Source organism: Vibrio sp. ZF57, from assembly GCF_001691235.1.
Lineage (GTDB): Bacteria > Pseudomonadota > Gammaproteobacteria > Enterobacterales > Vibrionaceae > Vibrio > Vibrio crassostreae_C.
Window position 1 is genome coordinate 115,343 of the sequence record NZ_MAKD01000097.1, and the last position, 115,343, is coordinate 230,685.

The 115,343-nt window shown below is 45.4% G+C and carries 91 protein-coding genes, 1 other RNA gene, 1 pseudogene and 1 other annotated feature (1 of these 94 cut by a window edge); of the genes and pseudogenes, 65 read left to right on the forward strand and 28 right to left on the reverse strand.

Going from position 1 to position 115,343, the window contains the following annotated elements:
- Both glnE and hldE read left to right on the forward strand, forming a co-directional pair.
- A protein-coding gene (glnE, locus tag A6D97_RS14820) for a bifunctional [glutamate--ammonia ligase]-adenylyl-L-tyrosine phosphorylase/[glutamate--ammonia-ligase] adenylyltransferase (RefSeq protein ID WP_065584704.1) crosses the window boundary here: on the forward strand, nt 1-1,531 show its 3' portion. It extends 1,319 nt beyond the left edge of the window; the window shows 1,531 of its 2,850 coding nt (coding positions 1,320-2,850); the start codon falls outside the window, past its left edge; it ends in the stop codon at nt 1,529-1,531.
- Nucleotides 1,532-1,652: 121 nt separating this feature from the next.
- Nucleotides 1,653-3,083 (forward strand): bifunctional D-glycero-beta-D-manno-heptose-7-phosphate kinase/D-glycero-beta-D-manno-heptose 1-phosphate adenylyltransferase HldE, encoded by a 1,431-nt coding sequence (hldE, locus tag A6D97_RS14825; protein WP_050649505.1) that lies wholly within the window; start codon nt 1,653-1,655, stop codon nt 3,081-3,083.
- Nucleotides 3,084-3,250: 167 nt separating this feature from the next.
- Here hldE and tolC read toward each other — a convergent pair whose 3' ends face one another.
- Nucleotides 3,251-4,576 carry an outer membrane channel protein TolC gene (gene tolC, locus A6D97_RS14830; protein ID WP_017062911.1) on the reverse strand — a complete coding sequence of 442 codons (1,326 nt, stop codon included), beginning with the start codon at nt 4,574-4,576 and terminating at the stop codon, nt 3,251-3,253.
- Between the two features lie 227 nt (nt 4,577-4,803).
- On the opposite strand from tolC, the gene nudF reads away from it, so the two are divergent.
- The 6 genes from nudF to parC all read left to right on the forward strand — a co-directional run bounded on the left by nudF (nt 4,804) and on the right by parC (nt 11,765).
- Nucleotides 4,804-5,433, forward strand: a complete 630-nt coding sequence (nudF, locus tag A6D97_RS14835) for an ADP-ribose diphosphatase (RefSeq protein WP_017061425.1) — start codon at nt 4,804-4,806, stop codon at nt 5,431-5,433.
- Between the two features lie 4 nt (nt 5,434-5,437).
- Nucleotides 5,438-5,878, forward strand: a complete 441-nt coding sequence (locus A6D97_RS14840; protein WP_008222561.1) for a DUF1249 family protein — start codon at nt 5,438-5,440, stop codon at nt 5,876-5,878.
- 59 nt (nt 5,879-5,937) lie between these two features.
- Complete coding sequence (cpdA, locus tag A6D97_RS14845; protein ID WP_017061426.1) at nt 5,938-6,762, forward strand: 3',5'-cyclic-AMP phosphodiesterase; 825 nt, start codon at nt 5,938-5,940, stop codon at nt 6,760-6,762.
- A 15-nt stretch (nt 6,763-6,777) separates the two neighbouring features.
- Complete coding sequence (gene yqiA, locus A6D97_RS14850; protein WP_017061427.1) at nt 6,778-7,383, forward strand: esterase YqiA; 606 nt, start codon at nt 6,778-6,780, stop codon at nt 7,381-7,383.
- A 239-nt stretch (nt 7,384-7,622) separates the two neighbouring features.
- The gene (gene parE / locus A6D97_RS14855) at nt 7,623-9,503 is read left to right on the forward strand and encodes a DNA topoisomerase IV subunit B (protein ID WP_065584705.1); all 1,881 of its coding nucleotides are present in this window, start codon (nt 7,623-7,625) and stop codon (nt 9,501-9,503) included.
- Nucleotides 9,504-9,506: 3 nt separating this feature from the next.
- On the forward strand, nt 9,507-11,765 hold the full coding sequence (gene parC, locus A6D97_RS14860; RefSeq protein ID WP_017067236.1) for a DNA topoisomerase IV subunit A: 2,259 nt from the start codon (nt 9,507-9,509) through the stop codon (nt 11,763-11,765).
- A 102-nt stretch (nt 11,766-11,867) separates the two neighbouring features.
- On the opposite strand, the gene degS is transcribed toward parC, so the two are convergent.
- From degS to zapG, 3 genes are all read right to left on the reverse strand, one after another.
- Nucleotides 11,868-12,932, reverse strand: a complete 1,065-nt coding sequence (gene degS, locus A6D97_RS14865) for an outer membrane-stress sensor serine endopeptidase DegS (RefSeq protein WP_017061430.1) — start codon at nt 12,930-12,932, stop codon at nt 11,868-11,870.
- Between the two features lie 158 nt (nt 12,933-13,090).
- Complete coding sequence (locus tag A6D97_RS14870; protein WP_017061431.1) at nt 13,091-14,446, reverse strand: Do family serine endopeptidase; 1,356 nt, start codon at nt 14,444-14,446, stop codon at nt 13,091-13,093.
- A 126-nt stretch (nt 14,447-14,572) separates the two neighbouring features.
- Nucleotides 14,573-15,028, reverse strand: coding sequence for a Z-ring associated protein ZapG (gene zapG, locus A6D97_RS14875; protein WP_017061432.1), 456 nt, complete (start codon nt 15,026-15,028; stop codon nt 14,573-14,575).
- A gap of 219 nt (nt 15,029-15,247) precedes the next feature.
- Between zapG and zapE the strand changes: the two genes are divergently transcribed.
- The 8 genes from zapE (at nt 15,248) to sspB (ending at nt 21,587) form a co-directional block, all read left to right on the forward strand.
- Nucleotides 15,248-16,351: a cell division protein ZapE gene (gene zapE, locus A6D97_RS14880; RefSeq protein ID WP_017061433.1), complete on the forward strand. Its 1,104-nt coding sequence runs from the start codon at nt 15,248-15,250 to the stop codon at nt 16,349-16,351.
- A gap of 247 nt (nt 16,352-16,598) precedes the next feature.
- A complete protein-coding gene (gene rplM / locus A6D97_RS14885) occupies nt 16,599-17,027 on the forward strand; it encodes a 50S ribosomal protein L13 (RefSeq protein ID WP_010434689.1) in 429 nt (142 codons plus the stop codon).
- Nucleotides 17,028-17,040: 13 nt separating this feature from the next.
- A complete protein-coding gene (gene rpsI / locus A6D97_RS14890) occupies nt 17,041-17,433 on the forward strand; it encodes a 30S ribosomal protein S9 (RefSeq protein ID WP_004740758.1) in 393 nt (130 codons plus the stop codon).
- Nucleotides 17,434-17,763: 330 nt separating this feature from the next.
- Nucleotides 17,764-18,354: a ubiquinol-cytochrome c reductase iron-sulfur subunit gene (gene petA / locus A6D97_RS14895; RefSeq protein WP_017061434.1), complete on the forward strand. Its 591-nt coding sequence runs from the start codon at nt 17,764-17,766 to the stop codon at nt 18,352-18,354.
- On the forward strand, nt 18,354-19,619 hold the full coding sequence (locus tag A6D97_RS14900; RefSeq protein WP_017061435.1) for a cytochrome bc complex cytochrome b subunit: 1,266 nt from the start codon (nt 18,354-18,356) through the stop codon (nt 19,617-19,619). Before petA ends, A6D97_RS14900 begins: the two co-directional genes overlap by 1 nt.
- Entirely contained in the window at nt 19,616-20,353 is a 738-nt protein-coding gene (locus A6D97_RS14905) for a cytochrome c1 (RefSeq protein ID WP_017061436.1), read from the forward strand. The genes A6D97_RS14900 and A6D97_RS14905 overlap by 4 nt, the downstream gene beginning before the upstream one ends.
- A gap of 97 nt (nt 20,354-20,450) precedes the next feature.
- Nucleotides 20,451-21,086, forward strand: a complete 636-nt coding sequence (gene sspA / locus A6D97_RS14910; RefSeq protein WP_009848943.1) for a stringent starvation protein SspA — start codon at nt 20,451-20,453, stop codon at nt 21,084-21,086.
- A gap of 6 nt (nt 21,087-21,092) precedes the next feature.
- Nucleotides 21,093-21,587 carry a ClpXP protease specificity-enhancing factor gene (gene sspB / locus A6D97_RS14915; RefSeq protein ID WP_017072808.1) on the forward strand — a complete coding sequence of 165 codons (495 nt, stop codon included), beginning with the start codon at nt 21,093-21,095 and terminating at the stop codon, nt 21,585-21,587.
- A 254-nt stretch (nt 21,588-21,841) separates the two neighbouring features.
- On the opposite strand, the gene A6D97_RS14920 is transcribed toward sspB, so the two are convergent.
- The 4 genes from A6D97_RS14920 to A6D97_RS14935 are packed head-to-tail and all read right to left on the reverse strand — an operon-like array spanning nt 21,842 to nt 25,259.
- A complete protein-coding gene (locus A6D97_RS14920; protein WP_017062905.1) occupies nt 21,842-22,447 on the reverse strand; it encodes a BON domain-containing protein in 606 nt (201 codons plus the stop codon).
- 16 nt (nt 22,448-22,463) lie between these two features.
- Entirely contained in the window at nt 22,464-23,054 is a 591-nt protein-coding gene (locus tag A6D97_RS14925) for a phosphoheptose isomerase (protein ID WP_004729817.1), read from the reverse strand.
- A 2-nt stretch (nt 23,055-23,056) separates the two neighbouring features.
- Complete coding sequence (locus A6D97_RS14930; protein ID WP_065584706.1) at nt 23,057-23,455, reverse strand: YraN family protein; 399 nt, start codon at nt 23,453-23,455, stop codon at nt 23,057-23,059.
- Entirely contained in the window at nt 23,442-25,259 is a 1,818-nt protein-coding gene (locus A6D97_RS14935) for a penicillin-binding protein activator (protein WP_065584707.1), read from the reverse strand. The genes A6D97_RS14930 and A6D97_RS14935 overlap by 14 nt, the downstream gene beginning before the upstream one ends.
- Before the next feature lie 61 nt (nt 25,260-25,320).
- Between A6D97_RS14935 and rsmI the strand changes: the two genes are divergently transcribed.
- The 22 genes from rsmI (at nt 25,321) to A6D97_RS15045 (ending at nt 54,292) form a co-directional block, all read left to right on the forward strand.
- Entirely contained in the window at nt 25,321-26,187 is an 867-nt protein-coding gene (rsmI, locus tag A6D97_RS14940) for a 16S rRNA (cytidine(1402)-2'-O)-methyltransferase (protein WP_017062903.1), read from the forward strand.
- Nucleotides 26,188-26,382: 195 nt separating this feature from the next.
- Nucleotides 26,383-26,774, forward strand: an RNA gene (rnpB, locus tag A6D97_RS14945) — RNase P RNA component class A.
- 228 nt (nt 26,775-27,002) lie between these two features.
- On the forward strand, nt 27,003-27,953 hold the full coding sequence (gene rsmH / locus A6D97_RS14950) for a 16S rRNA (cytosine(1402)-N(4))-methyltransferase RsmH (protein ID WP_017062902.1): 951 nt from the start codon (nt 27,003-27,005) through the stop codon (nt 27,951-27,953).
- A 3-nt stretch (nt 27,954-27,956) separates the two neighbouring features.
- Nucleotides 27,957-28,274 (forward strand): cell division protein FtsL, encoded by a 318-nt coding sequence (ftsL, locus tag A6D97_RS14955; protein WP_017062901.1) that lies wholly within the window; start codon nt 27,957-27,959, stop codon nt 28,272-28,274.
- On the forward strand, nt 28,271-30,028 hold the full coding sequence (locus tag A6D97_RS14960; RefSeq protein WP_065584708.1) for a penicillin-binding transpeptidase domain-containing protein: 1,758 nt from the start codon (nt 28,271-28,273) through the stop codon (nt 30,026-30,028). Before ftsL ends, A6D97_RS14960 begins: the two co-directional genes overlap by 4 nt.
- 18 nt (nt 30,029-30,046) lie before the next feature.
- Nucleotides 30,047-31,531 (forward strand): UDP-N-acetylmuramoyl-L-alanyl-D-glutamate--2,6-diaminopimelate ligase, encoded by a 1,485-nt coding sequence (gene murE / locus A6D97_RS14965; RefSeq protein WP_065584709.1) that lies wholly within the window; start codon nt 30,047-30,049, stop codon nt 31,529-31,531.
- Nucleotides 31,531-32,904 carry a UDP-N-acetylmuramoyl-tripeptide--D-alanyl-D-alanine ligase gene (murF, locus tag A6D97_RS14970; RefSeq protein WP_017070828.1) on the forward strand — a complete coding sequence of 458 codons (1,374 nt, stop codon included), beginning with the start codon at nt 31,531-31,533 and terminating at the stop codon, nt 32,902-32,904. The genes murE and murF overlap by 1 nt, the downstream gene beginning before the upstream one ends.
- Nucleotides 32,901-33,983, forward strand: a complete 1,083-nt coding sequence (gene mraY, locus A6D97_RS14975; RefSeq protein WP_017059284.1) for a phospho-N-acetylmuramoyl-pentapeptide-transferase — start codon at nt 32,901-32,903, stop codon at nt 33,981-33,983. Before murF ends, mraY begins: the two co-directional genes overlap by 4 nt.
- Nucleotides 33,984-34,040: 57 nt before the next feature.
- Nucleotides 34,041-35,357 carry a UDP-N-acetylmuramoyl-L-alanine--D-glutamate ligase gene (murD, locus tag A6D97_RS14980; RefSeq protein ID WP_065584710.1) on the forward strand — a complete coding sequence of 439 codons (1,317 nt, stop codon included), beginning with the start codon at nt 34,041-34,043 and terminating at the stop codon, nt 35,355-35,357.
- A 22-nt stretch (nt 35,358-35,379) separates the two neighbouring features.
- Nucleotides 35,380-36,576 carry a cell division protein FtsW gene (gene ftsW / locus A6D97_RS14985; protein WP_065584711.1) on the forward strand — a complete coding sequence of 399 codons (1,197 nt, stop codon included), beginning with the start codon at nt 35,380-35,382 and terminating at the stop codon, nt 36,574-36,576.
- 12 nt (nt 36,577-36,588) lie between these two features.
- Complete coding sequence (gene murG, locus A6D97_RS14990; RefSeq protein ID WP_017062898.1) at nt 36,589-37,650, forward strand: undecaprenyldiphospho-muramoylpentapeptide beta-N-acetylglucosaminyltransferase; 1,062 nt, start codon at nt 36,589-36,591, stop codon at nt 37,648-37,650.
- Between the two features lie 13 nt (nt 37,651-37,663).
- Entirely contained in the window at nt 37,664-39,124 is a 1,461-nt protein-coding gene (murC, locus tag A6D97_RS14995; protein ID WP_065584712.1) for a UDP-N-acetylmuramate--L-alanine ligase, read from the forward strand.
- A gap of 191 nt (nt 39,125-39,315) precedes the next feature.
- A complete protein-coding gene (locus tag A6D97_RS15000; RefSeq protein ID WP_017087509.1) occupies nt 39,316-40,095 on the forward strand; it encodes a cell division protein FtsQ/DivIB in 780 nt (259 codons plus the stop codon).
- On the forward strand, nt 40,088-41,356 hold the full coding sequence (gene ftsA, locus A6D97_RS15005; RefSeq protein WP_010434747.1) for a cell division protein FtsA: 1,269 nt from the start codon (nt 40,088-40,090) through the stop codon (nt 41,354-41,356). Before A6D97_RS15000 ends, ftsA begins: the two co-directional genes overlap by 8 nt.
- A 31-nt stretch (nt 41,357-41,387) precedes the next feature.
- Entirely contained in the window at nt 41,388-42,617 is a 1,230-nt protein-coding gene (gene ftsZ, locus A6D97_RS15010) for a cell division protein FtsZ (protein WP_017059291.1), read from the forward strand.
- A gap of 96 nt (nt 42,618-42,713) precedes the next feature.
- Complete coding sequence (gene lpxC / locus A6D97_RS15015) at nt 42,714-43,631, forward strand: UDP-3-O-acyl-N-acetylglucosamine deacetylase (protein ID WP_065584713.1); 918 nt, start codon at nt 42,714-42,716, stop codon at nt 43,629-43,631.
- A 390-nt stretch (nt 43,632-44,021) separates the two neighbouring features.
- Nucleotides 44,022-46,748: a preprotein translocase subunit SecA gene (gene secA / locus A6D97_RS15020; protein WP_017066234.1), complete on the forward strand. Its 2,727-nt coding sequence runs from the start codon at nt 44,022-44,024 to the stop codon at nt 46,746-46,748.
- 348 nt (nt 46,749-47,096) lie between these two features.
- Nucleotides 47,097-47,495, forward strand: coding sequence for an 8-oxo-dGTP diphosphatase MutT (gene mutT / locus A6D97_RS15025; RefSeq protein WP_017062897.1), 399 nt, complete (start codon nt 47,097-47,099; stop codon nt 47,493-47,495).
- A 92-nt stretch (nt 47,496-47,587) separates the two neighbouring features.
- On the forward strand, nt 47,588-48,412 hold the full coding sequence (gene dapB, locus A6D97_RS15030; RefSeq protein WP_020628676.1) for a 4-hydroxy-tetrahydrodipicolinate reductase: 825 nt from the start codon (nt 47,588-47,590) through the stop codon (nt 48,410-48,412).
- 503 nt (nt 48,413-48,915) lie between these two features.
- Complete coding sequence (gene carA, locus A6D97_RS15035; RefSeq protein WP_010434758.1) at nt 48,916-50,070, forward strand: glutamine-hydrolyzing carbamoyl-phosphate synthase small subunit; 1,155 nt, start codon at nt 48,916-48,918, stop codon at nt 50,068-50,070.
- Nucleotides 50,071-50,086: 16 nt separating this feature from the next.
- Nucleotides 50,087-53,317 carry a carbamoyl-phosphate synthase large subunit gene (gene carB, locus A6D97_RS15040; RefSeq protein WP_017059294.1) on the forward strand — a complete coding sequence of 1,077 codons (3,231 nt, stop codon included), beginning with the start codon at nt 50,087-50,089 and terminating at the stop codon, nt 53,315-53,317.
- A 195-nt stretch (nt 53,318-53,512) separates the two neighbouring features.
- Nucleotides 53,513-54,292 carry a TSUP family transporter gene (locus tag A6D97_RS15045; protein WP_017059295.1) on the forward strand — a complete coding sequence of 260 codons (780 nt, stop codon included), beginning with the start codon at nt 53,513-53,515 and terminating at the stop codon, nt 54,290-54,292.
- Here A6D97_RS15045 and A6D97_RS15050 read toward each other — a convergent pair.
- The 10 genes from A6D97_RS15050 to gltB (A6D97_RS15095) form a co-directional block, all read right to left on the reverse strand.
- A complete protein-coding gene (locus A6D97_RS15050) occupies nt 54,243-55,088 on the reverse strand; it encodes a LysR family transcriptional regulator (protein WP_017059296.1) in 846 nt (281 codons plus the stop codon). The genes A6D97_RS15045 and A6D97_RS15050 overlap by 50 nt on opposite strands.
- A gap of 204 nt (nt 55,089-55,292) precedes the next feature.
- Nucleotides 55,293-55,910 carry a TRIC cation channel family protein gene (locus A6D97_RS15055; protein ID WP_017062893.1) on the reverse strand — a complete coding sequence of 206 codons (618 nt, stop codon included), beginning with the start codon at nt 55,908-55,910 and terminating at the stop codon, nt 55,293-55,295.
- Between the two features lie 74 nt (nt 55,911-55,984).
- Nucleotides 55,985-56,854, reverse strand: a complete 870-nt coding sequence (gene btuF, locus A6D97_RS15060) for a vitamin B12 ABC transporter substrate-binding protein BtuF (protein WP_017062892.1) — start codon at nt 56,852-56,854, stop codon at nt 55,985-55,987.
- A 1-nt stretch (nt 56,855) separates the two neighbouring features.
- The gene (locus A6D97_RS15065) at nt 56,856-57,815 is read right to left on the reverse strand and encodes a cobalamin biosynthesis family protein (protein WP_017062891.1); all 960 of its coding nucleotides are present in this window, start codon (nt 57,813-57,815) and stop codon (nt 56,856-56,858) included.
- Between the two features lie 10 nt (nt 57,816-57,825).
- Nucleotides 57,826-58,521, reverse strand: coding sequence for a 5'-methylthioadenosine/S-adenosylhomocysteine nucleosidase (gene mtnN, locus A6D97_RS15070; protein WP_012603226.1), 696 nt, complete (start codon nt 58,519-58,521; stop codon nt 57,826-57,828).
- 127 nt (nt 58,522-58,648) lie between these two features.
- Complete coding sequence (locus A6D97_RS15075; protein WP_017059301.1) at nt 58,649-59,077, reverse strand: DUF1499 domain-containing protein; 429 nt, start codon at nt 59,075-59,077, stop codon at nt 58,649-58,651.
- Nucleotides 59,078-59,249: 172 nt separating this feature from the next.
- Nucleotides 59,250-60,662 (reverse strand): FAD-dependent oxidoreductase, encoded by a 1,413-nt coding sequence (locus A6D97_RS15080; RefSeq protein WP_065584714.1) that lies wholly within the window; start codon nt 60,660-60,662, stop codon nt 59,250-59,252.
- Between the two features lie 16 nt (nt 60,663-60,678).
- A complete protein-coding gene (gltB, locus tag A6D97_RS15085; RefSeq protein WP_065584715.1) occupies nt 60,679-65,142 on the reverse strand; it encodes a glutamate synthase large subunit in 4,464 nt (1,487 codons plus the stop codon).
- 428 nt (nt 65,143-65,570) lie between these two features.
- A complete protein-coding gene (locus tag A6D97_RS15090) occupies nt 65,571-67,040 on the reverse strand; it encodes a glutamate synthase subunit beta (RefSeq protein ID WP_065584716.1) in 1,470 nt (489 codons plus the stop codon).
- Nucleotides 67,040-71,587 carry a glutamate synthase large subunit gene (gene gltB / locus A6D97_RS15095; RefSeq protein WP_065584717.1) on the reverse strand — a complete coding sequence of 1,516 codons (4,548 nt, stop codon included), beginning with the start codon at nt 71,585-71,587 and terminating at the stop codon, nt 67,040-67,042. The genes A6D97_RS15090 and gltB (A6D97_RS15095) overlap by 1 nt, the downstream gene beginning before the upstream one ends.
- Before the next feature lie 529 nt (nt 71,588-72,116).
- Here gltB (A6D97_RS15095) and A6D97_RS15100 point away from each other — a divergent pair.
- The 4 genes from A6D97_RS15100 to A6D97_RS15115 all read left to right on the forward strand — a co-directional run bounded on the left by A6D97_RS15100 (nt 72,117) and on the right by A6D97_RS15115 (nt 77,908).
- The gene (locus A6D97_RS15100) at nt 72,117-73,070 is read left to right on the forward strand and encodes a TIGR01212 family radical SAM protein (RefSeq protein ID WP_017059306.1); all 954 of its coding nucleotides are present in this window, start codon (nt 72,117-72,119) and stop codon (nt 73,068-73,070) included.
- Nucleotides 73,071-73,161: 91 nt separating this feature from the next.
- The gene (locus tag A6D97_RS15105; protein WP_017059307.1) at nt 73,162-74,913 is read left to right on the forward strand and encodes a diguanylate cyclase; all 1,752 of its coding nucleotides are present in this window, start codon (nt 73,162-73,164) and stop codon (nt 74,911-74,913) included.
- A 174-nt stretch (nt 74,914-75,087) separates the two neighbouring features.
- Nucleotides 75,088-77,457 carry an aerobic respiration two-component sensor histidine kinase ArcB gene (gene arcB, locus A6D97_RS15110; protein ID WP_017062885.1) on the forward strand — a complete coding sequence of 790 codons (2,370 nt, stop codon included), beginning with the start codon at nt 75,088-75,090 and terminating at the stop codon, nt 77,455-77,457.
- Nucleotides 77,458-77,464: 7 nt separating this feature from the next.
- Nucleotides 77,465-77,908: a hypothetical protein gene (locus A6D97_RS15115; protein ID WP_017062884.1), complete on the forward strand. Its 444-nt coding sequence runs from the start codon at nt 77,465-77,467 to the stop codon at nt 77,906-77,908.
- Between the two features lie 136 nt (nt 77,909-78,044).
- Here A6D97_RS15115 and arcA read toward each other — a convergent pair whose 3' ends face one another.
- Both arcA and A6D97_RS22235 read right to left on the reverse strand, forming a co-directional pair.
- Nucleotides 78,045-78,761, reverse strand: a complete 717-nt coding sequence (arcA, locus tag A6D97_RS15120; RefSeq protein ID WP_004741534.1) for a two-component system response regulator ArcA — start codon at nt 78,759-78,761, stop codon at nt 78,045-78,047.
- Between the two features lie 429 nt (nt 78,762-79,190).
- Nucleotides 79,191-79,292 (reverse strand): annotated as a pseudogene (locus A6D97_RS22235) (ribonuclease activity regulator protein RraA); the annotation flags it as partial.
- A gap of 47 nt (nt 79,293-79,339) precedes the next feature.
- Between A6D97_RS22235 and A6D97_RS15125 the strand changes: the two are divergent.
- Nucleotides 79,340-79,825, forward strand: a complete 486-nt coding sequence (locus A6D97_RS15125) for a putative 4-hydroxy-4-methyl-2-oxoglutarate aldolase (RefSeq protein WP_017059310.1) — start codon at nt 79,340-79,342, stop codon at nt 79,823-79,825.
- A gap of 112 nt (nt 79,826-79,937) precedes the next feature.
- Here the strand turns inward: A6D97_RS15125 and A6D97_RS15130 are convergent, their stop codons facing one another.
- Entirely contained in the window at nt 79,938-80,396 is a 459-nt protein-coding gene (locus A6D97_RS15130; protein ID WP_017070076.1) for a hypothetical protein, read from the reverse strand.
- A 317-nt stretch (nt 80,397-80,713) separates the two neighbouring features.
- Nucleotides 80,714-80,832 (forward strand) — a sequence feature (Thr leader region).
- 29 nt (nt 80,833-80,861) lie between these two features.
- Here A6D97_RS15130 and thrA point away from each other — a divergent pair.
- From thrA to thrC, 3 genes are read left to right on the forward strand one after another with little or no spacing between them, the layout of a single operon-like run.
- Nucleotides 80,862-83,321 carry a bifunctional aspartate kinase/homoserine dehydrogenase I gene (gene thrA / locus A6D97_RS15135; RefSeq protein ID WP_017059312.1) on the forward strand — a complete coding sequence of 820 codons (2,460 nt, stop codon included), beginning with the start codon at nt 80,862-80,864 and terminating at the stop codon, nt 83,319-83,321.
- Between the two features lie 17 nt (nt 83,322-83,338).
- The gene (thrB, locus tag A6D97_RS15140) at nt 83,339-84,295 is read left to right on the forward strand and encodes a homoserine kinase (RefSeq protein ID WP_032545653.1); all 957 of its coding nucleotides are present in this window, start codon (nt 83,339-83,341) and stop codon (nt 84,293-84,295) included.
- On the forward strand, nt 84,292-85,575 hold the full coding sequence (gene thrC / locus A6D97_RS15145; protein ID WP_065584718.1) for a threonine synthase: 1,284 nt from the start codon (nt 84,292-84,294) through the stop codon (nt 85,573-85,575). The genes thrB and thrC overlap by 4 nt, the downstream gene beginning before the upstream one ends.
- Nucleotides 85,576-85,652: 77 nt before the next feature.
- On the opposite strand, the gene grcA is transcribed toward thrC, so the two are convergent.
- The gene (gene grcA, locus A6D97_RS15150) at nt 85,653-86,030 is read right to left on the reverse strand and encodes an autonomous glycyl radical cofactor GrcA (protein WP_017059315.1); all 378 of its coding nucleotides are present in this window, start codon (nt 86,028-86,030) and stop codon (nt 85,653-85,655) included.
- Nucleotides 86,031-86,356: 326 nt separating this feature from the next.
- On the opposite strand from grcA, the gene nfo reads away from it, so the two are divergent.
- The 3 genes from nfo to A6D97_RS15165 all read left to right on the forward strand — a co-directional run bounded on the left by nfo (nt 86,357) and on the right by A6D97_RS15165 (nt 88,981).
- Nucleotides 86,357-87,265 (forward strand): deoxyribonuclease IV, encoded by a 909-nt coding sequence (nfo, locus tag A6D97_RS15155; RefSeq protein WP_065584719.1) that lies wholly within the window; start codon nt 86,357-86,359, stop codon nt 87,263-87,265.
- Nucleotides 87,266-87,662: 397 nt separating this feature from the next.
- Nucleotides 87,663-88,343 carry a uracil-DNA glycosylase gene (ung, locus tag A6D97_RS15160; protein ID WP_017059317.1) on the forward strand — a complete coding sequence of 227 codons (681 nt, stop codon included), beginning with the start codon at nt 87,663-87,665 and terminating at the stop codon, nt 88,341-88,343.
- An 86-nt stretch (nt 88,344-88,429) separates the two neighbouring features.
- Nucleotides 88,430-88,981, forward strand: a complete 552-nt coding sequence (locus tag A6D97_RS15165; protein WP_065584720.1) for a hemerythrin domain-containing protein — start codon at nt 88,430-88,432, stop codon at nt 88,979-88,981.
- Nucleotides 88,982-89,133: 152 nt separating this feature from the next.
- Here A6D97_RS15165 and A6D97_RS15170 read toward each other — a convergent pair whose 3' ends face one another.
- Nucleotides 89,134-89,322: a DUF3545 family protein gene (locus A6D97_RS15170; RefSeq protein WP_017059319.1), complete on the reverse strand. Its 189-nt coding sequence runs from the start codon at nt 89,320-89,322 to the stop codon at nt 89,134-89,136.
- Nucleotides 89,323-90,031: 709 nt separating this feature from the next.
- Here A6D97_RS15170 and A6D97_RS15175 point away from each other — a divergent pair.
- Together A6D97_RS15175 and yaaA are read left to right on the forward strand one after the other, a co-directional pair.
- Nucleotides 90,032-91,459: a sodium:alanine symporter family protein gene (locus tag A6D97_RS15175; protein WP_032545312.1), complete on the forward strand. Its 1,428-nt coding sequence runs from the start codon at nt 90,032-90,034 to the stop codon at nt 91,457-91,459.
- A 208-nt stretch (nt 91,460-91,667) separates the two neighbouring features.
- Complete coding sequence (yaaA, locus tag A6D97_RS15180; protein WP_017059322.1) at nt 91,668-92,444, forward strand: peroxide stress protein YaaA; 777 nt, start codon at nt 91,668-91,670, stop codon at nt 92,442-92,444.
- Between the two features lie 115 nt (nt 92,445-92,559).
- On the opposite strand, the gene srmB is transcribed toward yaaA, so the two are convergent.
- Both srmB and A6D97_RS15190 read right to left on the reverse strand, forming a co-directional pair.
- Nucleotides 92,560-93,825, reverse strand: a complete 1,266-nt coding sequence (gene srmB / locus A6D97_RS15185) for an ATP-dependent RNA helicase SrmB (RefSeq protein ID WP_017059323.1) — start codon at nt 93,823-93,825, stop codon at nt 92,560-92,562.
- A 107-nt stretch (nt 93,826-93,932) separates the two neighbouring features.
- Nucleotides 93,933-94,661, reverse strand: coding sequence for a methyltransferase (locus A6D97_RS15190; protein WP_017062876.1), 729 nt, complete (start codon nt 94,659-94,661; stop codon nt 93,933-93,935).
- 314 nt (nt 94,662-94,975) lie between these two features.
- Here A6D97_RS15190 and brnQ point away from each other — a divergent pair, with 314 nt between their 5' ends.
- Entirely contained in the window at nt 94,976-96,289 is a 1,314-nt protein-coding gene (brnQ, locus tag A6D97_RS15195; RefSeq protein WP_065584721.1) for a branched-chain amino acid transport system II carrier protein, read from the forward strand.
- Between the two features lie 146 nt (nt 96,290-96,435).
- Here brnQ and fldB read toward each other — a convergent pair whose 3' ends face one another.
- A complete protein-coding gene (gene fldB / locus A6D97_RS15200) occupies nt 96,436-96,957 on the reverse strand; it encodes a flavodoxin FldB (protein WP_017062875.1) in 522 nt (173 codons plus the stop codon).
- A 150-nt stretch (nt 96,958-97,107) separates the two neighbouring features.
- On the opposite strand from fldB, the gene xerD reads away from it, so the two are divergent.
- The 8 genes from xerD (at nt 97,108) to A6D97_RS15240 (ending at nt 106,697) form a co-directional block, all read left to right on the forward strand.
- Nucleotides 97,108-98,022 (forward strand): site-specific tyrosine recombinase XerD, encoded by a 915-nt coding sequence (gene xerD, locus A6D97_RS15205; RefSeq protein WP_017059327.1) that lies wholly within the window; start codon nt 97,108-97,110, stop codon nt 98,020-98,022.
- A 26-nt stretch (nt 98,023-98,048) separates the two neighbouring features.
- Nucleotides 98,049-98,828 (forward strand): thioredoxin fold domain-containing protein, encoded by a 780-nt coding sequence (locus tag A6D97_RS15210; protein ID WP_017062874.1) that lies wholly within the window; start codon nt 98,049-98,051, stop codon nt 98,826-98,828.
- A gap of 80 nt (nt 98,829-98,908) precedes the next feature.
- Entirely contained in the window at nt 98,909-100,645 is a 1,737-nt protein-coding gene (recJ, locus tag A6D97_RS15215) for a single-stranded-DNA-specific exonuclease RecJ (RefSeq protein ID WP_017059329.1), read from the forward strand.
- A 235-nt stretch (nt 100,646-100,880) separates the two neighbouring features.
- Nucleotides 100,881-101,979 (forward strand): peptide chain release factor 2 gene (gene prfB / locus A6D97_RS15220; RefSeq protein ID WP_100208942.1). Its coding sequence is split into 2 segments (ribosomal slippage): nt 100,881-100,955 and nt 100,957-101,979, totalling 1,098 coding nucleotides; the frame shifts between segments, so codons are not numbered across the junction.
- A 98-nt stretch (nt 101,980-102,077) separates the two neighbouring features.
- The gene (lysS, locus tag A6D97_RS15225) at nt 102,078-103,610 is read left to right on the forward strand and encodes a lysine--tRNA ligase (RefSeq protein WP_017059330.1); all 1,533 of its coding nucleotides are present in this window, start codon (nt 102,078-102,080) and stop codon (nt 103,608-103,610) included.
- A 326-nt stretch (nt 103,611-103,936) separates the two neighbouring features.
- The gene (gene vpsR, locus A6D97_RS15230) at nt 103,937-105,271 is read left to right on the forward strand and encodes a cyclic-di-GMP-binding transcriptional regulator VpsR (protein WP_017062873.1); all 1,335 of its coding nucleotides are present in this window, start codon (nt 103,937-103,939) and stop codon (nt 105,269-105,271) included.
- A gap of 648 nt (nt 105,272-105,919) precedes the next feature.
- Nucleotides 105,920-106,171: a hypothetical protein gene (locus A6D97_RS15235; protein ID WP_004735015.1), complete on the forward strand. Its 252-nt coding sequence runs from the start codon at nt 105,920-105,922 to the stop codon at nt 106,169-106,171.
- 214 nt (nt 106,172-106,385) lie between these two features.
- A complete protein-coding gene (locus A6D97_RS15240; RefSeq protein ID WP_004735016.1) occupies nt 106,386-106,697 on the forward strand; it encodes a DUF6482 family protein in 312 nt (103 codons plus the stop codon).
- An 88-nt stretch (nt 106,698-106,785) separates the two neighbouring features.
- On the opposite strand, the gene mutH is transcribed toward A6D97_RS15240, so the two are convergent.
- Complete coding sequence (gene mutH / locus A6D97_RS15245; RefSeq protein WP_032546406.1) at nt 106,786-107,451, reverse strand: DNA mismatch repair endonuclease MutH; 666 nt, start codon at nt 107,449-107,451, stop codon at nt 106,786-106,788.
- Between the two features lie 616 nt (nt 107,452-108,067).
- On the opposite strand from mutH, the gene rppH reads away from it, so the two are divergent.
- From rppH to A6D97_RS15270, 5 genes are read left to right on the forward strand one after another with little or no spacing between them, the layout of a single operon-like run.
- On the forward strand, nt 108,068-108,586 hold the full coding sequence (rppH, locus tag A6D97_RS15250; RefSeq protein WP_017059335.1) for an RNA pyrophosphohydrolase: 519 nt from the start codon (nt 108,068-108,070) through the stop codon (nt 108,584-108,586).
- 2 nt (nt 108,587-108,588) lie between these two features.
- Nucleotides 108,589-110,838 (forward strand): phosphoenolpyruvate--protein phosphotransferase, encoded by a 2,250-nt coding sequence (ptsP, locus tag A6D97_RS15255; protein ID WP_017059336.1) that lies wholly within the window; start codon nt 108,589-108,591, stop codon nt 110,836-110,838.
- An 8-nt stretch (nt 110,839-110,846) separates the two neighbouring features.
- The gene (locus A6D97_RS15260) at nt 110,847-111,638 is read left to right on the forward strand and encodes a sulfite exporter TauE/SafE family protein (protein WP_017059337.1); all 792 of its coding nucleotides are present in this window, start codon (nt 110,847-110,849) and stop codon (nt 111,636-111,638) included.
- A 57-nt stretch (nt 111,639-111,695) separates the two neighbouring features.
- Nucleotides 111,696-112,517, forward strand: a complete 822-nt coding sequence (gene lgt, locus A6D97_RS15265; RefSeq protein WP_017059338.1) for a prolipoprotein diacylglyceryl transferase — start codon at nt 111,696-111,698, stop codon at nt 112,515-112,517.
- Between the two features lie 9 nt (nt 112,518-112,526).
- Nucleotides 112,527-113,378 (forward strand): thymidylate synthase, encoded by an 852-nt coding sequence (locus A6D97_RS15270; RefSeq protein ID WP_017059339.1) that lies wholly within the window; start codon nt 112,527-112,529, stop codon nt 113,376-113,378.
- Nucleotides 113,379-113,933: 555 nt separating this feature from the next.
- Here A6D97_RS15270 and A6D97_RS15275 read toward each other — a convergent pair.
- Entirely contained in the window at nt 113,934-115,079 is a 1,146-nt protein-coding gene (locus tag A6D97_RS15275; protein ID WP_017059340.1) for a Na/Pi symporter, read from the reverse strand.
- Nucleotides 115,080-115,343: the final 264 nt, after the last annotated feature.

Sequence of the window (115,343 nt, forward strand, 5' to 3'; positions counted from 1 at the left end):
AATTGGCGTTGATGAAGATGACGCTAATCCGATCGCGAGCCACTTTAGCGAGTTGTGGGATATGGCCCATAAACCCGATGTAATTGAGCACGTGTTGGAACACGACATTGCGGTCGCGAGCCCGCCTGATGCGGCGAAAACGATCATTCAGTTTAAAGCCGATTTGGCTAAAAAGACTCTTGGCCCTCGTGGGCGGGAAGTCCTCAATCGACTGATGCCGAAAGTGTTTCAAGCGCTGTACACCGCTAAGGATGCCGAGTTTGGTTTGTCGCGAGTACTGCATCTGCTGCATAAAATCGTTACGCGTACCACTTACCTTGAACTACTAGATGAACACCCTGCCGCGTTGACTCAGCTAGTTCGCCTGTGTACGGCAAGCCCGATGATTTCGGAGCAGTTGGGTCGTTATCCAATTCTGTTAGATGAACTTATCGACCCTCAGCAACTCTACAATCCCGTGCCTTTAGAGTCTTACAAGACCGAGTTGCGTGATTATCTAGCCCGTATCCCTGAAGATGATATGGAGCAACAGATGGAAGGTCTGCGTCAGTTTAAGCAGACCTGTATATTGAGAATTGCAGCCGCGGATATTGCGGGTGCTCTACCTGTCATGAAGGTCAGTGATCACCTGACCTACTTAGCAGAAGCCATTGTGGAGGCGGGGGTCAATCAAGCTTGGTTACAAGTATCCGCCAAGTTTGGTGAACCGACCCATGTTAAAGATCGCGAAGGTCGCGGTTTTGCTGTCGTTGGTTATGGCAAAGTCGGTGGTTGGGAGCTTGGTTATAACTCCGATCTCGATATCGTGTTCATGCACGACTGCCCGGTACACATCTATACTGATGGAAAGAAAGAGATCGATGGACGCCAATTCTACTTAAGATTAGCGCAGCGTATTATTCATATTTTCTCGACCAGAACTGCTTCTGGCATTTTGTACGAAGTCGATACTCGCCTACGCCCTTCTGGTGCATCTGGTCTATTGGTGAGTCCAACCGATGCCTTTGACGAGTATCAGCACAATGACGCGTGGACATGGGAGCACCAGGCCCTCACTCGTGCTCGTATGATTTACGGTGATGACTTATTGGTATCTGCGTTTAACAAAACTAGGCATGAGGTTTTGTGCTTGCCACGGGATGAGGCAACACTCAAAAAGTCAGTTGTGGATATGCGTGAAAAAATGCGTGGCCATTTAGGCGGTAAAAAAGCCGATCGATTCATGCTTAAACAAGATGCGGGCGGTATTACTGATATTGAGTTCTTGGCGCAATACTTAGTGCTTAGATACAGCAATGAGAAGCCAAAGCTTACTCGTTGGTGTGACAATGTACGAATCTTCGAAAGCTTGTTGTCACAAGGGATTATGGACGAGCAGCAAGGCATGGCATTAACCCATGCTTATACAACATTAAGAGATGAAATCCACCACCGTAATCTACTTAATCTTGATGCGGATGTGGCGATTGAAAAGTTTGAAATGGAAAGAGAACATGTTGTTCAAGCATGGAAGCAGTGGATGGAAGCATAACCCAGTCATACAGTAATGACGGATGTACCTATCTTGATAGGCTTTTACTCATTTATCTATAGTTTAGCCTCTGTAATCAGTGTGCTAGACTCTAGCCAGATTCGATTTTTGGAGATCCATAATGAAACCAATTCTACCTGACTACAGCCAATCAGGCGTTCTTGTTGTCGGTGACGTAATGCTTGACCGTTACTGGTATGGCCCAACTGGCCGTATTTCACCAGAAGCGCCTGTACCCGTTGTAAAAGTAGAAAATAACGAAGAGCGTCCTGGTGGTGCAGCCAACGTAGCAATGAATATTGCTTCTCTTGGTGGCCATGCTCATATCGTTGGTTTGACCGGTAAAGATGAGCCTGCTGAGGTGTTAAAAAATACCTTAGGCGCACTAAAGGTTAAATGTGATTTCGTTGAGTTGGAAGACTACCCAACCATTACTAAACTGCGAGTGATGAGTCGTGGTCAGCAGCTCATTCGCCTTGATTTTGAAGACAAATTCGAGAATACGGATCCTGAGCTTGTTTTGTCTCGTATGGAGCAAGCGCTCCCTAACGTGCGCTCGGTAATTCTATCTGATTACGCAAAAGGTGCGTTGGAGCACGTGCAGAGCTTTATCCAAAAAGCGCGCGCAGCAAAAGTTCCTGTGTTTATCGACCCGAAAGGCGCAGACTTTGAGCGTTACCGTGGTGCGACTTTGCTTACGCCAAACATGGCTGAGTTCGAGTTGGTTGCGGGCAAAGTAAAATCTGAAGAAGAAATGATCGAAAAAGGACTCGCGTTAATCGAAGAGTTTGATTTCGAGGCTTTGTTGGTAACGCGCAGCGAACATGGTATGACTTTGCTTCGCAAAGGTTTGGAACCATTCCACTTGCCGACTCAAGCGAAAGAAGTGTACGACGTAACTGGTGCTGGTGATACGGTTATCTCAGTACTGGCTGCGTCTGTTGCAGCTGGTAAGCCATTGGATGAGGCGTGTGCATTAGCGAACGCTGCAGCTGGTGTCGTTGTTGGTAAGCTAGGTACGTCAACGTTATCCACGATAGAGCTAGCTGAAGCGATTCACGGCAGTCAAGACACAGACTACGGTGTGATCTCAGAAGCGGCTCTGGTTGAAGCGGTGAAGCGTGCTCGTGCGAAAGGCGAGAAGGTAGTTATGACCAATGGCTGCTTTGATATTCTACATGCTGGTCATGTTTCTTACATGAATCACGCGGCTGAGCTGGGCGATCGTTTGATCGTTGCGGTAAATACCGATGAATCAGTGAAACGCTTGAAAGGCCCTGGTCGCCCTGTGAACCCAACTGATCGTCGTATGGCGGTATTGGCTGGTTTAGGTGCGGTTGATTGGGTTGTTCCGTTTTCTGAAGATACGCCTCAACGTTTGATCTCTGAAGTATTGCCAAGCATTTTGGTGAAAGGTGGGGATTATAAACCTGAAGATATTGCTGGCGGTGCGGAAGTGATTGCGGCTGGTGGCGAAGTTAAAGTACTTAACTTTGAAGATGGTTGCTCTACAACTGAAATTATCAAAGCGATTAAAGGTGGTCGAGGTTAACCCTTCGCCTTCGAGTATAAAACCTTTAGCCTCAAGCTCATAGTCAGATTGTAAATCTAACTTTTGATAGATAATAAAAATGCCGCTCAATGAGCGGCATTTTTGTAACGGTAATCTAGTCGCTTTATTAAAGACTTTGATTAGAGTCTTTAACTAGGATTTAAGAATTACTTGCTTGCTACTTTTAGACCTGCGTTTACATCAACGATGTCTTGTTCGCTTAGTGTACCAACCGCTTGACGAAGCTGAAGAACACTTAGGATGTAGTTGTAACGAGCATCTGAAAGGTTTTTGTTCGCATCATATAGACGGCGAGTCGAATCTAGTACGTCAACGATAGTACGAGTACCCACATCAAAACCAGCTTCTGTTGCTTCTAGAGCAGACTGAGCTGAAACAACAGACTGTTCGTAAGCGCGTAGAGCACCAATAGAAGCTGTGATGTTGTTGTTGAAGGCACGTACGTCTTTTACAACGCTACGGTAAGTTGCTTCTAGATCTTCACTTGCTGCAACGTAGTTGTATTCAGCCTGTTTAGTCAAAGAAGTTGTGCTACCACCCGTATATAGAGGTACCACTAAGTTCAAGCCTAGGTTTAGGTTATCTTGATCATAATCAGTTGAGCTGTTTGATTGATCTGTAAGAGCGTAACTACCATCAAGAGTTAGGCTAGGTAGATGACCAGAGCTTGCTAGAGAGATGTTATCTTTTGCTACGTCTTGAGAGATACGAGCAGCAAGTAGACTAAGGTTCTTTTGCTCTGCTTGTTCAACCAGTGCAATCGCAGACTCAGAAGATTTGCTTGCTGAGAAACGGTCAGTGTCTAGGATGCTTAGGTTAGAGTGTTCTTGACCTGTAATCTCACGTAGACCTTCGTAGTTATTAATCAGAGTGTTCTCTGCTAAAACTTCATCAGCTAAAACAGCATCGTATTGAGCTTGCGCATCATGTACATCGGTGATTGCTGAAAGACCTACTTCAAAGCGCTGTTTTGTTTGCTCTAGTTGGCGAGCAACCGCTGCTTTTTCTGCACGAACGAACTCTAGGTTATCTTGAGCACGCAGTACTTCGAAGTATGCTGTTGCTACACGCAGGATCAAAGCTTGTTGCTCTGCTGCATACGCTGAATCAGCCTGACGAGCGGTTTTCTCTGCTGTATCTAACGAGATCCATGAAGAGCGTTGATAAAGTTCTTGAGTGAAGCCGATCGCTGCTCCCCAAGTGTTATTATCAATACTTGAGCTACCTGAACCAGAAGTATCTCTGTCACCACGGTTAATGTCGTAGTTCGCTGTTAGGTTAATTTGTGGTAGCAAATCACTACGGCTTGACGTTACTGCTTCAAAAGCGGCATCGCGCTGCGCTGCTGAACGAAGAAGTTGTGGATCGTTCTGTTTTGCTTGGTCGTAAACTTCAGCTAGCGTATCAGCGAAAGCTGACGAACTCAGGCTGCCAATTGCTGCACTGATAAATAGTGGAAGCAGTTTTTTCATTTTCCTATTCCTGCCTTTAATAGAATTTTCTCTGAAAGAGTTTAACCCAGTTTGATGGTAATTTACTCGAAACTTTGCACTTTTTTACATTTAACTGTCCACTTGTGCAATATTTATTTTTTAAAACTTAACTTTAATTATAAAATTTATACAAAAAGTTGAACCTTATCCTTGGTAGTTAACTCGGACAATGAGTAAACTATAAAGATCACTTAGTGAGGTACCAAATGCAACAGTATGATAATCAACGACACGAGTTTACTCCTCAAGATGTGGAAATAGTCTCAAAAGAGACGCTGTTTCGTGGTTTTTTCAAAATGGTCAAGTACACATTTAAACATAGACTATTTGAGGGAGGCTGGAGCCAACCAATAGAGCGTGAGATGTTTGAGCGTGGACATGCTGCCGCTTTGCTACCTTATGATCCTGTGCGTGATGAAGTGGTGATCGTCGAACAGATCCGTGTCGGAGCCCTAGAGCATGAGAACCCATGGCAATACGAAATTGTTGCTGGGATCATTGATACGGACGAATCGCCACAAGACGTCGCTCGTCGTGAAGCAATGGAAGAAGCCGGAGTCGAAGTCGGATCTGTATTGCCTATTACTTCGTATTATCCTTCATCTGGTGGTTGCTCTGAAAAGCTCGACGTCTTTGTTGGCTGTGTTGATGCAACGACAGCCAAAGGGGTACACGGATTGGACTACGAAGGTGAAGACATTCGTGTACAAGTGATGAGTCGCGAAGCTGCTTATCAGTTGGTAAAAGATGGTGTATTTGAAAATGGAGCCACGATCATTGCGCTACAGTGGCTACAATTGAACTACCAAGAATTACAGTCAGAGTGGATAGATTAACGTCATGCCAAATATCGCGGTCAAAAAACCGTATCATGTTGATCTTGCTGAATTGATGCGAGTTTACGAGACTAACTATGCCAAACTGAACGCTTTGTTACCGGTTGGGCATGAGGTTGGTGACGTTCGCTGTTACCAAGCCGTTAATATGGTGTATCAATTGACAGTGAATGAGGTCACAAAATACACCACATTAATAGATATATGTCAGAGTGATGCGATGCCAGTGTTTCCTTTGCCAAAAATGTCTGTCAGGCTATATCACGACGCTCGAGTTGCAGAAGTGTGCGCTAGCGGGGATTTTTCGCGAGTCAAAGCGAAATATGACTACCCCAACACTAAGCTTCTGCAAAAGGACGAGAAATTTCAATTGAATAAATTTCTTGGGGAATGGTTAACGTTTTGTTTAAAAACGGGTATCAGCCGAACCCCAATTGCCTTTTAATTGAGCCTATTTATCAACACTTTTAAAGTCTAAACAGTAACGTATCTGGATTTGTTATTTTGGAATTATCACACACTTCAAAATTTGATGAGAGCACTATTAAGCTTGTGCAGCTAACGGACACGCATTTATTTGCGCCGAGCAATGGCAGCTTATTAAGCATCAACACTCAAGATAGCTTTCGTGCTGTAGTCGATGGCATTGTTAGTCAGGGCTTTGACTATCAAGCGATTTTAGCAACCGGTGATATATCTCAAGATCACAGTGCTGAGTCGTACCAGAAATTTGAGTCAGGGATTCAGCCTTTGGAAAAGCCATGCTATTGGCTGCCAGGGAACCATGACTTTAAGCCTAATATGGGCAGTGTTTTACCATCACCACAAATACAGTGTGTTGAGCATGTCTTGCTAGGCGATAACTGGCAGATGGTGATGCTAGACTCGCAGGTGGTTGGTGTGCCTCATGGTCGCCTCAGCGATCAACAGCTTGACCTATTAGAACAGAAGCTGACGGAGTTCCCTGAACGTAATACCTTGGTTCTATTGCACCACCATCCATTGTTGGTTGGCAGCGCATGGTTAGATCAACATAACCTAAAAGACGCCGATCAATTTTGGGATGTGGTTCAACAGCACACCAATGTTAAAGCCGTACTGTGTGGTCACGTTCATCAAGACATGAACCGAGATCATCATGGTGTACAAGTCATGGCAACACCGTCGACTTGTGTGCAATTCAAACCTAACTCAGATGACTTCGCGGTTGATACTTTGTCTCCGGGCTGGAGAGAGATTGAATTACATCAAGACGGTACCGTTAGCACGCAAGTTCGTCGTCTGCCTCATGGGCAGTTCTTGCCTGATTTTAAGGCTGCTGGTTACTAATGAAGGCGGTTATTGATGCCAGGCTCTAATCAACAAGCTAATAAGCCATCGCTGCTTCTCTATATTCACGGATTTAACAGCTCATCACGTTCTCATAAAGCGAATGTGATGGCAGATTACTGTGCGGAGCATCGCGCTGATATTAAAGTCGTAACCCCTCAACTGCCGAGTTTCCCTCAACAAGCGGCACTTCATTTACAGCAGCTGGTGGAGCAATACAAAGAGCAATATCAAATAGCGTTGGTCGGTAGCTCGCTGGGTGGCTATCTTTCAACATGGCTGAATAGCCACTATGGTTTTAAAGCGGTGGTTGTAAACCCAGCAGTGAAGCCGTATGAGCTTCTTGCTGACTATTTAGGTGAACAAGTAAACCCATACACAGATGAACGATATGTACTGGAAACAAAACATATTGATGAACTGAAGGCGTTAGAGGTTTCGGCTATCGCTAAGCCGAGCGACTTCTGGTTACTTCAGCAAACGGAAGACGAAGTTCTGGATTACCGACAAGCGGTAGAGAAGTACCAAGGTGCAACACAGACAGTAGAAGAGGGCGGGGATCATAGCTTTGTTGATTTTGAACGCTACCCACAACAAATCATCACCTTTCTAAATCTTTAATCTGTTCCACCAACCAAGTGATTTTCTCTTGTTTGCCTGTTATTTCATCTATCAATGGTGAAATATCATAGTTTGATGTCTTAGTTTTTGAACTAGCTTGACATCATTACTCAGCTTCCAGACTATATTCCCCAATACTTCGCTCGTTCGCTCTACTATGACGGTTCATAGTAATGATTCTGCTTTAGTGAAACTGGAGCCAGCGAACTGACGCAAACTTTTTGAGTAAACTCCGTATTATGACTGAACAATATAATGCAAAAGACCTCGAGGTACTTGAAGGTCTCGACCCTGTGCGACACCGCCCGGGAATGTATACCGAGACAGAAAGACCTAACCACCTTGCCCAAGAAGTCATTGATAACTCGGTCGATGAAGCATTAGCGGGACACGCTAAGAAAATCAAAGTTGTGCTTCATGCTGACCAATCGTTAGAAGTTACCGATGATGGCCGTGGTATGCCTGTTGATATCCACCCTGAAAAAGGGATCTCAGGTGTTGAGCTGATTTTAACTAAGCTCCACTCTGGCGGTAAATTCTCAAACAACAACTACAAGTTTTCTGGTGGTTTGCACGGTGTAGGTATCTCGGTCGTAAACGCGCTGTCAAAACGTGTTGAAGTAACGGTTCGTCGTGATGGTCAAGTGCATGAGATCGCCCTTGAAGGTGGTCATGCTGTTACTGACCTGACAGTGACAGGAACTTGTGGTCACCGCAATACTGGTACTACGGTGCATTTCTGGCCGGATCCAAAGTATTTCGATAGCTCTAAATTTTCGACACTTCGTCTTATCAATAACCTACGAGCAAAAGCGGTACTTTGCCCTGGTTTAGAAATTACCTTTGTTGATAAAGTTGGTGGTGAAGAGCATAAATGGTTCTATGAAGATGGTCTAAAAGACTATCTAGCTGAGGGCGTAAAAGGTTACACCTTATTGCCTGAAGACCCATATGTTGGTGAGTTCGTTGCTGAAACGGAAATGGCTAACTGGGCAATCATTTGGCAGCCAGAAGGCGGTGATATGATCACCGAGAGTTACGTGAACTTAGTACCAACCAAGCAAGGTGGTACGCACGTAAATGGTCTTCGTCAAGGTTTGCTTGATGCAATGCGTGAGTTCTGTGAATTCCGTAACCTACTACCACGTGGCGTTAAGCTAACGGGTGATGACATCTTCGATCGCTGTTCATACGTACTATCGGTGAAGATGCAAGATCCGCAGTTTGCTGGTCAAACAAAAGAGCGTCTATCTTCTCGTCAAACCGCAGCGTTTGTTTCTGGTGTTGTAAAAGATGCCTTCAGCCTATGGTTGAATGAAAAACCGCAACTGGCAGAGCAATTGGCTGAAGCTTGTATTGCCAATGCTCACCGCCGTATGCGCGCGAGTAAGAAAGTTGTTCGTAAAAAGATCGCATCTGGCCCAGCGTTGCCGGGTAAATTAACTGACTGCTCAGTTCAAGATTTAAGTCGCACCGAAATCTTCTTCGTGGAAGGGGATTCGGCGGGTGGTTCTGCTAAGCAAGCTCGTGATCGTGAGTTCCAAGCGGTAATGCCACTGCGTGGTAAAATCCTAAATACATGGGAAGTGTCAGCAGACCAAGTCTTGGCTTCACAAGAAGTACACGATATCTCGGTTGCTCTGGGTATCGACCCTGATAACGATGACTTGTCGGGCCTGCGTTACGGTAAGATCTGTATCCTTGCCGATGCGGACTCGGATGGTCTTCATATCGCGACACTGCTATGTGCACTGTTTACTCGCCATTTCCATGCATTAGTTGAAGCGGGTCATATCTATGTGGCAATGCCTCCTCTGTATCGTATCGATTGCGGTAAAGAAGTGTTCTACGCACTTGATGACGCAGAGAAAGACGGTGTGCTTGAGCGACTATCGCAGAAGAAAGCCAAGATCAACGTGCAACGATTCAAAGGTCTGGGTGAAATGAACCCACTTCAGTTGCGTGAAACCACCATGGATCCAAACACTCGTCGCCTTGTGCAGTTAACGATTGATGACAGCGAAGCAACCAACGAGATGATGGACATGCTGCTTGGTAAGAAACGTGCAGATGATCGCCGTACATGGCTACAGACTAACGGTGATATGGCCGAGGTATAATGGATGTCTAACGAAATTACATATGATGGCGTTGAACAGCTGCCAATGCGCAAGTTCACCGAAGATGCCTACTTAAATTACTCAATGTACGTGATCATGGATCGTGCATTGCCGTATATCGGTGATGGCTTGAAGCCAGTACAGCGTCGTATTATCTACGCGATGTCTGAGCTAGGCTTATCGGCTGCATCGAAATACAAAAAATCAGCACGTACCGTTGGTGACGTATTAGGTAAGTATCACCCACATGGTGACTCTGCTTGTTACGAAGCGATGGTATTGATGGCGCAGCCTTTCTCTTACCGCTACCCATTGGTAGATGGTCAAGGTAACTGGGGTGCTCCTGATGATCCGAAATCGTTCGCTGCGATGCGTTATACCGAAGCCAAATTATCTAAGTTTGCTGAAGTTCTTCTAGGTGAACTAGGTCAAGGCACTGTTGACTGGCAACCAAACTTTGATGGCACGATGAAAGAGCCTCAAATGTTGCCTGCTCGCCTACCTCACATCCTACTTAACGGTATTACAGGTATCGCGGTAGGTATGGCGACCGATATTCCACCACACAACGTGCGTGAAGTCGCTAATGCAGCCATTCACCTAATTGATACGCCTAAGTCTGAGCTTTCAGACGTGATGGGTTTCATTCAAGGTCCAGATTACCCGACTGAAGCTGAGATTATCTCCCCGAAATCGGACATCGAAAAGATCTACCGTACTGGACGTGGCAGCATCAAGATGCGCGCGGTTTGGCACAAGGAAGGCTCTGATATTGTTATCACGGCTTTACCTCATCAAGTGTCAGGTGCGAAGTTACTTGAGCAAATCGCTAACCAGATGCGCGCTAAGAAGCTGCCAATGGTTGACGACTTGCGAGATGAATCGGATCACGAGAACCCAACGCGTATCGTTGTCGTTCCTCGTTCGAATCGTATCGACTGTGACCAATTGATGAGTCACCTGTTCGCGTCGACGGATCTAGAGAAAAACTTCCGCGTTAACTTGAACATGATTGGTTTAGATAATCGTCCTCAAGTTAAAGGCTTAGTTCAAATCCTGAAAGAGTGGATCGAGTTCCGTCGCACAACGGTTCGCCGTCGTTTGCAGTACCGTTTAGATAAAGTACTGGCACGCTTGCACATCTTAGAAGGTTTGCTTGCTGCTTATCTTAATATCGATGAAGTGATTGAGATCATTCGTACAGAAGACGAACCATGTCCTGTCCTAATGAGCCGTTTCAACATTTCTGAAATTCAAGCCAATGCGATTCTTGATATTAAACTTCGTAACTTAGCTAAGTTAGAAGAGTTTAAAATCCGAGCGGAACAAGAAGAGCTTGAAGCTGAACGTGAGAAGCTTGAAAAGCTACTCGGTTCAGAGCGTCGCTTGAATACGCTGATCAAGAAAGAAATCCAAGCAGATGCGGATAAATACGGCGATGATCGTCGTTCACCTCTGATTGAGCGCGCTGAAGCGAAAGCGCTAACAGAGCGCGACTTAGTACCAAGCGAACCAATCACGGTTGTGTTGTCTGAGAAAGGTTGGATTCGTCATGCCAAGGGGCATGAAGTTGACGCTGAAGGTTTGAACTACAAATCGGGTGATAAATTCTTAGCGAGTGCTAAGGGTAAGAGTAACCAACAAGCGGTGTTCCTCGGCAGTGATGGTCGAAGCTACTCCCTTGAGTCACATTCATTACCGTCGGCGCGAAGCCAAGGTGAGCCAATTACAGGCCGCTTGAACGTCAGCCCAGGTACTTCTATTCGCCAAGTGGTGATGGGAGAGAATGAACAATTATGGTTAGTCGGTTCTGATGCAGGTTATGGTTTTGTTTGTAAGGGTAGCGATCTGCTGTCCAAGAACAAGAGCGGTAAAGCCTTGGTTAACTTGCCACAAGCTTCTGAAGTGATGATGCCAAGCCCTATTGCTGACTTGGACAGTAATCAGATTCTGGCGATTACTAACCAAGGTCGTATGTTGTTGTTCCCGATTAAAGATCTCCCTCAGCTGAGCAAAGGTAAAGGCAACAAGATCATCAACATCCCTTCTGCGAAAGCAAAAGAGCGTGAAGAGTTTGTCTCACATCTTATGGCTATCCCAGAGAATGCGACGCTGACTATCTACGCCGGTAAACGTAAGCTTGGTTTGAAACCTGCGGATCTTGAAAACTTCCGTGGTGAACGTGGTCGTCGTGGTGGTCTACTGCCTAGAGGACTACAGCGAGTGACTCGCATCGATATCGAAGAGCAAAGTGAATCGTAGAGATACTTGAAACAATCTTTAGATAAAAGAAAACCCAGCCTATGAGCTGGGTTTTTTGTACTTGTGTATTAGCAGCTTGAATCATTGCTTACAGAGTTTGCTCTACAGGCGAGTATCTTCGGCGATGGTCACCTTTAAGGTTTTGCTTTCACCTTGGCGCAATATACCCACATCGATAACTGTACCAGGTCGCAGGTCGGTAACGATGTCCATTACACTCTGGCGACCATTTACTTGGTTATCGTTGATACTGACAATAATGTCTTGAGCTTCAAAACCCGCATCGGCAGCCGGACCATTAGGGTCTATCCCCAACACAACGATCCCGCCGATATTCTTAGTACCCAACATGCGTGAGGTGACTGAGTTGATGTCTTGTCCATCGATACCAATATAGCCACGAATCACACGACCATCGGCGATGATCTTTTCCATGATTTTATTAGCAAGCGGATAGGGGATAGCGAATGAGATCCCATAGGTTTCCATGTCGGTAGCTTGCTGGAAAGAGGCGGTATTGATACCGACTAGCTCACCTTGTGAGTTCACCAGTGCGCCACCTGAGTTACCTTCATTGATTGCCGCATCGGTCTGGATAAAGGCTTGATGGCCATCGGCACTGATCGAAGAACGGCCGGTTGCAGAGATGATACCAAAGGTTGTTGTTTGACCTAGGTTGTATGGGTTACCGATAGCCAGTACAACATCACCGACATTGGCTTTGTAATTAGGATTGAGTGGGATCACCGGTAGATTATCACCGCTGACTCTAAGTATCGCGATATCGGTGCGTTTGTCTGAACCGACAAGTTGCGCAGCTGCTACTCGGCCATCTTGAAGTGCCACAACTATTTGGTCTGCTTGAGCCACCACATGGAAGTTGGTAATGATGTAGCCTTTCTCGCTAACAATCACCCCAGAGCCCAAACCTTGTGTGAGCAGTTTGTTTCGATCGCTTTCAGCGTATTTACGGCTATAAATGTTAACCACTGCAGGCGCCGCGCGGCGAACTGCTTGGTTAAATGAAATCTGAAGAGAGCCAATATTATCGACTTTAGGGCTAGTGACGTCAGCGACAATCGCTGGTCTTAAGCTCGGGAAGGCGAGAAGAATAAGCGCCGCTGAAACGAGTCCAAGGGAAATAGAACGAAATAGAAAGGACAGCATGTTTCCCTCTTCAACAAGTAAGGTGTGAAGCCTCCATCAATGGATGACTGATTTGATTACAAGTGAAGCATAGCATTTTGATTGATCTAAAGAAAAGGGAGACTGAGTAAGTTTAAAGCAAACTTACTGAGCCTCCCTGTAATTGCGCTGACGTAAGACTATCGAATCACAAGATAGATAGTTCGGTCGCCTCGCTGGATATTAAGCGCCAGTACACCAGGTTGTTTTTCAAGAATCTCTCTAAACTCAGCAAGGTTCTTAACGGGCTGGCGGTTTACTCCGATGATGATGTCATCTTTCAGGAGTTGATAGGCTTCGGCTGGTGAACCTTGAGCAACATTCGATACCTTGACGCCCGTTGCAGAGTCACTCTCTGTTGTGTTGGTTAACTCAGCACCAGCTAGTCCTTCATGGAGCTTCTCAGCTTGTGTTTTATTATTGGTGGATTCACCAAGCGTCACATCAAAGGTTTTGCTCTTACCGTCACGAACCACACCCAGTTCAATCTGCTTACCAGCGCCGAGTGTTGCGACCTTAGCTCTTAACTCGCTGAAGGTATCAATGCGTTTGCCATTAATAGAGACAATAATATCGCCCGCTTTCAGTCCTGCTTTATCGGCTGCGCTGTCAGGGACGATTTGGCTAACAAAGGCGCCCTTGCTTGATTCATAACCGAGTGCTTCTGCCAATTCAGAGGTCACTTCTCCGCCTTGAACGCCAAGCATGCCGCGTTTTACTTCACCGAAGTCGAGAATTTGTTCTGTCAGGTTTGTCATCATATTAGAAGGGATTGCAAAGCCGATACCGACATTACCTCCGTTAGGGCCAAGAATGGCGGTGTTGATACCAATTAGCTCACCGTTAAGGTTCACTAGCGCACCACCAGAGTTGCCGCTGTTGATTGCTGCATCGGTTTGAATGAAGTTTTCAAAGTTTTCTAGATTCAGGCCGCTACGGCCGAGTGCAGAAACAATACCGGATGTCACGGTTTGCCCAAGTCCGAATGGGTTACCGATCGCGACACTAAAATCACCAACTCTTAGTTTGTCTGAGTCTGCGACTTTTATCTGGGTCAGGTTTTTGGCTTCTTCTAATTTTAGCAGTGCGATATCAGACATCTGGTCGCCGCCGATTAGCTCAGCATCGTACTCTCGACCATCATGCAGTTTTACTTTGATATCGTCCGCACCATTAATGACATGGTAATTGGTCACGATATGACCTTTCTCGGCGTCAATGATGACACCAGAGCCTAATCCGCGGAAGGGACGCTCTCGTGTTTGTTCTGGACCAAAAAAGAATTGAAATTGTTCAGGGATTTGCTGACGTTGTACCTGTTTGCCTTCTACGGCAATACTAACCACAGCGGGGGTCACTTGTTCAAGCATAGGAGCAAGGCTCGGTAATTGTTCATTACCCACACTTAATGGCAGTGCGGCTGTTGCTTTAATGGGGGTGATGATTGAACTTAAGCTTAAAGTTAGCACTGATAAAGCAAGCAAAGGTTTTTTCATCATAAACTCCTCTCTAGTTAAGGTCTTAACCCTCTTATACGTTTAATAAGTATGATAAGTTTCAAATGACCTGAGTGAAAGTTATGACTCAAAAACCTTTGTAAAGTTCACAGAAGTGTTAAATGTTTACGATGCTTTTGCTGTAACAACATCGGGAGCATTCATGATTTCTTTCTTCTGCTCTGTAAATAAACCGGTTGCGCCATTAGCGTAATCTTTCGGTTGTTCCTCAAGTGTCGCCTCTTTTACTGAAGGCTTCTCTTGTGGCTTGTCCGAATGGGCAGCGGCTGTTTTCACAAACGGGTTATCTTGCTCTGGCAGGTTAGGAATCAGCTCTGAGCTTGTTTTTTCCATGTGCTGGTACAGTTTTGTGTAGTCTTTACCTAATGTGTCCAACATTTCTGCTGATTTCGCAAAGTGATCAGCCAGCTCTTGTCGCTGCTGCTCAAGGGCAAACTTTGCGCTATCCAATTCTTTCTGTACGTTCTTTTGTTTTTTGTATTCAGGTGTCATGAGACGAGAAATAGCGACCCCTAAAATAACTCCGACTAGTAAACCGGCAACGGCATACATCCAAGGCATAACAGCTCCTTATTATTGTTTTTTAACATGTTTGTTACTGCTTAGTTACACGTGATACGGCTCCATGGTACTATGAGAAAGCCGCAGTATAAAGAGAAATGCGTGTGCGCTAGTTAGCAGTTTGATGCTGCATTATTCACCACATCACGTTATTCCTCGTACTGTTTGGGCTCATTTTTAGTTGTTGTCTGATATTGCTTTCATTGTGGAAATGTCGTCATGAATCCCATTAAAAAATACGAACAAGATATAAAAGAACATGGATTTCAAAGAGATCCAGCACAAGAGCAAGCCGTAAAATCTTTAGATGAACTCTTTCATCAATTTCAAGATTACATGAATACGCCCATTCCTCAACTGACTCGCTTCCAGAAATTACTAGGCAAAAAGCCAGAACTGCCACAACCACCGAAAGGTCTCTATTTTTGGGGTGGCGTAGGGCGAGGGAAAACGTACCTAATGGATACGTTCTATGATGCCTTACCGACCACTAAAAAAATGCGTGTTCACTTTCACCGCTTTATGTATCGAGTTCATGATGAGCTAAAGGCGCTAGGTAATGTGAGTGATCCATTGCCTTTAGTCGCAGACAAGTTGAAGGAAGAAGCGGACATTATCTGTTTCGACGAATTCTTTGTTTCAGACATCACCGATGCGATGATCCTAGGAACCTTGTTCCAAGAGTTATTCGCTCGAAACGCTATCTTGGTTGCGACCTCTAATATTCCACCTGCGGATCTGTATCGCAACGGGTTACAGCGAGCGCGTTTCTTACCTGCCATCAAGCTCATTCAAGACAACTGTCATATCCTTAATGTCGATAGTGGTATTGACTATCGTCTACGTACCTTAGAACAGGCTGAGATTTACCATTACCCGCTAGATAGCCAAGCGAATATTAATCTCGAAAAGTATTACGCTCAGCTCGTTGGTGAAGATAAAGAGAAGCTTAAGCAGATAGAGGTTAACCACCGTCAATTAGATGTAGTCGAAGCGAGTGATGGCGTACTGCATGGTACCTTTGCTCAGCTTTGTCAGTCGGCTCGTAGCCAGAACGACTATATTGAGTTGTCTCGGGTTTATCACACAGTTCTATTGGCGGATGTATTGCAAATGGGCGCGACTTCAGATGACGCTGCGAGGCGCTTCATTGCATTAGTTGATGAGTTCTACGAGCGCAATGTGAAGCTGATTATTTCAGCGGAAGTGGAGCTAGAAAAGCTATACACCCATGGTCAGCTAGAGTTTGAATTTAAACGTTGTCAGTCGCGTTTAATTGAAATGCAGAGCCATGAATATTTGGCAAAAGAACACTTAAGTTAGCTTTGATTATCTCGAATAAGAAATAGAATTAAAAAAATCGTGATTTTGTTCAAAAAGAGGTGATTTTTTCTTCGCTCTTCTCTATAATCCTGCGACCTACCGTTACTGCGGGCCTCTAGCGATGAGTAAAATCACGTTATGCCAAGAGTTTTCCAACACTCGAAGGGGTGATGAATGGTAACTCTTAGACAGTGGGAATACGCGAGTATTCCTTAAGTGTAAATTTTTTAAATAGGTAATTATTAGCATGAAAACTTTCGTTGCTAAACCAGAAACTGTAAAACGCGACTGGTATGTTGTAGACGCTGAAGGCAAAACTCTTGGCCGTCTAGCAAGTGAAATCGCTTCTCGCCTACGCGGCAAGCACAAAGCAGAATACACTCCTCACGTAGACACTGGTGATTACATCATCGTTGTTAACGCTGAGAAAGTTGCTGTAACTGGTAACAAAGCTAAGGGTAAGGTTTACTACCGTCACTCAGAGTTCCCAGGTGGTCTTAAAACTATCACTTTTGAAAAGCTAATTGCTAAGAAACCAGAAATGGTTCTAGAACTAGCAGTTAAAGGTATGCTTCCACGTGGTCCTCTAGGCCGCGCGATGTACCGTAAGCTTAAAGTGTACGCTGGTACTGAGCACAACCATGTTGCTCAACAGCCACAAGTACTAGACATCTAAGGGGATTATGAAAATGGCAGAGAATCAATACTACGGCACTGGTCGTCGCAAAAGCTCAGCAGCTCGTGTTTTCATCAAACCAGGCTCTGGTGAGATCGTAATCAACAAGCGTAGCCTTGATGTTTACTTCGGTCGTCCAACTTCTCGTATGGTTGTTAAGCAACCTCTTGAGCTAGTTGAACTAACTGAGAAACTTGACCTTTACATCACTGTTTCTGGTGGTGGTATTTCTGGTCAAGCTGGCGCAATCCGCCACGGTATCACTCGCGCTCTTATGGAGTACGATGAAACTCTACGTCCTGCTCTACGTGCAGCTGGCTACGTTACTCGTGACGCTCGTTGCGTTGAACGTAAGAAAGTTGGTCTACGTAAAGCACGTCGTAAACCTCAATTCTCTAAGCGTTAATTTTTCTTTACGAAAAAGTACACGCCCCCAGTTTTACGACTGGAATTGTGGTTCAAAGCTCGGCTATATGCCGGGCTTTTTGTTTTTATACCCCCTCTAAACGCTTTCCCTTCCTCGTTTTATTTCCAAATTCTTATATTTTGAAAGCTTTTGTAACCCAATGTGCGCTTTGCCTCATGATTGTTACAAAAAGGTAGCTTTATCTTGTCAAAAAGTAGGGTTTTATTTATCATTTGCCGTCAATAAATAGAACTAAATACATATTTTGTTAGCCATGCTCTTTAATCGGAATTATTTCAATCCACAAGGAGCAAATGGGAGAATGTTTGGATGAGCAACGCGCCTTTAAATAACGGTCGCAGGCGTTTCTTAACCGCAACAACAGCCGTTGTTGGTGGTTTAGGAGCAGCTGCTGTAGCCGTGCCTTTTATTAAATCATGGAATCCGAGTGCCAAGGCGAAAGCTGCGGGCGCGCCGGTGGAAGTGGAAGTCAGTAAGTTAGAACCGGGACAAATGGTTCGTGTCGAGTGGCAAGGTAAACCTGTATGGGTTGTACGCCGTGCTGAGTCGGTACTAGAAAACCTAAAATCGATCGGTGGTCAACTTCGTGACCCTCAATCTGAAGCTGAACAACAACCAGAATACGCACAGAACGAGTTCCGTTCAATTAAGCCGGAATTCTTCGTTGCTGTTGGTTTCTGTACGCACTTAGGTTGTTCTCCAACTTACCTGCCGGATTCTTTTGCAGAACAAGTTCAGGGTGTTAAGTCTGGTTTCTTCTGTCCTTGTCATGGTTCAAAGTTTGATATGGCAGGTCGAGTATTCCAAGGCGTACCAGCTCCATTGAATCTTGTTGTACCAAAGCATATGTATTTGAGTGACACTAAGATCATGATCGGTGTGGACGAGGGAGACGCGTAATGCAAGGATTGCTTGATTGGGTAGAGAAACGTCTACCCGCGATGAATGCGTATAAAAAGCATTTATCTGAATACCCAATGCCTAAGAACTTTAACTTTTGGTACCTTTTCGGTTCTTTGGCAATGTTGGTATTGGTTAACCAAATCCTTACGGGTATTTGGCTAACAATGAACTACGTACCGTCAGGTGAGGGTGCATTTGCTTCTGTTGAATACATCATGCGTGATGTGGAATACGGTTGGCTACTACGTTACATGCACTCAACAGGTGCTTCGGCATTCTTCGTTGTTATCTACCTGCACATGTTCCGTGGCCTAATCTATGGTTCTTACCAAAAGCCTCGTGAGCTACTTTGGATCTTCGGTATGTTGATCTTCTTAGTGCTTATGGCTGAGGCTTTCATGGGTTACCTACTACCATGGGGTCAAATGTCTTACTGGGGTGCTCAGGTAATCATTTCTCTGTTTGGTGCGATCCCTGTTATCGGTGATGACCTAACGCTTTGGATCCGTGGTGACTACATCATCTCTGGTGCAACGCTGAACCGTTTCTTCGCACTGCACGTTATCGCTCTACCAATTGTACTTCTGCTGCTTATCGTACTTCACGTACTAGCACTGCACGAAGTGGGTTCGAACAACCCAGACGGTATTGAGACGAAACTTCCTAAAGGCACAATGGGCGACGACTACAAAACGCAGTTCCCATTCCACAAGGATTACACTAAGAAATACGACATCATTGACTCTATTCCTTTCCACCCATACGGGACCGTGAAAGATATGGTTGGTGTGGCCGGTTTCCTATTCTTCTTCTGTTATGTGCTGTTCTTTAACCCAGAGATGGGTGGATTCTTCCTTGAGCCGCCAAACTTTGAAGCTGCTAACCCACTGAAAACACCAGAGCACATCGCTCCGGTATGGTACTTCACGCCGTTTTACGCAATTCTGCGTGCTGTTCCTGATAAGTTGCTAGGTGTTGTAGCAATGGGCGCATCTATTGTTGTGCTATTCCTACTACCATGGTTCGACCGTTGTAAAGTGCGTTCTTACCGTTACCGTAGCAAACTGCATTTGATTAACATCATCCAATTCACAATAAGCTTTATTGCGCTTGGTGTACTTGGTGCGCTTCCAGCAACGCCAACATACACGCTACTGGCTCAAATCTTTAGCTTAGGTTACTTCATGTTCTTCGTTCTACTGTGGTTCTACAGTAAAAATGAAGCGACGAAACCATTACCAGAAAGGGTGACATTCAAATGAAAAAGTGGATTGTAATTTTATTTGCTATGTTGCCGTCACTGGTGATGGCAGCGGGTGCAAACGTACCATTAGACAAAGCGAACAATGATTTAACAGACAAAGCTTCATTGCAAAATGGCGCTAAGATGTTCATGAACTACTGTTTCGCTTGTCACTCAACGCAGTACCAGCGCTATGAACGTGTTGCGAATGATTTAGAGATCCCCGTTGATCTTATGAAGGAAAATCTGATTTTCGACCCTGAAGCGAAAATCGGTGACTTGATGGTTAATGCTATGCCTTCTGATCAAGCGGCAAGTTGGTTTGGTGCTCCGCCACCAGACCTAACATTGGTTGCTCGTGTTCGTGGCGCAGACTGGCTGTACACTTACCTTCGTACTTTCTATGAAGATCCGTCTCGTCCATTTGGCGTGAACAACATTGTTTTCCCAAGCGTTGGTATGCCGCACGTTCTTGAAGAACTGCAAGGTATCCCAACACCAATCTACGATACTCATATGGTAGATGGCGAGGAAGTGACGGTTGTTGTTGGCACTGAGACTGACGGCTCTGGCGAATTAAGTGCTGGTGAATACGACGAAGCAGTTCGTGACCTTGTTAACTTTTTGGTTTACTCGGGCGACCCAGTTCAACTTGAGCGTCACGCTATGGGTTGGTGGGTAATGGCCTTCTTAGTAATCTTCACTATCATCGTGATTTTGCTGAAGAAAGAGTATTGGCGTGATGTGCACTAATTGTGCTATAATACCGTGCTAATTCCCAAATTATGTTAATGTTCAATGGAGGCTTTAGGCCTCCATTGTTTTTATTTAAAGTGTACTGGAGGGCTCCATGGCTGTAGCTGCCAATAAACGTTCTGTAATGACTCTTTTCTCAAGTGCTTCTGATATGTATAGCCATCAGGTGCGCATCGTTCTTGCTGAAAAAGGCGTAAGTGTTGAAGTTGAGTTGGTTGATGAAAAAAATCTACCAGCAGAGCTTGTTGAACTGAACCCGTACAAATCAGTACCTACTCTTGTTGATCGTGAGCTTGCTCTATATGACTCGAAGATCATCATGGAATACCTAGATGAGCGTTTCCCTCACCCACCGTTGATGCCTGTATACCCGGTTGCTCGTGGTAACAGCCGTCTAATGATGTACCGCATTGAGCGTAACTGGTATTCAGTTGCAGAGAAGATCGTTAAAGGCAACGCTGAAGAATCTGAAGCAGCTCGCGTTAAACTGCGCAACGACCTACTGACTCTTGCTCCTATCTTCGCTGAGTATGAATACTTCATGAGCGAAGAGTTTAGCCTAATTGATTGTTACCTAGCTCCGCTATTATGGCGTTTACCTGAGCTTGGTATCGAACTAATTGGTCCTGGTTCTAAAGAGCTTAAGATTTACATGAACCGCGTATTCGAACGTGATTCATTCCTAGCTTCTCTAACTGAAGCTGAGCGTGAGATGCGACTCGTTCGCTAAGCGTTTATGGATATTTCTAATATGACTCCACGCCGACCATACATGCTTCGTGCATTTTATGAGTGGCTGGTTGATAACGAACTAACTCCACACCTTGTTGTTGAAGCAACATTACCGGGTGTGCGAGTTCCAGAAGAGTTTGTTCAAGATGGTCAGATCATTCTGAACATCGCGCCTCGTGCGGTTGGACAACTTGAACTGGGTAACGAAGCTGTGACGTTTAGTGCTCGCTTTAGTGGTCGTCCACACTCTGTGATCGTTCCGCTTTACGCAGTACAAGCGATTTATGCTCGTGAAAATGGTGCTGGTACCATGTTTGAACCTGAAGAGGCTTACATGGAAGCGTTTGAAGAAGGGATTGAAGAAAGTCCTTTTGAAGAACCAGAAAAAGGCCCATCTTTGAGCGTAGCAACGGCAGACGTAGATGCTGAAGAGCCAGACTCAGATCCTGAGCCACCTCGTCCAGCGAAAGGTCGCCCAAGCCTTCGTGTTATCAAATAACGTTAGTTATACCAATCACAGTAAGTAAGTGATCAGAAATAGCGCAGGAAAAAAGCTTGAGAGCAAGGCGGAATTTTTTGATAAGTAGTTATTCTACAATCAAAAATTCTAACGCAGTTATCGAGATTTTTAACAAGCTAGAATGATAGATTATTTACTACGATTGGTATTAGATAACGAACCAAATAAAAAAGCAGCGACTCGTCGCTGCTTTTTCTTTTCTGCTATATCGCATTTAGTTGACTGGCTTACGGCTAGTTAACAGCCGTCTCTTCTTCACCGTATTCAAACGCTCGAATAACCTGTTTTACGCCAGATATGTTACGCGCAACTTCTGTCGCGATATCGGCATGCTCTCTAGTCACGAGTCCAAGTAGGAATACTTCAGAATCCTCAGTAATCACTTTTACTTTGATGCCGTTAAGCTCAGCATTCGCAAGCAGAGCTGATTTCACCTTAGTGGTAATCCAGCTGTCTTTACTGATAGCACTTACAGACAAAGGTTCTTTCACTCGAACTTGATTGTGGATGCTCTCAACGCCAGCCACTTCTTTGGCTTGGTTTTCAAAAGCGCGACGTTCTGAATCTGTGGTTGCTTGCCCCATCAACACCACTGAACCTCGGTATGAGCTTGCGGTGACACGTACATTGCCACGGAATGGTTGTTTATTGGTAATCGCTGCAACTTCAAATTCGATGTTGTTGTCGTTCCAAATCTCTTTGGTTGTTCGCGTATCCGTGACTAGGTTTGCAGTAGTTGCAGCACCAGCAATGAAAATGCCAGCACAACCAGACAGAGACAGTGTAAGTAGCGAAACATTAATCAGCTTAAAAAGCCTCATAGAGGTTAATGATTTCATTGTGATGCTCCGTATATCACTCTTCGTGGGCAGGGAAGAGTACTTGATCGATTAGGTCACATAGGCAGTGCAGTGTCACCATGTGTACTTCATGAATGCGCGCTGTACGGTGTGACGGGATACGAATCTCTACATCGTGTTCACCAAGCAAACCTGCCATCTCACCACCATCTTTACCGGTAAAGGCGATGATGGTCATGTCGCGAGTTACCGCCGCTTCCATTGCCTTGATGATGTTCTTGCTGTTACCGCTAGTCGAGATAGCCAACAGAATATCGCCAGTTTGACCGAATGCACGTACCTGCTTAGAGAAGATCTCTTCATAGTGGTAGTCGTTAGCCACAGCCGTTAGCGTGGTGTTATCTGCTGTGAGTGCCATCGCTGGAAGGCTAGGGCGCTCTGTTTCAAACCGGTTGAGTAGGCACGATACAAATTGCTGAGCATTCGACGCCGAACCACCATTACCACAACAAAGAATTTTGTTTCCGTTAAGCAAGGTCGCAACCATTGCTTGAGCGGCATGCGTGATTGCGTCAGGCAGAGCTTCTGCAGCCGCAATTTGGATTTGAATACTTTCTGTGAAACTTTCTTTAATGCTGTCTAGCATGTTTATCCTTGGGTAATCGCGTTTTGAATCCAGTCGATAGTGTCATTCGGCCCTTCAATGGCAACAATATCAAACCTGAAATCTGTAGAGTGCACCGACAAGCCTTGCTGCATAAGCCAAACATTGGCTGTTTTGAGCAGTTTCTGTGACTTCTTGGCAGTCACCATTTCAGCGGCATGTCCGTAGCGGGTTTGCTTGCGGTATTTTACCTCAGCAAACACAACCGTATTGTTATGGCGCATTATAAGATCAATCTCGCCACATTTTGCTATGAAGTTTTGTTCTATTAACGATAAACCGTGGTTAATCAGATAAGATTTTGCCACGGCCTCGTATTTATCACCCACTTGTTTGTGGGTGATGGTTGGTTTGGATAGGAACTTTCGGCTAAAAAGCCCCATGCTCTGCCCAGCTGATTTCACGTTGAACCACACAGTTGTTATCGATGGTTAGCACACCCGTTTCACCTGGAATGCTGTAACCTTGTACGGCTTTCATCTGTGGCAGTGCATCCATTAGGTAGTATGCATCCATTCCCAGTGCTTGCAGACGCTTTTGGCCGTTTGAGTGTGCAGGCCATAGGTCGTTTAGCTCTTTATTAAGCTCGTTTTTGTTCTCAACCAATAGTGGGATGTCGCTGTAGAATACGCCGGTTAGGTCTTCATACTGCTTATCACCGCTGTTGCTGCGTGAGTTTGAGAACAGAGCGGGTTGGCTCGCATCTGGGTTAATTGCAACTTCAATGAAGGGTTTGATTAGTGTTAGCTCTGAGTTCTTAGCCACAATGTAGACAGAATCGATATCACGACGGCTGCGTGGCTCGGTTTCTAGGTCTAGGTTCAGTAATCCGTCCATTTGAGCGATACGCTGTTGGCTCTCTTGCAAGCCGAATACCTGATTCACATTACGTTGCAGTTGGCGTTTGTCAGAGAACAAGCTGATAGCAACATCGTTGCTACTGTATTTTTTCCACTCTTCTTTAAACGCTTGCTCAACACGCTCACCTAAACGTCCTCTTGGCGCAAGGATAAGCGGATACTTGTAGCCTTGAGCAAATAGGTGTTTCGCTGCCTGAGCAACTTCTTGTTCAGGCGATAGAGCGAGATAGCAAATATTGGTATCAGGTTCTAGTTGCGTTGGAATGTTCAGAGCTAAAGCTGGAATCGAATTCTCGTGGTTTTTCTGCGCTTGCTGAAGCTTAGTAATGTTGCTCTTGATCAGCGGACCCACAATGAAATCAACGTTGTTCTCTTCCAGTGTCGCTTTAATCTCAGCAGCACTTTGCACGTTGGTATCCATTACTGTCAGCGTTGCATCTTCTTCGCGTTCTTTGTCGTTCATCATCGCAAAGATGAAGCCATCACGTACCAGTTGTGCTTGCTTACCGTATTTACCCGTTAGCGGCAGCAACAGTGCAGTGCTGGTTGGCTTGCTGATCTCTAGCGCCAAGATGTCGGTGATCGCCTGAGGTGTGTAAGTAGCAGCTGGGTGCTGAGGATTCTCGGCTAACCAATCCGATAAGGTTTCCTGCAGGTTTGGAAGATTTGAGTTCAGCGTCTTCATGTAGATTGCCAGTTGTAACCAACCTGAAAGCACATCTTCTGTCGGTGATGTTTTCAGTTCTAGAATCTCGTATTGAGAGTAGCTATTCAGGTTTTGCCAAATACGGTCGGCAGTTTGCTGTTGAAGCTCGTCGTCAGCCTCTAGGTACTCTGAATAGAGCACTAACTCACGGCTTGCCTCGAAATACTCACTCTTCATCTCTGAGATGTTCGCGCGTAGCTCGTGATAATCTTTCCACTGCTCGTTCGGAAGCTTCCACCAAGGCTGGAAGTTTAGTTGGCTATAAGCTTGATCTGGCTGTGAGTTATTCACCAGCAGCTGAGCGCGCGCTAATTGCCATTCCGCTTGTTGCGTTTCGCTCAGCTCTTGTTTTGCTAAGCGTTTAATCAGCAGAGTTGCTTGATCGGTTTTTCCAACTTGCACAGAAGCCTTAAGCGCCATGATTAACCAGTCGTTTTGTAGACTTCCTTTGCTACTATCCGCCTGCATCATGTAACTTTCAGTTGATTGCGCTGGATCTAGTGTAATATCAACGCTCGTTGGTGCTTGAGGACCTGAAGAACAAGCCGCCAATGTAATTGCTAATGCAATTGGAGTTAGTAAGCGTGGTACACTGAGTCTCTTATGGTTCATCGTTGCCATGAGTTCTTTAAATTCCGTATAAATTTGTATCTATATTAATCGTTGAAGTGATGGTAAACAAATGACAGATAACAAAACCTTGCTCACAGAGAGCCCAACTCTCTACATTGTGCCAACCCCAATCGGAAATTTGGGAGATATCACTCAAAGAGCAATTGAAATTTTATCAAGTGTCGATGTTATTGCAGCTGAAGACACACGCCACACGGGTAAGCTGCTTGCTCACTTCAATATATCAACCAGAACGTTCGCTTTACATGATCATAATGAACAAACTAAAGCGCAAGTTCTAGTCGAAAGGTTATTAGAAGGTCAGTCTATCGCATTAGTCTCTGATGCGGGTACACCTTTAATCAGTGACCCAGGTTACCATCTTGTCTCACAATGTCGTCAAGCGGGTGTGAGAGTTGTGCCACTTCCTGGTGCTTGTGCAGTGATTACGGCATTGAGTGCGTCTGGTTTACCGTCTGATCGTTTCAGCTTTGAAGGCTTTTTGCCGCCAAAGAGCAAAGGTCGTAAAGATAAGTTCCTAGAGATCGCGAAAGCAGAGCGCACGTGTATCTTCTACGAATCACCACATCGAATCTCAGATTCTCTACAAGATATGCTTGAGATCTTAGGCCCAGACCGTGAAGTTGTCTTGGCACGTGAGCTGACTAAGACATTCGAAACAATTCAAGGATTGCCACTGGGTGAGTTGATTGAGTGGATTGAAGAAGATTCGAACCGTAAGCGCGGTGAGATGGTGTTACTGATTCATGGTCATCGTGAAGAAGCGAGCACAGAACTGCCAGACGAAGCGACTCGTACTCTGGGTATCCTAACTAAAGAGTTACCTCTTAAAAAAGCGGCGGCAATGACAGCTGAAATCTACAACCTGAAAAAGAACGCGCTGTACAAGTGGGGCCTTGAGCACCTAGATGGTTAACGCTGAATAGATAAATAGCTGCTCAGTGTATAAGTCGCTAGAGTGCTATTTTAAAGCTTGTGAGGAATGAAGGTCGTCCCTTCATTCCTCTTTTTTTGTCTGGATTGTGTGAAATTCATGCGTTTACTTAGCGGTTTGCAGCATATTTGTGATCTCGCTAGACACTGCACTCTAATCTCTATACAATCCGCCCTCGGAGTTGAACGGGTAATCGCTGCTTTGCTGATGTCCTTCGGGAGACTGGTAGAGGGGAGGAACGTCCGGGCTCCATAGAGCAGGGTGCCAGATAACGTCTGGGGGGCGCGAGCCCACGACAAGTGCAGCAGAGAGAAGACCGCCGATGGCCTCATTTCTTCGGAAGGGGCACAGGTAAGGCTGAAAGGGTGCGGTAAGAGCGCACCGTGCGACTGGCAACAGTTCGTAGCAAGGTAAACTCCACCCGGAGCAAGATCAAATAGGCCCTCACATTGCGTTGCTCGCGTATGGGGGCGGGTAGATTGCTTGAGCCTGTGAGCGATTGCAGGCCTAGACGAATGGTTACCGCCGCGCAAGCGGAACAGAACCCGGCGTATGTGTCAACTCCACCTATATAAAGAACCCATCATTACTTAACGGTAGTGATGGGTTTTTTGCTTTATATTGACGTAAATTATTTAGATTTCCTTAGAATCCTTCATCCTGATATGAGCTTGGGTCAAAAATTCCCAAAGCCTATACACAATATGGTGGAGATACGGCGTGAAATCAGTACACTAAAACGTTAATAGAACAAATTATTGCCGAACTAATGGCTCAATCCACTCACTGAGAAGACTATGACAGAAGCATTCAAACATATTTCAGTATTGCTTAACGAATCTATTGACGGACTTGCGATCAAACCTGACGGTACCTACATCGATGGTACTTTTGGCCGTGGTGGTCACAGCCGTACAATCCTGTCTAAACTGGGCGAGAATGGACGACTCTTTAGTATTGACCGCGATCCACAAGCGATTGCAGAAGCGCAAAAGATTGATGACCCTCGTTTTACGATTATTCACGGCCCGTTCTCAGGTATGGCTGAATATGCGGAGCGTTATGACTTAGTCGGTCAAGTGGATGGTGTGTTACTGGATCTAGGTGTTTCTTCACCACAGCTAGATGACGCTGAGCGTGGCTTTAGCTTCATGAAAGACGGTCCGCTTGATATGCGTATGGACCCAACAACCGGTATTCCTGTCTCTCAGTGGTTAGTTGAAGCCGATCTTGATGACATCACATGGGTTATTCGTGAGTTCGGTGAAGACAAACACGCTCGTCGTATCGCGAAAGGCATCATTGCTTATCAAGAGAATGAAGAGAACGAACCACTAACGCGCACTGGTCAGTTGGCTAAGCTTATCTCGGATGTAGCTCCAAAAAGCTTCAAAGAGAAAAAGCACCCAGCAACACGTGCTTTCCAAGCCTTCCGTATCTACATCAACAGTGAACTTGAAGAGATCGATACAGCCCTGAAAGGCGCAGCAAGCATTCTTGCTCCTCAAGGCCGTTTGTCTGTTATTAGCTTTCACTCTCTTGAAGACCGCATGGTGAAGCGCTTTATCCGTAAAGAGAGCCAAGGTCCGCAAGTACCACATGGCCTGCCACTAACAGAAGAGCAGATCAAAGCGCTAGGCAGTGCTGATCTTAAGCCTGTTGGTAAAGCGATCAAGCCTTCTAAAGATGAAGTGGATGAGAATACTCGTTCGCGTAGCTCAGTATTACGAATCGCAGAAAAGCTATAGTCAATGAAGACCTCCAAACCTAACTTAGCCAAGATAATATTTTTTGATTTGATCTCCGTGGGTAAAGTCCCATTGGTGCTGCTTATCTGTATCTTCGCGAGCGCGATGGGGGTCGTTCTCACGACACACATGTCACGTCAGGCAATCACGCAAAAAGACATGGCATTGAGTGAGCGTGAACAGCTTGATAATGAATGGCGAAATTTAATGCTTGAAGAGACGGCTCTGGCTGAACATAGCCGCGTTCAAGCATCGGCAAAACGAGAGCTAGACATGAAACGTCCAGACTCCGACAAAGAAGTTGTGATCACACTGAAATGACCGGAAAAAAGGAAAAAGCCCCCGCGAAAGCCGTTAAGAAACCAACGAAAGAGCGAGTGAAGAGCGAAAAGGACTCGGATCCAATTCTGATTAAATGGCGTTTCAACGTCGTTATTGCTTTTGTGTTGGTTGCCTTTTCTGTACTAGTAGGTCGTGTGGCTTACATCCAAGTCATTGAACCAGATAACTTAATTCGTCAGGGCGACCTTCGTTCTGTACGTGTTAAGGCTATTCCTTCTGCCCGCGGTATTATTTCAGACCGCAATGGCGAACCACTTGCCGTCAGTGTGCCTGTTGAGGCGGTATGGGCTGACCCGAAAACCATCTTCGATAAAAATGGCATGGCCCAAATTGATCGTTGGTACGCGTTAGCCGATGTACTTGGCTTAGAGCGACAATCGATGATCGACAAGATCTCTAGCAACAAATCCCGTCGATTTATTTACCTGCAAAGACAAGTTAGCCCAGCAATGGCGAAATACATCCGCGACTTAAAGCTGGTGGGTATTGGTCTTAAAGCAGAATCACGTCGTTATTACCCAGCCGGTGAAGTCAGCGCGCATCTTATTGGTGTGACCGGAATTGATGGACACGGCCTAGAAGGTGTCGAGCGCAGCTACGATAAGTGGCTCACGGGTGAAGCAGGTAAACGTACAATCCGTAAAGACCGTTACGGGCGAGTAGTTGAAAACATTGCACTAGAAGAGCGTGAAGAAGGTAAACCACTCGAGCTAACGATCGATCAACGATTACAAGCGATCGCCTACCGAGCGATTAAACAGGCGGTAGCCGATCACAAGGCGACGTCTGGATCTGCCATCTTATTAGACGTAAAAACGGGTGCGGTTTTGGCCATGGTTAACGCACCGTCTTACAACCCAAACAATCGTGCTGATTTACAAAGCTTTAAGATGCGTAACCGCGTGATCACCGATGCTTTTGAGCCAGGTTCGACGGTTAAGCCGTTTGTTGTTCTTGCCGCTCTCGAAAATGGTACCGCGGATGCTGATACTGTAATTGATACGGGTAACGGCATCATGCAAATCGGTGGTAGCCGTGTACGTGATACTTCCAAAGTTGGTAAGGCAGACTTGGCGTTAATCCTTAAGAAGTCGAGTAACATCGGTGTGGCGAAGTTAGCACTGGATATGCCACTTGAAGCGCTACTGGGCATGTACAGTTCTGTTGGTCTTGGCGAGATGTCTGGGCTGAATCTAGTCGGTGAGACCGCGGGTATTTTCCCGAACCGTCGACGCTGGTCTAAGTTTGAAATCGCTACCTTATCCTTTGGTTATGGTCTAGCGATTACTCCGCTGCAATTGGCTCATGCCTATGCGACGTTAGCGAATCACGGTGTTTACGAACCTATCCATATCGTTAAAAGCAACGACCAAGATTTCTCAAAACAGATCATCAAGCGCGAAAATGCTGAGTTGGTTTTGAACATGCTAGAAGGCGTAACCCAAAAGGGCGGTACAGCGACAAGAGCTGCCGTGCCGGGTTACCGAGTAGCAGCAAAAACAGGTACATCTAGAAAAGCGATTTCCGGTGGTTATGGAGACGAGTACTTCGCCTATACCGCAGGTGTTGCTCCAGTGAGTGACCCAAGAGTCTCTTTGGTTGTGATGATCAATGAACCTCAAGGTGACCTCTACTATGGTGGCTCGGTCGCAGCCCCTGTTTTTTCTGAAATCATGAAGGGCGCACTGCAAATTCTGAATGTCCCTGCTGATGAAAACAAGTTTCAAGAATAGAGCCAATCAGGATTCAATATGAGTAATAGCCTCACGCTGTCATCTTTACTTTCTCCTTGGGGTGACTTTAGTTCACCTGAGCTGGATGCGATTGCCGTTGAACAGTTGGAGTTGGATAGTCGTGCCATCAAAGACGGCGATATTTTTGTTGCTGTAGTTGGGCATGCTGTTGATGGCCGTCGTTTCATTGACAAAGCGGTCTCACAGGGAGCCAATGCCGTTATCGCACAAGCTGATGCTGAAAAGGCCCATGGTCTGATTGAGTGGTTGGATGCTGTTCCGGTTGTTTACATTAAAGACCTTAACTTGGTGTTATCTGAGTTGGCCGGTCGTGTTTACTCGTCTCAGGCGACTAAGCTGATTGGTGTTACCGGCACCAATGGCAAAACCACTATCACCCAATTGATTGCTCAGTGGCTAGATTTAGTCGGCCAACGCTCTGCGGTAATGGGCACCACGGGTAACGGTTTTCTTGACAACCTTAAAACGGCGGCGAATACGACCGGTAGTGCGATTGAAATACAACGTACGCTGAGTGAGTTAGCGGAAGAAAACGCGGCTTACACAGCGATGGAAATCTCTTCTCATGGTTTGGTTCAAGGCCGAGTAAAAGCTTTGGATTTTGAGGTTGGCGTATTTACTAACCTGAGCCGAGATCACCTGGATTACCACGGTACGATGGAAGAGTACGCGTTGGCTAAGAAGAGCCTGTTTACTCAACATAAATGCAAACATGCAGTGATCAATGTAGATGATGAAATAGGCAAGGCATGGATGTCAGATTTGTCCAATGCAATAGCCGTTTCATTGCTTCCGTTGTCTGGTTACCAACAGTCGGTGTGGGCATCTGATGTCGCTTATGCAGAAACAGGCATTCAGATGTCTTTTGATGGTAGCTGGGGACAAGGCGATCTTTCGGTTCCATTAATTGGTCAGTTCAACGCATCAAATGTACTGGTTGCCTTTGCGAGCTTGCTGTCATTAGGTATCGATAAGCAAATCTTGGTCGACACTGCGCCTCAGTTGCAACCTGTGATTGGTCGTATGGAACTGTTCCAAGTGCCGAACAAAGCAAAAGTGGTTGTCGATTACGCGCATACGCCAGACGCTTTAGAGAAAGCATTGGCAGCACTACGTGTACATTGCTCTGGAAAGCTATGGGCAATCTTTGGCTGCGGTGGTGATCGAGATACAGGCAAGCGCCCTATGATGGCGGTTACCGCAGAGCAGTTCGCCGATAACATTATTATTTCAGATGACAACCCTCGCAGTGAAGACCCGGCATTGATTGTTAAAGACATGCTGGCAGGTTTAAGTGAGCCTGAAGTCGCCTTTGTTGAACACGATCGCTTTCAGGCGGTTAAGTTTGCTCTAGAGCAGGCGGGTAATAACGACATTATTCTTCTGGCAGGTAAAGGCCATGAGGATTACCAAGTATTGAAAGACAAAACGATCCACTATTCGGATCGAGAGTCAGCACTACAACTTTTAGGTATTTCATAATGATTGATGTATCACTCGAGCAGATCTGCTCAGCGGTGTACGGTCAGCTGATAGAGGCTGGCAAATCGAGCAATAGTTTGATCAATGCGGTTTCTACCGATACTCGCACCGTTGAAGAAGGTGCACTGTTTGTTGCTCTTGTAGGTGAACGTTTTGATGCGCATGATTTTTGTGGTCAGGCTGTTGAGGCCAATGCGAGTGCGTTATTAGTTCAACGAAAACTTGACCTAAATATTACTCAAGTTGTTGTTGAAGACACTAAACTTGCTTTAGGTCAGCTAAGTGCTTGGATCCACAAACAATGTAACGTGCCAACCATGGCGATAACAGGAAGCTGTGGCAAAACGACCGTCAAAGAGATGGTCGCGAGTATTCTACAACAACGTGGCAAAGTGCTGTTTACAGCGGGTAACTTCAATAATGATATTGGAGTACCACTAACCTTGCTGCGCAGTGAACCCAATGACGACTATGCCGTGATAGAACTGGGCGCGAACCACATTGGTGAAATTGCCTATACCACGCAGCTTGTGAAACCACAGGTGGCCTTAGTGAATAACGTTGCTGCCGCGCATCTAGAGGGCTTTGGCTCAATTGATGGTGTTAAACAAGCGAAAGGCGAAATTTTTCAGGGGCTTGCTGCTGGTGATACTGCTATTGTTAACCTAGAGAGCAATGGTGGTGACTTCTGGAAAGATGTGCTTGCAGACAAAAACGTACTGACCTTTTCTGAAAGTGATGACACGGCGGATTACTTTTCGACGAATATTCGCATCAACGAGCAGGGTGAAGCTTGCTTTGATATGCAGACCCCGCAAGGCGCTATCGATGTCGAACTTGGCATTATTGGTCAGCACAATGTAGCCAACGCATTAGCCGCAGCAGCACTGAGCATTCAATTCGGTGCCACGCTTGCAGAAATTAAAAGCGGTTTAGCGAATCTTATCTCAGTTAAAGGCCGAGTTGAGGTTCAACAATTAAGTCAGAATATCAAGCTGATAGATGACAGTTACAACGCCAGTGTACCGGCAATGAAGGCTGCAGCTAAATTGTTGTCGAGCTTCAAAGGTCAGCGTTGGTTGATTTTAGGCAATATGGCTGAGTTAGGCGATGAAAGCCTTGCACTTCACCGTCAAGTCGGTGAATATGCTGCCCCATTCGCTTTTGAGCATGTACTCACTTACGGTGATGATACCAAGGTGATTAGTGAAGTGTGTAACGGCACTCACTTTGCAACGCATGAAGCGATGATCGCGCACATAGAGCAGCACTTGAGCTTGCCAGAAAACGCGCCACATACCTTGTTGGTAAAAGGCGCCAATAGTGCAGGAATGAGTAAAATAGCCGCTGCTTTAAAGGAGAACTTTTCATGATAATTTGGCTTGCAGAGCTACTACAGCCACACTTTTCTTTTTTCCGTTTGTTCGAATACTTATCGTTTCGTGCAATCGCGAGCATTTTGACGGCTTTATGTCTGTCGCTGTGGATGGGACCTCGTTTAATTGAGCGTCTGCAAATGCTGCAAATTGGCCAAGTTGTTCGTAATGACGGCCCAGAATCTCACTTCAGTAAGCGTGGTACACCAACCATGGGTGGTGTGATGATCCTTGCTGCGATCATCATTACGGTCTTACTTTGGGCTGACTTATCAAACCCTTACGTTTGGGCCGTACTTGTCGTGCTAGGCGGTTACGGTGCAGTTGGTTTTGTTGATGATTATCGTAAAGTCGTTCGTAAGAACACTGATGGCTTGATTGCGCGTTGGAAGTACTTCTGGCAATCGGCTATTGCATTGGTTGTGGCGTTTGCTCTGTATGCTCATGGGCAAGACACTGCTGCGACACAATTAGTGGTGCCTTTCTTTAAAGATGTGATGCCACAACTTGGTTTACTGTACATTGTTCTAACTTACTTTGTTATTGTGGGTACCAGTAACGCGGTAAACCTAACTGATGGCCTAGATGGCTTGGCGATTATGCCAACGGTTATGGTTGCTGCGGGTTTTGCTGTTATCGCTTGGGCGACAGGTAACGTTAACTTTGCAGCATACCTACACATTCCATACATCCCATACACCTCTGAACTGGTGGTGGTATGTACTGCTATCGTTGGTGCAGGCCTTGGCTTCCTATGGTTTAACACTTACCCAGCACAAGTATTCATGGGCGATGTTGGCTCTCTAGCACTGGGTGGTGCGTTAGGTGTGATTGCGGTACTCGTTCGTCAAGAGTTGGTACTAGTGATCATGGGTGGTGTGTTTGTAATGGAGACTCTGTCAGTGATTCTGCAGGTGGGCTCTTACAAATTGCGTGGTCAGCGTATTTTCCGCATGGCACCGATTCACCACCACTATGAACTTAAAGGTTGGCCAGAGCCGCGTGTTATCGTGCGTTTTTGGATAATCTCAATGGTATTAGTACTGGTTGGCCTAGCGACACTGAAAGTTCGTTAATCCTGTATGAGCCTCTGAATAGGGGCTCTTTAAAACTATTAAGAGCATCTTGTTTAAATGGAACGTTGGCAAAATATTCAAAATGTAGTGGTTGTGGGGCTCGGTATTACCGGGCTCTCTGTCGTTAAACATCTCGTAAAATATCAGCCCCATACTTGCGTAAAGGTAATTGATACGCGAGAGCTACCACCAGGAAAGGAATCTTTGCCTGAGTCGGTTGAGCTGCATTCTGGAAGCTGGAATAGCCAATGGCTAGCTGAGGCTGATCTGGTGGTTGCTAACCCAGGCATTGCTTTAGCGACACCTGAAATTCAAGATGTGCTTCAAGCGGGTACGCCTGTCGTTGGCGACATCGAGCTGTTTGGTTGGGCTGTAGATAAGCCTGTTGTGGCGATTACTGGTTCAAACGGTAAGAGTACCGTGACTGATCTGACTGGTGTGCTTGCTAAGGCTGCTGGGCTTAATGTTGGCGTTGGCGGCAATATTGGCATTCCTGCCCTAGACCTTCTAGAACTTGATGCGGATTTATATGTCCTTGAACTTTCAAGTTTTCAGTTAGAAACTACATCGAATTTAAAACTTGCCGCTGCGGCATTCTTAAATCTGTCTGAAGATCATATGGATCGCTATCAAGGCATGGCTGATTACCGTGAGGCCAAGTTAAGAATCTTTAATAACGCGCAGTGTGCGACTGTTAATCGTGAAGACAAAGAGACTTACCCTGACCAGACAATGCCATTGTTGACTTTTGGCCTAGATAACCAAGAGTTTGGTGTATCAACGATTGATAGTACTGAGTGGTTGGTCGATCACGGTAAACCTGTCCTTGCTACCCAAGATTTAACATTGGTTGGACGTCACAATGTGGCGAATGCGTTAGTCTCACTTGCACTATTGAAGCAAGTTGGTATCGACTACAGCAAAAGTCTTGATGCTTTGAAGGCCTATAACGGTTTGACGCATCGTTGCCAAGTCGTGGCTGACAAGCGCGAAATCAAATGGGTTAATGACTCCAAAGCAACGAATGTAGCCAGCACATTGGCAGCCCTGTCTGGGTTGGAGTATCAAGGTACGTTATATCTTTTGGTTGGCGGCGTTGGTAAAGGTGCTGACTTTAGTGAGCTTGAACCAGTATTGGCGCAACTTGAGCGTGTTCAGCTGTGTTGTTTCGGTGAAGATGCAGATCAATTCATGCCTCTGCACCCATCGGCACAAAAGTTCGATACCATGCAGCAGATAATCGAATCTATCTCGCCACAGCTGGTGGCTGGAGATATGGTGATGCTGTCTCCGGCGTGCGCAAGCTTCGATCAATTTAATAATTTCATGGCAAGAGGTGATGCGTTCACTGAGCTTGCTCATGAGTATGCTTAACGTGTTGAAGGACTAACATTCAGTGCAAAGAGTCAAAGAGATTAATCAATCCATCTGGCAGTGGCTAAACCGTGCTACTCCCGAGGCGCTTTACGATCGTCAATTGGTGTGGATTGCTCTTGGGCTAATGCTGACAGGTTTGGTGATGGTGACGTCTGCTTCGTTCCCCATCAGTGCTCGTTTAACCGATCAGCCGTTTCACTTTATGTTCCGTCATGCCATCTTCCTTGTATTGGCGTTAGGTGTCTCTAGCGTCATATTGCAAATCCCGATGCAACGCTGGTTTCAATACAGTATGTATCTACTGGGCTTGTCCTTCTTCTTGCTGATTGTGGTATTAGCCGTCGGTAAGTCGGTTAACGGCGCATCGCGTTGGATCCCATTAGGGCTATTTAACTTACAACCCGCTGAAGTCGCCAAGTTATCGCTGTTTATCTTTATGGCGGGCTACTTGGTTCGGAAGCAAGATGAAGTGAGAAAAACCTTCTTCGGTGGTTTTGGTAAACCGATCATGGTATTCGGCGCTTTTGCCGTGCTGCTGCTAGGCCAGCCCGATTTAGGTACTGTGGTCGTAATGCTAGTGACCCTGTTCGGCATGCTATTCATTGCTGGTGCCAAGCTTTCACAGTTTATCGCCTTGATGGTGGCAGGTATTGCCGCGGTCGTCGGTTTGATTGTTATAGAACCTTATCGTGTTCGACGTGTTACCTCATTCTGGGAACCTTGGAACGACCCGTTCGGCAGTGGTTACCAGTTAACTCAGTCATTGATGGCGTTTGGCCGTGGTGATTGGATGGGGCAAGGGCTTGGTAACTCGATTCAAAAACTCGAATACTTACCAGAAGCGCATACCGATTTTGTATTTGCTGTGTTGGCTGAAGAGCTTGGCTTTGTCGGTGTTACCTTAGTATTAATGTTGATCTTCAGCTTGGTGTTAAAAGCCATTCTGATAGGTAAAAAAGCCTTTGAACACGATCAAGTGTTCAGCGGCTATCTGGCTTTTGGTATTGGTATTTGGTTTGCGTTTCAGACGCTTGTTAACGTAGGTGCTGCATCTGGCATCGTTCCGACCAAAGGTCTAACCCTACCGCTAATCAGTTATGGTGGTTCGAGTTTAATTGTTATGTCTGTGGCGGTATCAATGCTGCTGCGCATTGACCACGAATGCCGAATGCAACAAAAAGAACAAGCTGATAGTCAAAACGAATTAGTAGAATAAGAATCTAACGTGATGAAACAAAACAAAAAACTTTTAGTGATGGCTGGTGGTACTGGCGGTCACGTTTTCCCAGGGTTAGCAGTAGCGAAAAAGCTTCAGCAACAAGGTTGGGAAATTCGCTGGTTAGGCACAGCAGACAGAATGGAAGCGGATTTAGTGCCAAAGCATGGCATTGAAATCGACTTCATCAAAGTGAAAGGCCTGCGTGGTCAAGGCATTAGCAAGTTAATTAAAGCGCCGTTCCAGATTATTAATGCCATACTTCAAGCAAGACAACACATTAAAGCATGGCAGCCTGATGTGGTACTTGGCATGGGTGGTTACGTGAGTGGCCCGGGTGGTATCGCGGCATGGTTGTCTGGCATTCCAGTGGTTCTGCATGAACAAAATGCAGTGGCAGGTTTAACCAACCAATGGCTGTCTAAGATTGCTAAAAAGGTTTTCCAAGCTTTCCCTGGTGCGTTTCCTACTGCAGAAGTGGTGGGTAACCCAGTACGCGAAGATGTGGTTGCCTTAGCTGAACCCGAGCAACGCATGGCTGAGCGTGATGGTGACATCCGCATCTTGGTTATGGGCGGCAGTCAGGGCGCAAAAATCCTAAACGATACCTTGCCAGTAACGATGGCGCAGCTTGGTGAAGGCTTCACTGTGATGCACCAAGCGGGTAAGAACAATCAACAACAAGTTATTGAGCAATACAAATCACATTCTGTTGGTAATGTTCAAGTGACTGAATTTATTGATGATGTGGCGCAAGCTTATGAGTGGGCAGATCTATTAGTGTGTCGCTCAGGTGCATTAACCGTATCAGAAGTGTCTGCGGCAGGTGTCGGTTCTATCTTCGTTCCGTTTATGCACAAAGACAGACAACAAGCGTTGAATGCCGACCATTTAGTTGAATGTGGCGCAGCGTTAATGATTGAACAGCCTCAACTAACGGCTGATAAGCTAGCGAACACTATCGCGCAGCTTGATAGAAATGAATTAAAAATGATGGCAACAAAAGCTCGTCAAGCCGCCAAGCTTGATGCTGATGTGACCGTCGCTGAAGCGATTAAAGCTTTAGCAAAATAATGAGATTGAATTGATGACGATTGAACATACCCAAGACTTAGCGCAAATCCGTGCAATGGTGCCAGAGATGCGCCGTGTTAAATCTATCCACTTCATTGGTATTGGTGGTGCCGGAATGAGCGGGATTGCTGAAGTCTTGCTAAATGAAGGCTACCAGATCACGGGTTCTGATATTGCTCAAAACCCAGTGACTGATCGTTTAGTTAGCAAGGGTGCGACCGTTTATATCGGTCACCAAGCGAGTAACGTTGCCGACGCAAGTGTGGTGGTTGTTTCAACCGCTATCAACGAAGAAAACCCAGAAATTATTGCAGCTCGTGAAGCGCGCACACCGATCGTTCGTCGTGCAGAAATGCTGGCTGAGCTGATGCGTTTTCGTCACGGTATTGCTGTGGCAGGTACGCACGGTAAAACAACCACGACTGCGCTAGTGACACAGATTTACTCGGAAGCCGGCCTAGATCCAACCTTCGTAAACGGTGGTTTGGTGAAAAGTGCAGGCACAAACGCACGTTTAGGTTCAAGCCGTATCCTTATCGCTGAAGCTGATGAAAGTGATGCGTCATTCTTACATCTGCAACCTATGGTTAGTATCGTGACAAACATTGAAGCGGATCATATGGATACCTATGGCGGCGATTTCGAAACGCTAAAGCAGACATTTATCGATTTCCTACACAACCTGCCGTTCTACGGCCAGGCTGTGATGTGTGTAGATGATCCTGTTGTACGTGAACTTATCCCTCAGGTGAGCCGCCAAGTGATTACTTACGGCTTCTCTGAAGACGCAGATATTCGTATTAAAAACTACGTACAAGAAGGTCAACAAGGCAAGTTTACGGTTGTACGTGAAGGTAAAGCTAACTTAGATATCACGTTGAACATTCCAGGTCGCCACAACGCATTGAATGCATCGGCTGCGATTGCTGTTGCAACAGAAGATGACATCAGCGATGAAGCGATTCTCAAAGCGATGGCGGGAACGGAAGGCACGGGTCGCCGTTTCGATCACCTAGGTGAGTATGAAACAGGTAAAGGCGTTGCAATGCTGGTCGATGATTACGGTCATCACCCAACCGAAGTTGATGTGACGATTCAAGCTGCTCGTAGTGGCTGGACTGATAAACGTCTTGTTATGATCTTCCAACCGCACCGTTATAGCCGTACTCGCGATCTGTATGATGATTTCGCGAACGTTCTTGAGCAGGTTGATGTCCTAATTCTGTTAGATGTTTATTCTGCAGGTGAGAAACCTATTGCAGGGGCTGACGGACGTTCATTAAGTCGAACTATTCGTGGGCGTGGTAAGATAGACCCAATCTTTGTTGCCGATATCAACGCACTGCCATCGGCTTTAGCCAACGTAATTCAAGGCGGTGACCTTGTTTTAACGCAGGGTGCAGGCGATGTTGGTCGAGTAGCGAAGCAGTTGGAATCGTTACAGTTAGACATTAATAAGATGCAAAACGCGTAACAGAATACTGTATACAGACTGTGGTTGATCGCTCACTTCTTGCGATTGACCTAAAATTGACCAAAAATCTTATTATCAACGTTTGATAGTTTGATTTTGCTCAGTATAATTCATAGGTTAAAGTAAGTGCTTTTACCTCTATTACGAAGATAGGGAATAGAATTGCGAACCAACGACAGGGAATGCGGGCTTTGGTAGAAAGTACTTTTAGCGAAAACCGCCACCTATTCAGTTTACCATCGCTAAAGAAACACGCTGTAGGCGGGTCTTTTTTTGTCATGGTACTGCTATTCATTGGATTTCTTTTCTATACCACACTGACTTGGATGTGGGACGATCAGCGATTGCCTCTCTCCAAAATAGTACTTCAAGGCGACTTAACTTACGTAACTGCTGGTGATGTTCAACATGCCTTTGGCGAGCTAGAGCATATTGGAACGTTCATGTCGCAAGACATCGGTGTGTTGCAAGACAGTTTAGAAGCGTTACCTTGGGTTTCAGTGGTGTCCATTCGTAAGCAGTGGCCAGACACAATAAAAGTATTTTTGACTGAGTATCATGCAGCAGCAATCTGGAACGGTAACATGCTGTTGAATGATAATGGTCAGGTGTTTAATGGTGATATCGGTCTTTTGAAGGGCGATCGAGTCAAGCTTTACGGCCCAGACGGCACCAGCCAAAAAGTGATAGAAAAGTGGCGACAAATAACTCCTTTGATTAACAATCTAGGGTTAACCGTTACCTCTCTCGTTCTCAATGAGCGTCGCGCTTGGCAAATAATCCTAGATAACGGTATCCGTTTAGAACTAGGTAAAGATTCTTTAGATGAGCGTGTTGAACGCTTCATTTCGCTTTACAACGAACTTGGTAGTAAAGCGAATCAAGTGAGCTACATCGACCTCAGGTATGATACGGGAGCCGCTGTAGGCTGGTTTCCAGAGCAAGAGTTAGAAGAGAGCACAGATGACTAAGACCGCAGATGACAACATAATCGTTGGTCTTGATATAGGCACTGCGACCATATCAGCTCTGGTTGGTGAAATATTGCCTGATGGTCAAATCAATATCATTGGTTCTGGGCAAAGCCCATCCAGAGGTATGGATAAAGGTGGTGTAAACGACCTAGAGTCGGTAGTTAAGTCGGTTCAGCGAGCTATTGATCAAGCAGAGTTGATGGCGGAATGCCAAATCAGCAATGTATTTATCTCGCTATCGGGTAAACATATCGCAAGCCGAATTGAAAAAGGCATGGGCACTATCTCTGATGAAGAGGTGTCTCAAGACGATATGGATCGAGCGATCCATACCGCGAAATCAATTAAAATAGGTGATGAGCAGAGAATTCTGCACGTGATCCCACAAGAATTTACCATTGATTATCAAGAAGGGATTAAGAACCCACTTGGCTTATCTGGTGTTCGAATGGAAGTCAGTGTTCACCTAATTTCTTGCCATAGCGACATGGCGAGAAACATTATTAAAGCTGTTGAACGATGTGGTCTCACAGTAGAACAAATCGTGTTTTCAGGACTTGCCTCAAGCAATGCGGTAATTACTGAAGACGAGAGAGAGCTTGGAGTATGTGTTGTCGATATCGGTGCGGGTACAATGGATATTTCCATTTGGACTGGCGGCGCACTTCGACACACAGAAGTCTTTTCCTACGCAGGAAATGCAGTAACCAGTGATATTGCCTTCGCTTTCGGCACGCCAGTGAGCGATGCTGAAGAGATAAAAGTAAACCATGGTTGCGCTCTGAGTGAACTCGTAAGCAAGGATGACTCTGTTAACGTCCCAAGTGTTGGTGGTCGCCCATCGAGAAGTTTGCAACGACAAACTTTGTCGGAAGTGATTGAACCACGTTACACTGAACTTATGGGTCTCGTTAACCAAACTATTGATACGGTTCAATTACAGCTACGAGATGAAGGTATTAAACACCACCTTGCAGCTGGCGTCGTTCTCACTGGTGGAGCGGCACAAATTGACGGATTGGTAGAGTGTGCGGAACGTGTTTTCCGCAATCAAGTTCGAGTTGGTAAGCCGTTAGAAGTTAGTGGCTTAACTGACTATGTTAAAGAGCCGTATCATTCTACGGCGGTTGGTTTACTTCATTACGCAAGAGATTGTCAGATCAGTGATGAAGGTGATTACAGCGAACCTAAGCGTTCAGCACCTTCTATGTCTGGTTTATTTGGCAAATTGCGTAATTGGATACAAAAAGAGTTTTAACCTGAGTTGCAGGAAAAAACGGAGATAACACATGTTTGAACCGATGATGGAAATGTCTGACGATGCAGTAATTAAAGTCGTTGGAGTTGGTGGCGGTGGCGGTAACGCTGTTGAGCACATGGTACGTGAATCAATCGAAGGCGTAGAATTCATCAGTGTTAACACTGATGCACAAGCACTTCGTAAAACAAGCGTGAGCAGCGTGATCCAAATTGGTGGTGATATCACTAAAGGTTTGGGCGCTGGTGCAAACCCACAAGTAGGCCGTGATGCAGCTCTCGAAGATCGAGAAAGAATTAAAGAAGTTCTAACTGGCGCCGATATGGTATTTATCGCAGCTGGTATGGGCGGTGGTACTGGTACAGGTGCTGCTCCAGTTATTGCTGAAGTTGCGAAAGAGTTGGGTGTGCTAACGGTTGCTGTTGTAACTAAGCCATTTAGCTTTGAAGGCAAAAAACGTTTAGCGTTTGCTGAGCAAGGTATTGAAGAGCTTTCTAAACATGTGGATTCTTTAATTACGATTCCAAATGAGAAGCTACTTAAAGTACTTGGCCGCGGCGTAACTCTGCTAGAAGCTTTCGCAAGTGCCAATGATGTACTTAAAAACGCTGTACAAGGTATCGCTGAGCTAATTACTCGCCCTGGTATGATTAACGTCGATTTCGCGGATGTTCGCACCGTAATGTCTGAGATGGGTCATGCAATGATGGGTAGCGGTATCGCAAAAGGTGAAGACCGTGCTGAAGAAGCTGCTGAAACGGCAATTTCTAGCCCACTACTAGAAGACATCGACCTAGCTGGCGCACGTGGCGTTCTTGTGAACATCACAGCAGGCCTAGATATGCGTCTAGATGAATTCGAAACAGTAGGTAATACAGTTAAGGCATTCGCATCTGATAACGCAACAGTTGTGATTGGTACTTCTCTAGACCCTGATATGACGGATGAAATCCGTGTAACTGTTGTAGCAACAGGTATTGGCACAGAGAAAAAACCAGACATTACATTAGTTGCTGGTGGTAAAGCTAAGGTTGCACCAACTCCTCAACCACAGGTAGCGGCTCAAACTGCACCAAAAGTGGAAGAGAAAGTGGCACAACCATTGCAAGAAAAAACTGAGGTTAAACCTCAAGTTAAGCCGCAGCCAACAACGTCACCTGTTTCTTCAGGTACAGGCGCTAGCCAAAGTGCAGCACCTAAGGCTGAGAAAGAGAGTGGATACTTAGATATTCCAGCATTCTTACGACGTCAGGCTGATTAACAAATACCCAAAATTTGACTATCGTCGAATTAATGGTAAAATTCGCGGTCGGTAAATACTGACCGTGATTTGTAGCACTGATAACGAGGCAAGCAGATGATCAGACAACGTACTCTGAAAGAAATTGTGAAAACAACTGGTGTGGGTCTCCACTCTGGTCGTAAAGTCACACTTACTCTTCGCCCGGCAGCTGCAAATACAGGTATTGTTTATCGTCGTACAGATGTAAATCCACCTGTAGATTTCCCAGCTGATCCAGCGTCAGTTCGTGACACTATGCTATGTACAGCTCTTGTTAATGACGAAGGCGTACGTATCTCTACAGTGGAACACCTTAACGCAGCTTTAGCGGGTATGGGCATCGACAACATTATTGTTGAAGTAGATGCACCTGAGATCCCAATTATGGATGGTAGCGCAAGCCCATTCGTATACTTGCTACAGCAAGCGGGTGTAGAAACACTGAATGCAGTGAAGCGTTTTATTCGTATCAAAAAGCCTATCCGTTTTGAAGATGGCGATAAGTGGGCAGAATTTGTTCCATTTAACGGCTTCCGTATGGACTTTGAGATCGACTTTAACCACCCAGCTATTGAATCTGATGAGCAACGTTTGTTGTTTGATTTCTCTTCACAAGGTTTTGTGAAAGAAATTTCTCGCGCTCGTACTTTCGGCTTCATGCGCGACATTGAGTATCTACAATCTCAAAACCTAGTACTTGGCGGTAGCTTTGATAATGCTATCGTACTGGACGAATACCGAATTCTTAATGAAGAAGGTCTACGTTTTGACAATGAGTTCGTAACTCATAAAGTACTAGACGCGATTGGTGACTTGTACATGTGTGGACACGCTATTATTGGTGAGTTCCGTGCATACAAATCAGGTCACGGCCTAAACAACCAACTACTACGTGCAGTACTTGCTGACGCAGAAGCTTGGGAATGGGCAACATTCGAAGAAGAAGTAGGCTCTCCTGTTGCATTTGCTGAGCCAGGAATGGTTCTAGCGTAATTGTTGTTTACAGCAATATAAGATTTCGAAAACCAGGTCATTGACCTGGTTTTTTTGTATCTATTTTCCAGATACAGTGTCGTCAACATCCGAAAGTTGTCTCCCAATGAGCTGCAGTCTGGCTAATCCATCAGCAATTAGAAAGAAAAGTTCCAAGCACATCAAACAAATGGGGTTATAAATGGTTGTTGGTGTGAAAATTACTTACACTAAAGGGCATTAATTTTAACTCAAGCCTTGAAAACTCTACTCTCAAGTACAATATCAAAGATACTAGATTTATCTCAGTATCCTTGGTTAGTAACTGAAGACTAGTTCATAGCTAGTAGAGACACTGACGGCATTTAAAATAGATCGCGGACGATCTGAGAACGAAGAGATTCCAAGCACATGATTACTAAGCTGCTGACAAAGGTAATTGGCAGTCGCAATGACAGAACACTGCGCCGCCTTAGAAAAATTGTAAAAGAAATTAATAACTACGAACCAACGTTTGAAGCTCTTTCAGACGAAGAGCTAAAAGCAAAAACGGTTGAGTTTCGTGAGCGCTTAGATAAAGGTGAATCGCTAGACCAACTTCTACCTGAAGCATTTGCTACGGTACGTGAAGCGTCTAAGCGTGTTTACGGCATGCGTCACTTTGACGTGCAAATGATTGGTGGCATGGTTCTAAATGCTGGCCAAATTGCAGAAATGCGTACTGGTGAAGGTAAGACTCTTACAGCAACCCTACCAGCTTATCTTAACGCCCTACCTAGCAAAGGTGTTCACGTAGTAACGGTGAACGACTACCTAGCGAAGCGTGATGCGGAAACAAACCGCCCATTATTTGAATTCCTTGGTATGACTGTTGGCGTAAACGTGCCAAACATGGCTCCACCAGAGAAGAAAGAAGCGTACCAAGCGGATATCCTATACGGAACAAACAACGAGTTTGGCTTCGATTACCTACGTGACAACATGGCTTTCCGTGCTGAAGATCGTGTTCAACGTGAGCGCTTCTTTGCTGTTGTCGATGAGGTTGACTCAATCTTAATCGATGAAGCTCGTACTCCACTTATTATCTCTGGCCCAGCTGAAGATAGTTCAGATCTTTACACGCGTATTAACACGTTGATCCCTAACCTTGAGCGCCAAGATAAAGAAGATTCTGAAGAGTACCGTGGTGAAGGTCACTACACCATGGACGAGAAATCGAAACAGGTTCACCTGACTGAAAACGGTCAAGAATTTGTAGAAGAGCTAATGGTCAAAAACGGCCTGATGGAAGAGGGTGACACGCTTTACTCTCCAACTAATATCAGCCTATTGCACCATGTTAATGCAGCGCTGCGTGCACACGTACTGTTTGAGAAAGACGTCGACTACATCGTTACTGAAGAAGGCGAAGTGGTTATCGTTGATGAACATACTGGTCGTACTATGCCAGGTCGTCGTTGGTCTGAAGGTTTACACCAAGCTGTTGAAGCTAAAGAAGGTGTGAAGATTCAGAATGAAAACCAGACGCTAGCATCGATTACATTCCAGAACTTCTTCCGTCTATACGAAAAACTGTCAGGTATGACAGGTACAGCCGATACAGAAGCTTTCGAATTTCAGTCTATCTACGGCCTAGAAACAGTGGTTATCCCAACCAACAAGCCTATGGTTCGTAACGATATGCCAGATGTGGTTTATCGTACCGAAGAAGACAAGTTCAATGCGATCATTGAAGACATCAAAGACCGTGTAGCTGCTGGTCAGCCATCATTGGTTGGTACGGTTTCTATCGAGAAGTCTGAACTACTGTCTAACGCACTGAAAAAAGCAAAAATTAAGCACAGCGTTCTAAATGCTAAATTCCACGAAATGGAAGCAGAGATCGTTGCACAAGCTGGTATGCCGAGTGCGGTAACTATCGCAACTAACATGGCTGGTCGTGGTACCGATATCGTATTAGGTGGTAGCTGGCAGGCACAAGTTGAGAAGCTAGAGAATCCAACCAAAGAGCAGATCGAGAAGATCAAAGCTGACTGGAGAGTAATCCACGATAAAGTGCTTGAGTCAGGTGGTCTGCACATCATTGGTACTGAGCGTCATGAATCTCGCCGTATCGACAACCAGCTACGTGGTCGTTCTGGTCGTCAAGGTGATGCGGGTTCTTCTCGTTTCTACCTATCAATGGAAGATTCTCTGCTACGTATCTTCACATCGGATCGTATGGCTGGTCTTATCCAAAGTGGTATGGACGAAGGCGAAGCGATCGAATCTAAGATGCTTTCTCGCTCAATTGAAAAAGCACAACGTAAAGTTGAAGGTCGTAACTTCGATATTCGTAAGCAGCTTCTTGAGTACGATGATGTAGCCAATGACCAACGTAAAGTGGTTTATGAGCTTCGTGATGAACTGATGAGCTCTGACGATATCAGCGAGATGATCGAACACAACCGTGAAGATGTATTGGCATCAGTGATTGATGAATACATCGCACCTCAGTCTCTTGAAGATATGTGGGATATCGCGGGTCTGCAAGATCGTCTTAAGAATGACTTCGATCTAGACTTTGATATTCAAGGTTGGTTAGACGAAGACGACAAGCTTTATGAAGAAGCATTGCGTGAGCGTATTCTTGCTATGGCGGTTGATTCGTACAAACAGAAAGAAGAAGTGGTTGGTGCTCAAGTACTGCGTAACTTCGAGAAATCTGTGATGCTACAAACGCTAGACGGCCTTTGGAAAGAGCACTTGGCTGCGATGGATCACCTTCGTCAAGGTATCCACTTACGTGGCTATGCTCAGAAGAACCCGAAACAAGAGTACAAGCGCGAGTCGTTTGAACTGTTTGAAGGCCTACTAGATGTACTGAAAACAGACGTTGTTACCATCCTTTCTAAAGTGCGCGTTCAGCAACAAGAAGAAGTTGAAAAGATGGAAGCTCAACGTCAAGCTCAAGCTGAAGAAGCGGCGCGTCGTGCACAAGCGCAACATGCAACAGCTGAAAACCAGCTAGCTGACGATGAAGCTGAAGCGGCATCTCCACAAACGGTAGTGCGTGACGAGCGTAAAGTTGGCCGTAACGAGCCATGCCCATGTGGTAGCGGTAAGAAGTACAAGCAGTGTCACGGTAAAATCGCGTAAGTTTAATGAATCGTTGCTGTAGCGCATGATAGCTGCGTTGGTGGTACTCACTTACAGTCGTAAGCTCCGTTCCACCGCCTTGCTCTCATACACTACAACTTAGCTTCATAAAACTGACAAATAGAATATAAAGAGTCGCTTAGGCGGCTCTTTTTGTATGTAAATTTCATGGCTTACTTTGTTACGCAAGGAAGTTGTCATTCCCTATAGCGAGGAGTGAGCGTAGTAGGGAATCTTGTTTAGTTAGGCTCGCGTAGTTTTAGATCCCCAACTCAGTCGTTCCTCTTTCTTGAGGATGACGTATTTAGGGACTATGTGAGTTCAGCGTTTTATTAAGGAACACCATCAATGAAAAGAATCCATATCGTAGCGGGTATTATCTTCAATCAAGATAAGTCACAGGTCTTTATCACTAAGCGTCCAGATGACAAGCACAAAGGTGGCTTCTGGGAATTTCCAGGTGGCAAGGTTGAAGAGGGCGAAACTATTGAGCAAGCGATGACTCGCGAGCTTGATGAAGAGGTCGGTATCAAGGTGACCGAGCAGTCTCTGTTTGAGCATCTTGAATTTGATTACACGGATAAGTCACTTAAGTTCGATTTCATTCTCGTGACTGATTTTGAAGAGCAGCCTTATGGTAAAGAAGGTCAGCAAGGTGAATGGGTAAGCCTAGAATCATTGAATCAATACGCCTTCCCAGAGGCAAATGTGCCAATTTTAGAGCGAGTAATAAAAGAGTTTTCGTAATTGCTAGCCTGAGTTTGAGATTGTTGTTAGTTTAAAGAGATTAATCGATTGAACGTTGCTGCAAGAGATAAGTGGCAACGGTAACCAAAACAATGGAGATATTCGCAGTGGTAAGAATTGCAATTGCAGGAGCAGCGGGCCGCATGGGCCGCAACTTGGTGAAAGCCGCTCATCATAATTCAGAAGCAAGTGTTGGAGCTGGTTCTGAGCGTCCAGAGTCATCTTTGGTCGGCGTAGATGTCGGCGAGTTATGCGGTGAAGGTCGTTTTGATGTTGCTTTAGTCGATGATTTGTCTAAAGCCATCGAAGAGTTTGATGTGATTGTCGATTTTACTGCCCCTGTTAGCACATTAGCGAATATTGAACTTTGTAAACGTCACGGTAAAAAACTGATCATCGGTACAACGGGCTTCTCTGAAGAAGAGAAGCAGGTGATTGATGCTGCTTCAAAAGAGATGGCTATCGTAATGGCACCTAACTACAGCGTTGGTGTGAACCTGGTCTTTAAGCTGCTAGAGAAGGCCGCTAAAGTGATGGGCGATTACTGTGATGTCGAGATCGTTGAGGCTCATCACCGTCATAAAGTCGATGCACCGTCAGGTACTGCGATTGGTATGGGCGAAGCTATTGCGGGTGCTATGGGCAATGAGCTGAACGATGTAGCTGTATGGTCACGCGAGGGTATTACTGGCGAGCGTACTAAAGATGAGATTGGTTTCGCGACGATTCGTGCCGGTGACATTATTGGTGAACACACCGCTATGTTTGCTGATATCGGTGAACGAGTGGAAATTACCCATAAAGCCACTGATCGAATGACCTTTGCTAATGGCGCAATCAAGGCCGCGGTTTGGTTAAATGATAAACCAGCAGGCTTTTATACCATGACGGATGTGCTTGGTTTGAATGACCTATAAATAGATATTTATGCGCTGGCAATTGCCGGCGCTTTCTTTATTTGGTGCATTTTCCTTAGTAATCTCACTTCTCCGATCTTCCTTCTACTTTCTTCTTATCGCCTTTTTGACTCCATTTCTATGCTGTTTATGTGGTCTTTAGTGTGTTTTTTGTTTTAGATCTTTAAATTATCATGTTTTCCCTTGGTATTTATCGATTGCGTTTTGTTGCTGATATTTTTATCACTCTATGGTTGGCTAAAATGAGGAGTGAAAATTAGAAAATCGTAATATTCGAGCTAAATGCGCATGAAAGTTGAACTTTTGGAGCTTTGAGGGGGTAAATTGAATTAGTCCTTACAAATGTTTAATTTCTTTTGAGTTAAATGTTGACACGTATCACGCAGATCACTAAAATACCGCCAATTTGTCTAATTTCCATAAACACGCAGTTTTTGGTGTTGCAGGAAGGTAGATTTGCAAATTAAATCAATTTTAATGCATTTTTATTTCTGGAGGTTGTCTTGAAAAAGTCAGCACTACTCGTCCTAGAAGATGGGACAGTATTTCACGGTGAAGCCATTGGCGCTGTAGGTTCTGCAGTTGGTGAAGTCGTTTTTAATACCTCGATGACGGGGTACCAAGAAATCCTCACTGATCCTTCCTATTCTCAACAAATCGTTACCCTTACTTACCCTCACATTGGCAATACCGGAACCAATTCCGAAGACGAAGAATCTTCTTCAATCCACGCTCAAGGCCTTGTGATTCGCGATCTCCCTCTAATCGCTTCTAACTTCCGTAATGAACAATCCCTTTCTGATTACCTTAAGTCGCAAAACGTTGTTGGTATCGCTGATATTGATACTCGTAAGTTGACGCGTATTCTTCGTGAAAAAGGCGCACAGAACGGTTGTATTGTAGCTGGCTCTTCAGTAAACGACGGAAACCTAGACGAAGCTTTGGCTCTAGCTAAAGCAAAAGAATTCCCTGGCCTGAAAGGTATGGACCTTGCGAAAGAAGTTACAACAAAAGAAGCGTATCAATGGAAACAAGGTTCGTGGACGCTTACGGGTGGACTTCCTGAAGCGAAAGCAGACTCAGAATTGCCATACCACGTTGTTGCTTATGACTTCGGTGCAAAACGAAACATCCTACGAATGCTTGTTGACCGCGGCTGCCGCCTAACGGTTGTTCCTGCTGAGACTTCAGCTGAAGAAGTACTTGCTCTGAACCCAGACGGTGTTTTCCTTTCAAATGGCCCTGGTGACCCAGAACCATGTACTTACGCAATTGAAGCGACAAAAGTGTTCCTAGAAAAAGGCTTACCAATCTTCGGTATCTGTCTAGGTCACCAGATTCTTGCTCTTGCGTCAGGCGCTAAGACAGTGAAGATGAAGTTTGGTCACCACGGCGCAAACCACCCGGTTAAAGATTTAGATCGTGATGTTGTGATGATTACTTCGCAAAACCACGGCTTTGCTGCTGACGAAGAAACCCTTCCAGAGACACTACGTGCAACGCACAAATCACTATTTGATGGTTCTCTACAAGGTATTCACCGTACAGACAAACCAGCATTCAGCTTCCAAGGTCACCCTGAAGCAAGCCCAGGTCCAGAAGACGCAGCGCCGTTATTCGACCACTTTATTGAACTAATCAAACAGCACACAGCGTAATTCGGAGTAGTAGACAATGCCAAAACGTACTGACATTAAAAGTATTCTTATTCTAGGTGCTGGCCCGATCGTTATCGGCCAAGCATGTGAGTTCGATTACTCTGGTGCTCAAGCTTGTAAAGCGCTTCGCGAAGAAGGTTACCGAGTTATTCTTGTAAACTCGAACCCAGCGACAATCATGACTGACCCAGACATGGCAGATGCAACTTACATCGAGCCTATCCAATGGGAAGTTGTGCGTAACATCATCGCTAAAGAGAAGCCTGATGCAGTTCTACCTACTATGGGTGGCCAAACTGCATTGAACTGTGCTCTAGACCTAGAAAAGCACGGCGTTCTTGAAGAGTTCGGTGTTGAAATGATTGGTGCAACGGCTGACGCTATCGATAAAGCAGAAGACCGTTCACGCTTCGATAAAGCAATGAAAGCAATTGGCCTTGAGTGTCCAACTGCTGATACAGCGAAAACGATGGAAGAAGCTTACAAAGTTTTAGACATGGTTGGCTTCCCTTGTATCATTCGTCCATCGTTCACGATGGGTGGTACTGGTGGCGGTATCGCTTACAACAAAGAAGAATTTGAAGAAATCTGTCGTCGTGGTTTGGATCTATCTCCAACTAATGAACTTCTTATCGATGAATCACTTATCGGTTGGAAAGAGTACGAGATGGAAGTGGTTCGTGACAAAAACGACAACTGCATCATCGTATGTGCGATTGAAAACTTCGACCCAATGGGTATTCACACAGGTGACTCAATCACTGTTGCTCCAGCTCAAACGCTGACAGATAAAGAATACCAACTAATGCGTAACGCATCTCTAGCAGTACTGCGTGAGATTGGTGTTGAAACAGGTGGTTCAAACGTACAGTTTGGTATCAACCCGAAAGATGGCCGTATGGTTATCATCGAGATGAACCCACGTGTATCTCGCTCTTCTGCACTAGCTTCTAAAGCAACAGGTTTCCCAATCGCTAAGATTGCAGCGAAACTGGCTGTTGGCTTCACGCTAGACGAGCTAATGAATGACATCACTGGCGGCGCAACTCCAGCATCATTCGAACCAACAATCGACTACGTAGTAACTAAGATTCCTCGTTTTAACTTCGAGAAGTTTGCAGGTGCTAACGACCGCCTAACGACGCAAATGAAGTCGGTTGGTGAAGTTATGGCTATCGGCCGTAACCAACAAGAATCTCTACAAAAAGCACTTCGCGGCCTAGAAGTTGGCGCGACTGGTTTTGACGAAATGGTAGACCTAGACGCACCAGATGCTCTAACGACTATCCGTCACGAACTTAAAGAAGCTGGCGCAGAGCGTATTTGGTACATCGCTGACGCATTCCGTGCTGGTATGTCGGTAGATGGTGTATTCAACCTAACGCAAATCGACCGTTGGTTCCTAGTTCAAATCGAAGACATCGTTAAGCTAGAGCAAGAACTTAAAGCGAAAGGCTTTGCTGGTCTAAATAAAGACGAGCTAAACAAGCTTAAGCGTAAAGGTTTTGCTGATGCGCGCCTATCTAAGATTCTAGGTGTAGCGGAAAGCGAAATCCGTCGTCTACGTGACCAATACGATATCCACCCGGTATACAAGCGTGTAGATACGTGTGCGGCTGAGTTCTCTTCAGATACGGCTTACATGTACTCATCTTACGATGACGAGTGTGAAGCAAACCCAACAGACAAAGAAAAAATCATGATTCTAGGCGGCGGTCCAAACCGTATCGGCCAAGGCATTGAATTTGACTACTGTTGTGTACACGCATCACTAGCGCTACGTGAAGATGGCTACGAAACTATCATGGTTAACTGTAACCCTGAGACAGTTTCTACAGACTACGATACGTCTGACCGTCTGTACTTCGAACCAGTAACTCTGGAAGACGTACTAGCAATCGCTCGTGTTGAGAAGCCAAAAGGCGTTATCGTTCAGTACGGTGGTCAAACGCCACTTAAACTGGCACGTGCTCTTGAAGCTGCTGGCGTACCAATCATCGGTACTAGCCCAGACGCAATCGACCGTGCAGAAGACCGTGAGCGTTTCCAAGTTGCTGTAGACCGTCTAGGCCTACTTCAACCAGAAAACGCGACAGTAACAACAATGGAGCAAGCGGTAGAGAAATCTCGTGAAATCGGCTTCCCACTTGTTGTACGTCCTTCTTACGTACTTGGTGGTCGTGCGATGGAAATCGTATACGACGAGCAAGACCTACGTCGCTACTTCAACGAAGCAGTTAGCGTATCAAACGAATCTCCAGTACTACTTGATAGCTTCCTAGATGACGCTGTTGAAGTAGACGTAGATGCGATTTGTGACGGTGAGCGCGTTGTAATCGGCGGTATTATGGAGCACATCGAGCAAGCGGGTGTTCACTCTGGTGACTCAGCATGTTCTCTTCCTGCATACACGCTAAGCCAAGAAATCCAAGACGTAATGCGCGAGCAAGTTGAAAAGCTAGCGTTCGAGTTGGGTGTTCGTGGTCTGATGAACACGCAGTTTGCTGTTAAGAACAATGAAGTGTACCTAATCGAGGTTAACCCTCGTGCAGCACGTACGGTTCCATTCGTATCTAAAGCAACTGGTGCGCCAATCGCTAAGATTGCCGCTCGTGTAATGGCGGGTCAATCTCTAGAGTCTCAAGGCTTTACGAAAGAAATCATCCCACCTTACTACTCAGTGAAAGAAGTTGTACTTCCATTCAACAAGTTCCCTGGTGTTGACCCACTGTTAGGCCCAGAAATGCGCTCTACTGGTGAAGTTATGGGTGTTGGTGCGACGTTCGCAGAAGCATACTCTAAAGCTGAATTGGGTTGTGGTAACATCTACCCAGAAGGCGGTCGTGCACTTCTTTCTGTTCGCGAAGGCGACAAAGAGCGTGTTGTTGACCTAGCATCTAAGCTATCTAAGCTTGGTTACCAGCTAGACGCAACTCACGGTACTGCGGTTATCCTTGGCGAAGCGGGCATCAACCCACGTCTAGTAAACAAGGTACACGAAGGTCGTCCTCACATTCTTGACCGTATCAAGAACAACGAGTACACGTACATCGTGAACACTGCAGCTGGCCGTCAAGCGATTGAAGATTCTAAAGTTCTTCGTCGTGGTGCACTTGCTGAGAAAGTTAACTACACGACTACGCTAAACGCTGCATTCGCGACTTGTATGGCGCACACTGCAGACGCGAAAACGTCAGTAACTTCAGTTCAAGAGCTACACGCTCAGGTTAAAGCTTCTCAAGCTTAATCGCCTAAAGTGTATCGCTGATATGCGGATATAAATGCTCAAAGCCCACTCCTCGGAGTGGGCTTTTTTATGTCTGTTATTCCGCGGTAGCTTAATGATGAATATTTGGAATAGGTTAGAATCTTGTGTTTCGTTATTGCTCGTCTGCTGTGAGTGGTAACTTGTCGCTACACAGGATTTTAAGGCGTTGGGTATATGGAAATCACTCTAGAAATATTGGCTATCTTGTTTGTTGTTGCAACGGCAGCAGGCTTTATTGATGCAATGGCTGGCGGCGGTGGGTTACTGACTCTACCTGCATTGCTAGCGGCTGGAGTTCCACCCACGCAGGCACTGGCAACCAACAAACTCCAAAGCTCATTTGGCAGCTTCTCCGCGAGTTGGTATTTCGTGCGCAACGGTATCGTCAGCATCAAAGAGATGCGCCTTGCTATCTTTTGTACCTTTATTGGCTCTGCAATTGGCGCTGAGTTAGTCCAGCACATTGATGCGAGCCTACTGACCAGTGTTATCCCACTGCTGCTTATCGCTATCTCTCTCTATTTCCTGTTGGCACCCCAAACTAGAGCGTCTGAAGGAAAACAGAAGATCTCTGAGGCGATGTTTGCTCTGTGTATTGGTGGCGGCGTGGGTTTCTATGATGGCTTTTTTGGCCCAGGAACAGGTTCTATCTTCACCGTCTGCTTTGTTGCTATTGGTCACTTCTCGTTAGTCGATGCTACGGCGCGTACTAAAGTACTTAACTTTACCTCGAATATCGCTGCCTTAATTTTCTTTATTTTGGCTGGTTTGCCTATTTGGGAGTTGGGATTAGTGATGGCGGTCGGTGGATTTATGGGCGCTCAGCTTGGCGCTAAAGTGGTGGTGACAAAAGGGCAGAAATGGATTCGCCCCCTTGTGATCGTGATGTCGATGCTAATGGCGTCTAAACTGCTTTGGGAACAGCATCAACAATCGATTCTATCAGTGTTTTAACTCGTGGAGACTGGTAACTATTTGGTCTGACACAGATATGAATCGGCCGAATCAAGCCTGCTAATTCGGTGAAGCTATACAGATATTGAGGCTCAATATTGAGTGTTTTTACGATAGAGAGCGGTATTAACGCTGGCCCAGTCCCGCCCAATGCAAGTTGCGCCGCTGCGGTGTAGGCATCCATCTCCATCAAGGGTTTGATACCAAACTTCTCTAATACAGAAAGTTGATAAGAATTGGCAGGGTTGGTCATGTCGTTAGTGATGACCATTGGAGGAAGCTCCGTTAGCGGTGACTTACTCACTATGTAAAACGGCTCATCAAATAGATGGAAGGTCATCAACCCATGATGCGGTGGCAGTAAGCCAGCACACAACCCCAAGGTCGCCTTACCAGATTGCACTCGCTCTATGATTCTCGGCGTGTGGTTGGTGGTAATGGTGATGTACTTATCTTGCTGGATGAACTGGCCCATCATCTCACCTAAATAACCGGCTATCAGAGACTTAGAGCTGTCTAGGGTGATGAGAGTAGTATCTTCCAACTCTTGCTGTTCATAAATAAGCCCGCGAAGTTCATTGAATGTCGGGCCAATACTCTCTATTAATGCTATCGCATCTGGCGTGAGTTTTATCTGTCGGCCACTCGGTTCAATGAGCTTTTTACCTAGCTTCTTTTCTAAATTCGCAATCCGTTTGCTGACCGCTGATTGGCTGATATAAAGCAAACTGCCTGTGCGGCTCATGGTCTTTGCTTTACTCAATACCAGTAGAGTTTCGATTCCTTCGAGTAGCATTGGGTTATATTCATGAAAGTTGGGAATGATTGTTTCAACTTACCTCAAACAACATTCATTCTCTAGTCTTGAAACTAAAGCTTTGAACCAAGTTAGGTATTTTTAGCTATGCTCGCACGTGTAGCGCGAGAGCATAATAATTGTGTTGGGGAGCTCAAATTAAGAAAGGCTCCTTTACGGAGCCTTTCACTTTGTAACGTTAGCTTATTTGATGGCGAAGGTCGGCAATGATAAATGCCAACGAATAGCGCCAAGCCTTATCAATAGTGTTGAGAACACGCCGGCCAGAAATGCAGTTTCTGAATCGTGCCCCATGCTGATCGCCATGGTATGGAAAGTACCACCAATGATACAAGCGGTCGCGTAGACTTCACTTCTTAGAATCATAGGCACTTCACGGGCAAGTACGTCGCGGATAATACCGCCACCGCAGCCGGTGATGACACCCATGATGATCGCCACTAGTGCTGAATCTTGATAGATAAGTGCTTTTTCTACACCAATGCCAACAAACACCGCTAGGCCAATCGCATCACATACCGGCAATATCCACCAAGCCAGACGTTTCGGGCGTCTTACAATAATCATGGTCAGCAAACAGGTGATGATGATGACCCAAAGGTAGGTGGTATCGGTGATCCAAAACACGGGAGTTGCACCCAATGCCATGTCACGAATTGTGCCGCCGCCAATCGCGGTTACACTGCCTAGAACGGCGACGCCAAAGGGATCCATCTTAAGACGGCCAGCGACAAATACGCCTGAGACAGCAAAGATGGCAGTGCCAAATAAATCGATAATATAAAGCAGCATGGAGTCCATGATACTGGTGCTCTTATAGTTAAAATTGTAGGGACAGGTCGGTGGCGAATTGTACGAAAAAACGCAGCAAATAGTTAGTGATTTTGCCTAGCTCTATCGAAGAAATCGCACACTTGTTGGATCGCTTTCAAAGTTCTTGTTGTCGGGCGATTAATCCAGTCAGAATTGAGGGACCAAATCTGATTTTGAGCGACTGCTGGGATTTCATCTTCCCATGTTTGCCACATGGTTCCATTCTCAATCGCGTGCTGAGAAGTGAAGATCACTTGCGGTTTTCTTAATACAACTTGTTCAATACCAACTTGCGGATATGGCGAGGCGCTGTCTTCAAAAATATTGTGTCCACCACAAAACTCAAACACCTCACTTGGCCAGTGTCCTTGAGCAACAGTGATGATCGGCTTTTCACTGAGTTGGTAGAAGTAGTTTACTGACTCGGCATCTTTGTATTTTAGTCTCAAGGCGTTGAGCTGCTCTCTGTATTGCTGAGCGTTATTTTCGCCAATACTTGGATCGCTAGCGTATTGGCTCAGTTGTTCAATATTGGTTGCGATACTGTCTAGGCTTTTGGTCTTGGAGTAGTAAATATTAAAACCAAATTGCTCTAGTTTCGCGAGCTCTCTGGGCGGGTTTCCCGCTGGCCACGCAAGAATCAAATCAGGCTGAAGTGCGATGATCTTCTCAACCTTGATACCTTGATAGTTTGCCACTTTTTCAAGCTTATCGGCTTGTGGTGGGTAATCACTTCGTTCACTTACGGCGACAAGGTTGTTACCTAAACCTGCGCTGTACGCGAGTTCAGTGGCATGAGGAGCAAGGCTGACCACGCGTTGAGCCGGCTGTACTTGTTCTTGAGTCAGTGGTACTTCTTCTGCAAATGATAAAGGCAGCCATAAGCTGGAAGACAAAATAGTAAGGCTTGTAACAAGTGCTGAAGATTCCACTCTAAATCCCTTGGTGAATAAATAGTAAGGCTAGGCTTTGTAAAAATATCCAGATAGCGATGCGACCAAAGAGTAGTTTCTGAACCTGAGATAGATGCAGAGCTGACGGTGCGATTCTTCCGCCTAATTTTGCGCGAATGGCTTTAGTGTTGTCGTAAATCGCAGGGCCACCCAATGATAGTTCAAGCTTGTTGCCAACAGCCGTGATCAACCAGGCTGGGCCGGGTAGTGGCCAAGAGCGACTTTGGACTAACATCATCTTAAATGTGTGCGTTGCTTTATCACCACATACGATCATCAAAGCAAACAAACGCATCGGTATAAATTCGAGAATCGCGACTATCTTGATCGCCGTTGAGCCGAACGGAGAAAATTGCTTGCGACTTGGCGACCAAGCTCGAGCTAACTCGACCACAAGGCGATACATTAACGCAGCGATTCCACCACCAATGGCGTACCAGAACAACACACAAACTACGTTACGAGCGTAACCCATGATTATGGTTTCTGTGGCGGCTTTGCCGAGGCCAAGTGACGAAAGTGATTCGGTTTGACGATTGACAATCGGAGCTAGTAACTGACGAGCGGCCGCTTTATCTTCTCGGCCAAGTACTTTGATCAGTTGGTTAGCCAGCTTTTCATTATTGCGCCAATCAATCGCGAGTAATAACAGTGCCAATTCAAACAGTTGAGATTGCCAAACCAATGGTTGCAGTGCCAATAGAATAACCAGAGTTGGCAGTACCATTAACCCCCAGGCTAATGTGCCTGAGATTAAACTTTGGGAATAGTTGTGGTTGTTATTGTTATTAACCTTGCTTGCTAAAAGCTCAGCAAACTTATGCCATAAGGTCGTGGGGTGTGCGGCATGGGGGATAGGTAAAATTAAATGAAAAAGCAGTGCTCCCCACATCACAAGGAGCACGCCATTTGCAAATACCTGATCAAACAGTGTTTGCATGTCTAGTCGCTTACTTTAGTAGGGCAACCATCTTGATAACCATTTCAGAAGAGCTTTGCGCTGCTAGTGGCAGGAACTCTTCGAAGCTCATTGGTGATTCTTTGTCTGCAACGTCAGAGATTGCACGAACAACCACGAATGGTACTTGGAATTGGTGACAAGCTTGAGCGATAGCCGATGCTTCCATCTCTACAGCAACCACTGATGGGAAGTGCTTACGGATGAACTCTTGGCGTTCTGCTGTGCAAACAAATGCGTCGCCAGTACAGATTAGACCGCGAACGGCATGCTTATCTTCCATTTGTGCTAGAGCTTGTTCAGCAACAGCCATCAGTTTGTCGTCAGCTTTGAACGCTGCAGGTTGACCTGCCATTTGGCCGATTTCGTAACCGAAAGCCGTTACGTCTGCATCGTGGTGACGAACTTCAGTCGAGATAACAACATCGCCAAGGTTCAGTGTTGAATCAAAACCGCCAGCAGAGCCAGTGTTTAGAACGACATCTGGTTGGTATTCGCTTAGTAGGATTGAAGTACCAACTGCTGCTGCTACTTTACCAATGCCTGATTGAAGCAAAACAACGTCAACACCATTTAGCTGACCAGAGAAAAAGGTACAACCGCCTTTATTAACTTCAGTAATGTCTGAAATTGCTGCTTTTAGGATCGCAACTTCTTGCTCCATTGCGCCAATGATGCCGATTTTCATGTGTAGTCTCTTAATAAATAATATTTAAACCGTAGAGCTAAATTGTAGCATGGATAAGAAGTCTCGAGCGACTGCCCAGAGGCACTTCTCATCCGAATAGTAGCGATTTATCTGCGTATTCTTTTATCTATTTGATTAGGCCTTCGCTTTTCAAGCTAGCACGAAGTTGTTCAGCTCGTTTTCGGTTTACGCCAAAATCAGAATGGCCAGTACGAGACTCTGAACGCACGATCAGTTTGCCATCCGTGATTTTAAGTTCTAAGTCATCGACAAAACGCATGATGCGCGAAGTACATTCAACACGCAGATAATCTTCTGTTTTACTCGCGGTTTTTGATCCCGGTAAGGTTAGCGCAACCTGCTCAATCGCATCTAAGCTCGCTGAATCTGACAACTCAAACGCGGCCAATGCATGTTGCTCACGATCATCTTGAGTTGATACGCAGTTTGGTTTGTCTCCACAAGGTGATGAAGTTCTGTCTTTCATGTCCGTGATTCCTTGGCTGCAAGCGGTTAACGTTAAAAGTGATAACGAGAGGAGAGCTGCTTTTTTCATAATGTTTCCTATGGCGTTGTTTTAATTGTAGTTATAGGTATTGGCTTGTTTGCGATTGTTTTACGTATTTTTCGATATGCTTGTGATAAACGTATCTAATTCAAAAAAGGATCCATCATTGGATCCCTTTTTTATAGTAACGGCCTGAGTAATAAAGGAAACCTTAGATTAGTCACACTTCTAGGTAATCCAAGATCCCTTCTGCGGCTTTACGGCCCTCATCGATAGCGGTTACTACCAAGTCAGATCCTCGAACCGCATCGCCACCTGCAAAGATCTTGCTGTTGGTGGTTTGGTATTGAAACTCTTGTTTACCGGGAGCCTTGATACGACCCCACTGATCGAGTTCCACACCGAAGGGTTCTAGCCATTCCATCGCATGAGGTTGGAAACCAAATGCCATGATCACAGCATCGGCTTCAAGAACATGTTCACTGCCTTCGACAGGCTCTGGGCGACGACGGCCTGCTTCATCAGGTTCACCCAAAGCGGTTTTCACGAATTTAACGCCAACCACATGACCAGCGCTGTTAAGCTCTAAGCCAATAGGTTGGAGGTTGAACTTGAACTTCACACCCTCTTCACGCGCATTCTTCACCTCACGGCGAGAGCCCGGCATATTCGCTTCATCTCGGCGGTAAGCACACACCACATCTGCCGCATTCTGACGAATAGAGGTTCGAACGCAGTCCATCGCCGTATCACCACCACCAAGCACGACGACTTTCTTACCTTGCATATCGATAAATGGGGTTGGGTTTTCCAGTTCCATGACCTTGTAGGTATTAGAAATCAAGAATGGCAGAGCATCATAAACGCCCGGTGCATCTTCGTTGTCTAAACCCGCACGCATGTTTTTATAGGTGCCGACACCAAGGAAAACAGCGTCGTAGTCATCGACGAGTTGCTGAAGTTGTACGTCTTTACCGACTTCGGTATTCATCTTAAATTCGACACCCATACCACTAAAGATACGGCGACGGTTTTCCATGATGCCTTTCTCTAGTTTGAACGATGGGATACCAAACGTGAGCAGGCCACCGATCTCCGGATAGCGGTCAAATACTACGGCCTTCACACCGTTTCGAACTAAGATATCAGCAGCAGCAAGACCTGCGGGGCCTGCACCGATGATTGCGACCTTTTTATCAGTCCATTCGACATGCGACATGTCTGGCTTCCAACCCATCTCAAACGCTTTGTCATTGATATATTTTTCAATGTTGCCGATGGTTACTGCGCCGAAATCGTCGTTGAGGGTACAAGAGCCTTCACACAAACGGTCTTGAGGACAAACTCGTCCGCAAACCTCAGGCAAACTGTTGGTTTGATGGGACAGTTCAGCCGCTTCGATAATGCGCCCCTCATTGGCAAGTTTGAGCCATTGAGGGATGTAGTTATGGACTGGGCACTTCCATTCACAGTAGGGGTTACCACAGTCTAAACAGCGGTCGGCTTGTGCCTTAGCTTGTTGCTTCGTGAAAGGTTCGTAGATCTCTACAAACTCAATCTTACGTATCTTGATTGGTTTCTTCGCTGGGTCTACGCGATTCACATCAATAAATTGGTATACATTCTGGCTCATGATTGGCTCCTTCCAATTATTGCGCTTGAACACGAAGTTCAGCAGAGCTGCGGCTTTGGTGACCGAGCAAGGTGTTGAGATCCGCCGTCTTCGGCTTCACTAGGTAGAACTTTGGAATCCATTCATCAAAGTTCGCCAGAATAGCTTCAGCGTGTACTGAGCCAGTCTCTTCTAAGTGCTCCGCAATCAAGCCGCGCAGGTGTTCTTGGTGGATAAATAGGTCCGACAGAGAAAGTGCTTCGACCGACTCGTTGTTTACACGGCCTTGGAAGTCTTCATTCTTATCCATCACATAAGCAAACCCACCTGTCATACCGGCGCCGAAGTTCACTCCGGTTGCGCCAAGAATGGCAACAATACCACCGGTCATGTATTCACAGGCATTGTCACCTGCACCTTCAATTACGGCAACGGTGCCTGAGTTACGCACGCCAAATCGTTCGCCTGCTGTACCTGCTGCAAATAGCTTGCCTCCGGTCGCACCATACAAACAAGTGTTACCGATGATGGTCGCTTCGTTACAAACAAATGCAGTGCCTTGGTGAGGCTTGATAACCACTTTGCCGCCAGCCATGCCTTTGCCAACATAGTCATTGGCATCGCCCGTTAGGTATAACTCGACGCCACCGGCGTTCCAAACCGCAAAAGATTGGCCTGCTGTACCATCGAGGTACAACTTAATTGGTGAGCCCGCCATGCCTTGGTTACCGTAGCGTTTCGCGATTTCGCCAGAGATACGAGCACCAATCGAGCGGTCTGTGTTGATCACGTTGTAGTAAAGGCTGGTGGATTGACGTTTCTCAATTGCATCGAGTGCATCATCCAGAATCTGCTGGTTGAGCTGAGCTTTATCAAATGGTGCGTTTGGCTCGGTCCAAAACAGTGGGTGACCTTCTGGAGATACCGGAGCTTCGAGTATTGAAGAGAGATCGAGCTTGTTCTGTTTCGCGGTGAGGCCTTGAACGGCTTCAAGTAAGTCAGTACGACCAATCAGGTCCGTGAGTTTTTCTACGCCGAGTTCTGCAAGGTATTGGCGAACTTCATCGGCTAGGCCTGTAAAGTAGTTCACCACCATGTCTGGCAGGCCTTTGAAGTATTCGCGGCGTAGTGTTTCATCTTGAGTCGCAACACCCGTCGCACAGTTGTTTAGGTGACAAATTCGTAAGAACTTACAACCCATTGCGACCATTGGCGCGGTACCAAAACCAAAGCTTTCTGCACCGAGAATCGCACCTTTAATCACATCAAGGCCAGTTTTTAAACCACCATCGACTTGCAGGCGGATCTTATGACGAAGCCCGTTAGCAACCAGTGCTTGTTGAGTTTCTGCTAAGCCAAGCTCCCAAGGGCAACCTGCGTATTTTACCGAGGTTAGAGGGCTTGCCGCGGTACCGCCATCGTAGCCAGAAATGGTGATCAGATCGGCATAGGCTTTCGCTACACCAGTTGCAATCGTGCCTACACCCGGTTCCGATACTAACTTTACTGAAACCAAGGCTTTAGGGTTCACTTGTTTAAGGTCGAAAATCAGCTGCGCTAGATCCTCGATAGAATAAATATCGTGATGTGGAGGAGGGGAGATCAGTGTCACCCCTTGAACTGAATATCTCAGCTTAGCGATTTCTGCGGTAACTTTATGGCCGGGCAGTTGACCACCTTCTCCAGGCTTCGCACCTTGCGCGACCTTGATCTGCAAAACATCCGCATTGGTTAAGTAATGTGGCGTCACACCAAAACGACCGGAAGCTATCTGCTTGATACGAGAGTTACGGTCAGTACCAAAGCGTCGAGGGTCTTCACCACCTTCACCAGAGTTTGAGTAACCACCCAAGCGGTTCATCGCCATTGCTAATGCTTCATGCGCTTCTGGGCTCAAAGCACCGATCGACATTGCCGCAGAGTCGAAGCGTTTAAACAGATCGCTGTTAGGCTCGACTTGCTCTAGTGGTAGAGGCTGATCGGCTTTTTTGAGGCTCATTAAGTCGCGTAACATCGCAGCTGGACGAGCATTTACTTGCTTAGCAAAAGAGAGATAATCCGATGTCTCACCTGTTTTTACTGCAGTTTGCAGAGTGCCAACCACATCAGGGTTATAGGCGTGATATTCGCCGCCGTGTACGTATTTGAGTAAACCACCGTGCTCGATTGGCTTACGCTTAGTCCAGGCTTTACGAGATAAGTTATAGATATCTTGCTGGAAATCGCTAAAGCTTGCGCCTTGGATTCGAGTGGTAACTCCGCGGAAACAGAGCTCAACAACATCGGGATGAAGGCCAACGGCTTCGAAAAGCTGTGAACAGCGATAAGAGGCAATGGTTGAAATTCCCATCTTCGACATGATCTTGTACAGACCTTTGTTGATGCCGTTTTGGTAATTTTGCATTGCGGCACGATAATCTTTATCTAAAGAGCCATCATCCAACATTTTACCTAACGCTTCATAAGCGAGGTATGGGTAAACCGCGGTTGCACCGAAGCCAAGCAGCACAGCAAATTGGTGTGGGTCGCGCGCAGTTGCTGTCTCAACAACGATGTTGGCATCACAACGCAGGTTGGTGTCAGCAAGCCTTGTTTGCACCGCACCAACCAACATGGCTGCAGGGATCGGTAGTTTTCCTTTCTCTAAACCTTTGTCCGACAGCACAACTAAAACCGCACCTTCGCTGACTTCTTGTTCGGCGCTATCACATACTGCTTTGATTGCTTGTTCTAGATCTTGGTTATTCGGGTCGTAGTGCATGCTGAGAATGACATGACGATAATGTTTTTGACTCAACTGCAGAAGCTGCTGCATGTCTGAGTAAAGCAGTACTGGTGAATCAAACGTGACACGATAGGCGTGACCGTCTGTTTCACAGAACACGTTCATCTCTTTACCAATACTGGTCGCCAAAGACATCACGTGTTTTTCACGCAATGGATCAATCGGTGGGTTGGTGACTTGTGCAAACTTTTGACGGAAGTAATCAGTGACCAAGCGTTCTTTTGAAGAGAGCACAGCCATTGGCGTGTCGTCGCCCATTGAGCCCACTGCTTCTTGCCCCATATCACCAAGCACACGCAGCACTTGGTCGGACTCTTCGTTGCTCATCGCAAACTGTTTTTGGTAGGTCTTGAGCGTATCATCGTCAAAGCTACGCTTACCCACTTGGTCATCTTGCAGCGCAGAAAATGGCGTTAACTTGTGAACGTTCTTTTCCATCCACTCTTTATATGGGTGGCGGCCTTTGAGGTCATTGTCGATCTCATTAGATTGCCATAGCTTGCCGCGGCGAGTATCTATTACCAACAGTTCGCCCGGGCCAACACGGCCTTTCTCTGCGACTTCATCCGGTGCGTAGTTCCAGATACCGACTTCTGATGCGAGCGTGATTAGATTGTCTTTGGTAATCACATAACGCGCAGGACGCAGGCCGTTTCTATCTAGGTTACACGCAGCGTAACGACCATCTGAAAGTACGATACCAGCAGGACCATCCCACGGTTCCATGTGCTTTGAGTTGAAGTCGTAGAATGCACGTAGATCTGGGTCCATATCTGGGTGGTTTTGCCAAGCGGGCGGCACAAGCATGCGCATCGCTCGGAACACATCCATACCACCGGCAAGGAACAGGTCGAGCATGTTATCTAGGCTTGATGAATCTGAGCCTGTCTCATTCACAAAGGGTGCGGCGGTTTGTAAGTCTGGCAGCAACGGCGAAGAGAATTTATAGGCACGAGCCTTAGCCCATTGTCGGTTACCTTCAATGGTATTGATCTCACCATTGTGCGCTAAATAGCGGAATGGTTGAGCCAGTGGCCAACGTGGCTGAGTATTGGTTGAGAAACGCTGGTGGAACAGACATATCGCCGATTCCATGCGTAAGTCTGCAAGATCGAGGTAAAATCGCGGAAGATCGGCCGGCATACACAGACCTTTGTAAACCATGACTTGTGTCGAAAGGCTACAAATATAGAAATCTTTGTCTTCGGTGATCTGTTTTTCAATTCTGCGACGAGCGATATAAAGGCGTCGTTCAATATCGCGTTCACGCCAACCCGCGGGGGCCGAGATAAACACTTGCTGAATATTGGGAACTGAATCTTTGGCAATCGGACCTAATACGTCGGTGTTGGTCGGTACTACGCGCCAACCTGCAACCGTTAAGGTCTCTTGAGCGAGCTCTTTATTGACGATGTCTTGCGCGGATTGCGCTTTGATTGGATCTTGGCTGAAGAAAATCATGCCGACAGCGTATTGCTTGCCGAGCTTGAAGTTATTCTCTTCAGCAATAATTCTGAGATAAGAGTCAGGCTTCTGTAGTAATAAGCCACAGCCATCCCCGGTTTTACCATCCGCAGCGATACCACCACGGTGTGTCATGCGATCGAGGGCTGAAATAGCAGTTCTTACCAACTTATGACTAGGTTGGCCTTCCATTTGCGCTATTAAACCAAATCCACAGTTGTCTTTTTCAAGACTAGGATCATATAGAGCCATTGCAATTCTCCCTTTTGCTTCTCTGTCATCCAGACAGTAAATGACTAACTATTCATATACTTGTTGTTTTTTATAAACTGATAGTTTGCTTTAGCCAGTTAAAACGTTATTGGTTGTGTTAACAAAACCGATTGATTTTATTTTCATCAGCTTTACAACGTATAGCTAATTGTGTTTAAGGTCAAGTTCATGGTTAATTATCATGCATAAACGCGATTAGCCACTTAATAATCTAAAATAGTCGATGGATATCAATGAGATATATAAGGTGAATGTTAACGAGATTTAACATATACAACAGGATGATTTTGAAAACGCCAAAGGCCAGATAGAAAAAAGGCTAGCATCGAGTGCTAGCCAAATATAAAAGTTAGGAAGGGTATTGCTTTTCCTCTAGGCTAACGTCATTGACGTTAGCCCGAGAAATATTATGCGGAAAGCATGAGTGAATCAGCTTTCGCTTCTAAGTTTGAGTTACCCATTAAGAAGTCATCAATGGCAATTGCACATTCACGACCTTCATTAATACAACGTACAACTAGAGATTGACCAGTACGCATATCACCAGCAGCGAAAACGCCTTTCTGGTTGGTTGCGTAACCTTCAGAAGCAACGTTACCGCGCTCGTCCAGTTTAATGTCTAGTTGAGCAAGCACGCCGGTTGGCTCCGGGTGTAAGAAGCCCATTGCTAGGAATGCCATGTCACAAGGAATAACACGTTCAGAGTTCGCGACTTCATCAAAGCCTGGACGCTCACCTGGTTTCGCATCTTGCCAAACGATGTCAGCAATACGTAGACCCGTCACTTGACCTTGATCGTTACCGATGAACTCTTTGGTTAAGATGTTCCAGTGACGTTCACAACCTTCTTCGTGAGAAGTGGTGGTTTTCATGATCATTGGGTATTGAGGCCAAGGCATGTTTGCAGGGCGCTTCTCTGGTGGGATCGGCATGATCTCAACCTGAGTAATGCTCGCTGCCTTATGACGGTTTGATGTGCCCACACAGTCAGAACCAGTATCACCACCACCGATAACCACAACGTGCTTATCTTTAGCGTGAATCTCTTCTGTTTTAAGATCTAGGTTGTTAGCACGGCGGTTGTTTTGACCAAGGAATTCCATGGCAAAGTGAACGCCTTTCAACTCACGACCAGGGATTGGCAAGTCACGTGGAACCGTAGAACCACCCGTTAGCAATACCACATCAAACTCTTGGCGTAGCTGCTGAGCGTTAACATCAACACCGATGTGTTGGTTAACTTTAAACTCAACGCCCGCTTCAGCCATTAGGTTGATCTTACGATCAATCACGTCCATACCCAGTTTGAAGTCTGGGATACCGAAGCGAAGTAGACCACCGACTTTCTCGTCACGTTCAAATACCGTTACCGAGTGACCAGCGCTGTTTAGCTGCTCCGCTGCGGCTAAGCCAGCAGGACCTGAACCAATAACTGCGACAGTTTTACCTGTGCGAGAGCGTGGTGTTTTAGGTTTTGCGTACCCTTCACGGTACGCAGTTTCAACAATCGTTTTCTCGATATTACAGATAGTGATTGGGTCTTGGTTGATACCAAGAACACAGGCACTTTCACAAGGAGCAGGACAAACACGACCGGTAAACTCAGGGAAGTTGTTGGTAGAGCTTAGGATATTCCAAGCCTCTTCCCAGCTGTCACGGTAAACCGCATCATTGAATTCTGGGATGATGTTACCAATCGGACAGCCGTTGTGACAGAAAGGTACGCCACAGTCCATACAACGAGAGGCTTGAGTATTGATCTTTTCACCAAACTCTTCGTTAAGTACGAACTCTTTGTTGTCTTCAATTCGAACTGACGGGTCGAGCTTCTTTGGAAGCTCACGACCGTGTTCTAAAAATCCAGTAGGCTTACCCATTATACTGCCTCCACTTCTTCCGTTTGTGCCTGTTGTGCTTCAGCTTTACGCTTTTCAAGAACCGCTTTGTAGTCGCGTGGCATTACTTTAACTAGCGATGCAACACTTGCTTCAAAGTTGTCTAGGAAAGATTGAGCAACTTCACTTCCTGTGAATTCAACATGCTTAGTTAGCATATCCAGTAGAAGATCTTTATCTTCTTGTTCAATTGGATCTAGGTCTACAAGTTCAGGGTTGAGCTTGGTTTCGAAGTCACCCGCTTTGTCCCAAACATAAGCAACACCGCCACTCATGCCCGCAGCAAAGTTACGACCTGTTGAACCAAGGATAATGGCAACACCACCAGTCATGTATTCACAACCGTGGTCACCAACGCCCTCAACAACAACCTTCGCACCTGAGTTACGAACACAGAAACGTTCGCCTGCCATACCGCGAATGAAAGATTCACCTGAGGTCGCACCGTAGAAACATACGTTACCAACCACGATGTTATCTTCAGCAACGATAGAAGATTTCGCATCTGGGTACAGTGCCAAAGTACCGCCAGACAGACCTTTACCCCAGTAATCGTTCGCGTCGCCTTCTACTTCGAACTTAACGCCTTTCGCAAGGAACGCACCGAAAGATTGGCCAGCACTACCGTGGAACTTAACGTTCATTGGTTGTGGTAAACCTTGGTCTTTGTAAACCTTCGAGATTTCGTTCGACAGCATGGTACCAGCAGAGCGGTCCGTGTTGATGATAGGGAAGCTCGCATTCACGGCTTCGCCTTTCTCAAGAGCTGGAATCGCAGCTTGAATCAACTTGCGGTCTAGAACGTCTTCTAGGTTGTGGTTTTGTTGCGTCTGGTTGTAGATACCATCTTCTTCACGTGCCTGCTCAATGTGCAGTACAGGTGTTAGATCTAGGTTCTTGTACTTCCAGTGGCCGATGTCGTCACGAACTTTAAGTTTGTGCGATTGACCTACCATCTCATCGATAGAGCGGAAGCCAAGTTCAGCCATTACCTCACGCAGACCTTCAGCCATGTATTGGAAGAAAGTCACTACGTCTTCTACGCGGCCGTCGAAACGCTCACGCAGAGTTTTGTTTTGTGTTGCGATACCAACAGGACAGGTATTCTTGTGACACTTACGCATCATGATACAGCCTTCAACAACCAATGCTGCTGTTGCTACGCCCCATTCTTCCGCGCCAAGTAACGTTGCTACTGCAAGGTCACGTGGTGTTTTCATCTGACCATCAGACTGAACAACGATACGGTTACGTAGGCCGTTTTTCAGTAGTGTTTGGTGCGTTTCTGCTAGACCTAGTTCCCAAGGCAGACCTGTGTGACGGATAGAAGACATCGGAGATGCACCCGTACCACCATCGAAACCTGCGATAAGTACTACGTCAGCTTTCGCTTTTGCTACACCTGATGCAATCGTACCTACGCCAGCTTCTGATACTAGCTTCACGTTGACACGGCCGTTACGGTTCGCGTTCTTCAGATCGTAGATTAGCTGAGCCAAATCTTCGATTGAGTAGATATCGTGGTGTGGCGGTGGCGAGATAAGACCTACGCCCGGAGTCGAGTGACGCGTTGCGCCGATCCAGTCATCAACCTTATCACCAGGTAGTTGACCACCTTCGCCCGGTTTCGCACCTTGAGCCATCTTGATTTGTAGCTCATCAGCGTTAGATAGGTAGTAAGACGTTACACCAAAGCGACCAGAAGCCACCTGTTTGATTGCTGAACGTTCCCAGTCGCCGTTTTCTTTACGTTCGAACCGTGCTGGATCTTCACCACCTTCACCTGAGTTTGATTTCGCGCCAATGCGGTTCATCGCAACAGCCAGTGTTGAGTGAGCCTCATGCGAGATTGAACCAAAGCTCATTGCGCCGGTTGCGAAACGCTTAAGAATGTTCTCGATTGGTTCTACTTCTGCTAGAGGAATAGAGCCTGCAGGGTTCTTGATGAAGTCCAGTTGGCTACGTAGCGTTGCTGCGTTGTCGCCTTGGTCATCAACTGCTTTTGCGTACTTCTTGAACTGACCGTAATCTTTGTTACGCGTCGATTCTTGAAGTAGAGAAATCGTTTCTGGGTTGAATAAGTGTTTCTCACCACGTTGTTTCCACTGGTAAACACCACCAACATCAAGGATCTGAGCTGGAATTTCACGAGCTGGGTAACCAACACGGTGACGAACCAATACTTCTCGCGCGATATCGTCGATCGTTAGACCTTGGATACGAGAAACAGTACCTGTGAAGTATTTTTCAACCACTGATTTGCTAACACCAAGTGCTTCAAAGATTTGTGCACCGTGGTAAGACTGCAGCGTAGAGATCCCCATCTTAGAGAAGATCTTAAGTAGACCGCCGTTAACACCTTTACGGTAGTTATCGAATAACTCACGTGGGTGTACGTTTGGATCTAGCTTCTTAGTACGTTGCAGTTCAACAATCGTTTCAATAACTAGGTATGGGTTAACTGCGTTTGCACCATAACCGATAAGCGTTGCAAAGTGGTGTGTCTCACGAGCGTCGCCCGTTTCAACAACGATGTCACACTTAGCACGTAGACCTTTACGGATTAGGTGGTGGTGAACCGCGCCAACCGCCAGCATTGCTGGAATAGCGGCATGGTTAGAGTTAACCGCACGGTCTGTCAGTAGGATGATAGAGTAGCCATCAATCACTGCGTCTTCTGCGTATTGGCAGATACGCTTAAGTGCGCGCTCTAACTTACCTTGGTCGCCATTTGCTTGGAATACGATATCCAGCGTCTTCGCCTGAAGGTGCTCGTTATCGATTGCACGCAGTTTTTCTAACTCAGAGTTAGACAGTACTGGAGACTCAAGTTCTACTTTTTGACAGTGCTCAGGTGTTTCAGCAAGTAAGTTCTGGTCTTTACCTAGGTAAGTGTTCAGAGACATAACCATGCGCTCACGAATCGGGTCGATCGGCGGGTTAGTTACTTGTGCAAACAACTGTTTGAAGTAGTTTGAAAGGTGCTGCGATTGGTGAGAAAGAATCGCTAGCGGCCAGTCAGCACCCATTGCAGAAAGTGGCTCGTAGCCTGTTTTCGCAAGAGGTAGAATGATTTCGTTTACTTCTTCAGAACTCACGCCAAACGATTGTTGTTTGTGTAGTAGTTTCTCTGGAGAAGGTTGGCTAAATTCGTTGCTCGCATCCGGTAGCTTTTTCAGGCTCAGAAGGTTCTCTTCAACCCACTTTTCGTAAGGTTGTGCTTTAGCAATGCTGTCTTTCACTTCTTCATCAGAAATGATGCGGCCTTGCTCAAGGTCAGCAACGAAGATACGACCTGGTTGTAGACGACCACGGTACTCAACGTTTTCAGGTGCAATCTCAACAACACCAGACTCAGACGCCATTACTAGGAAGTCGTCTTTAGTTACTGTGTAGCGAGAAGGACGCAGACCGTTACGGTCAAGTGTTGCACCTACTTGAACACCATCGGTGAAACATACTGATGCTGGGCCATCCCATGGTTCCATTACGTTCGCGTGGTACTGGTAGAACGCACGACGAGTTGGATCCATGTTTTTGTTTTCTTGCCATGCTTCCGGGATCATCATCATCAACGCGTGTGGCAGAGTACGACCTGAAAGAACAAGTAGCTCAAGTGCCATATCGAAGTTTGATGAATCCGAACTACCTTCCTGACAGATAGGAAGCAGCATGTCGATTTCAGCTTGTGTAAACAGATCCGATTCTAGGATTGCTTCACGTGCTTTCATCCAGTTCAGGTTGCCGCGAACCGTATTGATTTCGCCATTGTGCGCGATGTAACGGAAAGGCTGAGCTAGACGCCAACGTGGGAATGTATTGGTAGAGAAGCGAGAGTGTACTAGTGCTAGAGCTGTCACCATGGTTGGGTTTTGCAGATCTAGGAAGTACTGAGGAACTTGTTCAGTTGTTAGCTGACCTTTGTACACCAATGTCTTGTAAGACATAGAGTTGATGTAGAAGTCATCACCGATATTTGAAACGCTTTCTAGGCATACACGAACCGTGTAGTTACGTAGAACATACAGTTTACGCTCAAGCTCTTCTGGTGTGATACCAGGGCCGCCAGAAATAAATACGTGTTCAAATTGAGGTTCAGTGCTTAGTGGGTCAGCACCAATCATTGAATTGTCCGTTGGAAGTTCACGGTAACCGATAACTTCTAACTCAAGGCGTTGTGCATTGCGTTCTAGAATGTCACGACACTGTGCACGTTTGTGTTCATCTTTAGGGAAAAGTACAACACCAACACCATATTTTTCAAAAGATGGCAGCTTAATTCCAAGCTTTACGGCTTCTTCTAGTAAGAATTCGTGCGGCTTCTGTAGCAGGATACCTGCACCATCACCAGAACACGGATCGCAGCCTTGGCCGCCACGGTGTTCCATACGTGCAAGCATATCGAGTGCTTGAGTTACTACATCATGAGATTTGCGATTCTTTAGATGCGCAACAAAACCGATACCACAAGCGTCATGCTCCAATTCAGGAGTATACAGACCCTGTGAGTTCTGCTCTTGATCTACCATAGATACATCCTTCCAGTTAAATCTAGGCGCAACTTATTTGTATAAAGTCAGCCTTGTCCTTTTATATTTATGGGTCTAAACCTGCCTATGCTGGCGGTTTGAATCCTTTCCGTATCTCGCAGGAAAAGTATTGCGAGAAAAACAATCCTTAGTGATACCTGTTTATTTTTAACCACAAACTAGTGGTTTATATAGGTGGGAGTTAGATATCACCGACTTATTAGCAAGTTTTCGTTGTAAGTAAATACTCAAAAATAGCCAATATGTGTAAGTATCCTACAATTTTGTCTAGGCGAATTGCAATGAAAGTTGACCCATGTAGACCATTTTTTTCGTTTTATTTTGAATTTAATGCCTAACAAATGTGCAACATTAGGCAAATAGAGCCGATTTTTTGCATGTTTATTGATATTTGTTAGGTTGCTCGCAAAAAGCCTTGAGTAAACTAATTGGTCGAATTTTGCAGGGATGTAATTTTTTTTCAAAAAAGACTGATATTCATTCTTATTTACTTGAGTGCTTTGAAAATATGCAATTACACGAGTTGGTCAATACTATCGGCCAAGACCTTCAACGCCGTTATGGCGAGAAGGTTCACAAGCTGACGCTTCATGGTGGTTTCAGCTGCCCAAACCGAGACGGGACAATTGGCCGTGGAGGTTGCACGTTTTGTAACGTGGCTTCCTTTGCCGATGAACAAACTCAAATTCAAAGTATTGCTGACCAGCTAAAAGATCGTGCGGGTGAGATTGCTCGTGCCAAGAAGTACCTGGCTTACTTTCAGGCGTACACCAGCACTTATGCTGAGGTGCAAGTGCTCAAGAATATGTATGAAGAGGCGCTAAAAGCACCCGGTGCAGAGATCGTCGGCCTTTGTGTTGGTACGCGACCAGACTGTGTGCCTGATGCGGTGTTGGATCTGTTAGCGGGCTACGTTAAACAAGGCTATGAGATTTGGCTCGAGCTTGGCCTGCAAACCGCCAATGATAAAACCCTCAAGCGAATTAACCGCGGCCACGATTTTGCGGTGTATGAAACGATCACCCAACGCGCACGCGCTTTAGGTATCAAGGTGTGTACTCACCTGATTGTTGGTCTACCAAAAGAAACCAAAGCGGATAACCTTGAAACCTTAGACAAGGTATTAGCCGTTGGCACCGATGGTATTAAGCTGCACGGCCTTCATATAGTAGAGGGCAGTACCATGGCTAAGGCGTGGAAGGCAGGAAAGCTAGAAGCCCCAAGCCTTGAAGAGTACATCGATATCGCGAGTGAGATCATTCAACGCACACCTGCGGACGTGGTTTATCACCGTGTTTCTTCAGCGGCGAGACGCCCAACCTTACTTTCTCCTTTATGGTGTGAGAACCGCTGGTTAGCGATGACTGAAATAGGTCGTTCGTTGGATAAAACCGGTGCTCAAGGCATCAAAACGGGCTCTGCATTCGAGTACACGTTGCCTGTTTTAAATGCGGCTAATTAATAGAAATGGGTTACTGTAGGTAACAGCAGATAAAACCAATAAATAGTGGTAACATTTCCCTAACAGATTTTATGGTATAGATTGAGAGTAAATGGAACTGGTAATGACTTGGTTGTGGGACAGGGCGTATGGCTACGGTATTTATATCGTTGTTGTATTGCTGATTGCTCTCATCTGCTGGCATCTCTATTCTCGTTATCAGTCGCATATCGAAACGCTTCTACTTGCTACCCCGTCGCCACTCTACTTTGTTGATGTTCGAAGTGGCGAAATACTCTATGCCAATCGCCAAGCCATGCAGTTGCTTGGTATCCGCCAAATCGGTGTTAATTTTCGCTTTCCTACTGTGGAAAGCGAGAACAGCTTTCGTCACTACTTAACCAACCACATCAACTCTCGAGCCTTCGAGCAGGTCTCCCTGTGGGCGCTTTCTGAATTTGAGTCGTTCAAGATCAACTTGATCGGTCGTAAGATCCATTTTAGAAATAAGCAGGCTTGGATGATTCACGCCTCACCTTATAAAAACACTAACGAAGAACTGTCCCAAGAAGTTCGAGAACTGAATGTTGCTCGTACCGCTTTGGATTCTTTGTCTGAGCTGATCTACGTGAAAGATCAGAAAGGTCAGTTAGTGACGAGTAATCGCTCGTTTAAAAAGTTTTGGCATGGTCGTGCTGAAGAGGGCACCCTGAGTGTTTCTGGTGGAGTATTAAAAGGTCGTGTAAGTGAACGCTCTTGGACTACAGATCAAGATGGAAAAAGCTGCTTGCTTGAAACCTACCAAAGTGTGCTGCTTTCCCAAGATGGAGAAACCATCGGCACGCTCTCTATTAGTCATGATGTGACCGATTGGCATGACATGCAGCAGAAACTGCGTGGCGAGATGGAGAAGCGAAAAGATACCGAAGTGGCACTTGCGCAGCGTGACACCATCTTGCAAAACCTCCTGGAGGCCAGCCCAGACTCGATTGGTATCTTTAATGAAAACATGGTTTATCAAGCGTGTAATAAACCATTTGTGGCTGCGCTGGGTATCTCTGAAGTCAGTGACTTGATCGGTAAACGTTTACAAGATGTGGTGCCACATAGCATCTATACGCGAATATCAGAAACCGATCATCAAGTGCTTCATCAAAGTAAATCACTGCGTTATATCGACAAAGTGGTCTCAAGTGATGGAACATTTACTTGGTATGATGTAGTCAAATCACCGTTTAGAGATCCAGCATCGAGCACTAATGGTGTGTTGATCATGGCGCGTGATATTACAGAGCGTTATCTAGCAGAACAAAAGCTTGAAGAAGCCAACCTTGAACTTGAACGCCTCAGCTTTATGGATAGCCTGACTAAAGTGTCTAACCGACGTCGTTTCGATGAACAGCTCTCTACACTGTGGCATTATCATGTGCGTGAGAAGCTGCCACTGACGATCATGCTATGTGATATCGACTTCTTTAAAGGCTACAACGACTTTTACGGACACCAACAAGGCGATGATGCTTTGATTCAGGTTTCTCAGGCATTTAAGCAGGTGTTGAATCGTTCATCTGATTGTGTGGCTCGTTATGGTGGTGAAGAGTTCGGCTTTATTCTGCCAAATACAACGACCGAAGGTGCTCAGCTGGTGGCGCAGCGTATTCATGATGAAGTCCTAAAATTGGAACTTGCGCATGAGAAGTCGACAGTCTCTGAATTCATCACGGTGAGTATTGGTATTATCTCTTACATTCCTACACCTGATGATGAAATGGAATCGGCTGTTGCCTTGGCTGATAGTGCGTTGTATCAAGCGAAATCAGACGGTCGCAACCGTTCAATGGTGCATCCATACTCAATTCGCTAACGCTATAAAATTGGCAATTTGATTATCCCCGGCTATTTTTGCTTAGTTAGTATTTGTATTGGTTAATTAACCTTCGAAATTACCGCTGAACACTTGCTGCGTGTGATGTAGCTAGCTTACCTCCCATCTTCAAACAGGGTAGAATGTTGCTAGTCTTATCGCATGGAGCGCTAAATGAAACCCATGAAAAATCTTGCCCAGTATTACGTGGATCTACTCGTAAAACTGGGGATTGTCCGCTTTTCTATCTTACTCGCCCTAGCGCTTGTTGCCCTCGCTGTTGTTGTGCAAGTCGGTATCACCCTTGCACTCAAAGGCAATGTTGATGACATCGACATTGTCCGTTCAGTTTTCTTCGGTTTAGTGATCACGCCTTGGGCGGTTTATTTTCTGTCAGTGGTCGTGGACCAGTTGGAAGAATCACGTCAAAGGTTAGCGAAATTGGTCTCTAAACTTGGCGACATGCGTGAGCGAGACCAAGAACTCAACAATAAAATGCAGCTCAATATCGAGAAGCTTAATCAAGAAATTGAAGAGCGTGAAAAAGCGGAAGAAGCGCGCGCAGAAGCAATGCAAGATCTCGAAAACGAGGTGTTCCAGCGCGAGCGTACTCAGCTTGAACTCGCAGAACGTACTGCACTGTTACGCTCGTTTATCGATGCCTCGCCTGACCTTATTTACTACCGTAATGAAGATGGTGTGTTCTCTGGTTGTAACCGTGCGGTTGAAGAGCTCACTGGTAAAACAGAAAAAGAGCTAGTTGGTTTAACTCCTTGGGATGTTTACAGTAAAGAGGTCGCTCAGCAAGTTGTTGAAACCGATAAGAAAGTATTTGCTGACAACCAAGCACTGACTTATGACCAATGGCTTGAATACCCAGATGGCCGCAAGAGTTACTTCGAACTGCGTAAAGTGCCTTTCTACAGCAAAGATGGTCGTCACTTGGGCTTGGTTGGTTTTGGCCGCGATATTACTGAACGTAAAGAGCATCAAGAGTCGTTAGAAAAAGCCAGCCGCGATAAGACCACCTTTATCTCAACTATTAGCCACGAGTTAAGAACGCCGCTCAACGGCATCATTGGCTTGAGCCGCATGCTGCTTGATAGCCAACTGACCACCGAACAGCGCAAGCAGATGCAAACCATCAAGGTGAGCGCGGTGACACTGGGTAATATCTTCAACGATATTATTGATATGGATAAGTTCGACCGCCGTAAGCTTGAACTCTTCCCTACGCCTATTAACTTTGAAGATTTCGTTGTCGAGATCGAAAGTATCTCTGCGTTGATGGCTGAGCAGAAAGGGTTAAGGTTCGATCTAGAAAGATTGTCTGATCTTCCAGCTGCTGTTGAGGTGGATGGTACTCGTCTTAGACAGGTACTGTGGAACCTTGTTAGTAACGCGATGAAGTTCACCAAAGATGGTGGAGTGGTGATGACAGTCAGCGCCGACATTGATGGTGACTTTGCCAACATTACGATGGAAGTGGAAGATACTGGTATTGGTATCCCTGAAAGTGAAATCGAGAAGATCTTCGCGATGTACTATCAGGTGAAATCGGGCACGGACAACTTGCACGCTGTCGGCACGGGTATTGGTCTCGCTGTCTCTCAACAGCTAATTAATATGATGGATGGCCACATTGAAGTCATCAGTGAAGAGGGCTTTGGCAGTACCTTTACGGTTTCGATTCGAGTTCCAGTGAATCACGATACTCAGGCTCTGATCAAAACGCCAAGAAAACAGTCGAATCTTAAGATCTTTATGGTCGAAGACATTGAACTCAATATCACAGTGGCTCGCTCTCTACTTGAAAGCCTTGGCCATGAAGTGACAGTCGTGATGACGGGTAAAGAGGCGCAAATTGCTTTCAATCCTGAAGACTATGATTTGGTGTTGTTGGATATCCAACTGCCAGATATGACGGGTTTCGATATTGCTCAATACTACCGCGAGAAATACAGCCAGCTACCGCCTTTGGTGGCGTTAACTGCGAACGTATTAAACAACAAGCAAGAGTACTTCCAGAAAGGTATGGACGAAGCGATCAGTAAACCTTTGTCGGTTCGAGCTATCCAAGATGTCATCAGTGAACTTATCGAAGATGCACCAGAGGTAATTGAGAAGGTAGCGGGCACCGATAAGGTTGAGAGCATTGATAAAGTCGACGCGAGTAAGCCTGTTCTTTCAGAAATTGATACCACTTTGCTTGATATTGATATGCTAGAGTCTTATGTTGATATTGTTGGACCGAAACCGGTTTTGGATAGCATCGCGATGTTCGAAGATATGATGCCGGAGTATATGGAAATATTGAACTCCAACATGGTCGCGAAAGATAAAGCCAGTATCGTTTCTGAGGCACATAAGATTAAAGGTGCTGCAGGTTCTATTGGTCTGAAACGCATCCAACAAGTTGCCCAGAAAGCTCAATCTCCAGATTTGCCTGCGTGGTGGGAGAACATTTCAGATTGGGTTGATGAGATAAATAACGAATACCAGAATGACATTGAAGTTTTAAAGAGTTGGTTAAATCAAAGGTAGAAGAATAATGAAAAAATTAGCATTCGCCGCATGTGTAGTGGCATTAGCGGGTTGTTCTGCGCCACAAGTAGAATGGCAGCAAGATAATCAAGTCGAAGTATCTGCAGCAACAGTTACCATGAAAAGCAACCTTTGGCACAACAAGATGCCAACGATTGGCGAGACTCAAGATAAGACCCTACATGGTGCTATCTACCTAGAGTCAGACTCACAACTGCCAGCAACGCTTGCGGTTGAAAGTGTTACGGTTAAACAGGGTGCAGACACCTTGTTGGTAACGGCTGACGATCTTGATTTAAGAACACACAGTGAAACTCAATGGGAAGTCGCGTTTGTATGGCAGCTAGAAATCGACAGTGACAAGCCTGTTGATGTGGCGGTGGAACTTAAAGATGGCGAAACCGTGAAGTGGTTAGTAGAGAAAGACGTTAAGGTGGATACGGTTTACTAAAATCTTATCCAATTAAGAACAATAAAAAAGGGAGAATGCGTTGGCATTCTCCCTTTTTAATAACTATTGATGACGCTTCTAGTGTTCAAAACACTTACTGGTGAGTAGTGCTAAATGGTAAGAGGCGCGAATCGAATTAGTCTTCTAGGTCACCACAAAAGCGGTAGCCTTCACCGTGAATCGTTGCGATGATTTCTGGCGTACCAGAAACAGATTCAAAGTGCTTACGAATACGACGGATTGTTACGTCTACAGTACGATCGTGTGGCTTAAGCTCACGGCCAGTCATCTTCTTAAGAAGGTCAGCACGTGTTTGGATCTTACCTGGGTTCTCACAGAAGTGAAGTAGAGCACGGAACTCTGAACGAGGTAGCTTGTAGCCTTCGCCATCTGGGCTAACCAGAGAACGACTGTTGATATCTAGTACCCAACCGTTGAACTCATACTTCTCAACGCTACGCTTCTCTTCTTGAACAGAGCTTGTGCTCATTGAACGGTTCAGAAGGTTGCGTGCACGGATAGTCAGTTCACGAGGGTTGAAAGGCTTAGTGATGTAGTCATCAGCGCCGATCTCTAGGCCAAGGATCTTATCAACTTCATTATCACGACCAGTTAAGAACATAAGCGCTACGTTTGCTTGCTCACGTAGTTCACGCGCAAGTAGTAGGCCATTCTTACCTGGAAGGTTGATGTCCATAATTACAAGGTTAACTTGGTTGTCAGATAGCACTTGGTGCATCTCTTCACCGTCGCTAGCCTCAAAAACAGCATATCCCTCTGCTTCAAAAATACTCTTTAGAGTGTTACGAGTTACTTGCTCATCTTCAACGATAAGAATCTGCGGGGTTTGCATTTGGCGGTACCTAAATTTGTGACGAAACTGTGCTAATAGAATAAATTCTAGGCAAAAACATAACATACAGGTAATGTATTTTTGATGATAACTTAAAGTTTTCAAAAAAACACTTACTTCCAGCTATCTGCCTTCCTTGAAGTATTGCCCAATAACGTAGATCCAGTACGCCTTTCAATCATTCTTTTAGTGATTGGAGTGGATTCTATAATGTTAACAGCATGCTAACAACGCGAGAATGTTAATTCCATTCACTTTGTTGATTTACATCAATTGCCGTATCGCAACAAACTTTAATAGTATGGCTACAACTCAACCAATGTTATGGTGACTATTTAGCACCAAAACAAGAATGATTATTCGAGATGCTTCTCACATCTTGCCTGCTAAAGACCGGATTATGAACCAAGGAAGCTGAAAGCTGTCTTAAGAGTCTAGTAGATAAATATGCTCAATCAACTTTTATTGAGTAATAAATTGAGCATAGAACAATGAAAACAAAGGATTAATTTTAATAACATATAAAAGCATAGAGGCTAGCCTGACATAACCGGTAACGCCTTACTCACGGAGGATATATGCACGATATAACACCCGACTTGTGTGATGAGTTTGAAAGCGAAGTCACCCTACTGAACATGCCATTGCAGAACTTCGGCCAACGTGGTGCGTTCTTTGGAAAAATTGTAACAGTTCGTTGTTATCACGATAATTCCAAGGTTCGCGAGGTTTTAGAGACCGACGGCTGTGGCAAAGTGCTTGTCGTTGACGGAAATGGCTCATGCCAGAAGGCGCTGCTTGGCGATCAACTCGCTATTCTCGCGATAGAAAACGGTTGGGAAGGCGTGATTGTAAACGGTGCGGTGCGTGATGTAGGCATGATGTCGCAAATGGACCTTGGCGTTCAGGCGTTAGGTGCATCGCCATTCAAAACAGAGAAACGCGGTGTCGGCCAAGTGAATGTGACACTCTCTATACATAATCAACTGATTCAGCCTGGTGACTATATTTATGCCGATTGGAATGGCGTGTTAATTTCATCTGAGCTGTTAATTGAATCGTAACTGACTCAAATTGAATGCCGTTGATAGATTAGAACGGGGAATGGTTTGTGATGTACTAAAAGTTTGGATCTCAATCCGCACTAATCTGTTAATAAAGAACAAGCTAAAGAGACTAAAAGCGAAACCCTAGTCCCACTTCAACACCTTGCTGCCACTCTTCATAATCAAGGGTGGCATGCAAATCTAGGTTATCTGTTAGTTGCACTCGGCTGGAAACCTCTGCGGCTACCGATTTCTCATTGTCTTCGGTCTCGTCTTTATAGGTGTGTAGAGAACTGTTAAAAGAGACTCTTTCTGAGAACTGATAACTGACACCACTCAAGAATCCACTTTCCTGTTTCAGTGCCGCACTATTGATACGTGTACCGACGTAAAGATCCACATCTGAAAACAAGCTATAAGAGTAGCCACTGTCTATCTTCCAAGTATCGAAGCTTTCACTCGACGCGTTTTGTGTGGAGATAAAGAATTTATGAGAAGAACTATCGATCTGGCTGGGTAGTAGAGGCAAGCTATTCGCTGAACAAACAACAGGCATAGCAAAAGCCAAAAGAATAAGTAATCTCTTCATTTCCCACTCCTGATGTCATTATTATTGTTCTTCGAACGTTATCGTTCAATTAAAGCACAGAACTTGTACTTTCGCTGCACAATCGATATAGCATTTTGTTATGACTATATATGCAATTGATCACTCTTGCCTGTTCAATGAGTAAATCCAGTATCTTAAGTGAAGGTTTATACAGGGTGTTTTATCCCTTAAATGACGGTTTGCTCTGAAAAACGGTGCGAATGTAAAAAAAACGCAACTTTTCATTGACGTCCAGTGGTAAAAATTGATACACGTAGAGTAAAGCACAAGCAGAGAATTTGATATGCAGCACGTAAGCCACCTAGTAATGACCACAACCATTATTATTACCGACATTAACATTGTTGGGGCAGGCTGCTAAGTAACGGATTTTAAAAAAAAGGCCTGTATCCAACAAGATACAGGCCTTTTTTTGTACCATTTTTATGACTTATGGAGAAAGGGATGCGCGTTTTAAAGTTTGGAGGTTCATCATTAGCTGATGCAGATCGTTTTTTACGAGCGGCTGATATCATCGCTAATAATGCCCAGCAAGAAGAGCTAGCCGTTGTACTATCGGCTCCAGGAAAAACAACCAATAAGTTGGTCGCTGTTATTGAAGCTGCACTGAAAAATGGTGAAGCTGACGCACAGATTACAGAGATCGAATCTTCATTTAACACACTGTTTGCAGAGATCAAAGCGGTCGTGCCTTCTATCGATGGTGCCGCGTTTCAAGAGCAGGTGGATACCTCTCTTGCTCAGCTAAAGCAGTTCGTGAATGGCATCAACCTACTTGGTATGTGCCCGAACCACGTTAATGCTCGCATCATCAGTAAAGGTGAGCGAATCTCTATCCAGTTAATGAAAGCGGTACTGGAAGCGAAAGGCCAACCAGCAAGCCTGATTGACCCTGTCCAATACCTATACGCTAAAGGCGATCACCTTGAAGCTATGGTCGATGTGGATGTCTCTACTCAGAACTTCCAACAATCTCCACTTCCTAAAGGTCACGTTAACATCATGCCTGGCTTTACTGCGGGTAATGAAAAAGGTGAGCTAGTCACACTAGGTCGTAATGGCTCTGATTACTCAGCGGCGGTTCTAGCGGCATGTCTACGCGCTGATTGTTGTGAGATCTGGACAGATGTCGATGGTGTTTACAACTGTGACCCGCGTTTAGTGGATGATGCTCGTCTTCTTAAATCGCTAAGCTATCAAGAAGCGATGGAGCTTTCTTACTTCGGCGCTTCGGTTCTACATCCGAAGACTATCGCTCCTATCGCGCAATTCCATATTCCTTGCCTAATCAAAAACAGCTTCAACCCACAGGGTGCAGGTACTTTGATCGGCCAAGACACTGGCGAAGATAACCTAGCAATCAAAGGCATCACTACGCTAAGTGACCTAACGATGGTTAACGTATCAGGCCCAGGTATGAAGGGCATGGTTGGTATGGCGAGTCGTGTATTCGGCGCGATGTCTTCTGCCGGCGTTTCTATCGTCCTTATTACTCAATCTTCTTCTGAGTACAGCATCAGCTTCTGTATTGAATCGGCTGATAAGGTGAAAGCGAAACAAGTGTTGTCAGACGCGTTTGAACTTGAACTTAAAGATGGCCTGTTAGAGCCGGTTGAGTTCATGGATGACGTTGCGATTGTAACGCTGGTGGGTGACGGTATGCGCACTTCACGCGGCGTAGCATCTCAGTTCTTCTCTTCTTTAGCTGAAGTGAACGTCAACATTGTTGCTATTGCTCAAGGTTCTTCAGAGCGCGCTATTTCAGCGGTTATCCCTGAAGACAAAATCTCTGAAGCAATCAAAGCGTGTCACGAGAACCTATTTAACTCTAAGCACTTCCTAGATGTATTCGTTGTGGGTGTCGGCGGTGTTGGTGGCGAGCTTGTTGACCAGATCCAACGTCAGCAAGGCAAACTGGCTGAAAAAGGCATCGTGATTCGCGTATGTGGTTTAGCAAACAGTAAAGGTTTGTTGCTAGACAGCGATGGTCTACCGTTAGAGCAGTGGCGTGACCGTATGTCGAGTGCGACTGAAGAGTTCAGCCTAGCGCGTTTAGCGGCTTTGGTTCAACGTAACCACATCATCAACCCAGTATTGGTTGATTGTACGTCTAGCGAAGGTATTGCGGCGCAGTACGCTGATTTCCTAGCGGCTGGTTTCCACGTAGTAACACCAAACAAGAAAGCAAACACAGCAAGCATGGCTTACTACCATCAGCTTCGTGAAGTTGCACGCAACTCACGTCGTAAGCTGATGTACGAGACAACAGTAGGTGCAGGTCTACCGGTCATCGAAAACCTACAGAACCTTATCTCTGCAGGTGATGAACTTGAGAAGTTCAACGGCATTCTTTCAGGTTCACTGTCTTACATCTTCGGCAAGCTTGATGAAGGTATGACACTGAGCCAGGCAACCAATATTGCAAAAGATAACGGCTTCACTGAACCGGATCCTCGAGATGATCTATCTGGTATGGATGTGGCGCGTAAGTTGCTTATTCTTGCTCGTGAAGCAGGCATGGCGCTTGAACTTGAAGATGTTGAAGTAGACCAAGCTCTGCCACCGGGTTTTGACGATTCAGGTACGGTTGAAGAGTTCATGGCTCGCCTACCAGAAGCGGATGCTTACTTCAAAGAGCAGTCAGCTATCGCAGCAGAAGAAGGTAAAGTACTTCGTTATGTGGGTGAAATCGCTGAAGGTAAGTGTAAGGTTCGTATCGCTGCTGTTGATGGCGACGACCCAATGTTCAAGATTAAAGATGGCGAGAACGCATTAGCATTCTACAGCCGTTACTACCAACCAATCCCTCTAGTACTGCGTGGCTACGGCGCGGGTACTGAAGTAACAGCTGCTGGCGTATTCTCTGATGTGATGCGTACTCTTGGTTGGAAATTAGGAGTTTAAGAATGAGTTCAAGTGATATGGATGTTGTCGTTTATGCTCCTGCATCAATCGGTAATGTCAGTGTAGGGTTTGATGTGCTGGGGGCCGCTGTGTCTCCAGTGGATGGCACGCTGCTAGGTGACCGAGTTATGGTTAAAGCCGGTGATGAACCATTCTCACTTAAAACTGCAGGCAGCTTTGTTTCTAAGCTGCCAACTGAAGCAAAAGAAAACATCGTTTACGACTGCTGGGTGGTGTTCTCGAGAGAGCTTGATAAAAAAGGCGTTACGCTAAAGCCTTTAGAAATGACACTAGAAAAGAACATGCCTATCGGTTCAGGTTTGGGTTCTAGTGCATGTTCAATCGTCGCGGCACTGGATGCGCTAAACCGTTTTCACGGTCAGCCCCTGAATGAAACTGAACTGCTTGCTCTGATGGGTGAAATGGAAGGCAAGATTTCAGGTGGTATCCACTACGATAACGTTGCGCCATGTTACCTTGGTGGTGTGCAGCTCATGCTTGAAGAGCTAGGCATCATCAGCCAAGAAGTACCGTGTTTTGACGACTGGTACTGGGTAATGGCTTATCCGGGTATTAAGGTTTCAACGGCTGAAGCGAGAGAGATCCTACCATCTCAATATCGTCGTCAGGATATTATTGCTCATGGTCGTCACTTAGCGGGCTTTATCCACGCGTGTCATTCAGGTCAACCTGAACTGGCGGCGAAGATGATCAAAGACGTGATCGCTGAACCATATCGTGAGAAACTGCTTCCAGGGTTTGCTGATGCTCGTAAATACGCGCTGTCAGCTGGGGCACTGGCTACTGGTATTTCTGGTAGTGGTCCAACTCTATTTAGCATTTGCAAAGAACAAGATGTCGCCGAGCGTGTTGCACGCTGGTTAGAACAAAATTACGTACAAAATGAAGAAGGATTCGTTCACGTTTGTCGCCTAGATAAGCAGGGTTCGATCGTTACAGGAAGTGAGTTATGAAACTGTACAACATCAAAGAAAATGATGAACAAGTCTCTTTTGGCCAAGCCGTTCGTCAAGGCTTAGGCCGTAATCAAGGTCTATTTTTCCCATCTGAACTGCCAAAGTTTGATGATATCGATGCGCTGCTAGCAGAGGACTTTGTCCCTCGTAGCTCAAAGATTCTGTCAGCATTGATTGGTGATGAATTACCAAAAGAACAGATCGACCAAATGGTGGATGCAGCGTTCCAATTCCCTGCACCAATCAACCAAGTAAAAGACGGCGTTTACGCGCTTGAGCTTTTCCACGGTCCAACACTGGCGTTTAAAGATTTCGGTGGCCGCTTTATGGCTCAATCTTTAGCAGCTGTTTCTGATGGTGGTCAAATCACTATCTTAACGGCAACATCAGGTGATACTGGTGCGGCGGTTGCGCATGCTTTCTACGGCATGGAAGACATCAATGTTGTGATTCTTTACCCGAAAGGCAAGATCAGCCCACTGCAAGAGAAGCTGTTCTGTACGCTTGGCAAGAACATCCACACTGTGGCGATTGATGGTGACTTTGATGCGTGTCAGGCTCTAGTTAAAGACTCATTTGATGACGCTGAACTGCGTAAAGAGATCGGTCTTAATTCGGCAAACTCGATCAACATCAGCCGTTTAATGGCTCAGATCTGTTACTACTTTGAGGCGGCTTCTCAGCTGACTAAAGAGCAACGTGAAAACCTCGTTATCTCTGTACCAAGTGGTAACTTTGGTAACCTAACGGCTGGTCTATTGGCTAAAGCGCTAGGTCTACCTGTTAAGCGTTTTATCGCAGCAACTAACGAAAATGACACTGTTCCTCGTTACCTAGAAACAGGTCAATGGGATCCAAAACCGACTGTTGCGACAACATCGAACGCGATGGACGTAAGCCAACCAAACAACTGGCCTCGTATCGAAGAGCTTTGCCAACTGAAAGGTTGGGGCTTAGATACACTAGGCAAAGGTAAAGTATCTGACGAGCAGAGCGCTGAGTCAGTTCGCGACCTAAAAGCACAAGGTTACCTATGTGAGCCACATGGTGCGATTGCTTACCGTCTACTGGAAGAGCAACTGCAAGAGAACGAAACTGGCTTGTTCCTGTGTACAGCACACCCAGCGAAATTCAAAGAAGTGGTTGATGACATCCTAGGTTCTGATATCGAACTGCCTGGCCCGCTAGCAAAACACGCGGTGATGGAATTGTTGTCTGAAGATCTTGATAACGATTTTGAAGCGCTAAAAGCTGTGCTTCGTCGAGTTCAACCGTAACGTCCATTTGTTTTTCGAACAAATAAAAACGGCGCTCAATGAGCGCCGTTTTTGTATTCTAATTTAAGCTCTAAAAATTATAGAGACTCAGTGAACGTACGTGCGATAACGTCACGTTGCTGTTCAGTTGTTAGAGAGTTGAAACGTACAGCGTAACCCGATACACGGATAGTTAGCTGTGGGTAGTTCTCTGGGTGAGCAACTGCGTCTTCTAGCGTTTCACGCTTAAGAACGTTAACGTTTAGGTGTTGACCACCTTCGATGCGTGGTGCTGCTTCGATTGCAACTTCACGGCTTTCGTACTCGCCTAGGTCTGCAGCTGAGATAACTTGGTCAGCTTCGAAACCTGCAGTAGCAACAACACAACGAGCTTCATTCTTCTCGCTATCTAGTAGCCAGATTGAGTTTAGTAGGTCATCGTTTGCTGCTTTAGTAATTTGAATACCTTGGATCATAACTATCTCCTAGTCCACTGAATGTGGTTTGATTATGGTGTTAACTTTCGATTTTTATTGAGCTGGGTAATATATACCTAATATTAGTAAGGTTAACATTGATTTAAGTCAAAAAACAACCAAAAACCATATTTTTACAAAGGTGATTATATTGAGGTAAATCAATAAAACCTTTGAAAACAAAGTAATTACAAAATATTTTAAAGTATAAAAAATATTTAACAGTCATATTTGTTGTAAGTTTACTACATTTGTTGTGTTTTTATTGAACTACAACCGATACGACCCTTTATTTATTAAGCATTCTGAAAGTGTAAAGTGATTTAATGACAAACAATAATTCATCCTCAAAACCGGAAACAAATATTAAGTTTATTGGCGCTCATGTCTCGGCTGCTGGTGGAGTTGATCAGGCGCCTATGCGTGCACGTGAAATTGGCGCCAATGCGTTTGCACTGTTTACCAAGAACCAGAGACAGTGGGCGGCAAAACCGCTAGAAGCGAAAACCATTAGTGCCTTTAAAGCTAATTGCAAAATGTTGGGCTTCGGTGCTGAGCACATTCTTCCTCATGACTCCTACCTTATTAACCTAGGAGCACCAGAAGAAGAGAAGCTAGAGAAATCACGCGCGGCTTTTATTGATGAAATGGAGCGTTGTAATCAACTTGGATTAACGCTTTTTAATTTTCATCCTGGGAGTCATTTAAAGAAAATCTCAGAAAGCGAATGTTTGGCGAAGATCGCTGAATCGATCAACCTAGCTCATCAAGCGGTACCTGACGTAATCGCAGTGATCGAGAATACGTCTGGGCAGGGCACTAATCTGGGTTGGAAGTTTGAACATCTAGCCGAGATTATCGAGCAGGTAGAAGATAAGTCACGTGTGGGTGTGTGCTTAGACACCTGCCATACGTTTACTGCTGGCTATGACTTACGTACAAAAGAGGCGTGTGAGCATACTTTTGCTGAGTTCGACCGCATCGTGGGTATGCACTATCTAAGAGCAATGCACATCAATGATTCAAAAGCTGAGTTCGCGAGCCGAGTCGATCGACACCATTCTTTAGGAAAAGGCGAAATTGGCTGGGATTGTTTTGAGTATATTGCCTCTGATTCTCGCTTTAATGGTATCCCTCTTATCTTGGAAACCATTGATTCGACGATCTGGAAAGAGGAAATTCAACAACTTAGAATGTTTCATCGCTCAGCAACGCTAGCGAGCGAACAAGCGTAATAATAGAGGGGGAAATTTATTTCCGTCTATTTCTAAAAATTGGCACCTTTCTTTCATAGTATTAAAGTGAATATGTAGTTCACGATGTCTTAGAGGAGGTGCCTTTATGTATTCAATCACCCAAACTTCAACTATTGCTGTCGCACGCCGTTTACCTACACCAAACCGTCACGTGCATAACCACGGCCACCATCGTACACAGCAGAAAAGTGGTTAATCGAGATAAGCACAACTTGAACTGATTATTATGATTCATCAACAAGTGAACCCTACACATCATGTTTATTGATAGCTGTATGAGGTATAACTAGAGCCTTATTTAGGACAGTTAGCCGATACAGCTATTTTTTTGTCTGGCGAAAGCCGCTAGAAACCTTGATGATTGGGAAGTAAAACGATGACCGCACCAAAGACTTGGGAATCCATTATTAATGATGAACGTGATAAAGAGTACTTTCAGAGTGTCCTCGCGTTTGTTGAACAGCAACGTAATAGTGGTAAAACCGTCTACCCGCCACAAGAACAGGTGTTCAGTGCCTTTGATATGACGCCTTTCGAATCCGTGCGAGTGGTTATCTTAGGGCAAGATCCTTATCACGGTGCTAACCAAGCTCACGGCTTAGCATTCTCAGTGCTTCCTGGTGTGAAAATCCCACCTTCTCTACGCAATATGTACAAAGAGCTTGCACAAGATATAGAGGGCTTTGAGATTCCTAGTCATGGTTATCTCGATTCTTGGGCATCGCAAGGGGTGTTGATGTTGAACACAGTCCTTACAGTCGAAGAGGCAAAAGCACACTCACATGCTAAGTGTGGCTGGGAAACCTTTACCGATGCCATTATTGCTGAGCTCAATCAGCGCTCTGAACCGATCATCTTTTTGTTGTGGGGCGCACACGCCCAGAAGAAAGGTCAAGCGATTGATGACGACAAGCATCATGTGTTGGTTGCACCTCACCCATCGCCATTATCGGCACGCCGTGGATTCTTCGGTTGTCAGCATTTCTCTACAACCAACAAGCTGCTTTCTTCTATGGATCAACAACCTATTGACTGGCGTTTACCAACAGAAGTGTAGGTTGGTGGTTTTCTGAGCAGGGTCAAATCATAAATCAGCATATTCGTATACACTTATAAATAGTAGATGTAATGGAGTGCAATACTATGATGATTGAAAGGATAAGACGAGAGCATGGCTATATGGCTCGTTTACTCGCGATACTCAACAGTAAGTTAGAGTTTCTGAAACAGGAGCGAGAAATAAACTATAGCCTGATCGCAGAGGTGGTTCATTACCTTATGAACCATTCAGACAAAGTGCATCACCCTAAAGAAGACGTCATTTATCGCTACTATCTTAAGCAATATGGCAGCGAGCAAGCGATTGAAGACTTGGAGTTAGAGCATCAATTGCTTTCTGAGAAAACGGCGGACTTTTTAGGTTTGGTCGATATGATCCTTCAAGATGCGGTGGTTCCTCAGCAAGTCTTTATTGAGCAGCTTGAAGCGTTTGTTATGGCTCAGCGAAAGCACATGGAATATGAAGAGAAGCATGTGCTACCCATGATTGTTGAGGCGTTCACGGTGAAAGATTGGCAAGAAGTGGAGTCTCAATGGCTTCAACCGGAAGATGACCCTGTTTTTGGAGAGACCATCGCCGATCAATATCGCCAACTCGCGGCTCGGGTTCGACAAAATGAACAAGAGTGTGTTTAGCCCGTTGTAATGTTGAGGTGCACCTATTTTTAGGTGTCCTCTATATTAGAGGGTTGGTTTCTAAATGGCGCTTTGAGCGGATTAACTACCTCAAAAAATAAAAAAGGCACCTATATAGGTGCCTTTTGCTATCTGATTTCTTATCGTGCTGATTAAAGCTTTATATCGTCAAGGCTAAAATCAAGACCTAGGTTCATCTCTCTCAGCTCTTTCTCAAGCTGCCTACGATCGTTGATGGCTTCGATTTCACGCCACTTACGCTTGAGTGGTTTCGAGCGTGATTTTTGAGTTACACGAGGCATTTCTAGTTCTGATACTTCATCGAATTGAAAGCTATCCATAAGCCATATCTCCTTCCGTGGGACTAGTTCTTACGAACCAATAAATATCATATTTAGGCTCACAATAACTTTGATTTGTTTCTCATTTGTTTCAAATCCATGAAGCTTTTGTTCTATTTTCTTATGCATGCTCACACATTGTGAGAATTATTATGTATAAAAAACAGGCAAACAAACCTAAGTAAACGATTAAATTGGGGGTTATTGAATGTTAATTCATTGTGCGAATGGAATAGCGTTTTGACTACAATGCATTGAAGTGCACATGGTACCGTGCGGTATAGGGATCTCATTGGCCTAGAAAAAAACGAAGATCTTCACTATACCTTGTAAAACCTAGGCTGACGTCATTTTTATAGGATGGTGTTCTTGTTGGGGTAGTGCCGTGGCTGTTGTTGATATTATGTCCCGATAATGTGACTTTTATTGGGCTGCATTGTTGAAAGTTGTGTTAACAAAAGGTGTGTTATTAGTGAAATGTCATTTTAATATAAGTGTGTTTGCATATTGATTTTTAGGCCGTCTCGCTGCATTATCCGCCCGTCAAAAAATACACTGATACGTAAAATGGATGCATGAAGCGACATTTACAGTCTCAATCGCCGCAAGAATATAACAAGAGTGCCGACACAACATTGACAGAGGCATAGGCGATTAAGAGGAAGGCTAGGAAGCATGATCGGTGCTTAAACTCAATTACGAGGTTCACGTGACAGACTTAATCAATTTGATGAACGATCTCCTTTGGGGATCTATCTTAGTTTACTTACTGGTTGGTGTGGGTATCTACTTCACTGTACGACTAGGCTTCATTCAATTCCGCCATTTCGGCCACATGTTCTCTGTTCTTAGAAACAGCCGTAAAGCAGACAGTGCTGGTATCTCTTCTTTCCAAGCTCTTTGTACTAGTCTCGCTGCTCGTGTAGGTACGGGTAACATGGCAGGTGTTGCTGTAGCACTAACCGCTGGTGGCCCTGGTGCTATCTTCTGGATGTGGCTAATCGCAATGCTAGGTATGGCAACATCGTTTGCAGAAAGCACACTGGCACAGCTATACAAAACGCGTGATAACGACGGTAACTACCGCGGCGGCCCTGCATACTACATGGAGAAAGGCCTAGGCATGCGTTGGATGGGGGTTCTATTCTCTATCTTCCTCATCATTGCATTTGGTCTTGTATTCAACGCGGTTCAAGCGAACGCGATTGCAAGCGCAATGAATACGGCATTCGACCTTGAGCGTAGCTACGTTGGTGTTGGTATCGTAATCATCTCTGCGTTCGTTATCTTCGGTGGTATCCGTAAGATTGCACGCACAGCAGAAATCATCGTTCCAATCATGGCATTGGCTTACCTAGCGATCGCTATGTACGTGATGTTCGCGAACATCGAGAAAGTGCCTGAAGTACTGGCTCTTATCTTCAAGAGTGCATTCGGTCTGCAAGAAGCAGCAGCGGGTGGCCTAGGTTACGCAATCGCACAAGCGATGATTAACGGCATCAAACGTGGTTTGTTCTCGAACGAAGCGGGTATGGGTTCTGCGCCAAACGCAGCAGCTTCTGCTACGCCTTACCCACCGCACCCAGCATCACAAGGTTACGTGCAAATGCTAGGCGTGTTCATGGATACCATTGTTATCTGTTCAGCAACAGTCGCAATCATCCTGATGTCTGGTGAGTATGTACCACACGGTGAAGTAACGGGTATCGAACTAACGCAACGTGCACTAACAGCACAAGTGGGCGAATGGGGCGGCATTTTTGTAGCGGTAGCGATTTTCTTCTTCGCTTTCACTTCAATCATTGCAAACTACTCGTACGCTGAAACGAACCTTATCTTCCTTGAGCACAACAACAAGAAGGGCCTAGTGCTGTTCCGTATCGTTGTTCTGGGTATGGTTATGTTCGGTTCTCTAGCGACGTTACCAACGGTATGGGCACTGGCTGACGTATCGATGGGCCTAATGGCGATTGTTAACTTGGTGGCGATTATCCTGCTATCAGGTATCGTGATTAAGCTAGCGAAAGACTACAACCGCCAACTAGACGCGGGTAAAGTACCAACATTCGATTCGAATGACTTCCCAGAGCTTAAGTCTCAGCTGGAAGACGGTATTTGGGACAACAACAAGAAGTAATCTTGTTGGAGCGATAAACGGCTCATCCTAAAGTGATTAGAAAGGCTAAGGTTTCGACCTTAGCCTTTTTGTTTGCCTGTCATTTGTCTCATTCTGTCTATCGAAGCTCATTCTCCCTATCGAAGTAATAGGAACAGTCATAAAGACAAGTTGATGTTTTTTCTATACTCTAGCAGCATCCAGTTAGATAACCGATTAGGGTAAAGTTATGTTAGTTGTCGTTTCTCCAGCCAAAACACTTGATTACGAATCACCATTAGCGACGGAACGCTTTAGTCAGCCTGAGTTTGTTGAACACTCTGCTGAGCTGATTGAAGAGTGCCGCAAACTGACGCCAGTAGATATTTCTGCACTGATGAAAGTCAGCGATAAAATCGCAGGGTTGAACGTAGCGCGCTTTGAGCAGTGGAGCGAGACCTTTACCCAAGACAACGCACGCCAAGCAATCCTAGCCTTTAAAGGCGATGTATACACTGGCCTAGACGCTGAAACGCTATCGGATGAAGATTTTGACTACGCACAAGACCACCTGCGCATGCTTTCTGGGTTATATGGCTTGCTTAAGCCATTAGATTTGATGCAGCCATACCGCCTAGAGATGGGTACACGCTTAGCCAATGCTCGTGGTACTAACTTGTACCAGTTCTGGGGCAACATCATCACAGACAAGCTGAATGAAGCGTTGAATGCTCAAGGCGACAATGTGTTGATCAACTTGGCGTCTAACGAATACTTTAAAGCCGTGAAGCCGAAGAACTTGGATGGCCAAGTGATTACCCCTGTATTCAAAGACTGCAAGAACGGCCAGTACAAGGTGATCAGTTTCTACGCGAAGAAAGCGCGTGGCATGATGGCTCGCTACATCATCGAGAACAAGATCGACTCGGTTGAGGCGCTGACCCAGTTTGATACGGCGGGCTACTACTTCGTTGAAGAAGAGTCGAATGCGAAAGAGCTTGTCTTTAAGCGCGAAGAGCAAAACTAGTAGTCCTTGGCTAACGAGTAGCTCTCGGTTTTAGCCTGATAACAGACCAGATAGAGAAAAGCCCCATGCAGCGAACTGCATGGGGCTTTTTTATTGAATCGTTGAAGCTGGTAGATTACTTCTTCTTTGCTGCTTTCTTTTTCTTCGCGATTTTTTTCTTCTTCGCGATTTTTTGTTTCTCTACCGCTTTCTTATCTTCTTTCTTCGGCTTCTTCTTCTTAGTCACGGCCGCTTTCTTATGCGTAGGGCGCATGCCTTCAATAAAGCGTTCTTTGATTGGTTCGTCTGTGTAACGAGCCACACGCTCAATCATTAGTTGATCGTGCGCTTCAATGATAGAAACCGCGTTACCTTTTTTACCAGCACGAGCAGTACGGCCAATACGGTGTAGGTATACGTCAGCAGTACGTGGCATGTCGTAGTTGATTACGTGGCTTACGTCTGGAAGGTCGATACCACGAGCAGCAACGTCAGTCGCTAGTAGTACGTTTACAGAGCCGTCACGGAAACGAGCAATCGCGTTGTTACGACGATCTTGAGGCATTTCACCTTGGATCCACGCACATGGAATTTGCGCGCTTTCAAGTTGAGCTCGTAGATCACCTAGACGATCACGCGTCTTCAAGAATACGATGCTGCGCTCAGCTTGCTCTGTGATGACGTGCTTTAGGATGTTCAGCTTGTGCTCTGCTGTGTCTGCACGGTGGTACCACTGAGTGATCTTCTTACGCTCACGAAGTGATGATTTCGCATCGATCTCCGCTGGGTTTTTCAGTAGATCTTCAGTGAAGCCTTCAATGCCTTTACCTTCTAGCGTTGCTGAGAACAGTAAAGTTTGTTTACGCCAGCGACACTCTGCAGACAGACGGTCAACAACAGGACCAAAGCCCATGTCTAGCATGCGGTCGGCTTCATCTAGAACCAGCCATTCAATCGCACGACAGTCAAAACGCTCGCCTTCAATGTATTCCATCAAACGGCCAGGTGTTGCTACTACGATATCTTGAGTGGTACTTAAGATATCTGCGTGCTCTTGGTACATCACACCGCCCGTGATCGTGAAGATATTTAGGCTGGTGTATTTAGCAAGCTCACGTGCTTGTTCGGTGATCTGCATTGCTAGCTCACGCGTTGGCGTCAGGATAAGCATACGTGCAGGGCCAGATTTCTTACGTGGGAAATCCAGTAGGTATTGCAGTGCTGGCAATACAAATGATGCTGTTTTACCAGTACCTGTTGGCGCAGAAGCCAAAACGTCTCTTCCATCTAACGCTTGTGGGATTGCTTCAGCTTGTATCTGTGTTGGACGTTCGTAGCCCATTTCGTCAATTGCTTTAAGCAGCTCTTGGTTTAGATCGAGTTCTGCAAAGGTTCTGATCACTGTTGTTTCTCCACAAGCAATAAATGTTTCTGCCTCAAAAAGCAGACGATAAAAAAGAGTAGTCGGACATTATAGAAGCATTAGTGATTAGGATCACATGGTATTTGCTACATCTTGAGATAAAAATCTTTAGTGAGCGCAATAAATGCTTCGCTATAACCACCTTGATGGTGAATTGTAAGCGATTCGCGCTGCAAATCTTGCTCGCAAGCAGGATCTTTAGATAACTCGAATAAAATTCGGCTAGCTGGCTTTTTATCTGTTGTTTTTACATCAAGGCGTTTTGCTAGATACCAACCACATTGCTCGGCAAGCTTGATAAAACCTTCCCCCTCAGGCGTCGGTAGGATGAAACTGGCAGTCGCGGCGTCGGTTGTTATCTCGAAACAACGCTGGGCAAGCGCTAAATGATCCAAGCTGTCGGTGTGCCTGGCGGTGGCTCTTTGGCTTTGCTGCGCCTGTTCTCCAGAGTTGAAGTAGGGCGGGTTACAGATGATCGCATCAAACCTTTGTGGAAAGTCGGTTGTTAACACGCTGCCGTGATCAAGGGAGATACGATTTTGCCAAGGCGACTGCTCAATATTGACAGTGGCAGCATCAATAGCGTGTTGATCAATATCTATCGCAGAGATTGAAGCATCTTCAAAACGCTGCGCAGCCATCAAAGCCAGCAGACCTGTCCCGGTTCCAATATCGAGTACACATGATCTTTGTGGCAGGCTTACCCAAGCGCCAAGTAATACGCCATCGGTACTGACTGGCATACCGCTTTTCCCGCCGTAAATTGAGAATTGCTTAAAATTGAAGCTTTTAGTTTGCACTGTTTTGTCTTTCATTAATGTTCTGAGTATCGAGATATTTTAAGTGATTAGCTCTAATGTTAACCGCTTGTATGAATCAATGTTCTGCTTGGAAGAATATTGTTGTGCATTATGGTTAGTTTATAATTGTGGCTATTTTTCTATAGCTAGTGGAATCCACTGCTTTTTGTTCTCATATGCAAATTTATATGGTGTTTTTGTGTGGTGACTTGCAGCTAGCCAGTTGTTTCGTCATTATGCGCGACTATTTTATAGATTGATTGGCAGCTTTGAGCTGTAACATTCATGTAAGCACAACATAAATTCATAAATATAATTAAGGATTATCTGTGAAACAGAGTCTAAAACTAACAGATATAATGGCATTGGGCTTTATGCTTTTTGCGTTTTTCTTGGGTGCGGGTAACATCATCTTCCCACCTCTAGCTGGCCAATTAGCCGGTGATCACTTCCTTCCAGCGATGTCTGGTTTTCTGCTGACTGCCGTTGGTCTGCCGTTAATCACTATCGTCGCGGTCGCAGTGGCTGGTGGCTCTTGGGGTCACTTAACTAAAGATCTTCCTAAGAAAGCAGCAACCATCATGGCTGTACTGATCTTTATCATTATCGGTCCTGCATTTGCTGCACCGCGTACTGGCCTTGTTGCCTATGAGATGGCGGTGAAACCGTTCTTCATCGATGCCTCTCAAGCTCACCTAACTCTCTTTTCGATTGCATTTTTTGCAGTAGCGATGTTCTTCTCATGGTCGCAAGGTAAGCTTATTGACGTCATTGGTAAGGTGCTAACACCTGCACTGTTCGTTGGTTTGGTTGTGCTGGCGATTGCTGTATTCGTTAACCCTCAAGGCGATATTCTTGCGGCTCACGGTGAGTACATCACTCAACCACTAACCAAAGGTTTCCTTGAAGGCTACAACACCATGGATACTTTTGCTTCTTTGATGTTTGGTATGCTGATTGTTGATGCGATTCGTAGCAAGGGCATTACTGACCGTGCAGCGACGACTAAGTACCTAATTAGCGCGGGTTGTATTGCCGCAGCGGGTCTGGCGTTTGTTTACATCTCTCTATTTTTCCTAGGCGCAACAAGTGCAACAGTCGCAGCTGGTGCAGACAATGGCGGTGCTATTTTAAGCCTATACGTTCAATCGTTGTTTGGTCCTTCTGGTCAGCTAGTGCTTTCTGTGATCGTACTATTAGCATGTCTAACTACGGCGATTGGCCTTGTGTCAGCATGTTCTGATTACTTCAGCTCGCTAACGCCTCTGTCTTACAAGACTTGGGTAATCATCAATGGTGTAGCTTGTGCAACCGTTGCGAACGTTGGTCTTTCTCAACTGATTTCTCTGTCTGTTCCAGTACTGTTTGCACTGTACCCAGTCGCTATCGCGTTGGTTGCTCTGACATTCTTACGTAGCCGTTTCCCTAATCCAAAAGTGGCTTACCGCGTAGTAGTATTAGTGTCACTGCTGTTTGCTCTTATTGATGGCGCTAAAGTAGCGGGTGTAGACGTGTCTGCACTTAAGATGCTGCCACTGTTTGAGATCGGTATGGGTTGGTTGCTTCCAACGACTGCTGCAATCATCTGTATGTTCTTCGTTGGTAAATCAACAGAGCAAGAGATGGCTGAGGAGACTGTTTAATCTTCCGTTGAGATTAGATTGTCCTTCGAGATGAAATAGAAAAGGCCTCATTACTTCGCAGTAATGAGGCCTTTTTGTATTCTGTGGTCTTTTTATATCCAGCTAGTTACTTGGTTAGCTACTTAGCCGGGAGTACTTCTGTTTGGTTATAGCTTTTCGCTGTACTCAACCAGTACTTGCTCAACCCAGCTTGCGATACGGTCGTCGCTTAGCTCGTATTGTGAATCTTCATCAAGCGCCAAACCAACGAATTGAGATTTGTCTTCGGTTAACGCTTTAGACGCTTCGAACTCGTAGCTGTCATCGTTTGGCCAGAAGCCAACAAACTCTGCACCCGCGGTTTTCAGTTCATCATGCAATAGACCCATCGCATCTAGGAACCATTCGCCGTAGCCTTCTTGGTCACCCAAACCAAACAGAGCCACAACCTTGCCTTTCATAGGCGTGGTTGCGATGTCTTCCCACAGTTCATTCCAATCTTCTTGGATTTCACCGAAGTCCCAAGTCGAGATGCCCAGCAATAAAAGGTCGTAGTCCGCCATCAATGAAAGAGGGCTTTCTTTCACGTTATGGATATCAACTAGGTCTTCACCAATAATGCCGCGAATTTTCTCTGCTGCCATTTCTGTGTAGCAGGTGGTTGAGCCGTAAAATAATCCAATTTTCATAGCAAACGTTCGATTTTAATTTCAGATGGCGAATTCTAACCATAAATCGACTTCGATTGCAGCGATTATCCGCTCAAGTCGTAATTTTTATGGCATTCATATTTGCTCTGGCATACTCTCAAAACAGTTTCCAATATTGTGAGTAACACTATGCAGTCGCCTCAAGGGCAGAGCGCAGACCACGGTCTCGTTGAGCAGTTTTTAGATGCTATGTGGATGGAGCGAGGATTATCGGAGAATACGCTTGTCTCGTACCGTACCGATTTGTCCAAGTTATTAGCGTGGATGGAAAAGAACAATTACCGCCTCGACTTCATTAGCCTTTCAGGTTTACAGGATTATCAAGGCTGGTTAGCCGACGCCGATTTTAAGCAGACCTCTCGTGCCCGTATGTTGTCGGCGATTCGTCGCTTGTTCCAATATTTGCACCGCGAGAAAATCAGAGGCGATGATCCAAGTGCCTTGTTGATCAGCCCGAAGCTGCCGCAACGCTTGCCGAAAGATTTGAGCGAAGAGCAGGTTGATGCTTTGCTCGATGCGCCAGATCCGAACGATCCGATTGAGCTTCGCGATAAGGCGATGCTTGAGTTACTCTATGCAACCGGTTTGCGTGTGACAGAACTGGTTAGCTTGACGATGGAAAACATCAGCCTAAGACAGGGCGTGGTGCGTGTTATTGGTAAGGGTGGCAAAGAGCGCTTAGTACCAATGGGCGAAAATGCGGTGGATTGGATAGAGACTTTTATTGAACAAGGTCGTCCACATCTACTTGGCGAAAACAGTTCTGATGTGGTTTTTCCGAGTAAACGCGCCAAGCAAATGACCCGTCAGACGTTCTGGTATCGTATTAAGCACTACTCGGTCGTCGCTGGGATCGATACAGAGCTGTTGTCACCACACGTATTGAGACACGCTTTTGCGACGCATTTACTGAACTATGGCGCAGATCTCAGGGTCGTACAGATGTTACTTGGGCATAGTGACTTATCGACAACCCAAATTTATACTCACGTGGCGACTGAAAGGCTGAAGCAAATTCACGCGCAGCATCACCCACGTGCTTAAATCCATTTATTTTTAAGGTGAACTTAATGAGCGTATTACGCCGTCTTCCTCTACTAGCGCTTCCTCTTATGATTACTGCATGTAATGCATCAGAAGCGAAAGTAGAAACAACATCAACAGCCGTAGAAGCTGCTCCAGCTCAAGCTATTGATACAGCTGCGTTAACTAAGCGTTTTGAAAAAATCGGTATTAAGGTCGATAAGATTGTGCCTTCGGATATCGATGGTCTTTTAGAAGTTCAAACCAACAGCGGCATTATCTTTTCTTCTCCAGAGGGCGATCACTTTCTAGCCGGCACTCTTTACTCTTTGGATGAAAACGGAAAGTTCAGTGATGTTTTGGCTGAGCGTCAAGCTCCGCTGAATGCTGAAAAAGTGGCAGCGATGTCGGATACGGTTATTGAATACAAAGCCGATAACGAAAAGTATGTTGTGACGGTATTTACTGACATTACGTGCGGCTACTGTGTTCGTCTGCACAGCCAAATGCAAGGCTACAACGATTTGGGTATCACCGTTCGTTACATGGCTTACCCACGCCAAGGTGCGACAGGGCAAGTTGCCGATCAAATGGCAGCAATCTGGGCGTCAGATGATCCAAAAACAGCGATGCATGACGCTAAAGTAAACCGTCAAATGCCAGCGTCTGGTAAAGACCTAGCAGAGCAAAAGCAGATCATTGCTAAACAATACCAACTGGGTCGTGAGCTTGGCATCAATGGCACACCGGCTATCGTGCTAGCAAGTGGTGAGTTGGTGAGTGGTTACTTACCGCCAGCACAACTTCTTCAACGTTTAGAGCAATAATCTCGTTTTCTGTATTGCCAATTTATCCCCCATGTTTTTGATTTAAGGAGTGGCCTGATTGATATCGGGCCCATTTTTATATGATAGAGATCCAACGCCGTCCTGAGGTCGACATTTCAGTCTTACCTGCTCACTTACCTGACTTGTTAAAGCGCATTTATGTGAGTCGTGGAATCGACAGTGCCGACCAACTAGAGACAGCAGCGAAAGGCTTGCACTCTTATCAAAAACTGGGCGGCATTGATGCTGCGGTTGAGCTGTTGTTCAAAGCTATTCAGCAGCAAAAACGCATCATCATTGTTGGTGACTTTGATGCCGATGGCGCGACCAGCTCGGCGCTGTCTGTTTTAGCGTTACGTATGCTCGGCAGCTCTAACGTCGACTATCTGGTACCAAACCGTTTTGAAGATGGTTATGGCTTGAGCCCTGAGGTTGTTGAACAGGCAATCGAGCTTGGTGCTGAAGTGATCATGACGGTCGACAACGGTGTATCTTCAATTGAAGGTGTTCGCTTTGCTAAAGAGAAAGGGCTAGAGGTTCTGGTTACCGATCATCACTTGCCGGGCAATGAACTGCCAATGGTCGATGCTATGGTTAACCCAAACCTTGAAAGTTGTGCTTTTCCTTCGAAAGCCCTAGCGGGGGTTGGTGTCGCTTTTTACCTGATGATGGCATTGTGTGTTCACATGCGTAAATTGGGTTGGTTTGCAGAGCGCGGCATGACAGAACCTAAGTTGATGGAACTGATTGACCTTGTGGCGCTGGGTACGGTTGCCGACGTGGTTCCACTCGATGAAAACAACCGAATTTTAGTTCATCAAGGTTTGCAACGTATTCGTGCGGGTAAAGCTCGTCCGGGCATTCAAGCCTTGATCGAAATTGCTAAGCGAGACGCTAAGCGTTTGGTGGCGTCTGACTTTGGCTTTGCTCTTGGTCCTCGTATCAATGCAGCTGGTCGATTAGACGACATGTCTTTTGGTGTTGAGCTGCTAATGAGTAACAACATCCATGCGGCTCGTCGAATGGCGAGTGAGTTAGATGGCTTGAACCAAACACGTAAAGAGATCGAAGAGGGTATGAAGCAAGAAGCGATGGCTTTTTGTGAGCGCCTTGAATTTGGTAAAGACGACCTACCTTCTGGCTTGGCACTATTCCAACGTGATTGGCACCAAGGTGTGATTGGTATTTTGGCTTCGCGTATCAAAGACAAATACCACCGCCCAGTGATTGCGTTTGCAGATGGCGGCGAAGGCAGTATCAAAGGTTCATGTCGTTCAATTCCGGGTCTGCACATGCGTGATGCATTGGACCGAATTGATACTCAAAACCCTGGCTTGATTCTTAAATTTGGTGGCCACGCAATGGCGGCTGGTTTAACCATCATGGAAAAGGACTTTGAACGCTTCAGCAAGCTGTTCAATGATGTGGTGAAGAATGAACTTGGAGAAACAGCACTGAAGGGCATTATCTTGTCTGATGGTGAGCTGTTACCAGAAGAGTTCTCGATGCACACCGCTGAAACGCTGCGTTCAGGTGGCCCGTGGGGACAAGCTTTCCCTGAGCCAATCTTCGATGGTGAGTTTAAAGTGCTGCACCAAAAGCTGGTGGGTGAAAAGCACCTTAAGCTGATGCTTGAGCCGCTCTACAAAGGCCACCCAACCAATGTGATGATTGACGGTATTGCCTTTAACGTCGACCTACGTCGCTGGCCTGATGCATCAGTAAAAACCGTTCATCTTGCATTTAAGCTCGATATCAACGAATTTCGCGGCAACCAATCGTTGCAGCTGATGATTGATCATATCGAAGCCAAATAGTGATTTTGGGCTCAATAATGCTCATCATATAGTGCCAAATTCAACAAGCTCTGTTCAAAAACAGGGCTTGTTTTCCTTCCTGCCCTTACAAAATTTACGTGTTTTTTATGCCTGTCAATTTTATATCCCATTAAGTTGTTGAATCTTGGTTCACCACTCTAAAAAATTCTGTATCTCCGTCACACTTTTGAGTACAATTCTTCGGTTAAATTCTACTCATAAATGATGAGCTAAAATGTTTGAAATCAATCCTATAAAAAACCGTCTGCAGGATGTGTCTGAGCGCACAAATATCCTGAGGGGGTATCTTTGACTATGACGCTAAGAAAGAGCGTCTAGAAGAAGTAAACGCAGAATTAGAACAACCGGATGTATGGAACGAACCTGAGCGTGCTCAAGCGCTAGGTAAAGAACGTTCTGCATTGGAAGCGGTAGTAGAAACGATCGACCAACTTGACCAAGGTGTTGAGGATGTTGATGGCCTATTAGAGCTTGCGGTTGAAGAAGAAGATCAAGAAACGTTCGATGAAATTGAACCAGAACTGGCCGAGCTTGAAGCTAAGCTAGAGAAGCTGGAATTCCGTCGTATGTTCTCTGGTGATCACGATGCATCAGATTGCTACATCGATTTACAGTCAGGTTCGGGCGGTACAGAAGCTCAAGACTGGACTTCAATGATGTTGCGCATGTACTTACGTTGGGCAGATTCGAAAGGCTTCAAGACTGAAGTTATCGAAGTGTCGGATGGCGATGTTGCTGGCCTTAAAGGCGCAACGGTACGTATTTCTGGTGAGTATGCTTACGGTTGGTTACGCACAGAGACTGGTGTTCACCGTCTAGTTCGTAAGTCACCATTTGATTCAAGTGGTCGTCGTCATACTTCATTTGCATCTGCGTTTATCTATCCTGAGATTGATGACAACATTACGATCGACATTAATCCTTCTGACCTACGTATTGACGTATACCGTGCCTCTGGCGCTGGTGGTCAGCACGTAAACACCACGGAATCAGCGGTACGTATTACTCACGTTCCGACTAACACTGTGGTTCAGTGTCAGAATGACCGTTCGCAGCATAAGAACAAAGATCAAGCGATGAAGCAGCTACGTGCTAAGCTTTTTGAACTTGAGATTCAAAAACAAAATGCTGAAAAACAAGCGAGCGAAGAGACGAAATCAGACATCGGTTGGGGCAGTCAAATCCGCTCTTACGTGCTGGATGATTCTCGTATCAAAGATTTACGCACCGGCATCGAAAACCGTAATACTCAAGCGGTTCTTGACGGTGACTTAGACAAGTTTATTGAAGCTAGCCTGAAATCAGGTCTGTAAGCTTTATCAACTATTAAGCTTTACCAATAATATTGGTAAAAATGCCTATATTTGCAAAAATATAGCGGTCCAAATTTTAAAAGCAGGGTACATCTCTAATGACTGATGCTGTTCAAAACGAAAACGCACAAGAAGCTTCTTCACCTGAAGAGAACAAACTAATCGCTGAGCGCCGCAGCAAGCTGGATCACATCCGCCAAAACTGCAAAGCTAACGGTCACCCAAATGACTTCCGTCGTGAGCACCTAGCTGGCGATCTTCAAGCGGAATTCGGTGAGAAGACTAAGGAAGAGCTAGAAGAGCTTAACCACATCGTTGCGATCGCTGGTCGTGTTATGGCGAAGCGTGGTCCATTCCTTGCGATTCAAGAAACTTCTGGTCGTATCCAAGCATACGCAGCGAAAGACGTTCAAAAAGTACTGAAAGAGAAGTACCAAGGCCTAGATATCGGTGACATCATCGGTGTTAAAGGTGCGCTTCACAAATCAGGTAAAGGCGACCTTTACGTGAACATGGAAGAGTTTGAATTGCTGACTAAAGCACTTCGTCCTCTACCAGAGAAGTTCCACGGTCTAACTGACCAAGAGATGCGTTACCGTCAGCGTTACGTTGACCTAATCGTGAACGAAGATTCTCGTAATGCATTCATCGTGCGTTCTAAGCTTGTATCTTCAATCCGTAACTTCATGAGCGCGAAAGGCTACCTAGAAGTTGAAACGCCAATGATGCACGTGATCCCGGGTGGCGCAACTGCACGTCCGTTCATCACTCATCACAATGCACTAGACATCGACATGTACCTACGTGTTGCACCAGAGCTTTACCTTAAGCGTCTAGTGGTGGGTGGTTTTGACCGTGTATTCGAGATCAACCGTAACTTCCGTAACGAAGGTCTATCTCCACGTCACAACCCAGAATTCACAATGATGGAATTCTACCAAGCGTACTCTGACTACAAAGACCTTATGGATCTGACAGAAGAGATGCTAAGCACGGCAGCAATGGACGTTCTTGGTTCTACTTCTATGCCTTACGGTGACGAAACGGTTGAGTTCGGTGGCACTTACGCTCGCATGAGCATGTTCGATGCAATCAAACACTACAACCCTGAGCACGCTGAGATTCAAGCGCTAACAGAAGCAGACCTACAAGACCGTGAAAAGATGGTTGCTATCGCAAAATCTGTACACGTAGACGTAGAAACGTTCTGGACATGTGGTCAGCTTCTAGAAGAGATCTTTGGTGAAACGGCTGAGCCTCAGCTAATTCAACCAACGTTCATCACTGGCTACCCAGCGGACATCTCTCCTCTAGCTCGTCGTAGCGATGACAACCCGTTCTTCACAGACCGTTTTGAGTTCTTCATCGGTGGCCGTGAAGTTGCGAATGGTTTCTCTGAGCTTAACGATGCACAAGACCAAGACGAGCGTTTCAAAGCGCAAGTTAACGCGAAAGACGCGGGTGATGACGAAGCGATGTACTACGATGCAGACTACATTACTGCACTAGAGCACGGCCTACCGCCAACAGCGGGTCAAGGTATCGGTATCGACCGTCTAGCAATGCTATTTACAAACACGCACACAATCCGTGACGTGATCTTGTTCCCGGCAATGCGTCCACAGGCGTAATTCTCGCTTATAGGGCGTAACAGCCTATGTAATTAAAAAGGTTCATCGCGGCTTTCCGGGGAAAGCCGCTTTTATCTTCAAGAAGAAGTAAAAAGCCACCTTCGGGTGGCTTTTTCTGTTTTGGGGCTTCAAAACCTAGTCTGTACCGCACTCTTGATTCGAAAAATCGTTATTTCTGACATAGTCTTACTATTGAGACATAAAATCTAAGATAGTCTCACTACTATACGTCTCTGCGCTGAATACGCTCTCGCGGCATTTTGTCGAACGATGAAGCAGTGACTCGTATTAGTCTGATTTAAATAAAAATAGAATAAGGAAGAAGGATGGGAACTCAATTTAAGATGGATTCCTTACCAGGTTCTCTTATCGTCGTTGGTGGTGCGTACGAACCCTGGTTATCAGTGTTAGAACAAGTGGGTTGGCAGTGTACCCAGTGTGCAGATTTACGAAAAGCCGATGCCTTGATTGCTGATATTGGCCCATGTATTGGTATTGTCGATCTTAGTCATGATGAGTTCAGTCTCAACGGTATTGCTAACCTTGTGAGCAATAACAAGCAGGTGAGATGGCTCGCCTTTATCCGTGAATCTCAATTAAGCTCTGATACGATCTGCCAGTTTATCGTCAACTTCTGTATCGACTTTTTCACGGCACCAATCCCAGATGCTCAATTGCTGAGTACCATTGGTCACCAACTGGGTATGCTTAAGCTTGAGCAGAAGGTATGGCCAAACTACGGCATCAATAACAACATGGGACTGCTAGGCGATTCTGTGGCCGTGAAGCGCTTGAGAGACCAAGTAAAGCGTATTGGGCCGACTGATGTCAGTATCTTGATTTATGGCGAGAGTGGGGCTGGTAAAGAGACGATTGCACGCTCGATTCATCAAAATTCGTCGCGAGCACAGAAACCATTTTTAACGGTTAACTGTCGTGCCTTGTCTGAAATGAGAATAGAGGCCGAGGTGTTTGGCATATCAGCACAGTCAGCGACTGCGCCTTGTATGTTGGAAGAAGCCGATGGCGGAACCATCTTGCTTAATGATGTTTTAGCGATGCCACGCAATCAACAACTGAACCTGTTGCGCTTTCTACAAGAAGGTAAGATTGAAACTGCGAATGGACCTAAATCTGTCGATGTGCGTATTCTGGCCGCGAACTCCTCTGATATCGAGAAGGCGTTGATCGAGGGCGACTTCAATGAAGAGCTTTATCACTATATCAATGTTCTGCGTATTCATGTTCCAAGCTTAAAAGAACGTGTGAGCGATATTTCAGTACTGGCGAATCATTTTCTGCGTGAGTACTCGAAAGAGTTTAATGCTCAAGCGAAGAGCTTCTCAGACGATGCTATCCGTTCGATGAATCGATACCATTGGCCTGGAAATGTGCGTGAGCTGATGAATCAGATTAAGCGTGTTGTGTTGATGTCTGATGCTGTGATCATTGAGGATCACCAACTGGATTTACCAAAACAGAATGATGAGCGCCGCAGTCTCAAAAGTATCCGTGAGCGTTCAGAGCGAGATGCGTTGCTGATTGTTCTGGAATCTTATGGTGGTCAAGTATCGTTGGCCGCTAAGGAGCTTGGAGTTTCGCGTGCAACCATGTACCGATTGCTGAACAAACATAGCCTGATTTCTGAAGGTGTTGTTTAGAGCTCTCTATTCATTGATTCTATCCCGTTAGTGTCAATCTAAGAGCCACGCATGATGCGTGGTTTTTTTATATCCATTGCTACAACTTCTCGTTGATCGTTGATCGTTGATCGTTGACTGCTGACAGATTGACAGATTGACAGATTTACAGGTTGATAGATTGAGCTATTAGAGGCTCGGTCTTTAAGAGAGATGTTCTGTGATTTTATATAATCATAGTGAATATGTTATATATAAAGTAATATGCAACTAATATTTTGGGTGAATCATTTGTTTTGAAATTGTTAATCAATTATCGGTTGAATAATATACTCACTTGGTTAGACTTTAACCGTGAAAGCAATGGTTTAACAAAGACTTATTTGCTTTTATTATCTCATTTCTTTTTGGATTTTTTAGTTAGCTTGGAGGCGCAAATGAAACATTTCGATTTTATACAGCATATTTGCGCGTCGTTTGATCCGTGTACTGACATGGTGACTGTTATGTCACAAACATCAGCCATGGCCGATCGAAACACCCAAGATAAACCTAACTAATAGATCCGTACCCTTATTTGGCTGCGGAAAAATAGCAGCTAAGTGAGAAGCCCTCATACTATTTAACACGCTATTTTTCCTCAGTTTATTTTACAACTGGAGAGTTATTATGCGTCACTCAGTATACTTAAAACTAGCAACAGTCCTTATCCGTGCAGACCTTCGTCGTGAAGAACGTGAATGGCAACGAAAAGTTCGTCGTAGTTCATACGATCTACCATGGAACAATACTCATTTATTGAGAGATATTGGCCTTGAAGCCGATGGTCGACCAATTGGTTTTTCTGAACCTGAAGTCGTTACGATTGAACGTCGAGTTCGTCACCTTCGTCGAGTCTTAAGCGCGCGAATACCGACGTAATCTTGTGGGGTGATAGCGCCTTTCACCCCTTAAGATAAATATCAGCGATAGTTGTGGCGTCGGAAGTGCAAGCTTTTGAACTAGAACTGGCCAAAAAAGAGAAGCACTTGCTTCTCTTTTTTGCTTTTTTAAGCCGTTATGTGTGCTTTTTTAAGTCGTTATCTAGTAAAGAAAAAGAGTTCTACTACGCTTTATAGAGCAAGGGAGGCTGGCTATGCAAAAGCATCAATTAGACATGTGGTTACATGGAGAGCACAAAGACTCGTATCAAACACCAAAGGTATACGTTATTGGCTGTTCCGATATCTCGGAATATCTATTAGCAGTGGAATATAAACACAAGCTAGAACCGGTAAAGCAAGACGGTGAGCCGCTTCACTTTGGATCCTTGGATCAAGTGAAAGAAGAGTTACTCCGGCTCGGCTTTGAAAAGGCGTATCTTCGCTTACACAACGCCTATGATGAGTTTGGTAATGAGCCAAGCCAAAGCTACTGTGATATTGAACTGGCGCTCAAACCTCATTAAGAGGCGTTGGTAGCGAGATATTGATTCTAATTCCAGACTGTTTTTTAACGCACTGATAGTTTTGGCTATCGAGGCTCGATTAAACGATCTATGCGTAATGTGTTGTCAGTAATTTATGGGTGAATTGAGTTCGCAGATAGAAACCACGTGGTTTAGTTTTGATAGGTTTTCCACTTGCACCGTAGGCTTCCGTTAACACTCGGCTGTTGGCGGCTTTTGGTCGTAGATGCAGCGCTTCACCGTGCCTTGCTGTTATCTGTTCAACATTGCCTAAAACGATCAACTCCATCAGTTCTTCCCAATCTCGCTTCAAGAGTTCGTCTTCAGCTTGGCTAGGTGTCCATAATAATGGGGATCCTACATGCCTCTCTGCTAGCGGGATCTCTCTTTCTCCCTCGACAGGGATCCACAACACCTTAGACAGCTTGTTTCGAACGTGGCTGGTTTCCCAAGTTATGCCTTGCACACCCATCAAAGGAGCAACACACACAAAGGTGGTTTCGAGTGGCTTGCCAGAGTAGCTAATCGGAATGCTTTTTAGCTCGATACCGAGCTTGGCAAAATCTTGTTCTGGCTTACTGCCTGCAGGTGCACCCAAGTGCCATTCCAATAGCTGCCCAACCCAGCCTTTATCACGCTTAAGGTCGTTTGGCATCACCATCTCAGCTTCGTCAGCGAGCTCTTTAAAGGTCATTCCGGCGATGGCATACGCGCGCTCTAACAGCTCTTGTTGTGTTTGTGGTTCTGGTTTCATAATAAAAGGCATGATCAAAAAAATGATTTTATCAGAAGTTATCACCAAATGACGACTGGTTAAGAAATGATCTCCTTGCGAGAAAAGGGATCAAACTCAGGGTTATCCACAGGACATAAAGGTAATTAATTGAAATATTAATTTAGTGGATAAATAAACAGGGGTTTATGGTGGATAAAATGCTTGCCAAATGGGGTTCAAAATGAATCTTTCACTTAGTAGTGTGGATAAACATCGGAGTGGTTGATCTTTAACCATGTCAGGTTTCTGAAAGATCTTTTACATTTCTAATGTTTTTTAAAACTAGAATGTTATTTTAATTTACTGATTTATATGATAATAAAATTATTTTGACTGATTTGTTGTTTTTGGTGTTGATGAATCTATGGATTAAAAAAAACGATTGCGGGTAATTCTTCACATAGTTATTCACAGAAAAGGTGAATAAATGTGGTCTATGTCTCACTATTGTGTGGGTAACTAGAATTTGAGCAAAACTTATCCATATTCCTAGTTATTATTCATAAATATAGCGCTTATCACGTCACTAAGTTTGCTCCGATTGGGGATATGTGGAAAAATCAGAGTAATTAAAAATTTAGATAGAGGTTGGCCAGTGATAGATGGCGATGGTTACCGATTAAATGTTGGTATTGTAATCTGTAACAACCATGGTCAGGTCTTCTGGGCTAAACGATACGGGCAACATTCATGGCAATTCCCTCAAGGGGGAATAGATGAAGGTGAGACTCCGGAACAGGCAATGTACCGCGAGTTGTATGAAGAGGTTGGCCTTACTAAAAAGGATGTAAAGATCGTCGCGACAAGTCGTCATTGGTTACGCTACAAGCTACCCAAACGACTGGTTCGGTGGGATTCTAAACCTGTCTGTATTGGACAAAAACAGAAGTGGTTCCTTTTGCGCTTAGATTGCGATGAATCGCATATCAATATGCAGCGTGGAAGTACACCTGAGTTTGATGGTTGGCGTTGGGTGAGTTACTGGTACCCAGTTCGACAAGTTGTTTCTTTCAAGCGAGATGTTTACCGTCGAGCGATGAAAGAGTTCGCATCTTTAGCAATGCCGTTTAAAGAGCGAAAAATAAAAGGAAAGCGCAAATTGCGTAGAGGTTAAGCATGCTCAGTCAACTAAGGGAAATAGTTGAACACGTATCAAGAGTTGAAGATGTGTCGACGGCTCTTGATATTTTGGTTAAAGAGACATGCAGTGCGATGCAGACGGAATGTTGCACCGTGTATTTGGCAAATAATGATATGCAGCGCCTTGAGTTGATGGCAACTCAAGGCCTGATCTTCAAAGGCAATAGCATTCACATTGGTTTTGACGAAGGTCTGGTTGGCCTTGTTAAAAGAAGTGCTGAACCTATCAACCTTGCACAAGCGTCTGCTCACCCTGCTTATAAGTTTTTTCCAGAGCTTGGAGAAAACGTCTATCACTCTTTTCTCGGTACTCCGATTATCCACCGCAAGCAAGTGCTCGGTGTATTGGTCATTCAACAGAAGACCCCACGTTTATTTAGTGAGATGGAAGAATCCTTCCTTGTCACGCTCTCTGCACAACTTGCCGTTATTGTGGCGCACGCCCAAACTCAAGGCCATTGGCTGTTAGAGCAACAGAAGCTACCGGCTACTAAAGGTATTGCAGCTTCATCGGGCGTGGCGATTGGTGACTTATGGTGGGACAACACTCAGCCTGAACTCACCGATGTTTATCCTGCTTCGACGCTCAATATAGAGAGAGAGCATGAGTTGTTGGCGGTAGCGGTTGAAAACGCCCTCAATGACTTTAAGCGCATGCGAAAGCGCTTAGATAGCGAAATCAATAAAGATGCGTTGGCGATCTTTGACCTGTTTACTCACTTACTCAACGATCCTATGCTGCGTAAGGATCTAAAAAGCCAAATCCAGAAAGGCGATAAAGCCGATTGGGCACTAAGACAGGTTGTAGAGAGTTATTCTAATCGCTTTGCTCGTATGTCGGACGTGTATCTTCGTGAGAGAGCACAAGACATCCGAGAGCTCGGACAAAGGCTGCTCTATTTCCTCCACAACTCTGAACATGAACTTCGCACGTTAGATAAGCCGATTATCCTAGTGGTTCGTGAGTTAACCGCTTCGGTATTAGCGTCTATTCCCAAAGAAAAGCTCTTAGCGGTGATTTCCTTGGAAGGGGCGGCGAACTCGCACGCAGCGATTTTATCTCGAGCGCTTGGCATACCTTCCGTCATGGGGGTAAACCTCAACCTAGCTCAAGCTAATGGCAAGCGAGCGATTGTTGATGGGTATAGCGGTGAGATCTTTATTGAGCCGACTAAAAGCCTGCTCAAAGAGTATCGAGGGCTGATTCTAGAAGAGAGTGAGCTCTCCTCTATGGTCAATCGCGAGCTGTACCTACCGGCAAAAACGCAAGACAACAAGCAAGTCGAGATTCTGCTTAATGCGGGTTTAAGTGCAGACACTAACATCGCTATCAACCAAGGCGTTGATGGCGTAGGGCTGTATCGAACTGAAATTTCTTTCTTGTTGCAGCAAAGATTCCCGTCAGAGGATGAACAATTCAAGCAGTATCGTTCTGTACTGGCAAGCTACCCAGAGAAACAAGTGGTGATGCGTACACTCGATATCGGTGGTGATAAGGCCTTACCGTATTTTCCTATCGAAGAGGACAATCCATTCCTTGGTTGGCGTGGTATTCGGTTTACGCTCGATCATCCTGACATCTTTATTATTCAGTTACGTGCCATGCTACGTGCGAGCTGTGAAAGCCATAACTTGAGTATTTTGCTGCCGATGATCTCTGGTGCACAGGAGTTGGATGACGCGCTACAGTTGATTGAACAAGCGTATGATGAAGTGCATGAGCTTGATAACCGAGTGCGTATGCCTCGCGTTGGTATCATGATTGAAGTGCCATCCATGCTGTACATACTGCCGCTGATTGCGCATAAGGTCGACTTTGTTTCAGTCGGTACCAACGACTTAACCCAATATTTATTAGCGGTTGATCGGAACAATTCACGAGTATCCGATGTCTATGAATCAATGCACCCTGCGGTGATCATGGCATTAAAACAAATTCATGATACTTGTAAGCAATATCAATTACCTGTTTGTATTTGTGGCGAGTTAGCCGGTGACCCGATGGGCGCGCTGCTATTGATTGGATTGGGGTATGAGACGTTAAGTATGAATACCTCGAATGTCGCAAGAACCAAATATTTGATTCGTCAATCGAACTTGGCTGAATTACAGGATTTGGCAAATAAGGCACTTTCAAAACCGTATGGTAGTGACATCTATAGTATGATGCTGAACTATTTCGAAGAGCGTGAATTTACAGGCTTCATTCGAGCAGGTAAAAAATAGGATTTAACGTGTCATATGAACTGATAGGTTTGTTAGCGGGCCTTGGTGCTATTGTTGGTGTTTTAGCAGGCTTGCTAGGCATTGGTGGTGGTTTGCTGGTTGTTCCTGCCTTACTGTTTTTGCTTCCTAAAGCGGGTATCCCCCAAGAGTTTGCGATGCAAATGGCATTGGCTACTTCGCTATCAACCATCATCGTTACGTCGGGATCGTCTGCGATTAACCATCTAAAGTTGGGTAACGTAGAGATGTTTGTCGTTAAATGGTTGATGCCAGGTGTGGTGATAGGTGGCTTCCTCGGCTCTTTCGTGGCCGATGTAATTCCAGCTCAATACTTACCAAAAGTCTTTGGTGTGATTGTTTTGGTGTTGGCGTTGCAAATGCTATTGTCGATTCGCTCCAAGAGCCAAAAATCGATGCCGGGTTCAGCTAAAACCGTGTTGTGTGGCGGCGGGATTGGTTTGGTATCAAGCTTAGCGGGCATTGGCGGTGGGTCTTTATCGGTACCTTTCCTTAACCATCACGGTGTGGAAATGCGTAAAGCCGTCGGCTCATCTTCGGTATGCGGTTGTGTTATCGCGATTTCGGGAATGCTAGGTTTCATTTGGCATGGATCTTCTGTCGATGATCTTCCTGCGTATAGCTTGGGTTATGTTTATCTACCGGCTTTGATCGCGATATCTTGTACCTCAGTTTTGACCACTCGAGTGGGTGCGAAACTGGCCACTCAATTGCCAACCCCTGTGCTGAAGAAATTCTTTGCGGTATTTTTAATGTTTATAGCAGCCACAATGCTGCTGTAGTGTCTTTTCTGTTAGTCATTGAGCTAACCGTTAATCAATTTAGATAGAGAGCCAAGTATGTCTCAGGGTTTTATCGAATTCCCAAATATCGATCCTGTTCTTATTGAACTAGGACCAATCTCAGTTCGTTGGTACGGCCTAATGTACCTTGTCGGTTTTATGTTTGCTCTTTGGTTAGCAAATCGCCGAGCTGATCAACCGGGTAGTGGTTGGACTCGAGAGCAAGTATCAGACTTACTGTTTGCTGGCTTTCTAGGTGTGGTGTTGGGTGGTCGTATTGGCTACGTACTTTTCTACAACTTTGACCTTTTCCTAGCAGACCCACTGTACCTATTTAAGGTATGGACTGGCGGTATGTCTTTCCACGGTGGCTTGCTGGGTGTTATCACCGCAATGTTCTGGTATGCGAAAAAGAATGGTCGCACCTTCTTTGGCGTGGCAGACATGATTGCACCACTCGTCCCATTTGGTTTAGGTATGGGCCGTCTAGGTAACTTCATGAACAGCGAGCTTTGGGGCCGTGTGACTGATGTGCCATGGGCGATTGTGTTCCCTAACGGTGGTCCACTTCCTCGTCACCCATCTCAACTTTACGAGATGGCGCTTGAAGGTATCGTGCTGTTCTTCATCTTGAACTGGTTTATCAAAAAGCCGCGTCCTCTTGGTTCTGTATCAGGGTTATTCCTAGCTGGATATGGTACATTCCGCTTCTTAGTAGAATACGTACGTGAACCTGATGCTCACCTAGGTTTGTTCGGTGGATTTATCTCTATGGGACAAATTTTGTCACTGCCAATGGTTATCATCGGTGTGCTGATGATGGTGTGGGCATACAAGCGTGGTCACTACAAAGACGAATTACCACAACAAACGAAGTAAGGAATTGGTGTGAAACAGTATTTAGATCTCTGTCAGCGTATCGTTGATGACGGTACTTGGATTGAAAATGAACGCACGGGCAAGCGTTGCCTAACCGTGATCAATGCTGACCTTGAATATGATGTTGGTAATAACCAATTCCCACTGGTAACAACGCGTAAGAGTTTTTGGAAAGCCGCAGTTGCTGAGCTGCTTGGCTATATCCGTGGTTACGACAATGCTGAAGATTTTCGTAAGCTAGGGACTAAAACTTGGGATGCGAATTCTAACCTGAATGAAGCATGGCTGAATAACCCTTACCGCAAGGGTGAAGATGACATGGGCCGTGTTTATGGCGTTCAAGGACGTGCATGGGCAAAACCTGACGGCGGTCATATCGACCAACTGAAGAAGATTGTTGATGATCTAACTAACGGTATTGATGACCGCGGCGAGATCTTAAACTTCTACAACCCAGGTGAGTTCCACATGGGATGTTTGCGTCCGTGTATGTACAGCCATCACTTCTCACTACTTGGTGATACTCTGTACCTAAACAGCACTCAGCGCTCTTGCGATGTACCCCTAGGCCTGAACTTCAACATGGTTCAAGTGTATGTCTTCCTAGCTATCATGGCGCAAATCACGGGTAAGAAAGCTGGCGTGGCTTACCATAAGCTAGTAAATGCTCATATTTACGAAGATCAACTTGCACCTATGCGTGATATCCAGTTAAAGCGTGAGCCGTTAGCTGGCCCAACATTCCATATCAATCCTCAGATTAAGTCTCTAGAAGATTTGGAAACATGGGTAACGATGGATGACTTCTGGGTTGAAGGTTACGAATGCCACGAAGCGATTAAGTACCCATTCTCGGTTTAATCTCACTCGCTTTGTTTGATTGAAAGGCTGCCTCTGTGCAGCCTTTTTTGTATCTAAGTTACAGTGACGAGTAATCGAGATTCGAAGAGCAGAGAAATCATATGCTGTGTGATGCTTTATGTTACTCGTATACTCTCAACGCGCATTGGCTCTTTCTCTTCGATACTCGCTTACACGCATCTCGAATCTTTTTTCGATTCATCATTCCCTAGACTGACGAAGGAAGGAGTTGGGAGTCTCTTTCGTGGTGCGTTTGTGGGATTCCCTATCACGCTCGTTCCTCGCTGTAGGGAATGACGGAAATATATAGATGCGGGTAAACGAGATGCGGGATACGAAGAGCTAGAACGGACTTCTTTGGTGAGTAATGCTTACCTTACCGATTTACTCTTATATCGTATCAGTTTCAGCTCTTGTCACAAGCTTACTCATATCTCGAATTTGATTTTAGCTCTTCGTTACTCGTTTACCCGAATCCCGTATCTGCTCTTAAAAAGAAAAAGCCCGCAACCTAGGAGGTAGCGGGCTTTGCTATAAGCGATGTTTATTTTGCTATTAAGCGGTAAGAGCTAACACGCTACCAGGCAGTACAAGGAATACCGCAACAAGGTAACCAGCCACTACAGCTTTGTTCTTCACAGCCATGTCTGAAATCATGTCTGCCGCTTTAACTGGAAGTTCACGTAGGAACGGGATACCGAAGATGAATACCGTTGACATGATGTTGAACACCAAGTGTACTAGAGCAATTTGTAGTGCGAATACTGCGAACTCACCAGACACTGCTGTAGCTGCAAGTAGAGCCGTAATACATGTACCGATGTTTGCACCCAGAGTGAATGGGTAAACGTCACGTACTTTAAGAACACCTGAACCTACTAGTGGAACCATCAAGCTTGTTGTCGTAGAAGAAGACTGAACAAGGATAGTCACGATAGAGCCAGAAGCGATACCGTGGATTGGACCACGACCGATTGCGTTCTTTAGAATCTCACGAGCACGACCAACCATTAGGCTCTTCATCAGCTTACCCATTACAGTAATAGCTACGAAGATAGTTGCGATACCTAGAGCGATAAGCATGATGCCGCCAACAGTGTCGCCAAACGTTGATAGTGGTTCTTTAATCGCACTTACAACAGGCTTAGTGATTGGCTTGATGAAGTTAAGACCACCCATGCTCATATCACCTGTTGCTAGCATCGGTGATACTAACCAGTGAGAAATTTTCTCTAGAATTCCAAACGCCATCTCTAGTGGTAGGAAGATAGCAACGGCTAATAGGTTAAAGAAGTCGTGGATTGTCGCACTTGCGAATGCACGTTTGAACTCTTCTTTACAACGAACGTGACCAAGGCTAACTAGCGTATTGGTTACCGTAGTACCAATGTTAGCACCCATGATCATAGGAATTGCTAGCTCAACAGGTAAACCACCTGCCACAAGGCCAACGATAATTGAAGTAACTGTACTTGATGATTGAATAAGCGCTGTTGCTACTAAACCAATCATTAAGCCTGCAACTGGGTGTGAAGCAAATTCGAAAAGAACCTTTGCTTGCTCGCCTGTTGCCCATTTGAAGCCTGTACCAACCATTGAAACTGAAAGTAATAGTAGGTAAAGCATGAATGCCAAGTTAGCCCAGCGTAGCCAACGAGTAGTGCTCGAGATAGGCGCTGCTGCAGTAGTAGCTTGGTTCATAATGTTTTCTCCATTGGACCGTTTAAGTCTGTGTTTGGTCTGTTTGTTTAATCTGAGCGTGATGTTAGAGGGGAAATATTTCAGTAATATTACATTTTGGTTTAGGTGCGACTTTTTTGTGATGATTTACTCTTTAAATATTCCAATTGCTAATGTGGTTGTTTTAAGTTGTTGTTTTAAATTGTTTTTTAATGGAAATTCTATAGGTGATATAGATCTTAAAAGTTAGAAAAAAATTGAAAATAATCGATGAAATATTACATT

Bases quoted from the DNA above. Each gene is read 5' to 3' on its own strand.
- hldE (WP_050649505.1), top strand. From the start codon at position 1,653: ATGAAACCAATTCTACCTGACTACAGCCAATCAGGCGTTCTTGTTGTC.
- tolC (WP_017062911.1), bottom strand. From the start codon at position 4,576: ATGAAAAAACTGCTTCCACTATTTATCAGTGCAGCAATTGGCAGCCTG.
- nudF (WP_017061425.1), top strand. From the start codon at position 4,804: ATGCAACAGTATGATAATCAACGACACGAGTTTACTCCTCAAGATGTG.
- A6D97_RS14840 (WP_008222561.1), top strand. From the start codon at position 5,438: ATGCCAAATATCGCGGTCAAAAAACCGTATCATGTTGATCTTGCTGAA.
- yqiA (WP_017061427.1), top strand. From the start codon at position 6,778: ATGCCAGGCTCTAATCAACAAGCTAATAAGCCATCGCTGCTTCTCTAT.
- parE (WP_065584705.1), top strand. From the start codon at position 7,623: ATGACTGAACAATATAATGCAAAAGACCTCGAGGTACTTGAAGGTCTC.
- parC (WP_017067236.1), top strand. From the start codon at position 9,507: ATGTCTAACGAAATTACATATGATGGCGTTGAACAGCTGCCAATGCGC.
- degS (WP_017061430.1), bottom strand. From the start codon at position 12,932: ATGCTGTCCTTTCTATTTCGTTCTATTTCCCTTGGACTCGTTTCAGCG.
- A6D97_RS14870 (WP_017061431.1), bottom strand. From the start codon at position 14,446: ATGAAAAAACCTTTGCTTGCTTTATCAGTGCTAACTTTAAGCTTAAGT.
- zapG (WP_017061432.1), bottom strand. From the start codon at position 15,028: ATGCCTTGGATGTATGCCGTTGCCGGTTTACTAGTCGGAGTTATTTTA.
- zapE (WP_017061433.1), top strand. From the start codon at position 15,248: ATGAATCCCATTAAAAAATACGAACAAGATATAAAAGAACATGGATTT.
- rplM (WP_010434689.1), top strand. From the start codon at position 16,599: ATGAAAACTTTCGTTGCTAAACCAGAAACTGTAAAACGCGACTGGTAT.
- rpsI (WP_004740758.1), top strand. From the start codon at position 17,041: ATGGCAGAGAATCAATACTACGGCACTGGTCGTCGCAAAAGCTCAGCA.
- petA (WP_017061434.1), top strand. From the start codon at position 17,764: ATGAGCAACGCGCCTTTAAATAACGGTCGCAGGCGTTTCTTAACCGCA.
- A6D97_RS14900 (WP_017061435.1), top strand. From the start codon at position 18,354: ATGCAAGGATTGCTTGATTGGGTAGAGAAACGTCTACCCGCGATGAAT.
- A6D97_RS14905 (WP_017061436.1), top strand. From the start codon at position 19,616: ATGAAAAAGTGGATTGTAATTTTATTTGCTATGTTGCCGTCACTGGTG.
- sspA (WP_009848943.1), top strand. From the start codon at position 20,451: ATGGCTGTAGCTGCCAATAAACGTTCTGTAATGACTCTTTTCTCAAGT.
- sspB (WP_017072808.1), top strand. From the start codon at position 21,093: ATGGATATTTCTAATATGACTCCACGCCGACCATACATGCTTCGTGCA.
- A6D97_RS14920 (WP_017062905.1), bottom strand. From the start codon at position 22,447: ATGAAATCATTAACCTCTATGAGGCTTTTTAAGCTGATTAATGTTTCG.
- A6D97_RS14925 (WP_004729817.1), bottom strand. From the start codon at position 23,054: ATGCTAGACAGCATTAAAGAAAGTTTCACAGAAAGTATTCAAATCCAA.
- A6D97_RS14930 (WP_065584706.1), bottom strand. From the start codon at position 23,455: ATGGGGCTTTTTAGCCGAAAGTTCCTATCCAAACCAACCATCACCCAC.
- A6D97_RS14935 (WP_065584707.1), bottom strand. From the start codon at position 25,259: ATGGCAACGATGAACCATAAGAGACTCAGTGTACCACGCTTACTAACT.
- rsmI (WP_017062903.1), top strand. From the start codon at position 25,321: ATGACAGATAACAAAACCTTGCTCACAGAGAGCCCAACTCTCTACATT.
- rsmH (WP_017062902.1), top strand. From the start codon at position 27,003: ATGACAGAAGCATTCAAACATATTTCAGTATTGCTTAACGAATCTATT.
- ftsL (WP_017062901.1), top strand. From the start codon at position 27,957: ATGAAGACCTCCAAACCTAACTTAGCCAAGATAATATTTTTTGATTTG.
- A6D97_RS14960 (WP_065584708.1), top strand. From the start codon at position 28,271: ATGACCGGAAAAAAGGAAAAAGCCCCCGCGAAAGCCGTTAAGAAACCA.
- murE (WP_065584709.1), top strand. From the start codon at position 30,047: ATGAGTAATAGCCTCACGCTGTCATCTTTACTTTCTCCTTGGGGTGAC.
- murF (WP_017070828.1), top strand. From the start codon at position 31,531: ATGATTGATGTATCACTCGAGCAGATCTGCTCAGCGGTGTACGGTCAG.
- mraY (WP_017059284.1), top strand. From the start codon at position 32,901: ATGATAATTTGGCTTGCAGAGCTACTACAGCCACACTTTTCTTTTTTC.
- murD (WP_065584710.1), top strand. From the start codon at position 34,041: ATGGAACGTTGGCAAAATATTCAAAATGTAGTGGTTGTGGGGCTCGGT.
- murG (WP_017062898.1), top strand. From the start codon at position 36,589: ATGAAACAAAACAAAAAACTTTTAGTGATGGCTGGTGGTACTGGCGGT.
- murC (WP_065584712.1), top strand. From the start codon at position 37,664: ATGACGATTGAACATACCCAAGACTTAGCGCAAATCCGTGCAATGGTG.
- ftsA (WP_010434747.1), top strand. From the start codon at position 40,088: ATGACTAAGACCGCAGATGACAACATAATCGTTGGTCTTGATATAGGC.
- ftsZ (WP_017059291.1), top strand. From the start codon at position 41,388: ATGTTTGAACCGATGATGGAAATGTCTGACGATGCAGTAATTAAAGTC.
- lpxC (WP_065584713.1), top strand. From the start codon at position 42,714: ATGATCAGACAACGTACTCTGAAAGAAATTGTGAAAACAACTGGTGTG.
- secA (WP_017066234.1), top strand. From the start codon at position 44,022: ATGATTACTAAGCTGCTGACAAAGGTAATTGGCAGTCGCAATGACAGA.
- mutT (WP_017062897.1), top strand. From the start codon at position 47,097: ATGAAAAGAATCCATATCGTAGCGGGTATTATCTTCAATCAAGATAAG.
- dapB (WP_020628676.1), top strand. From the start codon at position 47,588: ATGGAGATATTCGCAGTGGTAAGAATTGCAATTGCAGGAGCAGCGGGC.
- carB (WP_017059294.1), top strand. From the start codon at position 50,087: ATGCCAAAACGTACTGACATTAAAAGTATTCTTATTCTAGGTGCTGGC.
- A6D97_RS15045 (WP_017059295.1), top strand. From the start codon at position 53,513: ATGGAAATCACTCTAGAAATATTGGCTATCTTGTTTGTTGTTGCAACG.
- A6D97_RS15050 (WP_017059296.1), bottom strand. From the start codon at position 55,088: ATGCTACTCGAAGGAATCGAAACTCTACTGGTATTGAGTAAAGCAAAG.
- A6D97_RS15055 (WP_017062893.1), bottom strand. From the start codon at position 55,910: ATGGACTCCATGCTGCTTTATATTATCGATTTATTTGGCACTGCCATC.
- A6D97_RS15065 (WP_017062891.1), bottom strand. From the start codon at position 57,815: ATGCAAACACTGTTTGATCAGGTATTTGCAAATGGCGTGCTCCTTGTG.
- mtnN (WP_012603226.1), bottom strand. From the start codon at position 58,521: ATGAAAATCGGCATCATTGGCGCAATGGAGCAAGAAGTTGCGATCCTA.
- A6D97_RS15075 (WP_017059301.1), bottom strand. From the start codon at position 59,077: ATGAAAAAAGCAGCTCTCCTCTCGTTATCACTTTTAACGTTAACCGCT.
- A6D97_RS15080 (WP_065584714.1), bottom strand. From the start codon at position 60,662: ATGAGCCAGAATGTATACCAATTTATTGATGTGAATCGCGTAGACCCA.
- gltB (WP_065584715.1), bottom strand. From the start codon at position 65,142: ATGGCTCTATATGATCCTAGTCTTGAAAAAGACAACTGTGGATTTGGT.
- A6D97_RS15090 (WP_065584716.1), bottom strand. From the start codon at position 67,040: ATGGGTAAGCCTACTGGATTTTTAGAACACGGTCGTGAGCTTCCAAAG.
- gltB (WP_065584717.1), bottom strand. From the start codon at position 71,587: ATGGTAGATCAAGAGCAGAACTCACAGGGTCTGTATACTCCTGAATTG.
- A6D97_RS15100 (WP_017059306.1), top strand. From the start codon at position 72,117: ATGCAATTACACGAGTTGGTCAATACTATCGGCCAAGACCTTCAACGC.
- A6D97_RS15105 (WP_017059307.1), top strand. From the start codon at position 73,162: ATGGAACTGGTAATGACTTGGTTGTGGGACAGGGCGTATGGCTACGGT.
- arcB (WP_017062885.1), top strand. From the start codon at position 75,088: ATGAAACCCATGAAAAATCTTGCCCAGTATTACGTGGATCTACTCGTA.
- A6D97_RS15115 (WP_017062884.1), top strand. From the start codon at position 77,465: ATGAAAAAATTAGCATTCGCCGCATGTGTAGTGGCATTAGCGGGTTGT.
- arcA (WP_004741534.1), bottom strand. From the start codon at position 78,761: ATGCAAACCCCGCAGATTCTTATCGTTGAAGATGAGCAAGTAACTCGT.
- A6D97_RS15125 (WP_017059310.1), top strand. From the start codon at position 79,340: ATGCACGATATAACACCCGACTTGTGTGATGAGTTTGAAAGCGAAGTC.
- A6D97_RS15130 (WP_017070076.1), bottom strand. From the start codon at position 80,396: ATGAAGAGATTACTTATTCTTTTGGCTTTTGCTATGCCTGTTGTTTGT.
- thrA (WP_017059312.1), top strand. From the start codon at position 80,862: ATGCGCGTTTTAAAGTTTGGAGGTTCATCATTAGCTGATGCAGATCGT.
- thrB (WP_032545653.1), top strand. From the start codon at position 83,339: ATGGATGTTGTCGTTTATGCTCCTGCATCAATCGGTAATGTCAGTGTA.
- thrC (WP_065584718.1), top strand. From the start codon at position 84,292: ATGAAACTGTACAACATCAAAGAAAATGATGAACAAGTCTCTTTTGGC.
- grcA (WP_017059315.1), bottom strand. From the start codon at position 86,030: ATGATCCAAGGTATTCAAATTACTAAAGCAGCAAACGATGACCTACTA.
- nfo (WP_065584719.1), top strand. From the start codon at position 86,357: ATGACAAACAATAATTCATCCTCAAAACCGGAAACAAATATTAAGTTT.
- ung (WP_017059317.1), top strand. From the start codon at position 87,663: ATGACCGCACCAAAGACTTGGGAATCCATTATTAATGATGAACGTGAT.
- A6D97_RS15165 (WP_065584720.1), top strand. From the start codon at position 88,430: ATGATGATTGAAAGGATAAGACGAGAGCATGGCTATATGGCTCGTTTA.
- A6D97_RS15170 (WP_017059319.1), bottom strand. From the start codon at position 89,322: ATGGATAGCTTTCAATTCGATGAAGTATCAGAACTAGAAATGCCTCGT.
- yaaA (WP_017059322.1), top strand. From the start codon at position 91,668: ATGTTAGTTGTCGTTTCTCCAGCCAAAACACTTGATTACGAATCACCA.
- A6D97_RS15190 (WP_017062876.1), bottom strand. From the start codon at position 94,661: ATGAAAGACAAAACAGTGCAAACTAAAAGCTTCAATTTTAAGCAATTC.
- fldB (WP_017062875.1), bottom strand. From the start codon at position 96,957: ATGAAAATTGGATTATTTTACGGCTCAACCACCTGCTACACAGAAATG.
- xerD (WP_017059327.1), top strand. From the start codon at position 97,108: ATGCAGTCGCCTCAAGGGCAGAGCGCAGACCACGGTCTCGTTGAGCAG.
- A6D97_RS15210 (WP_017062874.1), top strand. From the start codon at position 98,049: ATGAGCGTATTACGCCGTCTTCCTCTACTAGCGCTTCCTCTTATGATT.
- recJ (WP_017059329.1), top strand. From the start codon at position 98,909: ATGATAGAGATCCAACGCCGTCCTGAGGTCGACATTTCAGTCTTACCT.
- lysS (WP_017059330.1), top strand. From the start codon at position 102,078: ATGACTGATGCTGTTCAAAACGAAAACGCACAAGAAGCTTCTTCACCT.
- vpsR (WP_017062873.1), top strand. From the start codon at position 103,937: ATGGGAACTCAATTTAAGATGGATTCCTTACCAGGTTCTCTTATCGTC.
- A6D97_RS15235 (WP_004735015.1), top strand. From the start codon at position 105,920: ATGCGTCACTCAGTATACTTAAAACTAGCAACAGTCCTTATCCGTGCA.
- A6D97_RS15240 (WP_004735016.1), top strand. From the start codon at position 106,386: ATGCAAAAGCATCAATTAGACATGTGGTTACATGGAGAGCACAAAGAC.
- mutH (WP_032546406.1), bottom strand. From the start codon at position 107,451: ATGAAACCAGAACCACAAACACAACAAGAGCTGTTAGAGCGCGCGTAT.
- ptsP (WP_017059336.1), top strand. From the start codon at position 108,589: ATGCTCAGTCAACTAAGGGAAATAGTTGAACACGTATCAAGAGTTGAA.
- lgt (WP_017059338.1), top strand. From the start codon at position 111,696: ATGTCTCAGGGTTTTATCGAATTCCCAAATATCGATCCTGTTCTTATT.
- A6D97_RS15275 (WP_017059340.1), bottom strand. From the start codon at position 115,079: ATGAACCAAGCTACTACTGCAGCAGCGCCTATCTCGAGCACTACTCGT.